Genomic DNA, 115343 nt, shown 5'->3' on the forward strand with positions numbered 1-115343 from the left:
ACGTTCGTCAGGGCCTCCTGGATCACCCGGTAGGCGGACAGGCCGAGCCCCGCCGGCAGGGGCCGGGGTTCGCCCGTGACACGCAGGCGCACCTCAGGACCGGCCTCCGCCACCTGGGAGACCAGCTCGTCGAGCCGGTCGAGCCCGGCCTGCGGCGAGGGTGGCGCGGCCCCGGTGTCGCGCAGCATGCCGAGCATCAGCCCGAGCTCCTCGACCGCCTCGCGGCCGGCCTGTTCCACCGCGAGCAGCAGGTCGCGCTCGCGGGCGCGGTCGTCCCCGAGCAGCCTGCGCACCCCGCCCGCGTGCAACGTCATGAGGCTCACGTTGTGGGAGACGACGTCGTGGAGCTCCCGGGCGATGCGGGATCGCTCCTGCGCGACCGCCCACCGCGCCCGCTCCTCCCGCTCGGCCTCGAGCCGGGCCGCCTGCTCGGCCAGCCGTCTGGTCTGGTCCATCTGCCGCCGCAGCAGGATGCCGCTGCCGTACGCGACGCCGACGAAGATCGCGCCGATGAGGATCTCGGCGGCGTCGTTGCTCTGCAGCGTCTGCAGGTGCGCGTAGGCGAGCAGCACGCACCCGAGCCCCGCGAGCCCACGCCGGCTGCGGGGTTCGGCCGCGCCGGCCACGGTGTGGACGAGGATCAGCGTCGAGTAGAAGTGCCAGGCCGCGTAGTACCCGGGACCGGCGGCCGCCTGCACGGCCCACCCGATGGCCGTGAGCACGAGGAGCCCGGTCGCGGGGAACATCGACCGCAGCAGCACCACCAGCCCGGCGGCGACCGCGCCCGCCGCGTACGCGAACGGGTCGGCGATCTGCCACGGCTCGGGGCCCTGCCGGCCGAACGACTCCACCAGCCCGGCGACCGCCACCGCGAGGGAGAGCAGGACGTCGAGGCGGGAGGGCCGCCAGCCGCGGGCAAGTCGCCTCAGCACGGTCCGGGCCGCTCTCCCGGCCGTACGACCCCGGCCTCGTAGGCGAAGACCACCGCCTGGATGCGGTCGCGTAGGCGGAGTTTGTGCAGGACACGGGCGACGTGCGTCTTGACGGTCGCCTCGCCGATGCCGAGACCACGGGCGATCTCGGGATTGGACAGGCCCTGCGCGACCATCCGCAGGACCTGGAGCTCGCGCTCGCTGAGCGAGCCGAGCTCGGCCGGCGCGGCGAGGTCGGGCAGGCCCGCGATCTCGTCGATCACCTGGGGGGCCACCGTGGGGTCGATCAGCGCGGCGCCCGCCGCCGCGGCGCGCACCGCCTCCACCAGGTGCTCCGGGGGCGAGGTCTTGAGCAGGAAGCCGTTCACCCGGGCCCGCAGCGAGGCCTTCAGGTTGTCGCCGGTGTTGAAGGTGGTCAGCATGATGATCTTCGGTGGCAGGGCATCGCCGAGAAGCAGCCTGGCCGCGCCGATTCCGTCGAGCCGCGGCATCGCGATGTCCAGCAGCAGCACGTCGGGCCGGAGCCGCCGGGTCACCTCCACCGCCTCGAAGCCGTCGGCCGCCTCCCCGGCGACCTCGATCCCCGGCTCGGACTCCGCGACGAGCCGCAGCCCGGCCCTGATCATCGCCTGGTCGTCGGCGATCACCAGTTTGATGGTCACCGGAGGCTCCCGTCCGTCGATGGCACCGGCGGCAGCGTAGCCGGACCGCTCGCGGGCGGGCGTCCCTCGGAGACGTGACCTCGCATGCGGCGGGGTCCCCCGGGTGACGGATCGGCCGTCCTCCCGCCGGGCGACTCGCCCCGCTCCCACGTGTGGGTCAGGCGCGGGACTCATGGGCGAGGAGCCATTCCTTGACGGGCGTGCCGTAGTAGTAGCCGCCGTAACCGCCGGTCGAGGGCAGCACGCGGTGGCACGGCACGAACGGCGCGATCAGGTTCTGTGCGCAGGCCGACCCCGCGGCCCGCGCGGCCGTCCTGGGCAGCCCCGCCTTCTCCGCGAGCTGCGCGTACGACACGGTGGTCCCGGCGGGCACGGCGCGCAGCGCCTCGTACAGGCGTTGTCTCGTCGGGGTGCCCGGCTGCTCGGCCGGGATCCGGTCGAGCGCGTCGACCTTCCCGTCGAGGTAGTCCCGTACGGCCTCGGCGGCGTCGCCGAGGTCGCCCTCCCGCAGGGGAAGCGCCCGCAGGGACGGCGAGAGCCGGGCGAACATCTCGCGGGGGTCGGCGGTGAAGCCGGCGGCGACGAGTACGCCGTCACGGGCGAGGATGGCGAGGGGACCCACGGGAGTGGGCAGGGTCTGCGTGACAATCATGATTTGTCGCGTCCTTCCGCGGTGTCGGATGCGTGGCTCCACAAATGAAGCGCGGCGTACGCGCGCCAGGGCCGCCACCGCTCGGTCTCGTCCGGGGCGATGCCGAGCCGTTCCATGGTTTTGCGCAGCACGAGGTCGCCCTCGGGCCACGCGTCCGGGTCGCGCAGCGCGCGCAGCGCGATGTAACCGGCCGTCCAGGGGCCGATGCCGGGGATCTCCAGCAGCCCGGCGATGGTGTCGGCGGGGTCGCCGGCGCCGTCGAGGTCGATCGCGCCGGAGGCGACGGCCTCGGCCAGCGCCCTGATCGTGGCGACCCTGCGGGTGGTGAGCCCGAGCCCGTCGAGATCGGCGGCGGCGAGCCGGTCGGCCGTGGGGAACAGCGACGGGACCTGGTCCGCCTCGGGGGCGTGGCCGGCTCCCGTCCCGTCCGGGACGGCGGGCAGGCCGGCCCGGGCGGCGATGCGGCCGAGCAGGGTGCGGGCCCCGGCGACCGAGATCTGCTGCCCGACGACCGCCCGGACCGCCAGTTCGAATCCGTCGTACGCTCCCGGCACCCGCAGCCCGGGACGGGCGGCGACCAGCGGCGCGAGCGACGTCCCGCCGAGGATCTCCCGCACCGCCCCCGGGTCGGCGTCGAGGTCGAGCAGGCGGCGGCAGCGCGCCACCAGCCGGGAGAGCCGGTGCGTCTCGGTGGTCCGCACGGTGAGCCGGATGTGGCCGGCGGCGGGCCGCAGCGTGATCGAGCCGCCGGGGACGGCGCGCGTGTAGGCCGTCACGTCGGGCCCCGACCGGCAGACTGCCTCCACCGAGGGGATCGCCCGGGCGGCGAGGAAACGCAGCACCGCCTGCGCGTCGTACGGCTCCCGGTGGCCGAGCCGCAGGGTGAGGCCGGTCGTGAGGGCGACCGGACCGTGCGCGCCCCGCACCGGCCCGCCGGCCCTGCGCAGCTCACCCGGGGCGAAGCCGTACGACTCCTTCATGGCCGCGTTGAACTGCCGCACACTGCCGAACCCGGCGGCGAACGCGACGTCGGTGATCGGCAGGGTGGTCTCGGTGAGCAGCTGCTTGGCGAGCAGCAGCCGTCTGGTGCGGGCGACGGCGAGCGGGCCGGTGCCGAGTTCGGCGGCGAACAGGCGGTGCAGGTGCCGCTCGGTCACGTGCAGCCGGCGGGCCAGTCCGGCGACGCCGGACTCGTCGGCCACCCCGTCGTCGATCAGCCGCAGCGCGCGTCCGACCAGGTCGGCCCGGACGTCCCAGCCGGGGTCGCCGGGGCTGAGCTCCGGACGGCAGCGGCGGCAGGGACGGAACCCGGCCGCCTCGGCCGCGGCGGCGTGGCGGTAGAAGCGCACGTTGGACCGCGCGGGAGTGCGGGCGGGGCAGATCGGGCGGCAGTAGATGCCGGTGGTGGTGACAGCCGTGTAGAAACGCCCGTCGAAGCGGGAGTCCCGTGCGGACACGGCGAGGTAGCACGCGTCGAAGTCGAGCTGTCGTCTGGTCACGCACACGACGTTATGCGCTGGCCACCGGGGCGGGCTGGCGGAAATCGGACTCGGCCGTCGCGGTGGTCGCGCGGAGCCTCGCGCGAGACCGGGCACCGAGCCGGAGCGCCTCGCGCGAGACCGGGCGGTTGAGCCGGGAGTGCCTCGAACGGGACCGGGCACTGAGCCGGGAGTGCCTCGAACGGGACCGGGCACTGAGCCGGGAGTGCTTCCGCGCGGGCTCGGACGCCGGCGTCACTTGCTGGAGATGCCGACCCCGAGGTCGAACTCGCGGTAGACCCGGGCCCAGAAGCCGTCGCGCAGCCACACGCGTGCCTCAGGGTAGGGCCGCAGAGAATGGCCGAGCTCCTTCTCGGCCTCGATGAGCAACTCGGTGTCGATCACCGTGGGCAGCAGCGGGCCCGGCAGCAGGTCGCGGATGTTGTCCCGGCCGCGGGTCAGTATCCACTTCTGCGCCACGTGCTCGCCGACCTCCTCCACCCGGGGCCGGCCCGGGCCGAGCTTGGCGACCTGACCGGCGGGCGCCTTCGGCGGCATCGGCTTGACCGTACGACCCGCGAAGACCTGGGCGGGCGACGGCGTGGGCGGCACGGGAACGGGCACCGGGGCGCGGGTGAAGAACGGACGCAGGAAGTCGGCGCTCAGGATCTCGACAGTGTCCGACTCCCAGACGAGCCGTTCGGCCTGGTTGGTCCCGAACGGCGGCTCGACCCCCCACAGGTGGACACGCACGCCGTACGCCTGCGCGGCCTCCACGGCGGGCACCATGTCCTCGTCCCCGGCGATCAGCACGGTGTCGCTCACGGCGTGGTGACGGGCCAGAGCCTCAAGGTCGCTGCGGATCTGCGCGTCCACGCCCTTCTGCTGGCCACGGGCGTTCAGGTTGCCCAGCCTGACCTTGACCCAGGGCAGCTGGGCGATCACACGCTGGTCCACGGTGGGCACGCGGTCACGGGCGGCGTCGTACCAGTAGACACGCAGCAACTCGCCCTGGATGCGGTCGACCGCGTGCTTCTGCAGCGCCTGGATCAGCTCGTCCGCGGCGACGCGGTACTCCTTACGCTCCTTGGCGCCTAAGAGAACTTCACCGGCGGCCGCGTAAAGGTAACCGACGTCCACGAGAACGGCATACTTGGCGGAAATGCCATGTGCGCTGAAGTCCGGGATGGCCATGGTGTCCTCCTGGACTCGTCACTAGATGATCGGCTGACTATATTCCCCCGCTTTCTAGATAGTCCCAACTCTTGAGCCAGTTGACACCCTGTTCCGTCGATGTAATCGGACCGTGGTCGTCGCGGATGGCAGGGTAGGCGGCGTCAGCCGCCGGGGAAGAAGGCCCGGCGCCAGGCTCCCGGTCCGTGCGGGAGCCCCGGGCGCAGCCGATGTGCCGGGTTGCTCCAGTTTCCCGTGGCCGGCGGCGGCGTGGGCCGGGCGCCGCGTGCCGCCGCCCCTGCCGCCGCCTGGGCCGCCAGCGCGGCGACGAGGGCGGCGGTCTCCTCGGGGGTGGCGTCCCCCCGCACGATGCTGAGATACGGCTCGCTGCTGCTCACAGCGGGATGTTCCCATGCTTCTTCGGGGGCAGCGCGGCCCGCTTGGAGCGGAGGGCGCGCAGCGCGCGGACGATCTGGACCCGGGTGTCCGAGGGCCGGATGACCGCGTCGACGTAGCCGCGCTCGGCCGCGAGATACGGATTGGCCAGCGTGTCCTCGTACTCGCTGACGAAACGGGCCCGCGCGGCGTCCGGGTCGTCGGCGGCGGTCAGCTCGCGCCGGTAGAGGATGTTGACCGCGCCCTGCGCCCCCATCACGGCGATCTGGGCGGTGGGCCACGCCAGGTTGACGTCCGCGCCGAGGTGCTTGGACCCCATGACGTCGTACGCGCCGCCGTACGCCTTGCGCGTGATGACGGTGACCAGCGGCACGGTCGCCTCGGCGTAGGCGTACAGCAGCTTGGCGCCGCGCCGGATGATGCCGTTCCACTCCTGGTCGGTGCCGGGGAGGAAGCCCGGCACGTCGACGAAGGTCAGCACCGGGATGTTGAAGGCGTCGCAGGTGCGCACGAACCGGGCGGCCTTCTCGGAGGCGGCGATGTCGAGCGTGCCGGCGAAGCTCATCGGCTGGTTGGCGACGACGCCCACGGAACGCCCCTCGACCCGGCCGAAGCCCACGAGGATGTTCGGCGCGAAGCCCGCGTGGATCTCCAGGAACTCGCCGTCGTCGAGGACGTGCTCGATGACCGTGTGCATGTCGTACGGCTGGTTGGCCGAGTCGGGGATCAGCGTGTCGAGCTCGCGGTCCTCGTCGGTCGTCTCCAGGTCCGCCTCGAGGTCGAAGGCCGGCGGGTCGTCCATGTTGTTGGACGGCAGGTACGACAGCAGCGCCCTGGCGAAGTCGAGGCAGTCCTGCTCGTCGGACGCCTCGTAGTGGGCGACGCCGCTCTTCGAGTTGTGCGTGTGCGCGCCGCCCAGCTCCTCGAACGTCACCTCCTCGCCGGTCACGGTCTTGATGACGTCGGGCCCGGTGATGAACATGTGCGACTTCTCCTGCACCATCAGGACGAAGTCGGTCAGCGCGGGAGAGTACACGGCGCCGCCCGCGCACGGGCCCATGATCAGCGAAATCTGCGGCACCACGCCGGAGGCGTGCACGTTGCGCTTGAAGATCTCGGCGTACAGGCCGAGGGAGACCACGCCCTCCTGGATGCGCGCCCCGCCCGAGTCGTTGATGCCGATCACCGGGCAGCCGGTCTTGAGCGCGTGGTCCATGACCTTCACGATCTTCTCGCCGAAGACCTCGCCCAGCGAGCCGCCGAACACGGTGAAGTCCTGCGCGAACACCGCGACCGGCCGGCCGTCGACCGTGCCGTACCCGGTCACGACCCCGTCCCCGTACGGGCGCTCGCGGTCGAGGCCGAAGGCGGTCGCCCGGTGCCTGGCCAGCTCGTCGAACTCGACGAAGGAGCCCTCGTCGAGGAAGGCCGCCAGCCGCTCGCGGGCCGTCATCTTGCCCTTGGCGTGCTGCTTCTCCACCGCCCGCTGGGACCCGGCGTGGGCCGCCTCCTTCCGGCGGCGCTCCAGGTCGGCGATCTTGCCGGCGGTGGTGTGGATGTCGATCTCGGGGACGCGTTCGGCGCTCATCGCCCGCTCACCGTTCCTCGTATGCTCAGCGGCCCTCGGGTCCCGAACGCCGCTCCGGGTCGCGTCGAATCCATGGCGGAAAGGGTAACCAGCCGGGGGCCGCCCGGTCGCGCCGGGTCGCGCTCACCGGGATGCTCCTTGCGACAGGTGAGGAACGGGCTTCACGTCCCGATCGTTCGGATCTACGACGGCTTCAGACAAGTGGGGGCTCCATGGCGGACGCCGTACGCACGCAGGGGTTGTACAAGCGCTTCGGGCAGCAGGTGGCGGTCGGCGGGGTCGACCTGGTCGTGCCGAGAGGCAGCTTCGCCGGCCTGGTCGGTCCCAACGGCGCCGGCAAGACGACGACCCTGAGCATGGTCACCGGGCTGCTGCGCCCGGACGGCGGGCGGATCGAGATCGACGGCCACGACGTGTGGGCCGACCCGGTCAGCGTGAAGGCGCACATCGGGGTGCTGCCCGAGGGCCTGCGGCTGTTCGAACGGCTGTCCGGCCGTGAGCTGCTCACGTACGGCGGCCAGTTGCGCGGCATCCCCCTGGACGAGGTCGGCAGGCGCGCCGACGAGCTGCTCAAGGTCATGGACCTGGTCGAGGCGCAGGACAAGCTGGTGGTCGACTACTCCACCGGCATGCGCAAGAAGATCGGCCTCGCGGCGGCGCTGCTGCACAACCCGCGCGTGCTGTTCCTCGACGAGCCGTTCGAGGGCGTCGACCCCGTCTCCGCCAACACCCTGACCGAGGTGCTGCGCAGATTCACCGCCTCCGGCTCCACCGTCGTGTTCTCCAGTCACGTGATGGACCTGGTCGAGCGGCTGTGCGACTGGGTGTCGGTGATGAACCGCGGGCTCGTCGTCGCGCAGGGCCCGCTCGACGACGTGCGGCGGGGCCGCACGCTCAACGAGGCGTTCCTCGACCTGGTCGGCGTGCGCGGCAACGGGGACGACGGGCTGTCGTGGCTCGGCTCCGGGAGCACCCCGTGACGATGACGTGGCTGTTCGTCCGGCTCAAGCTCAGCCTGGTCCGCGGCGGCCTGCGCGGCGACGTGGGCAAGCAGGCCGGCTTCGCCTTCTCGCTGGCCGCCGCGCTCCTCAGCGCCGTCGCGGGGTTCGGGCTGCTGTCCCTCATCCGGCTCGCGCCGTCCGACGTCGGCCTCGACCTCGTGTCGGCGGCGTTCGCGATGTTCGCCGTCGGGTGGGTCGTCGTGCCGCTCATGGCCTTCGGGCTGGACGAGACGCTCGACCCGGCCCGGCTCGCCCTGTTCCCGCTCACCACCCGGCAGCTCGCGACCGGCATGTTCGCGGCGTCGGCCGCCGGGCCGTGGCCGATCGCCTCGCTGGCCGCGCTGTGCGGAGGGGTGGTCGCGCTCGCCCACGGACCTGGCGGGGTGCTGATCGGGGTGCCCGCGGTGGTCCTCCAGTTCGCCTTCTGTCTCACGGCCTCCCGCCTGGTGACCACGGCGTTGTCCGGTGTGTTGCGCACCCGCAGGGGACGTGACCTGCTCGCGGTGGTCGCGATCTTCGGCGTGCTGCTCGTCCAGGTGCCGAACCTGCTGCTGAACCGGGGGTTCTCGGGCGACCCCACGCGGATCCTGGCGTCCGCCGGGGACGTCCTGCGGTGGACGCCGCCGGGCCTGGCCGCGCACGCGATCGCCGACGGCGGGCTCGTCGGCGTCGCCGAGCTGATCGTCGTCGCGATGTCGGTGGTCGTTCTGGGATGGCTGTGGATCGCGGCGCTGCGGTACGCGCTGGTGCGGCCCGACTCCTCCAACCGGGGTGGCGGCTCCGTCCGCCGTTCCCGGACGGGCCGCTCCCGCACAGGCCGGTTCCTGCCCGGCGGCATGCTCGGCGCCGTCGTCGCCAAGGAGCTGAAGTACGCGAGGAGGGAACCGCGGGCCCGGGTGAACTGGATCAGCGCGGTGTTCGTGAGCGCGGTCGTCATGTTCTCCCTCCGGGGTCCCGGCGGCTCGACAGGGCCGTGGACCGCGATCGGCCCCGCCTGCCTGGCGGCCGTGGTGATCGGGCTGCAGGCGGCCAACTCCTTCGGCATCGACGGCAGGTCGCTGTGGATGAACGCGGTGGCCGTCGCGACCCCGCGCGACCTGCGTACCGACCTGGCCGGGCGGCACCTGGCCATGGCGGTCGTCGCGGTGCCGCTGCTGGCGCTGGCGTCGCTGGCCGCCGCGCTCGTGGCGGGGAACGCCGCGTGGGCTCTCGTCGCCGCGCTCACCGCCTGGGGCGTGCTCGGCACCGCCATGGGAATCGGCTCGATCACCAGCGTGACCGCGCCGTACACCTATCCCGACCGGCTGAACGCCTTCACCGGCGCCGCCCCGGGGCAGGGCGGGCAGGCGTTCGCCGCCTCCTTCGCCACGATGCTCGTCACCGGCGTGCTCGCGCTGCCGATCGTGCTGCCGGTCCTGCTCGGCCTGACCTGGTGGGCCGTGCTCGCCGTGCCGTACGGCGTGGCGGTCGCCTGGGCGGGACGCCGGATCGCCGCCGGCATCGGATTCGCCCGCCTCCCCGAACTCCTCGCCGCCGTCTCCCGCCCCTCCTGAGAGGTAGCCTCCCGCCCTTCCTGAGAGGTAACGGAGCGGTCCCGAAGTCCTTGCGGCATTGCGGGCGATTCGGCCCGGCCTTATAACCGTTTGGACCGTTCTCAAGGGAAGAGGCGAAATGCGCGAACGTGGCCTTACGGGCCGTGCGATCTGGGCGCCGCTGGCCGCGGCGGCGCTGAGCGGCCTGGTCATCGGGGCGCTGGCGCGCCTCCTGATGCGGGGCGTCGTGCTGGCCGTCGGCGGCCTGACCGGCATGTCCCTGGCGGGCACGGTCGCGATCCTCGTCGCGTTCGTCGTGCTGGCCCTGCCGGCGGCGGTGACCGCGACCGCACGTCCGGCGATCATGCATGCCGGTCGCTGGGTGACCGCCGTGATCACGGGGCTGATGGCCGCGAGGACGGGGCTCGCCGACGCGAAGATCATCGTCCTGGCCGACGACAGCCAGTTGACGCCGATCACCGTGCTGGTCATCGCGTTCGCCGCGATCGTGGTGGCGCACGGCCGGGTCGCCCAGTACCTCACCCGCCGTTTCAGAGCGCTCCCCGCGGCCCGGGCGGAGGCGCTCGGGGCCCCGGACGCGCGACCGGCCTGACCTGCGTGGTCCAGTGGTCTAGTCCAATTGGTGAGACCGCCCTCGGGTCACCGAGCGCGATTCGCTAGCCTTCGAAGCATGGCCGCCATCGCTCCTGCCGAACGACACAACGCCGTAGCGGAGATGCCGGACGAACTCCGCGCTGACGTGCGCCTATTGGGTGGACTCCTGGGTCAGGTGATCGCCGAACACGGCGGTCCCGACCTCCTCGCCGACGTGGAACGGCTCCGCAAGGCGGTGATCGCGGCCCGGCGTCAGGAGACGACGGCCGACGAGGTCGCCGCCATGGTGGCCGAGTGGCCCGTCGACCGCGCAGTGCAGATCGCCCGGGCCTTCACCTGCTACTTCCACCTCGCCAACCTCGCCGAGGAGCACTACCGGATCCGCACCCTGCGGCAGCGGGACAAGGACGACGTGCCGCTGCGCGAGTCCCTCGCCGAGGCCGTGCAGGGGCTGCGCGGGGACGACCGGCTCCAGGCCCTGATCGACGGGCTGGAGTTCCGGCCCGTGCTGACCGCCCACCCCACGGAGGCGCGGCGGCGGGCGATCGTCACCGCCATCCAGCGGATCAGCGCCCAGCTCGACGCCTACAACACCCCCGGGCGGGGCGCGGCCGAGCGGGAGGAGGCCCACCGGCGGCTGCTGGAGGAGATCGACATCCTCTGGCGGGCCAACCAGCTCCGTCACACGAAGCTCGACCCGCTGGACGAGGTCCGTACGGCGATGGCGGCCTTCGACGAGACGCTGTTCCGCACGGTGCCGCAGATCTACCGGTCGCTCGACGCGGCGCTCGGTCCCGGCACCGGCACGCGGGAGCCGCAGGCCAAGGCGTACATCCGCTATGGCAGCTGGATCGGCGGCGACCGCGACGGCAACCCCAACGTCACCGCCAGGGTGACCAGGGAGGCCATGCAGATCCAGGCCGAGCACGTGCTGATCGCGCTGGAGAACGCGACCACCCGCATCGGCAGGTCGCTCACCCTGGCCGAGGTCTTCACGCCGCCGTCCGCCGAGCTGCGCGCCGCGCTCGCGCAGGCCGAGCACGACCACCCCGACCTGGTGTCGGAGATGGCCACCCGGTCGCCGCGGGAGCCGCACCGCCAGTGGCTGATGTTCGTGGCGGCCAGGATCGCCGCGACCCGCCGCCGCGACCTCGACCTCGCCTACCGCGCGCCGTCGGAGCTGCTGACCGACCTGCGGCTCGCGCAGGACTCCCTGCGCGGCGCCGGCGCCGTACGGCAGGCCTACGGCGAGTTGCAGCACCTGATCTGGCAGGTCGAGACGTTCGGCTTCCACCTGGCCGAGCTGGAGGTGCGCCAGCATTCCGCGGTCCACGCGGCGGCGCTCGAGGAGATCGCCTCCGGCGCGCTGTCGGAGCGCACCGAGGAGGTCCTGGCCACGATCCGGGTGATCGCCTGGATCCAGGAGCGCTTCGGCGTGACCGCCTGCTCCCGGTACGTCGTCTCGTTCACCCGCTCCGCCGACGACATCGCGGCGGTGTACGAGCTGGCCAGGCACGCCCTGGGCGACCGCGCCCCGGTGCTCGACGTGGTCCCCCTGTTCGAGTCGGGCGAGGACCTGGACAACTCCTCCGCCGTGCTGGAGGGCATGATCAAGCTGGAGCCCGTGCGCCGGCGGCTCGCCGGGAACGGGCGGCGCATGGAGGTCATGCTCGGCTACTCCGACTCGGCCAAGGAACTCGGCCCGGCGGCGGCCACCCTGCGCCTGTACGACGCGCAGGCCGCGCTGACCGCCTGGGCCGCGGCCAACGACATCACGCTCACGCTCTTCCACGGCCGCGGCGGCGCGCTCGGCCGGGGCGGCGGCCCGGCCAACCGCGCCGTGCTCGCCCAGGCCCCCGGCTCGGTCGCCGGCCGGTTCAAGGTCACCGAGCAGGGCGAGGTCATCTTCGCGCGGTACGGCCACTCGGCGATCGCCAAGCGGCACATCGAGCAGGTCACCAACGCCGTGCTGCTCGCGTCCACCTCCGCTGTGGAGTCGGGCACCGCCGCCGCGGCGGCGAAGTTCCGCCGGCTGGCCGACACCGTGGCGGCGGCCTCCGAGCACGCCTACCGGGCGCTGACCGAGGCCCCGGGCTTCCCCGAGTGGTTCGCGCTGGTCAGCCCGCTGGAGGAGCTCGGCTCGCTGCGGCTCGGCTCCCGGCCGGCGCGGCGCGGCCTCGGCGCGCCCCGCTCGCTGGACGACCTGCGGGCTATCCCGTGGGTGTTCTCGTGGGCGCAGACGCGGGTCAACCTCCCCGGCTGGTACGGCCTGGGCAGCGGCCTGGCCGCCGTGGTCACCGACGGCGGCATGGCCGAACTGCGCTCGGCCTACCAGGAGTGGGCGTTGTTCGCCGCGATGCTGGACAACGCCGAGATGTCGCTGGCCAAGACCGACCGGTCCATCGCGTCCCGCTACCTGGCCCTGGGCGGCCGGGCCGACTTCGCCGAGCAGGTCCTGGAGGAGTACGACCTGACGAGGCGGCTGGTGCTGGAGGTGACCGGGCACACCCGGCTGCTGGAGAACCGGCGGGTCCTGTCGCGGGCCGTGCAGCTGCGCGACCCGTACGTGGACGCGCTCAGCCACCTGCAGCTGCGGGCGCTGTCGGCGCTGCGGGCGCCGGGCGACCTTTCGGAGAAGGAGCGCGAGCGCCTGTCCACCCTGCTGCTGCTCAGCGTGAACGGCGTGGCGGCCGGCCTGCAGAACACCGGCTGACGCGGCGAGCCGACCGATCGGGCGCCCGGACTCCGGGCGCCCGACCGGCCTTTCAGGGCTGTCCGACGTCGACGCGTTCCGGGCAGGCGTAGATGTTGAAGCGCTCCTCGCGCAGGAACCCCACCAGCGTGACGCCGAACTCCCGCGCCAGGTCGACGGCGAGCGAGGAGGGCGCGGACACGGCGCACACGACCTGGATGCCGGCGCTCGCCGCCTTCTGCATGATCTCGTAGCTGACCCGGCCGCTGACCAGCAGGACGTGCCGGTCGAGGGGGGTCCGGCCGCCGAGCAGCGCCCAGCCGACCAGCTTGTCGACGGCGTTGTGCCGCCCCACGTCCTCACGTACGGCCACGGGCGTGCCGTCGGGGGTGAACAGCCCGGCGGCGTGCAGCCCGCCCGTCCTGCCGAAGACCCCCTGGGCCGCCCGCAGCCGGTCCGGCAGGCCGTACAGGGTCGTGGCGGACACGCCGACCGGCGGGCGCACGGCCGGCACGGCGCAGCGGTCGCGCAACGCGTCGAGGCTCGCCGTGCCGCACACGCCGCACGCGCTCGACGTCAGGAAGTTGCGCGCCCGGGCGCCGAGGTCGGGCAGGTGCGGGGCGGTGAGCCGCACGGTCACGGTGTTGTAGCGCGCCTCGGGGTCCAGATCCTCGTCCGTGCAGTAGCCGATGGCGGCGATATCGCCGGGACCGGCGACCCCCTCGCCGTGCAGAAAGCCCGCCGCGAGCTCGAAGTCCGCGCCCGGTGTCCGCATCGTGATCGCCACCGTACGGCTCTCGCCGCCGGCGAGGAGCCGGATCTCCAGCGGCTCCTCGGTGGCGAGGTCGTCCCGCCGGTCGCGTACGGACGATCCGGACACCCTGCGGACGCGTGAGCGCGTGACGGGCCCCGGTCGAGCCGAGGGCCGCGCCGCGCCGTCCCGTTCCATGTGCCGCCTCCTCCGGGCGTGGCTGCCGTTCTTTCCGGTACGCAGCCTGCCACGCCGCGTCTCAGGCGTCGTCCGCCGGGTGGCGCGCGGGGGAATCGGCGCACAGGCGTGTCACGGCGCGGGCGACGGAGGACACGCCGATGTCGGTCATGCAGGCGGCCCCCGCCGGAGACAGCGGGCATTCGGCCGTCCACCAGCACGGCTGCTGGGTGATGGCGGTGGGCCGGCGGTGCGGGCAGCCGGGCTGTCCCTGCAGGTCCACGGCGTGCTCCGGGCCCGTGGACGCGCCGATGCCGTACCTGCGGGCCCAGGTGGGGCCGAAGAGCCCGACGGTGGCCGCTCCGGCGGCGGCGGCCACCCGCAGCGGCCCGGTGTCGCCGCCCACGACCACACCGCCGCGCCGCGCCACGGCGGCGAAGCACGCCGCGAGCCCGCGCAGGCCGCACCGCGGCAGCACGGCCACCTGCGGGCCGAACGCCGCCTGCGTCGCGTCGGCGCGCTTGGGTGGCGCGTCGGGCGTGAGCAGGGGATGGCCGTGCCGGGCCAGCAGCGCGGCGAGTTCGCGCCAGCGCCCGGCGGGCCACCGCTTCACGGTCATGCCCGCGTCCGTGACCAGCACGACCGGGGGCCGCGCCGTACCTGCCGGGGTGGTGGCCGGAACGCGGCGGGCGAGCACGCTCTCGCCGTACGCGATCTCGGCCGGCGTCAGGCGAACGACCGGACGGGCGAGGACGTCCTCGGGCCGGAGCAGTCCCTCGGCGAGCAGTATGCGCAGGTAGCGCTCGCCGACAGGCTCGTCCGGGGGCGGGCGGCGCCACAGGTCGGTGACGCATCGCGCGCCCGATGCGGCGAGGAGATCGGGGATGCCGTCGTAACGGGTGGTGGTGACCACGAGGTCCGGGCGGCGGGCGGCCAGGGCTTCGGCCACGGCCTCCCGCTCGGCGCCCGCGCCGCCGTGTCGGGGGGTGAGCACCCGCGTGACGGCGGGGTCGCCGCGCAGGAGGGCGGCGCCGGGCTCATGGGTGAGCACGCGCAGCGACGCGCCCGGGTTGCGCAGGGCCAGGCCGTGCACGGCGGGCAGGAGCATGACCAGGTCGCCGATCCCGCCGAGCAGGTCGACGACCAGGATCTCCCGGTACGGCTCACGCATCCCGGCGGCCGAGCGGCCGGCCAGGGCCGGCCAGGGTCTCGTACAGCGCCCGGTGGGCGGAGGCGACCCGCGACCAGGAGTGGCGGGCGGCGAGCCGCCGGGCGGCCGCGCCCAGGCGCCGCCGCGCCTGCGGGTCGCCGAGCAGCGGCCCGACGGCGTACGCGATGGCGGCGGGGTCGCGGCGGGCCCCGATCACGGCGACGGTCTCCCCGAGCGGGAGGACGGGGTCGGGCTCGTCCGGCACGGTGACCGCGGTCGGCAGCCCGTGGGCCAGCATGGTGAGCAGCGCGCCGCTCTTGGTCGTCACCCCGGCGGTGAAGGGCAGGACGCCCACGTCCGACGCGTGCAGGAGCTCCGACACCCGGGCGGCGGGCAGGTGCCCGGTGAACGTCACCGCGTCCGCGACGCCGTGACGCGCGGCCAGCGCCTCGAGCTCCACCCGGAAGGCCCGGGCCTCGGCCTCCGGCAGCGCCTGGGAGGTGAAGCCACCCACGACCAGCAGGCGCAGGCGGGGGCTGGCCGCGCGCAGCGCGGGCAGCGCCTCGACGAGCTGCCGCACGCCCTTCACGGGGTGCACGAACCCGAAGAAGGCGAGCAGCGGGTCGTCGCGGCCCATGCCGAGCGTGCCTCGCACGCGCACGCGCGCCTGCCGTCCGCCGCCGTGATCCACGACGTTCGGCGCCAGGGGCACCTCCACGGCGGCCGTCCCGGCGCGCCTTCGGACCTGCAGGGCGTGGGAGGCGTTGGTCACGACCACGAGGGCGCTCGCGGGCACCAGACGCCCGGTCTCCCGGTCCCACAGCCGGGCGCGTTCCAGCGGCCGCCAGACGGGGCCGGGCACCCAGCCGGGGGCCGCCCACCAGCCGTACTCGTGCAGGGTGGTCACCAGCGGCGCGCCGGGCGGCAGCAGGGGCGGCAGCAGTCCGGGCAGCCCCGAGAACCGGTAGGCGGACGGGGCGAACTGCACATGGACCACGTCGGGGCGCAGCCGCCGCACCCTCCGGGCGGCGTCGAGCGTGGCGGGCAGCCAGTGCCAGGGGGAGCGGGACCCCGGCGACCCCACGGGCACCCCCACCGCCTCGACCCCGGCCTCGCCGAGCGCGCCGACGAGCCGTTCGACGTAGTCGCCGACGCCGTCGCGGTCGGCGGGCCCGGGGCCGTGGACCATGGCGACGCGGATCCGGCCCCTCTCCGTCATGGCCGCCCCCTTCCTCGGCTCGCGGCGATCGGCCCGCGCCTGTCGCGGCGATGTCGTGTCCGTGCGTCCACGACCCCGCCGTTCCGTCCGGTTCCACTGAAGAGGGCGCCTCCCACCCCGCATGAGTGCGCCTTCGCGGCCGGCCGCGGCGCCTCGGAAGGTGCCCGAGGGACTTTCGTGGCAAACCATGCATTTGTGGGGCTTTATGCGCCTTTTTAGGGGGGTACGCGCAGGAAATGGAGCATCCCGCGGCGCTCGCAGGCCCGCCGGTCCCGTGGCGGGAGCTCGCTCGCGTGCTCGTGATCCGCCCCGACAACCTCGGCGACGTCGTGATGGCGGGCCCGGCGCTGCGGGCGCTTCGGCGGGCCGCTCCCCGGGCCCGGCTGGACCTGCTGGCCGCCCCCGCCGGCGCCGCCGCGGCCGCGCTGCTCCCCGAGGTCGACGGCGTGCTCACGGCCTCGGTCTCCTGGCAGAAGACCGGCGGGCAGGACGTTCCGGTCACCGACGACCTGGACCTCGTCGAGCGGATCGGGTGGGGCGGCTACGAGGCGGCGGTGATCCTGACCTCGTTCTCCCAGGCTCCCCGGCCGGCCGCGTATCTCTGCCGGCTCGCCGGGGTGCCCGTACGGGTCGGCATGTCCAAGGAGTTCGGCGGGGCGGGGCTGACCCACTGGGTGCCGTCACCGCCGGACGAGACCCACCAGGTGGATCGCGCGCTGCACCTGCTCGAACGGACGGGTGTCCCCCCGGTCGAGGGCAGGCTGCGCGTGCGCGTGCCGGCGGAGGCGGCCCGTACGGCCCGCCGCCTGCTCGGCGCCGCCGCGGGCGGCCGGTCGGCCCGGGACGGTCACGGGGACGGTCACGGGGACGGCCGCGGTCATGGGGACGGCCGCGGTCATGGGGACGGCCGCGGTCATGGGGACGGCCGGGGGAGGCGGCCGTGCGCGCTGATCCTCCCCGGGGCCTCCTGCTCCGCGCGGCGGTACCCGGCCGACCGGTTCGCCCGGGTGGCCGGGCTGCTCACCGCCGCGGGGCTGCGGGTCGTCGTGGCGGGCACGGCCAGGGAGAGGCCGCTCGTCGAGCTCACCGGCGCCGGCGTGCCCGGCGCGCTCCTGCTGCCGGGCCGGCTCGACGTGCCGGTCCTGGCGGCGCTCATCGACGCCGTCGACGTGGTCGTGTGCAACAACAGCGGCGGGGCGCATCTGGCCAGCGCGCTCGGCACGCCCGTGGTCGTGCTGTTCGCCGGCACCGAGCAGGTGGAGCAGTACCGGCCGCGGTTCGGCCCGGCCTCGATCCTCACGGTGCCCACGGCGTGCTCGCCCTGCCGCCAGTTCGCCTGTCCCTTCGCCCTCGACTGCCTCGACATCCCTCCCGAGCAGGTCGCCGCCGAGGCGCTGCGCCTGGCCGACGAGCGTGGCGGACCCTGGTGGCGGGCCCCGGCGGGCATGCGGGACGCCCAATGAGCCGGCGGGCGGAAACGGGCGCCGTGCGGACCCCGGCTCGCCGCCCGGCTCCGGCGCGTGCGCGCGGTGGACGGACGGCGCGCGGCGGAGCAGGCCCGGGGGCCGATAGCCTGATCGGGTGCCCAACTCGCCGTACGCCGATCTCGACCGTCCTCCGCTGTCGGAGACCGCGCTGACCAGGGCGCTGGTGCGCCCCGGCTCGCTGTGGTCGTCCGTACGCGTCGTCGAGCGGACCGGCTCCACCAACGCCGACCTGGCCAGGACCGTGCGCGAGAGCCCGGCCGAGGGCGCCGTGCTGGTCGCGGAGGCGCAGGAGGCCGGCCGGGGCAGGCTCGGGCGGCCGTGGACCGCGCCGACGCGCTCGGGGCTGACGTTCTCGATGCTGCTGCGGCCGGAGGTGCCGCTCGCCCGGCAGGGCTGGCTGGCGCTGCTGGTCGGCCTCGCCGCCGCCTCGGCCGTACGGCGGATCGCGGAGGTCGACGTGCGGCTCAAGTGGCCCAACGACCTGATGGTGGGGGAGCGCAAGCTCGCCGGCATCCTGGCCGAGCGGGTCGACCGCGCGGTGGTCGTCGGCATGGGGCTCAACGTCTCGCTGCGGCGGGAGGAACTGCCCGTGGACCGGGCCACGTCCCTCGCGATCGAGGACGCCGCCTGCACCGACCGTGACCCGCTGCTGCGCGCGATCCTGCGGGAGGTCGAGTCGCACTACCGCGACTGGGTGGCCGCCGACGGCGACCCGGACGCCTCGGGCCTGCGTGCCGCCTACCTCGCCTGGTCGTCCACCGTGGGGCGGGAGGTCAGGGTCGAGCTGCCCGGCGACCGGGTGCTGACCGGCCTCGCGACCGGCGTCGACGCGTCCGGTCATCTGCTCGTACGCGGTCAGGACGGAGACCACGCGCTCAGTGCGGGCGACGTCGTCCACGTCCGCCGTGACACGTCCGGGGAGAACGGCGCCGCGGGCTGACCTAAGGTCGTGCCTGACAAATCATGGCCCTGCTGCGCGTGGCCCAGGCGGCGCCTCGCCGCGTTGTCGTCGTCGGCCGGAGGCTCCGCTCCGGCCTCCTCCTCCGCCTTGCAATGCATCCACCTGGATCCACGCTCGCGACGGGCAGCATTTGTCAGACACTCCCAACGCATGCAATCCACCGGCGATCGTGTCACGATTTGCGCCATGGGTCTCCCTGATCAATACCTGGCCGACGGCGAGCGGATCGTTCTATCGTTCCATCCGCACTGGAAGCGGCTGATCCTGCCGTTCCTCGCCCTCCTCGTCGTGCTCGCCGCCGCCGTCGCGGCCTTCGTCTTCATCCCCGGCGACTACGAGTACGCGGGGTACGCCCGCGGCACGGTGGCCGTGGTCGCCTTCGTGGCGCTGGTCCTTTGGACGCTCATTCCCTACCTGCGCTGGGTGACGACCTCCTACACGCTGACCTCCCACCGCTTCGCGATCAGCACGGGGGTGCTGAACAAGTCGGAGGACGACATCCCGCTGGCCAAGGTCAGCAGCGTGAGCTCCGACCAGCGGCTCATTGAGCGCATTCTCGGCTGCGGCACGCTCCGGGTCGAGTCGGCGTCGGAGAAGGGCGACATCGACTACCGGGACATCCCCCAGATCCAGCGCGTACGGCACGAGCTGTTCCGGCTGGTGGAGGACGCCGCAGACGGGAACATCGACGGGGACTGAGCGCGGCGCGGCCCACGGGCCGCCCGGCGAAGCGAGCCCGGACGAGACGGACAAGGCAGGACACGGGGGAGGGGGACGTGGACACAGGGGGGCGCCCCGGCGCCGACGACATGCGGCGGTTGTTCCTGGGGCCGCCGCCGGCCTACACGCGACGGCAGGTGGCCGAGGCGGCCGGCATCCCGCAGGACCTGGCGGCGCGGATCTGGCGGGCCCTCGGCTTCGCCACGTTCGCCGACGAGGCCGTCGCGTTCACCGAGGCCGACCTGGCGGCCCTGCACCGCATCCGCGACCTGCTCGACGCGGAGATGCTCGACGAGCGGACCGTGATCCGCATGGCCCGGGCCCTCGGCCGTACGACCGCGCGCCTCGCCCAGTGGCAGGCCGAGATCATGGTCGACGCGCTGATCGAGCCCGGCGCGAGGGCGGGGGAGGACGCGCTGCGGCAGGTGATGGACACGGTCAGCCGCCTGCTGCCGGACTTCGAGCAGACGCTGGTGCACGTCTGGCGCTCCCAGCTCGCCGCGACCGCGAGCCGGCTGGTCTCCCTGGCCGAGCCCGGCGAGGACGTCCCGCCGACCCGTCCGAGGCTCGCCGTCGGGTTCGCCGACCTCGTCGCCTTCACCCGCGTGTCGCGCGAGCTGGACGAGCTGGCACTGGCCGACCTGGTCGAGGGGTTCGAGTCGCGGGCCTCCGACGTGATCGCGGCGCACGACGGGCGGCTGGTCAAGACGCTCGGCGACGAGGTGCTCTTCACCGCCGCCGACCCGCGGACCGCGGCCCGCATCGCGCTCGACCTGCTCGACGAGCTCAAACGGGACGCCGAGGGGCCGGACGTGCGGGTCGGGCTGGCGTACGGGCCGGTGCTGCCGGCCATGGGTGACGTGTTCGGCACGACGGTCAACCTGGCGGCGCGGCTGACGGCCATCGCGCGGCCGGGAACGATCCTGGCCGACAGTGAGCTGGCCGCGGGCCTCGCCGGGGCATCCGGCGTCGACCTGGTCAAACTCCGCCGCCGTCCCGCGCGCGGGCTCGGCGTGGTGGAGCCGTATGTTCTGAGGAGATCCAGCCGAGAGAGTTGAGGTGCAGGACATGCCGTACGAAGTCCAGGGCGTGGTGGCGCGCGGCAAGGGAGAGGCGGTGACGCTGGAGACGGTCGTCGTGCCGGACCCGGGGCCCGGCGAGGCGGTCGTCAACGTGCAGGCCTGCGGCGTCTGCCACACCGACCTCCACTACCGGGAGGGCGGCATCAACGACGACTTCCCGTTCCTGCTCGGCCACGAGGCCGCGGGTGTCGTCGAGGCGGTCGGCGAGGGCGTGACCGAGGTCGAGCCCGGCGACTACGTGATCCTGAACTGGCGGGCGGTGTGCGGGCAGTGCCGCGCCTGCCTGCGTGGCCGGCCGTGGTACTGCTTCAGCACCCACAATGCCGCGCAGAAGATGACACTGGCCGACGGCACCGCGCTCAGCCCGGCGCTCGGCATCGGGGCCTTCCTGGAGAAGACCCTCGTGGCGGCCGGGCAGTGCACGAAGGTCAACCCGGCGGCCAAGCCGGCCGTCGCCGGCCTGCTCGGCTGCGGCGTGATGGCCGGACTCGGGGCCGCGATCAACACCGGCGGCGTCACACGGGGCGACACGGTCGCGGTGATCGGCTGCGGCGGCGTCGGCAACGCGGCCATCGCGGGTGCGCGTCTCGCCGGAGCCCGGACGATCGTCGCGGTCGACGTGGACGACCGCAAGCTCGACTGGGCCCGCGGCTTCGGCGCCACGCACACCGTCAACTCGCGGGACACCGACGCGGTGGAGGCGATCCGCGACCTGACCGGCGGGTTCGGCGCGGACGTCGTGATCGAGGCGGTGGGCCGTCCCGAGACGTACAAGCAGGCCTTCTACGCCCGCGACCTCGCCGGGACGGTCGTGCTGGTCGGCGTGCCGACCCCGGAGATGCAGCTCGAACTGCCGCTGCTCGACGTCTTCGGCCGCGGCGGAGCGCTCAAGTCGTCCTGGTACGGCGACTGCCTGCCCAGCCGGGACTTCCCCATGCTGATCGACCTCTACCTGCAGGGACGGCTCGACCTCGACGGGTTCGTCACCGAGACCATCGGCCTCGACCAGGTCGAGGAGGCCTTCGGCAAGATGCACCGCGGGGAGGTGCTGCGGTCGGTCGTGGTGCTCTGACGCTCCCGCGACGGGCGGCGCTTCCATTGCGGAGTGCCGCCCTTTTCTGTGCCTTGGATCACATAGGCAAGCCTTACCAAAGTGGGTTATCTTAGGTATGCCTAACCTTCCTGAAGATCTCTGAGAGGCGACCCATGTACGTCTGCATCTGCCGCGCCGTCACCGAGAGCGAGGTGCACGACTGCATCGCCGACGGGGCGAGGACGGCTCGCCAGGTGCGGGATGCCACGGGGGCAGGGGGGGACTGCGCGTCTTGTGTCCGGAAGATCTGTGCGATCCTGAAACGGTCAGAGGACCTGGTAACCAGCGCATAGATCGAGGAAGCTTATGCAGGGCGACAAAGAGATCATCGCGCTGCTCAACGAGCAGCTCACCTCCGAGCTGACCGCCATCAACCAGTACTTCCTGCACGCGAAGCTGCAGGAGAACTGGGGATATACGAAGCTCGCCGCCCTCACGCGGGCGGAGTCCATCGACGAGATGCGGCACGCGGAGGAACTCACCGACCGGATTCTGTTCCTGGAGGGTCTGCCGAACTACCAGAAGCTCAACACCCTGCACATCGGCCAGACCGTCAGGGAGCAGCTGGAAGCGGACCTTGAGCTGGAGCTGGGCGTGGTCAAGCGGCTGCGGCCGGGGATCGCCCTCATGCGGGAGCGGGGAGACATCACCTCGGCGACGCTCTTCGAGCACATCCTGGCCGACGAGGAGCACCACATCGACTATCTGGAGACCGAGCTCGGCCTTCTGGAGAGCCTGGGCGAACAGCTGTACCTGCAGCGGTACGCGGAGCCGCCGTCGTCCTCCTGAACCACCGTCGTTCCCGGGGCTTCACGGGAATTCAGATGGACAACGCCCGTCGTCATCGTTTCGGCGGGCGTTTTTCGTACCCTCATCCGATTTCCTGCGACGATGTTCTAAATGGTCGAGAATGGGGTAGAAGATCGCGTCGCTTGCGTGCTGACTATCCCGGATTTATCAGTGTTTGCCCAGGTCAATTGATGGGTCAACGACAAGTCAAAAGGCGCGCTGTAGCCGGGAAACGATCGCACAAGGTCCTACGATCGCACCATGACCTGCGTACTTCTCGCCGAGGATGACACCTCGATATCCGAGCCGCTGGCGCGTGCCCTGCGCCGGGAGGGCTATCAGGTGGAGGTGAGCCCGGATGGCCCGCAGGCCCTGGAGAGGGCCTTGTCGGGGGGCGTCGACCTGATTGTTCTCGACCTCGGCCTTCCAGAGATGGATGGGCTGGAGGTCGCGCGCCGCATTCGCGCGGAGGGGCACGGGACTCCGGTCCTGATCCTCACCGCGCGCGTCGACGAAGTCGACACCGTCGTCGGCCTCGATGCCGGGGCCGACGACTACGTGACCAAGCCGTTCCGCCTGGCGGAGTTGCTCGCCCGCGTGCGGGCCCTGCTCCGGCGCGGAACATCGGAGACCCCGGTGGTGCAAGGCGTCCGCATCGACGCCGACTCGCGCCGGGCCTGGATGGGAGACAAGGAACTGCACCTGACCACCAAGGAGTTCGATTTGCTGCGCGTGCTCGTACGGGACGCCGGCAAGGTCGTCACCCGCGAGCAGATCATGCGCGAGGTGTGGGACACGAACTGGTGGGGGTCGACGAAGACACTCGACATGCACATCTCGTGGCTGCGCCGCAAGCTCGGCGACGACGCGGCCAAGCCGCGGTACATAACGACAGTCCGAGGGGTCGGCTTCCGTTTCGAGCGCGAGTAGCCGCCGTGGGGCGGTTGCGGGGGAGGGGCTAGCACGTGCGCCGGCGCCTGCTTTCCTCCATGCTGCTCGTCGCGGTCATCGCGGTACTGCTGTTAGGCGTGCCCCTGGGCGTGGTCGTCGTGCGCTTGATCAACGACGAGGTCGCCCAGGAGCTCAGGACGGACGCGAACCGGCTGCTGCTCGGAGTGGAGTACTCCGTCAGCCAGCGGCAGGAGATCAGTCCCGACCAGCTCGCGCGGAACTACCCGGACCGGTACCTCCAGGTGTTCGTCCGCGGGAACCCGCCGATCGTCGTGGGTGCGCCTCCTCCGGCGGGCCGCGACCTGACCGAGGAGGCGCGTTCCGAGAACGGATACGTACGCGTCAGCCGTGACGCGGCCCAGATCCAACAGGACACCCAGGCGCGGCTGGTGCTCATCATGGCGCTCGCCGTCGTGGCCCTCGGGGCCGCGATCGGGCTGGCCACCGTCACCTCGCGTCGCCTGAGCCTGCCGCTCCAAGATCTCACCAGGATCGCGGAGCGGCTGGGCTCGGGCGACGCCAGGCCGAGCAGGCACCGCTACGGCATCCCGGAGCTGGATCTCGTGGCCGAGGTGCTGGACCGGAGCGCGCTGCGGATCTCCGACCTGCTCGCGCGGGAGCGCGAGTTCGCGACCGACGCCTCCCATCAGCTGCGTACGCCGCTGACCGGGCTGAGCATGCGCCTGGAGGAGATCGTCGCGGCGGCCGACCAGCCCGAGGTGGTCCGCGAGGAGGGCGAGGCGGCGGTGGTGCAGGTCGAGCGGCTGACCGCGGTGATCGACGAGCTGCTGGCCGCCGCCCGCAGGCAGCGGCACGCCCAGGCGGAGCCGATCGACGTGGACGACGTGGTGGGGCAGCAGATCGTCGAGTGGGAGCCCGCGTTCCGCCGGGCCCACAGGTCGCTGGTGCTCGCGGGCGACCGCGGCCTGCGCGCCCTCGGCACGACCGGCGGGCTCAGCCAGGTGCTGTCCACCCTGCTGGAGAACTCCCTGAAGCACGGCGACGGCGTGCTGACGATCAACACATCGAGTACGGGCAGGTCTGTGGTGATCGAGGTGGCCGACGAGGGCCCGGGCATCCCGGAGGCCCTCGGCCACCGGGTGTTCGAGCGGAGCGTGAGCGGAGGAGGCGGCACGGGCCTGGGGCTCACCCTCGCCCGCGCGCTGGTCGCGGCCGACGGCGGGCGGCTGGAGCTCGTCAAGCGCCGCCCGGCGACCTTCGCCATCTTCTTACGGCACACCCGCGACAACGACCGTCACCGGGTGGTGAGCGGCCCCGCGTGACGGGGTTTCAGCGGGTGGCGAGGGGGTCGACCTGGGCCTTCACCTCGGGGTGGGGCCGTGCGCCGGCCCCCTCCACGATTTCCTCGGCCAGTTGAGGGGCCGCCAGGAACACCCACTTCTTGTAGGACCAGAAGCGGAACAACGTGCCCAACCCGATGCCGACGAACTGGGCGATGTTGTAGCTCAGCGCGTCGTGCAGGCCCAGCGAGTACGTCACGAAGCCGATGGTGAGCAGCGGGGGCAGCAGCCCGATGCCGTTCAGCACGAAGAACAGCACGTACTCGCGCGCCAGGCCGCTCTGCTCCCGATGACGGTAGGTCCAGAAGCGGTTGCCCATGTACGCGAACGAGGCGGCGACGATCGTGGCGAAGACCTTCGAAGACAGCGGACCCAGGCCGACGCCGAACCGCAGCAGGTTGGTGCCGCCGAAGTCGATGACGAACGCGATCGCGCCCACCAGGCCGAACTTGATCAACTCGTGGATGAGCGCGGCGAACCGCTCGTAGGCGCTTCGAAGAAACTGCACGTCCCGCACGGTCCTTCCTGTTCGGCGGCCACGGTCGGCGGCGAGGTCTTCTCAGGCTACCGGTAGGAGGCACAAATCGGGGTCTTGCCGCAACCTTGGCCCGCTTCGTCCCAGGTCACCAAAGAACATTTCAAGAAAAATCCTGCTATCTGGGATGACCGGGCGGTCTTCGCACTACGCTCTCGCCCAATCAGGATCACTTCGCTCGGGGCGCGCGCGGTCTGGAGGGGTGGCCTTTCATCGTGTTGCGGAAAATCACGACCCTCGGTCTCGGCCTCGTCCTGCTCGCGGGGTGTGGGACCGAGGGCGTGCGCGAGACCCCGGCCGGCCCCGGTGACACGTCCCCGGCGACCGTCGAGATCACCATGGCCGAGGCGCAGGCGGCCTTCGACGGCCTCGGCGATCTCGCCGGCGCCTGGCGGGACCAGGACTGCGCCAAGATCGAGCACCTGACGACCGGCGTGGAGAGCACCATCGGCGGCCGCGTCTGCGCGGCCGCGCGCGTGGGCCTCGCCGCGCCCGGTCTGCCCGCCTACCGGGATCCGGAGTTCCTGCTGCCCGCCCGGCAGGACGGCGAGGACGGCGCCTGGTTCGCCGTGCTCGCCAAAAAGCCCAAACCTGTCTACCTGATCTTCGTCCGGGCGGACGGCCGATGGCGGCTCGACGCCGGACCGATCCCGGTCGTGGGGAAGGCTCCCCAGGTGAAGGGCAGCGTGGAGGGCGGCGTGGAGGGCGAGGTGACCGACGCCTCGGCCGACCCGGACGCGGCCGTCGGCGCGCGGCTCGCGCCCACCCGGCACGTGGCGTTCCTGACCGATCCCGCGGGGGTGAACGGAAAGGGGGTCGGCGGGGTGCGCTTCGCCTCCGGCGACCCCATGCGCGGCCTTCTCACGGAACTGGTCGGCGCCCCCGGCAGGGTCCGCCCCGATCACCTGTCCACGGACGTGCGCATCGAGGGACCGGCCCGCGCGCTCGCGCTGCCCGGCGGCGGGTCGCTGGTGTTCCACGCGCTGCGCGTCGTCTTCGCCCAGAAGCCCGGCTCCGGCCGTTCCTCCCTGGCGCACCCCCGCTATCGCGCCGCGGACGTACGCGCCTTCACGGGTGGCACGCCCAAGTCCGTCGCCGGCAGTGAGATTCTGGTGCTGGCCACCAGGGTGGCGAAGGACAACACCATGACGACGGTGGGCCTGCGGCGGGTCCTCGCCGACGTCACCGAGAACTCCGACCAGGGCTCCGGCTGACAGGTCCTCCTCGCGCAATAGGTAGGCTGACGTGTCGTGAACAGCCCGAACGTTCCCCCTTCGAAGCCCGTGACCGCGCCCGTGGTGGGCATGGTCGGCGCGGGCCAGCTCGCGAGGATGACGCAGCAGGCGGCGATCGCGCTCGGCGTCGACCTGCGCGTGCTCGCGAACACCCGTGACGAGAGCGCCGCCAAGGTGATCGTGGACACCCGGCTCGGCGACTACCGCGACCTGGCCGACCTCCGGGAGTTCGCCAAGGGGTGCGACGCCGTCACCTTCGACCACGAGCACGTGCCGACCGAGCACATCCGGGCCCTGGCCGCCGACGGGCTCGCCGTGCACCCCGGGGCCGACGCCCTGGTCCACGCGCAGGACAAGGCGGTCATGCGGGAGCGGCTCACCGCGATCGGCGCGCCCTGCCCGGCCTGGGCCCGGGTGGGCGACGTGGCCGGCGTCGAGGCGTTCGCCGGGGAGCACGGCTGGCCGGTGGTGCTGAAGGCCGTGCGCGGCGGCTACGACGGGCGGGGCGTGTGGGTCTGCGCCTCGCCCGAGGAGGCGCGCGAGGCGCTCGCCACCGGTGTCGAGATGCTGGCCGAGGCGTTCGTCCCGTTCGAGCGGGAGGTCGCCGTGCTGGTCGCCCGGTCCCCGCACGGTCAGGGCGTCAGCTATCCCGTGGTTGAGACGGTCCAGGAGGACGGCATCTGCGTCGAGGTCATCGCACCCGCGCCGGACATGAGCGAGGAGGAGGCGGCCGACGCCCAGCGCGTCGCGCTCACGATCGCCCGCGATCTCGGCGTGACCGGGCTGCTCGCGGTCGAGATGTTCGTCACGAAGTCCGGGCTCGTGGTCAACGAGCTGGCCATGCGCCCGCACAACAGCGGCCACTGGACGATCGAGGGCGCCCGCACCTCGCAGTTCGAGCAGCACCTGCGGGCCGTGCTCGACCTGCCGCTCGGGTCGCCGTCGATGACCGCGCCGGTCGTCGTCATGGCCAACCTGCTCGGCGGAGCCGACCCCGACGTGTACTCCCGGTACGAGCACGTGATGGCCAACGACCCGGGCATCAAAATCCACTTCTACGGCAAGGACGTCCGGCCCGGCCGCAAGATCGGGCACGTCACCGCCCTCGGGACCGACCTGGACGAGGTGCGGGCCCGCGCTCACCACGCCGTCACCTGCCTGAAAGGACCCGCAGATGCCTGACGTCGGGATCGTCATGGGGAGTGACTCGGACTGGCCGGTGATGCGTCAGGCCGCCGAGGCGGTCGCGGAGTTCGGCGTGTCCTTCGAGGCCGACGTGGTGTCGGCGCACCGCATGCCCGCGGAGATGATCGAGTACGGCTCCCGCGCCGCCGGTCGCGGGCTGAAGGTGATCATCGCGGGTGCGGGCGGCGCCGCGCACCTGCCGGGCATGCTGGCCTCGGTCACCCCGCTGCCCGTGATCGGAGTCCCGGTGCCGCTCAAATATCTGGACGGCATGGACTCGCTGCTGTCGATCGTCCAGATGCCGGCCGGGGTGCCCGTGGCGACCGTCGCCGTAGGCGGAGCCCGCAACGCGGGACTGCTCGCCGTACGGATCCTGGCGGCGTCGGACGAGGGGCTGCGGCGGCGGATGGAGGAGTTCCAGGCAGCCCTCCGGGACCAGGCGCACGCCAAGGGCGAGCGCCTGCGCGCCGAGGCGGCCCAGCTCGGTCAGTAGACCGGGCCCCGGCGCGGTCGGCGACCCGTCGCGAGGTGACCTGCGGGAACGGCTCCTGACGGAACGTGGGGGGATCAGGGGCGGCCGAGGGCGTGGTAGTCCCAGCCGGCGTCCCGCCAGGTCTCCGAGTCGAGCGCGTTGCGGCCGTCGATGACGACGCGCGCCGCGACGGCCGCTCCCAGCTCCTCGGGGTCGAGGGCGACGAACTCCGGCCACTCGGTGAGCAGCAGCACGACTTCGGCCCCACGGGCGGCCTCCATGGCCGATTCGGTGTACCCGAGGTGGGGATGGGCCGCCCGCGCGTTGGACAGGGCGACCGGGTCGTAGACCGTGACCTGCCCGCCCTGCTCGGCGATCTTCACGGCCACGTCGAGCGCCGGGGAGTCGCGGATGTCGTCGGAGTTGGGTTTGAACGCCGCTCCCAGCACCGCGACCCTGCGGCCGTCGAACGCCCCGCCCAGGACGTCGCGGGTGAGGTCGACCGTCCGGCTGCGGCGCCGCATGTTGATCTCGTCGACCTCGCGGAGGAAGGCGAGCGCCTGCGCGGCGCCCAGCTCGTCGGCCCTGGCCGTGAACGCCCTGATGTCCTTCGGCAGGCAGCCGCCGCCGAAGCCGAGGCCGGGGTTGAGGTATCTGCCACCGATCCGCTCGTCGTACGACAGCGCCTGCGCCAGCTGCGTGACGTCGCCGCCGGCGGCCTCGCAAACCTCGGCCATGGCGTTGATGAACGAGATCTTCGTGGCCAGGAACGCATTGGCGGCCGACTTCACCAGCTCGGCCGTGGGGAAGTCGGTCACCACGATCGGGACCTCGCCCAGGGGCGCGTAGACGTCCCGCAGCACTTTCTCGGCCCGCTCGGAGGCGACCCCGAGGACGATCCGGTCGGGGCGGAGCGTGTCCTGCACCGCGAAGCCCTCACGCAGGAACTCGGGGTTCCAGGCCAGCTCGACCTGCATGCCGGCGGGAGAGAGCCGTACGAGCTTGTCCGCGAGGCGCTCGGCGGTGCCGACCGGCACCGTGGACTTGCCCACGACCAGGCACTCGCGGTCGAGGTAGGGGGCCAGCGACTCGACGACCGCGTCGAGGTAGGAGACGTCGGCGGCGTACCCGCCCTTCTTCTGGGGAGTGCCCACGCAGATGAAGTGGACGTCGCCGAACCGCGCCGCCTCCTCGTACGAGGTGGTGAAGCGCAGCCTGCCCGAGTCGAGGTTGCGGCGGAGGAGCTCCTCAAGGCCGGGTTCGTGGATCGGCAGCTCACCGCGCTGCAGCCGTTCGACCTTGCTCTGGTCCACATCCAGACCGAGCACTTCGAAGCCCAGTTCGGCCATGCACGCCGCGTGCGTAGCACCCAGGTATCCGGTCCCCAGCACAGTGAGGCGGTACGGCACGGCATGCTCCCCTCTTACCGACTCTTTGTGATCTGGCATGGTACCGGCCCACTCAACTGCCCTGTGAGCCACCTGGGCAAACCGGCGCCTTGGCCCCACGGTACGGCTCTCGGCCCGGCCGGTCGACGCCAGGCGGCCCGGTTCTCCCTCCCAGTCAGGGAGTTCTGTCAAGGAGGCTGCCGTACTGACTGGTAACTTTCTAGTCGGACGTCCTAGTATCGCGCTATGAGCTTCCCTCTCTACGCGCCCGCTGAGGAGCACGACATGCTCCGTGAGACGGTCCGGGCCCTCGCCGACGAGAAGATCGCCCCGCGTGCCGCGGCGGCGGACGAGAACGAGGAGTTCCCCTGGGAGGTCTACAAGGACCTCGTCGCGGCCGACCTGCAGGCCGTCCACATCCCCGAGGCGTACGGCGGGGCGGGTGCGGACGCGCTCGCGACCGTGATCGTGATCGAGGAGGTCGCCCGCGCGTGCGCCTCGTCCTCGCTGATCCCGGCCGTCAACAAGCTGGGCACCGTGCCGCTGCTGCTGTCGGCGTCCGAGGAGCTCAAGCAGCGCTACCTGACGCCGGTCGCGCGCGGGGAGGCGATGTTCTCCTATGCCCTGAGCGAGCCGGAGGCGGGCTCGGACGCCGCCTCGATGAAGACCAGGGCCGAGCGTGACGGCGACCACTACGTGCTCAACGGCACCAAGATGTGGATCACCAACGCGGGCGTGTCGGAGTACTACACGGTCATGGCCGTGACCGACCCCTCGGCCGGCGCCCGGGGCATCTCCGCGTTCGTGGTGGAGAAGGACGACGAGGGCGTGTCGTTCGGGCCGAAGGAGAAGAAGCTGGGCATCAAGGGCTCGCCCACCCGCCAGGTCATCCTGCAGGACGTCCGCATCCCGGCCTCGCGGATGGTCGGCGAGCCGGGCACCGGGTTCAAGACCGCGCTGGCCACGCTCGACCACACCCGCGTCACGATCGCCGCGCAGGCGCTCGGCATCGCCCAGGGCGCACTCGACTACGCCATCGGGTACGTCAAGGAGCGCAAGCAGTTCGGCAAGCCGATCGCCGACTTCCAGGGCCTGCAGTTCATGCTCGCCGACATGGCGATGAAGCTGGAGGCGGCCCGGCAGCTCACCTACGCCGCCGCGGCCAAGTCGGAGCTGGCCATGAACGGCACCCCGGTCAAGGACCTGACGTTCTTCTCCAGCGCCGCCAAGTGCGCCGCCTCCGACGCCGCCATGGAGATCACCGTCGACGCCGTCCAGCTCCTCGGCGGGTACGGCTACACGCGCGAGTTCCCGGTCGAGCGCATGATGCGCGACGCCAAGATCACCCAGATCTACGAGGGCACCAACCAGATCCAGCGCATGGTCATGGCCCGCCAGCTCCTCAAGTAGCCGCTGAGCAGCGAAAACCCCGCCTCCCGTACATGGGAGGCGGGGTTCGCTGTATCTGGAGTCAATTGCGCGCTGGCCTCGGCTACCGCCTGAACGCCGTGTGGACGGCTGAAGTCCCACTCTTCGGACATCGGACATTCGGCACAGTATTGACGGTGGTCAAAATACTGCATAGCTTCGGGGGGTTCCGCGTTCACAGGACACTCTCCTTCCCGGGAACGGAGCTCTTTCGTGCCTCGACGCATCCTTCGCATCCCCGTCGCCGTGGTCGGCTCTCTCGCCCTCGCTGCGGCCACCCTGACCGGAACCGCCGGGGCCGCGACGGACACTCGGACCGGCACCACCGCTGCGGCCGCCACCACCCCCTCGCACCTGTCCGGCACCCTCGCCGACGGCGCCACCTGGATCGCCGACGTGCCCGCCGACTGGAACGGCACGCTCCTGCTGTTCAGCCACGGCTATGGTCCGGCCGTCGCGCAGAACGCACCTTCCGACGAGGCCCGTACGGCCCTTCTCTCGGAGGGTTACGCGCTCGCCGGTTCCTCGTTCGACCCGCAGGGCTCGTGGTGGGCGCTGAACAGCGCCGAACGCGACCAGTTCGCCACCCTCGACGCCTTCGCCCGTACGGTCGGCCGGCCGTCCCGCACCCTGTCGGTCGGGCTGTCCATGGGCGGCCTGGTCAACGCCCAGATCGCCCGCGACGGAGCCGGCCGCGTCGACGGGGCCCTCGGGCTGTGCAGCCTCGTCGCGGGGGGCGTCGACCTGGACGACTACCAGTACGACGCCGAGTACACGATCGCCTCGCTGCTGATGCCCGGCCAGGACGTGCGGCTCACCGGGTTCGCCGACGCCGCGGACGCCGCCGCGACGGCGCAGCGGCTGACCGACGCCGTGATCGCCGCGCAGGCCACCCCGCAGGGACGGGCCAGGATCGCGCTCGCCGCCGCCTATCTCAACCAGAGCGACTGGGCACCCGGCCAGGACCCGCCGGCGGCCAACGATCCCGAGGGGCAGGAGGCCCAGCAGTTCGCCTGGCTCTCCCAAGGGGTGCTCGGGTTCATCGAGCACGGCCGCTGGTCCATCGAGCAGTCCGCCGGGGGCAACACGTCCTGGAACGCCGGGCTCGACTACGCGGCACTGCTGCGCGACTCCGAGCACGCCGGCCAGGTGCGGGCGCTGTATCGCAAGGCCGGCCTCGACCTGCGCGCCGACCTGGCCACCCTGACCCGTGGTGCCAACCTGCGCGCCGACCCGGGGGCGCGGCGCAGGCTGCAGGCGTCCTCCACCGCCGGTCAGAGCCTTGCGGTGCCGCTGCTCAACCTGCACACCATCGCCGACGAACTCGTCCCGGTGCAGCAGGAGGCGGCGTTCGCCGAACGGGTCCGGGCGGCCGGCGACGACCGGCTGCTCCGGCAGGCGTACGTCGCGCGCCAGGGTCACTGCGCCTTCACCACCGCGGAGATCGTCGCGGGTGTGCGGGCGATCGACAGGCGGGTCACGACCGGCCGCTGGGGCGACGTCGCCGAACCCGCTGCCCTGCAGCGCTCCGCTCTGTCGCTGAACCTCGGCGGGGCCGCCTTCGTCCGCTATCGGCCCGGCCGCCTCGTCGTCGGCCGGCACTCCTCCTGATCGGCTCGCAGATGCCGGCAAGCCCGGCGAAAACCAGGTGATCCCATTCCGTACCCGAGCGGGTCTCCGGCCCGCCGACTCCTCGACTAACCGCTGAGCAGCGAGAACCCCGCCTCCCATGATGGGCAGGCGGGGTTCTCTGCTTCTCGGTGGTGATCACTGTTGCGCCGGTGCTCGGCGGGCAGGAGGCCGGGGGCATTTTGATCTCCCGCCGAACGGGCCGAACCAGAAGAATCTGGGGCAAATGTGATCCCAATGTCATAAAGATCCGCCATCGTGGGAGGAGTGCGAACGTGGCTCGGTGATCAGGTGAGGAAACGGCTGGGCACGTTCAATCTGATCGGGCCCTCCATCGCGCAGTGCGCCGTGGGCGCCGCGCTGGCCTGGCTCGTCGCCGTGCATCTGCTCGGCCACGCGCACCCTCTCTTCGCGCCCATCTCTGTGATGATCTGCGTGGGCATAGGGCTCGGCCAGCGGCTGCGCAGGCTGGCCGAGCTGGTGGTCGGCGTCAGCCTGGGTGTGGGCGTCGGCGACCTGCTGGTGTCCTGGATCGGCTCGGGTCCCTGGCAGCTGGCGCTCGTGATTGCGCTGGCGATGACCGTCGCGTGGCTGTTGAACAGCAGCGAGCTGTTCGTGTCGCAGGTCGGATCGTCCGCGGTGCTGGTCGCCATGCTGGTGCCGGGCGCGGACGTCGGCGGGCTGGACCGGATGGCCGACGCGCTCACCGGCGGCATCGTCGGCATCGTCGCGGTCGCCCTGCTTCCCGCCAGCCCCCTCACCATCGCGGGCAAACATCTGTCCGGCGTGCTGGACGCCTTCTCCACAGTGCTGGAACAGGCGGCGGAGGCGATCGAGAAGGGCGATGCGGACCTGGCCGCAGAGGCACTGGAGTGCGGACGCAGGACCCAGACCGCGGTTGAGGAGTTCGCGGCGGCGCTGGAGAACAGCAAGGAGATCATCAGGATCTCGCCGCTGCGCTGGCATCACCGGGCCAGGCTGGCCGGATATCAGACCGCCGCCGTGCCGGTGGACCTGGCGCTGCGCAACGCGCGGGTGCTGGTCCGCCGCACGCTCGCGGCGATGGGGGAGCCCAGCCCGCCGCCGGTCGCGCTGGCCGAGGTGCTGCGCGAAGTCTCGGAGGCGGCGCTGCTGCTCCAGCTCGAACTGGGGGCCGGGCGCGAACCGATGCTGGCCAGGCAGGCGTTGCTCGCCGTCGCCGCACGGGAGCGGCCCAAGAACCTGGGCTTCTCGGCGAACGTCATCATCGCGCAGCTGCGCTCCATCGCCGTCGACCTGCTTGAGGCGACCGGGATGGATCACGACGAGGCCTCGGCCGCGCTGCTCCCGCTGAACGAGCTGAGCGACGAGAGCACGCGGGGCTGAGGCGCCCCGCACGCCCGGAGGCGGGAGGCCGGAGTGGACTCCTCGGCCGTGATTCGGGGAATTCGCCGGCCGAAACGTCGGTGGCGGTGAGAATTTCGCGCGGTGTCCGGACCGCGGTCAGTTCGGGCAGGCGTCGTGGCAGCCGCCGAAGCGCCCGGTGTCCGGCGGGGTGAAGTGGGTCTCCCGTGTCCCCCGCACCGCCTCGGTCATCGCCTTCTTCCAGACGAGGCCGGGGATCGACGTCCCTCCCACACGGGCGTAGTGACGGCCGCCGATGGTGACGTCGGTCATCGGGTGCCAGAGGGCGCCGCGAACGTCGCCGAGGCTCACGGCCGAGGCCAGGTCAGGGGTGTAACCGGCGTACCAGGCGGTCCGGTGGGCGTCGCCCTCGCCGGGCATGCCCGCCGCGTCGCGGCCGATGCCCTTGAGCGTGCTGCTCGCCAGGACGTCCGACAGCACTCCGGTGACCGCGTCGGCGACCGCCGGGTCCAGGACCTGCACGCAGCGCGGCGGGAAGGTGCGCGGGGCGCCCGAGCCGTCCCGGATCTCGGTGATCAGCCTCGGCTCGCAGAAGCGGCCGCGGGCGGCGAGGCTCGCGTAGGAGTTGGCCACGGAGACGGGATCGGCCTCGGTGGGGCCGAGCGTGAAAGACTCGAACTCGGGGAGCGGGCCCCCATCGGCGCTCCTGAGCCCGAGCCGCAGGGCCGTCTTGACGGTCTCACACAGGCCGACCTGCTCCTGCAAGCGGACGTAGAAGGTGTTCACCGCGTCCCGGGTGCCGGATCGCAGGGTGACGAACCGGTCCCCGCCCTTCTTCCGGTTGTGAAAGGAGACACGCGGATCGCCGACGGCGTTGCCCGCACAGTTCTTGAACGTCGCGAGGCCCCGGGCGCGGTACTCGTCCCCGACGAAGAAGCCGTCGTCGTATCGCAGACCGGCGGCGAACGCGGCGGCCAGGGTATAGGGCATCGCCGTCGTGCCCTGCTGGAAGCCCGGCCCGTCGGCCGGATCGCGGCTTGTGGCCATGGCTCTGACGGCGCCTTCACCCGGCGCGATCATGACCTGGGTGGCGATCTGTGCGTCCTCGCGGTGAACGTAGGCGTCCATGGCCCCCTGCGCGGCCCGCTGGAGCCGCAGGTCGATCGTCGTCTGGATCGTCAGGCCGTCACGGGTGAGCAGTCGCGGATCCTCGGCGAGAAGCCGCTGTCCGACGTACCGGCAGAGGTAGGGATAGGCGCTCTCCGCGCAGTCGCCGGGCAACTCCTCGATGACGGCGCCCTCGGCGTCCAGCAGCACGCTTTTGCGGGCCACGGGGGAAGCGGGGGCCGTGGCGGTGGAAGCCGAGGCCACATGCTCCTCGCTCGCCATGTCGCCCGCCGAATTCCGCAGCAGCAGGAGAGCCGCGATCGTCGCACCCACCCCGGCGACGCCAAGGAACACCAGTAATGCCTTCATCGTTGCCCTTCGATCGCCAAAGGCCCAGTTTCCGTCATTCTCCGGTCACCGCACCGGCTCAAAACGTCCCTTCCATGATGCGGTTCTCGCGCCACGCGACCAACTCCGTGCGGGCACCCGGCGGGCGTTTCCTCTGCGGATACGCAGACGGCCGGGTATGAGAGGCGCCGTCGAAATCGCGCGCCGATATCAAGAGTGTCGTTTATCGGTTTTCGGCCCTGCGACAAACCATTCACCGGCCACCGGAAGAGTTCGCCGCCTCGCCGGGCGCGGCTCGTCGGCAGCCGGGGCTGTGGCGGGAACGCGTCCTCGGCCGGCCGCGCACGCGTGGGGGCCGATGGTCCGGCCGGGGCGTTCGTCCCCGATACATCGCGGTGTGTAGCCGTCGTGTACCCCACGTCCTGCGGCCGTTCCTAGCGTGGAGGGCGACCCGCCCGACCGACCGGGGATGAGGACGCCCGTGGCCTATCTCTTCGCCTTCTGCCGGCTGCTCACGGGGATCGTCTTCCTCATGTCCGTTGTGAGCAAGTTGCGTGGGCGGACGGCGTACGAGGAGTTCACGGCGGCCACTCGCGCCCTCACACGCCTGCCGGCCCGGCGGGTCAGGCCTGTCGCGGCGCTCGTCGCCGCCGCCGAGGCCGCCGTCGCGCCGCTGCTGGCCTGGGGGCCCACCGTGCTCGCCGGCTTCTGCGTCGCACTGGGGCTGCTCGCGGCCTTCACCGTGGCCATCGTCGCCGCGCTGCGGCGCGGCCGGCGGGTTCCCTGCCGCTGCTTCGGCGCCTCCGCCGTTCCGGTCGGCCCCGGTCATCTCGCGCGCAACGCCGTGCTCGTCGTCGCGGCCGCGGCCGGAGCGGTCCTGGCCGCGACCGAGGCGGTCGTGGCCCGGAGCGGAGCGGTCGTGACCGGGAGCGGAGCCGTCCTCGCGGACCTCGATCCGGCCGGGCTCGCCGCGGTCGCGCTCGCGGCCGGAGCCATGGCAGCCCTGCTGTCGGCGACCGGCGAGATCGCCGATCTGTTCACCAGTACACCCTGACGGAGGTAGTCCCTCATGCCGTTCCTGACAGCGCTCGTGCTGGGCGTCGGCGTCCTGTGCCTGATCGACCTGGTGCTGACGGTCGGGGTGATCCGGCGGTTGCGGGAGCACCAGGCGATGCTGTCGGCGCGACCGGTGGCGTCCCCGCCGATCGTGCTCCCGCCCGGTGCGACGATCGGCGGCTTCTCCGCTGTGAGCACCGACGGCGTCCACGTCTCCGACGGAACGCTGACCGAGCCGGTCCTCGTCGGCGTCTTCTCGCCCGACTGCTCCGCCTGCCACGACCGCCTGCCGCAGTTCGCCGAGCGCGCGCGGACCTACCCCGGAGGACGCGGCAACGTGTTCGCCGTGCTCGTGGGTACGGAGGAGGAGGTGGCGGACCAGCGGCGGACGCTGGAGCCGGTCGCCCTGGTGCTGATCGAGGAGTACGGCACCGGCCTGACGGGGGCGTTGCAAGTGAAGGGCTTCCCGTCCCTCGCCCTGGTCGACGAGCACGGGAGGGTCGTCGCCAGCGGGACCACTCTCGAGGACCTCGGCAAGATTCCCGCGCACGCGTGACGGCACAGTTGCGGGGTCATGCCGGAGCGCGGGCGGTGGTCACCGCCCTCGGCATGGCCTGGCGGGCGAGCAGGGGGCTGACCACCGCCTTCGCCGCCCTCAGCATGCTCATGGCCGCCCTGCCGGTCACGATCGCCTGGTGCACCAAGCTGGTGCTCGACGAGATCGCCGGGGGCCGGCCCGAGGTCGGCGTGACCACGGCTCTGGGCGCCGCGATCGCCGGGTGCGGGGTGCTGACGGCGCTCGGACCGCAGGTCGTCCAGTACGTCAGGGACGAGAGCGGGCGCAGGGTCGGTCTCGTCGCCCAGGACCGCCTCTTCCGGGCCACCGAGCGGTTCGTCGGCCTCGCCAGGTTCGAGGACCCCGCGTTCCTCGACCGGATCCGGATGGCGCAACAGTACGGCGGGGCGACCCCGGGCATGGTGGTCTCCGCCGCGCTGGGCGGCGCCAGGACGGTGATGACCGGTGCCGGGTTCCTCGTCTCCCTTGTGACGATAAATCCGTGGATGGCCGTCCTCGTGGTCGGCGCGGCGGCGCCGTCTCTGGCCGCGGAGCTCTGGCTGTCCCGGCGGCGTGCCGCGATGCTGTGGGGCATCGGCCCGGTCGAGCGCCGCGAGTTCTTCTTCGGTGAGCTGCTCGTCAACGTCCGGGCGGCCAAGGAGCTGAGGCTCTTCGGCATCGGAGCGCACCTGCGCGGGCTGATGAACGCCCAGCGGCGGGCCGCGAACGCCGAGCGGAGCCGTACCGACCGGCGCGAGCTCGGCGCCCAGGCAGTGACCGGGACCACGGCGGCGCTGGCGGCCGGGAGCGGCCTGCTGTGGGTTCTCGTCTCCGCCGCGAACGGCACGGGCGGGGTCGGCGACGTGGCGCTGTTCGTCGCGGCCGTCGCCGGAGTCCAGGCGGCGGTGAGCGGGCTCGTCGTCGAACTCGTCACCGCGCACCAGCAGGTGCTGCTGTTCGGCCACTACCTCGCCGTCCTGGACGCCGAGCCGGACCTGCCGGTCCCGGCCCGGCCCCGGCGGGCCGGCCCGCTGCGCCGGGGGATCGAGCTGCAGGACGTGTGGTTCCGCTACTCGCCCGGCCACCCCTGGGCCCTGCGCGGCGTGAGCCTGACCATCCCGTACGGCACGGCGGTGGCGCTCGTCGGGAGAAACGGCGCGGGCAAGAGCACCGTGGTCAAGCTCCTGTGCCGGATGTACGACCCCGGACGCGGCTCGATTCTCTGGGACGGGGTCGATCTCCGGGAGATGGACCCGGCTGAGCTTCGCGCCCGGATCGGGGCGGTGTTCCAGGACTACATGGAGTACGACATGACCGCGGCCGAGAACATCGGCCTCGGCGATCTCGCCGCGCTGGACGACCGGGGGAGGATCGAGGCGGCCGCGCGGCGGGCGGGCGCGCACGGCGCCGTGAGCGGCCTGCCCCGGGGGTACGACACCATGCTGTCGCGGGTCTTCGCCGATCCCCCCAAAGACGGCGGCGCGGAAGACGACGGCGCCGTGACGGGCGTCCACCTGTCGGGCGGGCAGTGGCAGCGGCTCGCCCTCGCCCGCGCCTACCTCCGGGGTGAGCGGGACCTGCTGATCCTGGACGAGCCCAGCTCGGGACTCGACGCCGAGGCGGAGCACGAGATCCACCAGGGCCTGCGGGAGCACCGCCGCGGGCGCACGAGCGTGCTGGTCAGCCATCGGCTCGGCGCCGTGCGCGACGCGGACCACATCGTGGTCCTCGACGGCGGACAGGTCGCCGAGCAGGGCACGCACGCCGGGCTGCTGACGCGTGGCGGGATCTACGCCCACCTGTTCACCCTGCAGGCGGAGGGATACCGGCAGCGGGAGGACCGGGACGCGGGCGCCGCGCACGACCGGCTCTCGGGGGCACGATGACGCCGGTCCTGCTCGTCCTGCTCGCGACGGCGCTCCCGGCCGCCGCCGTGACGGCGGTCCGGCGGACCCTCCGTGTCGTGGAGGTGCACGGGGAGAGCATGAAGCCCGGCCTGCGGCCCGGCGACCGGGTCCTCGTACGGAGGCTGCGTCCCGGCGTCCCCGGCGGGCTCGGCCGGCGCGTACGGCGCGGGGACATCGTCGTCATCGCCCGCGTGGGCCCCGGGGAGGGTTTCACGCTCGACGGCGGCACGAACCTGGTGATCAAGCGGGCCGCGGCCGTGGCCGGGGACCCGATGCCTCCGGATTTCGAGACGTTGGGAGTGGCCCGCGTGCCGCCGGGGCGGCTGCTCGTCCTCGGGGACAACCCGTCGCGGAGCACCGACTCCCGTCAGTGGGGCCTGCTTCCCGAAAGCAGGATCACGGGCGTCGTTCTCCGGCGGCTGAACGCGTGAACCAGGTGAACGCGATACAGGAGCTCGTGTATCGGAATGGTATGTCCGTCATCGAATCCGCTCCTAATGTCGACGAATGTAAAGGAGTCCCGCATAGGAGGAACCAAATGACGCGGACGATTCAGCGGCTGGCGGACCGGATGGTCGCCCGGCTGGTCCCGGCCACCCGCGCTGAGGCGATCAACTGCTGGTACGAGGGCTCGACCTGCGTCCGCCGCTACTGCTGCAGCGGGTCGGAGATTCCCGGCGGCCGCTACTGCACCGGGTACGAGTACCTCTGCTAGACGAGCACGGCGGAGCGCCCCATCGCACAGCGCCCCATCACACTGGGGGCGCTCCGCCCTCGCATTTTCTCTTTCACCGGATTCCTCGTTTTTCCGAGGCCGAGGCGATTTCCCTGGCGTACAGGCGGGTGAGATCGTTCATCCGGTAGTGGTCGGGGGCCACCGGTTTCATCAGGCGGAGATCGGCCAGCCTGCCGAGCGCCGCCCACGCCGTACGCCGGTCGCACCCGAGGAGCTCTGCCGCGATCGCCGACCGGCAGTCGGCCACGCCTCGCTCGCCGAGCCGGTGGAACAGGGCGAGCGCGCAGCCGTCCGCCGTCCCCTCGCACTGCCGCAGGGCCTGGTAGTCGAGGTCGAGGGCGCCCCGCACGGAAAGGTCACCGCAGGTCAGCAGGTCGAGCCGGTGCTCCTCGTCGGCCAGCATGTCGGCGAACGCCGCCAGCGTCCACTCCCGCCGCACGGCCAGTCGCTTGCCCGCGATCCGCAGCGCGAGCGGCAGGTTGTCGCAAAGCCGGGCCACTCTCCGCACCTGCTCGGGGTCGACCCGGTCCCGGCCGCAGAGCCCGGACAGCAGCTCGTACGCCGCGTCGTCGGTGAGGGGAGCGAGCGGCAGGTGGACGACATCGTCGAGCGCCGCGAGCACCGCCCTGCTGGTGACCACGAACTGGCAGCCGGGACAGGCGCCGATCAAGGGACGCAGCTGCCCTTCGCCGGTCGCGTTGTCGACGAGGACCAGCACACGCTTGGCCTCCGTGGCGGTCCTGAACTGCAGCACCGCGTCGTCGAGGTCCGGGGCGATCCGGTCGCCCGGCAGCCCCAGCAGGCTCAGCAGCCGCGCCAGCGTCTCGTACGCGCCGGGCCTGGGAAGGGACCGCAGGTCGACATGGAGCACACCACCGGGAAAATCCGGCGCCGCCGCCCGGACGGCACGCAGGGCCAGGGCCGACTTCCCCACTCCCGCAGGACCGTGTACGCCGACGGGCCGCGGGGGAGAGGCGGCGATCGCGGCCACGAGCTCTTCCAGCTCCGGGTCCCGGCCCACGAGACATCCCGGACCCGCGGCCGGCGCCGCCTTGGGCGCGGGCGACGGGTGGGACCGATCGCGGGCGGGAGTAACGGGGATCGCCAAGAGCGCGGCGTCCCGGTTGAGTATGCTCCGGTGCAGCCCGGCCAGCTCCGGCCCGGGCTCGACGCCCAGCTCCTCCGCCAGGAACGTGCGCGCCCGCCCATAGGCGGACAACGCCGCCGCCGAGTCTCCGCTGCGGTACAACGCGAGCATGAGGGTGCCCCACAGCCGCTCCCTGGTGGGGTGGGCGGCCACCATCTCACGGAGCTCCGGCACCGCGTCGGCGTGCTCGCCCAGCCTGAGGCGGGCCTCGGCCCGCGCCTCCAGGGCCAGGCAGCGCTGCTCGGCGAGCGCGTCCAGGCGCGGGCCGAGCGCCGCCGTCCTGGGCACGTCCTCGGCCGGTGCGCCCCGCCAGCACGTGAGGGCCGCCGACAGGTGCCGCAGCGCCGCCTCCGGCCGCCCGGCGGACAGCGCCTGCCTGCCCTGGCGCAGGGCGTCGGCGAACTCGGTCACGTCGAGCTCGCCGGCCCGCACGGCGAGGACGTAGCCCGGCGGCCGGGCCGTCAGCCGGTCGCCGTCTCCCAGCGCGGATCGCAGCCGGTTGACGTAGGTGCGGACGTTGGCGACGGCGGAGCGGGGCGGCTCCTCGTCCCACATGGCCATGACCAGCCGGTCGATCGACACGACCCGGTCGGGTTCGAGCAGCAGCGCGGTCAGCAGGGCGCGCTGCTTGGGCGAGCCGAGCGGGACCGGCCTGCCGTTCCTCCTGACCTCGATCGGGCCCAGCAACCGGAACCGGAGGCTCATCCCGCCCTCCGCAGGCCCGAGGGGGCGGACGGCGGTTCCCAGCCGGATGATCGATGCACGAAAGGACCTCCGTAGGCGTCTCGGGAGGAGCGTCTGAGGAAAGCACAACGAAGATCGCCGCCCGCATGGGCTCCCACAAGGTGCGGGAGCGTCCGGAACAGTCCCGGACGCCGCAGGAAGTAAGGCGGGTTCCCGTTCTCACGAAGGCCGTGCGCGTGATTAGCGGAGGGCCGTGCGGGAACCGACTACCGCATGACGGGTACGGGCGACGGGGGCCTGTCCGACCTCATCATCCGGGTGGCGACCCGCCTGTTCGCCGGGCTGGGCTACGACGGTACGGACATGCGGCAGATCGCCGACGCCGCGGGCGTCGACGTGACCATGATCAGGCGGCAGTTCGGCGACAAGCGGACGCTCTATCTCGCGGTCATGGATCGCATGAACCGCTATCACAACGCCGTCCTGGAGAAGGGCGTCAAGGACCTCGTCAGCGCACCGCCAGAACGCAGGATCGCCGCCTTGCACGCGCTCCTCGACCGATACATCGACTTCTGCTGCCGGCAGCCGGAGTATCCGGCGCTCTACACCTTCAGATGGCTCTCCGACGCCAGCGACGTCCCCGAGCTGGAGTCGATGTACGCCGCGCCGGCGGCGCAGTTCGTGAGCGACAGCGTCGCTCCCCTGGTGACCGCCCCGGACGTGGACGTGGACTACATGATCAGCTCGGTCATCTGGTGCGTCCACAGCTTCGTGCAGAGCGGCGTGTACGACCGGTCGGGCCGGCGTTACGGCCACGACCATCCCGGAGCGCTGTGGCACTTCCGCAGGCACCTGCACCAGATGGTCCATCGCACCCTCCGCCTGCCGGGAGAGCCCCCGCCGGTCGAGCGTCCGTCTCACGGGTGAAGCCCCGCCCGCGCGCCGGACATCGACCCGGGACGGGCGTGGTAGTAATGAGACCCGCGGAGGAGGCCGTACAGACAGAGTTGGTGCAACCATGACCGAGCGGTACCTCGGCGTTCTCGGCATCGGCGAGGCGCTGGGCGTGAGCCGGCACGCGGTGCACAAGTGGCGCTCGCGCTACCCCGCCGACTCGGCGCACCCGTTCCCCGAGCCCGATGTCGAGGTCGACGGGACTCCCGGCTGGCGCCCCGACCGGCTGACGGAGATCACGGAGTGGCGCAACGGCCTGCCGGGCCGCGGTACCGGTGGCGGGCGCCCCACCGCCGCGCGCCAGGAATATCTCAGGGAAGCGGCGGCGCGAGGCATGGACCGGGACGAGGCGCTGCGCGCGCTCGCCACGCTCGCCGAAGAGTTTCCCGAGATGACCGAGCCGGAGATCTGCGCATGGCTCATCGGGCACTGGCGGCGCTGACACGTCCCCGCGCACCAGGTCGGCCGGGGCGTCGGGCTTCCCACAGAAGTACGGTTCCGTGAACTACACTTCTGTGAAGGAGGTGCCCGTGATTCCCAAGCCCGAGCGGATGTTCGACCGAGTGCGGGAGTGGCAGGGGCTCGCCTCCTTCGCGTCGGCGGGTGCGATGAGCGGGGCCACGCTCGGAATCGTCAGCGGACGCCGTAGGCAGGGAAAAAGCTTCCTCCTGCAGGCTCTGGCGGAGGAGACCGGTGGCATGTACTTCGCCGCCACGGAGGCCACGGAGGCGGAGTCGCTCCGGCTCTTCGCGGACGCGCTCGTACGGCATACGCGGGAGGTGCCGGAGCGTCCATTCCGCGATTGGAACGACGCGATCGCGGAGCTGTTCCACACGTTCCGAAGCCGGCCGACCCTGGTGGTCGTGGACGAGTTTCCCTTCCTGTCCAGAGTCACGCCGAGCCTCCCCTCCATCGTCCAGCGTGAACTCGGCCCGGGCGGCAGCGGGCGGGACAGCTCCGCCCGACTGATCCTCTGTGGCTCCGCGATGGCGGTCATGGGCGGGCTGCTCGCGGGGCAGGCACCGCTGCGGGGGCGGGCCGGGCTCGAACTGGTCGTCCGACCCTTCGGCTACCGCGACGCCGCGCGGTTCTGGGGGCTGACGGACCCGCGCCTGGCCGTGCTCGTGCACTCGATCGTCGGGGGCACTCCCGCGTACCGGTATGAGTTCACACAAGGTGACACGCCCGCCGGCCTGGCGGATTTCGATTCCTGGGTGGTCAGGAGCGTTCTCAACCCGCAGAAGCCTCTCTTCCGTGAGGCCCGGTATCTCCTCGCGGAGGAATCGGATATTCGCGATCCGGCGCTGTACCACTCGGTGCTGGCCGCCATCGCCAGTGGAAACACCACGAACGGTGGCATCGCGAGTTACATAGGCCGCAGGTCGGATCAGATCACCCATCCGCTCAACGTCCTCGAGGACTGCGCGCTGATCGCCCGTGAGCCGGACGTCTTCCGCCAGGGCCGTTCCCGCTACCGCATCGTCGAGCCCCTGATCACCTTCTACGAGGGTGTGATGCGGCGGCGCTGGCCGGAGCTGGAGGCGTACCGCGGCGAGACGGTGTGGGGGTCGGTGCGTGAGACCTTCCTGGCCCAAATCGTGGGCCCGCATTTCGAGGCTCTGTGCCGCGACTACGCCATGGGCGTCGGCGAAGAAGTGTTCGGGGGTTTCCCCGCCACAGTGGGCGCGGGCACGGTGAACGACCCGGAGAACCGCACCCAGATAGAGATCGATGTGGCGGTCTTCTCTCCCCCTGATGGAGACCGGGCGGGCAGGCTGTTGTCCCTGGGGGAGGCGAAGTGGGGGGAGACGATGAGCCACCACCACGTGGGGCGGCTCACCCGGGCCCGCGACCTCCTCGCCGCCAAGGGCTACGACACCCGCGACACGGTCCTGGCCTGCTACGGCGGTTCCGGCTTCACAGCCGACTTGCGGGCCTCGGCCGCCTCGGACGACCGCCTCCGTCTCATCGGCCTCGACGAGATCTACGGCAGCTGAAGCCCGGTCGCTCAGGCCGGCCTCGGCTTCGGCCGCATCCCCGCCGTACGGCGGTTCCGCACGCCCCACGCCAGGCGGGACGTCCGGTCGCCCCGGGCGGTCACTTCTTGCAGATGTTCTGCGTGGCGGTGCGGGCGGTGGGGGTCGCCTGCGGCGTGGGCGCCGCAGGCGTCGCGGAGCCCTCCGGCGCGGCCACGGTCACCTTCTTCACGTCGTGGTTCCGCTGGCCCACGACGACCTCGATGCCGGTCACGTCCGGTTGCTCGCGCAACTCCGCGCCCGGGATGGCGGCGGCCACCGTACGCGCCGAGTCCTCGCGGCCGGGCGGGTAGCGGATGACGGTGGTGGCGAAGTCGCGCCGGGCCGTGTTGCCGGGCGTCGAGGGCACCATGAAGCCCGCTTCGACGAGGCGGGCCTTCGTGGTCGCGCCGAGGCCGGTGACGGACGTCCCGTTGAGCACCTTGACCGAGATCCGGGCGGGCGGGATCGTGAGCGCCGTCGGCGAGGTCGTGGGGGTCGCCGAGGCCGCGGGGCTGCCCGAAGGAGACACCGAGGCCTTCGCCGACGGCTTGACGAGGGCCTGGTCGGCGTCGATCCGCCGGAACAGTTCGCGGGCGGCGGCCTTGTCCCACAGCACCGCCGACTCGCCCGTCGGCGCCTGGTAGTTCACGTCGGCCAGCGGCACGGTCGCGAACGACACGTCGTCGGTCGAGACGGCCTTGAACTGGTCGACCATGCCGAGCAGGTTCTTCTGCAGGTCCGGGTCCACCTTGATCGTCCTGAAGGTGGAGTCGAGGAACCCCTTGAGCCTGATCGGATTGGCCAGCGTGCCGCCGCTGAGCGCCTTGTTGAGCAGCGCGGAGATGACCTGCTGCTGCCGGTCGATGCGGTCGAGGTCGGAGCGCGCGGTGGCCCTCGTGCGGGCGTAGGCGAGCGCGTTGACGCCGTCCAGCGTGTACGTCCCCGGCTGCAGGTTCAGCTTGGTCTTCGGGTCGTCGATGGTCACCGGCGTGCAGACGGTCACCCCGCCCAGCGACTCCACCACGCCGATGAACCCGAGCACGTTGACCTCGATGTAGTGGTTGATGCGCAGCCCCGTCGCCTGCTCCACCGTCTTGACCGCCAGCTTGGCGCCGCCGAACTGGTACGCCGCGTTGATCTTGTGCTCGCCCTTGCCGGGAACCGTCGTCCAGGTGTCCCGCGGCAGGCTGACGACGGTGACCTTGCTGTGGTCCTCCGACAGGTGGATCACCATCATCGTGTCGGTGCGCTCGCCGACGTCGCGGCCGAGATGGAGCTGGTTCTGCTGGCGCCTGCTCAGGTTGTCGCGCCGGTCCACGCCCACGAGCAGGATGTTCATCGCGCCCCGGGACCCGGCGTCGCTCGTGCCCGCTTCCACCGACTCGATCTGGTTGAACGCGTAGTTCTGCGCCAGCCACGTGACGCCGGAACCGATCAGCACTGCTCCGGACAGCGAGCCCGAAATGACCAGGGATCGGAGGTTCGACCTCCGCTGGCGGGCGCGTTGCGCCGTCAGCCTCACCCCGCCGTACCCGTCGCCCCCTACGCGGACGCCGGAGTCCTCCCCATCGTCGCCGGGCATTCCCGTCCTCCGGTTGCCTTCTCCACCCCTCCGTACAGTAGCGTGAGCGCCGCCATGAAGCCCTTTCCCGACTCGCGACAGTCGAGCCAGAATCCCGCGCGGAACTGGCCACCGATCTCGGTGATCATGCCGGTACTGAACGAGGAGCGGCACCTGCGCGACGCCGTGCGGCAGGTTCTCGAACAGGACTACGAGGGCCCGCTCGAGGTCGTCATCAGCGTGGGTCCCTCCCACGACCGCACGCAGGAGGTGGCCGACGCGATCGCGGCCGCGGACCCCCGCGTCGTCGTCGTGCCGAACCCCACCGGCCGCACCCCCAACGCGTTGAACGCCGCCATCGCCGCGTCCCGCAACCCCGTCGTCGCGCGGGTCGACGGGCACGCCATCCTGCCCCGCGACTACCTCCGTACGGCCGTGGAGACGCTGGAGCAGACCGGGGCCGACAACGTCGGCGGCATCATGGCCGCCGAGGGGATCACGCCGTTCGAGCACGCGGTGGCCTGCGCCATGACCTCGAAGATCGGCGTGGGCAACGCGCGGTTCCACACGGGCGGGGAGGCCGGCCCGGCCGACACCGTCTATCTGGGCGTCTTCCGCCGCAGCGCCCTCGACCGGGTGGGCGGCTACGACGAGCACTTCCTGCGCGCGCAGGACTGGGAGATGAACCACCGCATCCGGGAGACCGGCGGGCTGGTGTGGTTCCAGCCGAGGATGCGCGTCACCTACCGTCCCCGGCCCAACGTGCGCGCCCTGGCCAAGCAGTACTTCCACTACGGCCGCTGGCGGCGGGTCGTCTCCCGCACCCACCAGGGCACGATCAACCTGCGCTACCTCGCCCCGCCCGCCGCGGTGGCGGCGATGGCGCTGGGACTGGTGGTCTCGCCGTTCTTCTGGCCCGGCCTGCTGATCCCCGGCGGCTACCTCGCGGCGATCCTCGCGGGCTCGGTCCTCACCGGCCGCGGACTGTCCGGCGCCGCGCTCTTACGCCTGCCGCTGGTGTACGCCACCATGCACGTCTCGTGGGGGACGGGCTTCCTGACCAGCCCCCCGAAGCTCAGCAAGCCACGTCCCAAGCCCGAACGGGCGAGTCTAGAGGACCTCTTCGAAGACTGAGGTGTCCAGCGTGAAGCCGATCGGGTGGGGGACGTGGATCTCCCGCCCGAACGGCACCGTCGAGGTCACCTGGTACTGACCCTCCTTGGGGTCGCTGTAGACCGTGACCGAGGCCGGCTTCGTCAGCGGGTCCACGAGGAGAAACACCGGGACCCCGCCTCCGGCGTAGATCGCCGGCTTCTTGACGCGGTCGTCCTCCCGGCTGCCCTTCGACACCACCTCGGCGACCAGCATCAGCCCCGAGGACAGCAGCTCACGTTCCCCCCAGCGCGGGCAGTCCCTGGGGGCGAGGACGAAGTCCGGCTCGACCGGGTCCCGGCTGCCGTCGATGCACACGTCCACGTTGCCCGCCCAGGCGCGCCAGTCGCGCTCGTCCATGAGGGGAATGAACGCGCGGAACAGGCGCATGGCGGCTTGGCCGTGTTCGGGGGTGCCCACGGGGCTCACTATCAGTCTCCCGTCGATGATCTCGGTCCGCAGACCCGGAAGTGGGGGCAGCGAATCGAACAGCTCACGGGGAGTGCCGGGCAGCGGCCGCTCGGGTACGGGTGCCAGAGCGGGACCGTGGGGTTTGCGTGAGATCGCGACCATGGGCGTATCCCTTCGTGTCCGCGTCGATACGCTGAGTTGACGCGGCCAGTATTTCAGTCGCGGGCGGCAGGGGCGAGGGCTTCGAGGCCGAGGGAGCGGGCGCGCGCCTCGGCCCGGGCGGCGGCACGCCGTACGGCCTCCTCGAAGCGGGCCAGCGGGTCCGGATGGTCGGCGCCGAGCAGGTAGGCGCGCAGGGCCCGCCGGGCGGCGGCCATGTCGTCGCCTCCCGGGGCGTCGAGACGGCGCAGGATGTCCGGCAGCTCGGCCAGGTCGGCCCCGAGCAGGTACGCCGCCCCCGCGGCCGGGTAGCGCTCGCGGAACCGGTCCTCCGGCAGGCCCGCCACGTTGGCCACGACGTACGGCTTGCCGCTGGCCACGAAGTCCGACACCACGCTGGAGATGTCCGAGATCAGCACGTCCGCCTCGTTGAAGCACTCGTACAGCGACAGCTCGCGGCCGGTCACGACGAGGTGCGGCATGCCGGTGCTCTCGTGCAGCAGAGTCATGATCTTCCGGTGCGCCGCGCGGGCGGCCGGCGAGCGGTGGCCGGTCAGCGGGTGCGGCTTGTAGATCACCCGCACCGGCCGGTCCAGCAGGGCGCGCACGATCGCGGGGCCCATGGCGACCAGCGAGCTGTGGAACAGGTCGTCGCTCCAGCCCTCCCAGGTGGGCGCGTACAGGACGGTCCGGTACGGCGCCGCCCCCTCGGCGTACGGACTGGTCCGCCGCACCCCGGCGAGCTGGGGGCGGCCGACCTCCTCGACGGCCTCGTCCCGCACGCCCACCTGGGCACGCAGGTAGCGGTCCCGCCCGGCGGGCCCGGCCACCCAGACCTCGTCGTACACCTTCGTGTACGGGTTGAAGGACGCCTCCTTGTCGCTGTCGCCGTGGCCGATGAACACGCTCCGCACGCCCGCCACCCTGAGCATGTGGATGTTGTTGCCGACGTTGGCGGGGAACAGCGCGACCCGCACGCCGTCGAGCGCGCGGAAGTTCATGAGGTCGACGGAGGCGGGGACGCACACCACCGGCAGCGTCGTCGGCCCGAGGGCCGTGACCAGCGCCCGCTCGCGCAGCACCACCAGCGTCCTCGGCGTGATGCGCTCCAGCGTCCCGAGCCACATCGTGGCCTGGTAGGCCGCCGTGACCGGCCCGGAGAAGTACATGACGACCTCGGGCCGGTAGGCGGCGACCCAGTCGTCCACGACCGCGAGGACCCGGCGCCGGTCGCCCAGGTGCCTGGCCCGCCGCGCGTGCGTCAGCAGCGCGGCCACCGCGACGACCTCCAGCGCCAGGGCCGCGGCGGCGCCCGCCGCGCCCGTCCAGCCCAGGCCCGCCGACGCCCCGGCCGCGGCCGGCACGACCGCGAGCGCGTCCAGGTAGAGCAGCCTGGCGCCCCGCCAGGTGAGCAGCGCGCGGGACGGCGCGGGCGAAACCCGCAGCGCGGGCAGGTCGATGTTGCGGGTCACGACCGGCATCTGGTTGTGCCGGCGGTCGACGTGCTCGGCGAGCCACGTCTGCACCGCCCGCAGACCGTGGAACAGGAACAGCCCGGCCGCGAACGCCGCGAACCACCACGGCCGCCCCGGGGCCAGCCGCGCCAGCAGCACGACGACGGCCGTCTCACGCGACAGGAAGCGGACCGTGGCCCCGAGATGGGCCCGGCTCAGCGTCCCCGCCGCCCGGCCGGGCAGCGCGATCTCCGCGGCGTACGACAGCGGCACGAGCACCGCGAAGGTCGCGGGCAGCGGCCACACGGCGGCCGCGAGCATGGCCGGGTACGACGCGAGCGTGATCGCGGTGAACGCGCTCCTGCGCCCACCGGCCATGCCTCTCAGCGCCGGCCGCCGGACCAGCCTGACCAGTGCGTTCGGGGCCCTGCGCCCCCTGATGATTCCCCCCATGGGCGAGCGCTCGTCCCTCCGTAGATGGTTGCGGTCATCGGCTGAGCCGTACGTCCACGACCTGTCCCGTGAGGCGGGACAGCAGCACGTCGAGGCTGGTGCGGGCGACGGCGGCGGGGGAGAGAAGCGTTCCGGCGGGTTCGTCGCCGAACGCGCGCAGCCGCATGGGGGTGGCGGTGCGCTCGGGGTTGACGCAGTTGACGCGGACACCCTGGCAGGCCCACTCGTCGGCGAGCGCCTGGGTGAGGTTGACGACGGCGGCCTTCGTGGAGGAGTAGAGGCTGTAGTCGGCCCGGCCCCGGGTGTAGGACGAGGAGGTGTAGAGCAGCAGGTGGCCGCGGGTCTCCATCAGGTATTTCACGGACGCGCGGGCGATGTTGACCGGTCCGAGGTAGTTCACCCCGATGGTCTCCTCGATCGTGTGCTGCCCGGACTCGCCGAGCTTGCCCATGTGCAGCACGCCCGCCGTGTTGACGACGTAGTCGATCCGGCCGGTCTGGGCGTAGACCCGGGCGAGCGCGTCCTCCACGGCGGCGACGTCCTCGACGCGCACGCCGTTCTGGCTGCGGGAGAACGAGTGGACGCTCGCGCCGTAGTCCCTGGCCAGCGCGACGATGTCCGCCCCGATGCCGTAGCTGCCGCCGAAGACCACGAGCGTGCGGCCCGCGAGCCCGGCCCGGTAGGCCTCCTCGTCCAGGGCGGGCGCCGTGTTCTCGGCGAGCTGGAAGAGCTTGTCGGCGATGAAGACGTCGACCGGATGGGTGACCTTCATGTTGTGCTCGCTGCCGGGCACGATGTAGATCGGCACATCGGGCAGGTACCGCAGCACGACGCCGCAGTCGTCCGTCGTGGGCAACGAGGGGAACTCGGGGTCGGCCAGGGCGCGCTCGTACGCCGCCCGGATCACCGACAGCCGGAAGCACTGCGGGGTCTGCCCGCGGCGCAGGCGCGAGCGGTCGGGGATGTCGCGGATGATGTCGCCGCGCGGGCCGGGCGCGGCCACCACGATCGTGTCGGAGGACGGGATCGCCACCTCGACCGCCTCGTAGCGTTCGAGGGCGGCCACGCACTCGCTGATGATGCGCGGCTCGATCAGCGGCCGCACCGCGTCGTGCAGCAGCACGTCGCACTCCTGCTCGCCCAGCGCGTGCAGTGCCCGCCAGGTCGTCTCGGTGCGGCTCGCGCCTCCTTCGAGCACCCTGCCGACCTTGGTGTAGCCGTTCCTCCTGACGAGCTCCTCGGCCTCGGCGACGAAGCCGGGGGCCATCAGGACGACGACCTCGTCGATCTCCGGATGGCCGTCGAACACGTCGAGGGTGTGCTCCAGGATCGTCTTCCCGGCGATCTTCAGAAGCTGTTTCGGGGTGTTGAGGCCCACGCGCTGGCCGACGCCGCCGGCCAGCACCACCCCCACCCTGCGCAGACGCGATTCGGCGATCATGATGTCCTCCCCGGAGGAGACCATACCCGTGCCGGAAGCCGGAGAAGGTGATTGCCACCTAGTGATCACTCGGTTACTTTGCGAGGTGAGCACGTGCGGTCAACGTGAAACGGGTTTCCATATGGGGGCGGATCCGAGCAAGCCCGGTACGTCACGGGACACAGAGACGGTGGCGGTCGTCCTCGCGACCTCGCCGGCCGCCGGGCTGCCCTGGTCCGACGGCGCCCGGTCCGAGGGCAGCCTCCTGGAGCGGCTCACCGCCCAGCTCCTCACGCTCCCGGTCCGCGAGGTGCTGGTCGTGGTGCGGAGCCAGGACGCCCAGGCAGGAGGCTGGGAGAAGGGCGCGGAGAGCGGCCCGCGGCACCAGATCTGCGTCAGCGACGGGCTCGCCGAGGACCTGCGGATCGTGGCCAAGACAGCCCGCGCCTCGACCTCCCCGGTCGCCGTGCTGGCGGCCGACGTGGTCGCGCACACCGAGGCGCTGTCGCTGCTGCTCGGCCATCCCGCGCGCCCGACCGGCGCGATCGTCGCCAGCGGCGACCCGGCCCCGCTGCGTCCGCCCGTACGGACCGAGTGGGGCCGCGTCGTGTCGGCGGGCACGTCCTTCCACGAGGTCGAGTGGGCCAACGGCACCTTCCGCGGCGTCCTGCAGGTGGGGGAGTCCCACCTCGCCGGACTGGCCGACATCGCCGAGGACCTGGCCGACCTGGCCCAGCGCCGCCATCTCGGGCGGGTCGGCGACGGCGAGGTGCCCGAGCTGCTGCTCACCGGCCTGGTACGGGCCGGCGTCCAGGTGCACGCGGTCGCCCTGGGCACCCTGCACTGCGGGAGAGCCGGCACCCGCCCGGCCGCCGAGCGCGCGGTGCGCGAACTCGCCGACGTCGACGAGGCGCAGGCCAGGCTCGGCGCCGCCGTGAAGAGCGGCGACGGCTTCTTCACCACCCACTGCGTCAGCTCGTGGTCGCGGCACCTCATCCGCCCGGCCGCCCGCCTCGGCCTGACCCCGAACACGGTCACCGGCATCTCGGTCGGGTTCGCCGCCATCGCCGCGATCTGGTTCTCCGACGGCAACCGGGCGGGGCTCGTGGTCGGCGCCGTCGCGCTCTACCTGTCGTTCGTGCTCGACTGCCTGGACGGCCAGCTCGCCCGGTACACGCGCCGGTTCTCCCCCCTCGGGGGCTGGCTCGACGCGATCTGCGACCGGCTCAAGGAATACCTGGTGTACGTGGGGCTGGCGGCCGGATACGCCACCCTGCCGGACAAGGCGTGGGAGATCTGGGCCCTGGCCGTGGCCGCGATGGTCCTGCAGACGATCCGCCACATGGTCGACTTCTCCTACGCGGGAGCGGTGGCCGACCGGGCCAGGGCGGCGGGCCGGCGGGCGGCCGCTCCGCGGTCGATGGCCGTGCCGTGGGACGAGGCGCCCGCGGCGGCGGCCGCCAAGGGCACCGGATCGGTGCTGGCGCTGTCGCGGCGGCTCGACGCGCTGAGCGGCGCGAAGCGCGTGGCCTACTGGGCCAAGAAGATGATCGTGCTGCCGATCGGAGAGCGGATGGCGCTGATCTCGGTCACGGCCGCGCTGTTCGACGCGCGGGTGACGTTCCTCGCGCTGCTGGGCTGGGGCACGGTGGCGCTGGCCTACACGGCCGCCGGGCGGATGGCGAGGTCCTTCGCATGAGCGAGCGTAGGCTCCGGGCCGAAGGCGAGGAGGTGGCATGAGCCGTCGCCCGCACGAGACCGACCGGAAGAGCCGCGGCGCGATCGCCGTGCACATGATCCCGGTGCCGCGCAGCGTCGTGGTGGCCTACCGGGACGACGGCCCGCTGTCGAAGGCGATGGGGCTGCTCGTCGCCGGGCAGCTCCCGCCGCTGCCGCCCGCGATCGCGGGGGCCTTCGTGACCGCCGTGCTGCTGGTGCTGGGCATCGCCGGTGCCGACGACTTCGCGGTCTTCGCCCCGGCGGTGGCCCTGCTGCTGGCCGGGGCGGGCAGCGCCCACCGGCACGACGGCCGGCTCGACTGGCTGGCGCCTCCGATCCTGCGGCTGACCGAATACGGCTTCATCGCCTCGGCCGGGTTCGCCCGTTCCGTTCCGCCCGTGCTCGTCGTCGCGCTGCTCGGCGCGATGGCCTTCCACCACTACGACACCGTCTACCGGGTGCGCCAGCACGTGTATCCGCCGCCGTGGCTGGCGACGGCCGGGCTGGGCTGGGACGGCCGGATGCTCGTCGTCGCCCTCGGCGGCCTGCTCGACGTGATGACCGCCGTTTTCGTGCTGCTCGCGCTCTATCTCTGGGGTCTGTTCGGCTGGGAGAGCCTGACATGCTGGCTCGCCGCCCCCCGGACGCCGGACGAGGCCGTGGAACCGGCACCCGCTGATTAACGTCAGACCAACGGTGGATTACCCAAGCGGGGTGCCGAGCCAACTAACCTTTGGGGTTACTGTCTGACGCTCGACCTCAAGGAGTGCGGGAAATTGCTCGGAATGGTGCTGGCCGCCGGAGCCGGACGTCGCCTGCGGCCGTACACCGACACGCTGCCGAAGGCGCTGGTGCCGGTCGACGGTGAGACGACGATCCTCGACATCGCCCTGCGTAACCTGGCGGCCGTGGACCTCCGCGAGGTCGTGGTCATCGTGGGCTACCAGGCCCAGGCCGTCCGGGAACGGCAGGCCGACCTGGAGCGGCGCCACGGGGTGAAGCTGACGCTTGTCCACAACGACAAGGCCGAGGAGTGGAACAACGCCTACTCGCTGTGGTGCGCCCGCGACTACTTCTCGCAGGGCGCGCTGCTGGTGAACGGCGACACCGTCCACCCCGTGTCGGTGGAGCGGACCCTGCTGGCCGCCGAGAACACCTCCGACATCCTGCTCGCCGTCGACGACGTGAAGTCGCTGGCGGACGAGGAGATGAAGGTCACGCTGGAGGACGGCCGGCTGAAGCGGATCACCAAGCTGATGGACCCCGCCGAGGCGTACGGCGAGTACATCGGCGCCACGCTGATCCGGCCGGCCGCGGCCGAGCGGCTGGCCGACGCGCTGAAGGCCACCTTCGAGCGCGACCCGCAGCTCTACTACGAGGACGGCTACCAGGAGATGGTCGAGCGCGGCGAGAAGATCGCCGTCGCGCCGATCGGCAAGGTCGAGTGGGTCGAGGTGGACAACCACGACGACCTCGCGAAGGCCCGTGAGATCGCGTGCCGTTACTGATTTCCGCGGTCTTCTGAGGAGTTCGCATGCCGATTCTGGCAAGGATGCTCCCCGCGCCTCTCACGATGGAGGTGCGGCGGGGCGCGATCGCGCAGCTCGGCACCCTGCTCGCCGACAGCAGGGTGGCCACCTCCGGCCGGGTCGCGGTCGCGGTCGGCGTCGGGCAGGGCGACCGCATCGCGGAGGTCATCGCGCCGTCGCTGGGTGAGGCCAAGGTGCTCCGGGTGGCGGACGGCACCGTGGACGCGGCCGTGTCCCTCGGCGCGGACCTGCGCAAGGGCAACTACGAGGCGGTGGTCGGCGTCGGCGGCGGCAGGACGATCGACGCGACCAAGTACGCCGCGTCGCTCGCCGGCATCCCCATGGTCGCCGTGGCCACCAACCTCTCGCACGACGGCATCTGCTCGCCGGTGGCCTCCCTCGTGTACGAGGGCGGCAAGGGCTCGTTCGGCGTGCCCATGCCGCTCGCGATCATGGTGGACCTCGAGTTCGTCCACGACGCCCCGCCCGCACTCGTACGGTCCGGGATCGGCGACGTGCTCAGCAACCTGTCGGCCATCGACGACTGGCAGCTCGGCGGCACCGAGCGGGGCGAGCCCATAGACGGGCTGGCCATCTCCATGTCGCGCACGGCCGCCGAGGCCGTGCTCGGCCGGCAGGACACGATCGAGTCGGACGCGTTCCTGACCGTGCTCGCCGAGGCGCTGATCCTGTCGGGGATGTCGATGGTCATCGCGGGGTCAAGCCGTCCGGCGAGTGGTGGCGACCATGAGATCCTTCATGCCGTGGATCAGCTTTTCCCCGGCACTTCCAATCACGGTGAGCTGGCGGGCATCGGCGCGGCGTTCTGCTTCTTCCTCCGCGAGGACGCGCACCGGCTCGACCAGGTGACCGGCTGCCTCAGGCGGCACGGCCTGCCCGTCGTACCCGGCGACGTCGGCCTCACGACCGACCAGTTCGCGGCCGCGGTGATGCTGGCCCCCAGCACCCGGCCCGGCCGCTACACCATCCTTGAGCACCTCCGGCTGTCGGAGCACGAGGTCCGGGGGAGAGTTGAGGACTATGTCCGCGCCGTCGGTCGCTGAGCTCCGCGCGGTCGCCCAGCCGCAGACCACCATGGACCGCCGCAGCGGCGAGCACTGGGCAGGCCTGCTGTACATGCGGCGCCTGTCCATCTACGCCACCTGGCTGCTGGCCAAGACCCCCATCTCGCCGAACCAGGTCACCGGCCTGATGATCGTGTGCGGGGTGGCGGCGGGCGCCGTGCTGGCCCTCCCCGGCTTCTGGGCGGCGCTGGGCGCGGCCCTGCTCATCCAGGTCTACCTGCTGCTCGACTGCTCCGACGGGGAGCTGGCCCGGTGGACCGGCCGCACCTCGATCACCGGGGTCTACCTCGACCGGGTCGGGCACTACTTCGCCGAGGCGGCGCTGCTGATCGGGCTGGGCTTCCGTGCCTCCGAGACGCTGCCCGACTGGTACACGGTCATGGGCGTGGCGGCGGCGCTCGGCGCGATCCTGATCAAGTCGGAGACCGACCTGGTCGATGTCGCCCGCGCCCGGTCGGGCCTGGTGGCGACCAGCGAGGCGGCGGCGCAGCAGTTCACCTCGCCCCGGCTCGCGCTGGCCCGCAGGTTCGCCGCGGCGCTGCGGTTCCACCGGGTGATCCAGGCCGTCGAGCTGTCGCTGATCGTCGTGGTCGCGGCGGTGCTCGACAACTGGTTCTCCGCCACGCGGATCCTCGTGGTCGCCTGCGTCGTCATCGCGGGAGTCCAGCTCCTGCTGCACCTGGTCAGCATCCTCGCGTCCCGGCGGCTCTCATGAGCGTGTCGTTTCCCGCATGGCATGCCGATCAGCCGTACATTCGCGGTTGGGTAGGGGTTTGTTGGCAGTTCCGATACCCTTGTCCCACGGTAAACCAGGCAGATCCCGGATTGCCCGGCCATACAGACTCGGTGATCATGAAGTCGTGTGTAGTGCGCCCCATGTCGAGGCAGTGACGCGGTGAAAATCTCCTGTGTCATCCTCACCATGGGCAACAGGATCGCCGAGCTCGACCGGGCGGTGGAGTCCGCGCTCACCCAGACCGACGGCGACATCGAGGTGGTCATCGTCGGTAACGGCGCGGACGTGCCGCGGCTGACCGCCCAGCCGCTCGCCGGCACCGCCGCCACGATCAAGACCGTGCGGCTGGAGCGCAACGCGGGCATCCCCGAGGGCCGCAACCGCGGCGTGCAGGAGTGCTCCGGCGACATCGTCCTGTTCCTCGACGACGACGGCTGGTACGCCAACGCCAAGGTCGCCGCGCACGTCCGGGAGCGGTTCACGCACGAGCCCGACCTCGCGGTGATCAGCTTCCGGGTGATGGACCCCGAGGGCGGTTCGGTGCAGCGGCGGCACGTGCCCCGGCTGCGGGCCGGCGACCCCGAGCGGTCCTCCCCGGTGACGACCTTCCTCGGCGGCGCCTGTGCCATTCGCAAGTCGGCGTTCCTGCAGGTGGGCGGGTTGCCGGAGAAGTTCTTCTACGCCCACGAGGAGACCGACCTCGCCTGGCGGCTGCTGGGCGAGGGTTACCGGATCGAGTACGACGCCGAGACGGTGATGTACCACCCGCTGGTGCTGCCGTCCCGGCACACGGACTTCTACCGGCTGAACGCCCGCAACCGGGTGTGGCTGGCCCGGCGCAACCTGCCGTGGCCGCTCGCGCTGCTCTACCTGCTCAACTGGGTCGTGCTCACGCTCGTACGCGAGCGCTCGATGCCCGCGATCAAGGCGTGGTTCCGCGGCTTCTTCGAAGGGCTGCGCGAGCCGGCCGGCGAGCGCCGTCCCATGGCTTGGCGCACCGCCTGGCGCATGCTCCGCCTCGGCCGTCCGCCCATCGTCTAGGTGCACTGACCACGGACGTCGGTGTCGGCGTCCGGCGGCGCGCCCTGGCCGGGGCCGCGTGAGGTGGCAGGCTGTCGATGCCCTGCGGAAAACATAGTCAGCCCCAAACTGTAAGATTTCGGGCGTTTGCTGCCTGATCTTCAGGGGTGTGGGATTGCCCGTTTTCCATCGCGAACGGCTCCGCGTCTTCGTCGACTCACAGGTCTTCCAACGTGCGGTCATCGCCGTCATCGCGCTGAACGGGATCGCGCTCGGGCTGGAGACGTCACCCGAGCTGGCCGACGGCCACGCCACGACCTTCCTCGTGATCGACCGGGTCATCCTCGCCGTTTTCGTCGTCGAGATCATCCTGCGGATCGTCGTCCACGGCAAGGCGTTCTTCCGTGACCCGTGGAGCTGGTTCGACCTGATCATCGTCGGCATGGCCCTCGTGCCGGCCTCGGAGTCGGTGTCGATCCTGAGGCTCTTCCGGTTCCTGCGCGTACTGCGGCTGATCTCCGTGGTGCCGGGCATGCGCCGGGTCGTTTCGGCGCTGTTCGCCGCGCTTCCGGGGCTGGCCTCGGCCGTGGTCCTCCTGCTGCTGTCGCTCTACACGGCGTCCGTGATCGGCGAACAGCTCTTCCGCGAGGCGGCCCCGCAGTACTTCGGGGATCTCGGGCGATCGCTGTTCACCATGTTCACGGTGCTCACGGTCGAGAACTGGCCGCAGGTGGCCGAGGACGTGATGGCGAAGGAGCCGCTGGCGTGGATCTTCTTCGCCACGTTCATCGTGATCACGGCGTTCTTCGTGCTCAACCTGCTCATCGGTGTGATCGTTTCCGCGATGGAGGCCGAGGTCAACGCCCAGCGGTGGAAGGAGGACCAGGAGCTGGAACTGGAGCAGCACATCGTGGTCATGAACGAGATCAGGGCGCTGAGCGAGAAGGTCGACCGGCTGGCGGCCGCCCTGCCGGTGTCCGCGGACGCCCGTCCCGGGCAGGCCGGTGCCTCCTCGGGGAGGGACCGCTGCACCTGCGGCCATGATCAGTTACGCGGGGGCGAGGTACCACAGGCCGAGGCGGACGACCGGCGCCAGGGCGGGTGAGGGCGCCGGGAGCACGGCGTCACGCGCGTCCCGGCTCCTCGAAGGCCATCGACACGCGCTCGGCGGTGGCCGTCATCAGGGCCCGCCGGGGCAGGCCGAGCTCGCTCAGCTCCTTGGCGATCGGGTGGTTGCCGAGGCGGATGAGCGCGCCGCCCGGCCGCCAGCGGACGCCCCGGGCACGGGCCGTCCAGGGGATGCGGCGGGTGACTCCGTCCAGGTGGGCGTAGGCGTCCGGCACGGGAAGGGTCTCGCCGAGCAGCGGCACGGGCGTCGCCGGAACACCGGGCCTGAGCAGCAGGTCGACGACCATCCGCCCGTCCTTGCGCAGCAGGCACCGCTTGTACGGCGAGCCGAGCCGCAGGTCGACGTCGGCGAGTTCCTTGGGGAAGCCCCAGATGGTCCTTCCGGCCTCCAGCGTGAAACCCTGGTCGACCGGGAGCCAGTGGACGAAGGCGCCCGTGCCCGCCCCGCGCAGGTCCTTCAGCCCGGCCAGCGGCCCGCGCCTCGGCGGGGGGCCCGCGTCGGCCGGCCGTACGAGGAAGGTCACCCCGAACTCGTTGTAGGAGCCCAGGTCGGAGTCGTGATAGCGGACGAACACCAGCGAGCACAGGGCCTTGCCCGGCAGGACCTCGGTGACGTCCATCCCGGAGTACGCGAGGACCGCGCGGGCGGCGTCGGCCCGCACCAGGTAGGCGGCGAGGCACACCGAGGCGTCGCGTACCTCCACCGGCGTCTCGACCCCGCGCCCCTGGACGACATGGCTTGCCATGGTTCCAGTACAGCAAGCCCGGCGGCCCGGCGACAGTCGTACGGCGGCAAGGTTGTCCCAGACCTGGTTTCCGGCGGATGTCGAAATGCGGATGTCGAAATCAGGCGCGGCCGTTCGTGTAGAGGGTGAACGGGGCCCGCGTCCGGCGGGCCCCGCGGAGGAGGTGTACGAGACGGTGAGGCACTACCTGCTCAGCATCCAGCAGCCCGACGGTGGGACGCCCCCGCCGGAGGTCCTGGAGCCGATCATGCGGGACCTCGCGGCCCTCAACGGGGAACTGCGGGCCGCGGGCGCGTGGGTCTTCTCCGGAGGGCTGCACGATCCGGCCACGGCCACCGTCGTGCGGGCGCGCGACGGCGAGGAGCTCGTCACCGACGGGCCGTACACGGAGGGCAAGGAGCACGTCGGCGGGCTGACGATCATCAGGGCGCCCGATCTCGACGCGGCGCTGGAGTGGGGCCGCAAGCTCGCCCGCGCCACCACGCTCCCGGTGGAGGTGCGCCCGTTCGCCGGGGTCGTGGAAGGCGATGACGACCTCGCGTAGTGCGGCGTCCCCGGACGTCGAGCGGGTGTTCCGCGAGGAGTACGGCCGCGCCGTCGCGGTCCTGGTCCGCCACTTCGGCGACATCGACGTCGCCGAGGAGGCGGTCCAGGACGCGTTCGCGGAGGCGGTGCGGCGCTGGCCCCGCGAGGGGATGCCGCCCAGCCCGGCCGGCTGGATCATCACCACCGCCCGCAACCGGATGATCGACCGCCACCGGCGGGAGTCCCTGCGTGCGGACCGGCACGCGCGGGCGGTCCAGCTGCACGCCGCCGAGGACGAACCGGACGAGGAGGGGCCGGATGAGGAGGGGCCGGTGCACGACGACCGGCTCCGCCTGATCTTCACCTGCTGCCATCCGGCGCTCGCCCCCGCCGCCCGGGTCGCGCTGACGCTGCGCCTGCTGGGCGGCCTCACCACGGGCGAGATCGCACGGGCGTTCCTGGTCCCGGAGCCGACCATGGCCCAGCGGCTGGTCCGGGCCAAGGCCAAGATCCGCGACGCCGGCATCCCGTACCGCGTCCCACACGAGGCCGACCTGCCGGAGCGGCTCAGGGCCGTGCTCGCCGTCGTCTACCTGGTCTTCAACGAGGGGTACACGGCGAGCGCGGGCGACCGGCTGGTCCGCGAGGACCTGTGCGCGGAGGCCGTCCGGCTCGGCCGCCTGCTGGCCGCGCTGATGCGCGGCGAGCCGGAGGTCATGGGGCTGCTCGCGCTCATGCTGCTCCTCCACGCGCGGCGTGACGCCCGCACCACCCCGGCCGGCGACCTCGTGCCGCTGCCCGATCAGGACCGCGGCCGGTGGGACCGCCTCCTCGCCGCCGAGGGCCAGGACATCGTGCGGGCATGCCTGCGGCGCGGCCGGCCGGGGCCGTACCAGATCCAGGCGGCGATCAACGCCGTCCACGCCGACGCGCCGACGGCGGCCGCCACGGACTGGCGGCAGATCCTGAGCCTGTACGACCACCTGCTCGCCCTCGCCCCGAGCCCGGTGGCCGCGCTGAACCGCGCGGTCGTGGTCGCCGAGGTCGACGGGCCCGACGCCGCGCTCGCCCTCGTGGACGCTCTCGACCTGAACGGCTACCACCTGTTCCACGCCGTCCGGGCCGACCTGCTGCGGCGGCTCGGCCGGGCCGAGGAGGCCGCGCGGGCGTACGAGGCGGCGATCGCCCGCACCCGCAACGCCTCCGAGCGGGCCTTCCTGGACCGCCGCCTGCGTCAGGTCCGGGAGCGGTTGAGGTAGAGCAGGACGGCCAGCACGCGGCGGTGGTCCTCCTCCGAGCCGTGCAGGCCGAGCTTGGCGAGGATCGAGCTGACGTGGGTCTCCACCGTCCGGTCGGTCAGGTAGAGCCGCCGGGCTATGCCGACGTTCGTACGGCCCTCGGCCATCAGCGCGAGCACCTCGCGTTCACGGGCGCTGAGCGACGCGAGGGGGTCGGCGGCCCGGCGTACGCCGATGAGGCGCGAGACGACCTCGGGGTCGAGGGCGGAGCCGCCGGCCGCCACCCGGCGCAGCGTGTCGAGGAAGTCGTCCACGTCGAAGACCCGGTCCTTGAGCAGGTAGCCGAACCCGCCGCGGGACACCAGGTCGACCGAGTGCCGGGTCTCGACGTGCTGGGAGAGCAGGACGATGCCGAGGCCGGGATGGGCGTCGCGGATCCGCCGGGCCGCCCGCGCGCCGTCGTCGGTGTGGTCGGGCGGCATCCGGATGTCGGCGATGACCAGGTCGGGATCGGCGGCGTCGACGGCGGCGACCAGCCCGGGGGCGTCCTGGGCCTTGGCCACGACCTCGTACCCGGCGTCGGCGAGCAGCCGGGCCAGCCCCTCCCTGAACAGGGCGGAGTCCTCTCCGATCACGACGCGCACGGCAGCACCGCCTCCACCGTCGTCCCGCCGCCCTCCGGGCTGGACAGCCGCAGCGCACCGCCCGCCGCGCGGACGCGGTCGGCGAGTCCCGCCAGCCCCGCGCCGGGCCGCATCTCGGCGCCGCCCCGCCCGTCGTCGCTGATCCGCACGGTGACCCGGTCGCCGGCCCGGCTGACGCGCACGCCGATGGCGGCGGGGCCGGCGTGCTTGACGGCGTTCGTCATCGCCTCGCTCGCCACGTAGTAGGCGGTCGTCGCCACGTCGTCGGGCAGGTCGTCGGCGGAAACGTCGAGCGCCACGGGCACCGGCACCTTGCCCGCCAGCGTGACCAGTGCGGTGCCGAGACCGTCGTCGAGGCTGCTCGGCCGCAGGCCGTGGGCGATCTGCCGCAGCTCGGTGACCGCGGCGGCCAACTCGGCCACCCACTCGTCGAGCAGGGCTCCGACCTCGGCGGTGCCGTCGCCGAGGTGGCGCTGGGCGAGCCGGATCGCCATGCCGAGGGACACCAGGCGCTGCTGGGCCCCGTCGTGCAGGTCGCGTTCGAGCCGCCGCCGCTCCTCGTAACCGGCGTGCAGCAGCCGGGTCCGGCTGGCCTCGGCCTCCTCGAGCGCCCGGCTCACCTCGATCCGCAGCCGGACCACCTCGATGAGCAGGGCGCTTACGCCGGCCGCCTCGCGCAGCAGCTCACGGCTCCCGGTCCGGCCGCGCACGATCGCGCCGATCTCGTGACCCCCGAGCCGTACGGGTGTCACGGGGGAGTCGCCGGGATCGACGGGGGCGCCGGCCGCGTCGACCAGCCCTGTGGCACCCGGGATCCGGTAGCCGACGCGCAGCGCCGGGTCGCGCAGCGCCTCGCGCAGCGCCGCCTCCAGCTCCTCCGGCCGGGCCTGCCCGGCGTGCATGCGGTCGCGCAGCCGCGCGACGGCGGTCAGCACGGCCTGCCGGGCCGGGTAGAGCCGCCGGTCCACCCGGCGCTGGAGCCGGACGCGCAGCGGAGACAGCGCGGCGGCGCAGACGGCGGTGGCGGCCGCCGCCGCGACGGGTGAGCCGCGTCCGGCGCCGAAGCCGACGAGGAACGAGGCGGCCATGTAGAAGCCCAGCAGGGCCGCGGTCACCAGGCCGTAGGTGACCGCGGCGCTGATCGCCCGGTCGACGTCGTACAGGTCGTGGCGCAGCACCGCGATCGCGGTCGCCACCGGGATCGCCACGGCCGTCGCCGCGAGGCCGAACACCACCAGGTCGGGGCCGCCGAGGAACAGATAACCGGCCCAGCACAGCAGCAGCGTGAGCGGCAGGAATCCGGCGCCGAGGGCGAACCACTTGACTTGTGCCCGGCTCACCTCGTCGGCCGCCCGGCGGTAGCGGACGACCATCGCCGCCGCCGACGCGATCAGCAGCCCGAGGAAGACCGGCAGCAGCGCCACTCCCACGATCTCCAGCATCGGCACGTACGCCCGCGGAGGCCGCAGCAGGTGGGGCGTACTCTCGAACGGCGGCGGATACGTGTCGGGGACGCACGCCGCGATCAGCATGAACAGCACGGGCACGACCAGCAGCCCGGCGACGGCCCAGCGCCAGCGCCGCCCCGGCAGCCTGCCGTCGGGGAAGACGAGCATGAGCAGCGCCGAAGGCACGTACAGGAACATCCAGTCGCCCTGCGACAGCGCCGCGTAGACCTCGGTGAACAGCCCCCGCCGCACGGCCAGGCTCGCGTACGAATCGCCGACCGCGAGGTAGACGGTCGTCGCGCCGGCCAGCACCAGCAGCAGGCCCACCACGCCGCGCGGACGCCGGGTGGCGACCAGCACGCCGAGCACGACGGAGGGCAGGGCGAGCGCGATGCCGATCACGAGCGCCATGCCGTCCGGCGCCACCGTCCCGTCGCCCGCGACGGCCGGTACCACCGGGGCGACCATCAGCGCGAACACCAGCATCGCGGCGGCGTACGTGAGCAAACGGGGGAGTGCCACGAGCACACCGTAGGCCGCGCGGCGGCCGGGGTGAATACGTGCCAGCACGGAGATCGGACCAGAGCCGGCCCGGATCCGCCGGTGGGGCCGGCGCGCCCACACTGCGAGACATCGGCATCCGGTCCCGCAGCTCAGGAGGCACAGTGAAACGCTCCGTTCCCCTCGTCATCGGCCTGGTCCTGGCCGGCCTGTTCGGTCTCAGCGACGTGATCTCGGTGCCCTTGGGCGACGGTGAGCACCCGCCGTTCGCGGTGGCTCTCGCCGGCGGCGTGCTCGGTCTGATCACCGTGGTCGGCGTCGTGCTCGCCTGGCGCGGCAGCCGCGCCGGGGTGGTGGCCGTGATCGTCACCCGGCTGCTGTCGGCGCTCAGCGCCGTGCCGGCGTTCTTCGCCGAAGGGGTCCCGGCGCCGGCGGTCGCGGTGGCCGCGACCGGGATCGTGCTCACCCTCGTCTGCGTGGCGCTCCTCGCCCCGGCGCTGCGCTCCCGCGCATGACCCCCCACCTGCTCGACCGAGGAGAACCCGTGGAAACGGCTCCGTCGCACACTCGTCATCTGCCGCTCGCCCTGGCGCTGTTCACCGCGCCGTGGGGCTTCGTCGTCGCCAACGGCGCCTACGCCTGGGCCACCCGCGCCGGAGGTGACGACAGCACCGGGGCGAACACACTCGCCCTCGTGGCGGCCCACCCCGGCCTGTATCGCCTCAGCACCGTCGCCGCCATGCTGGGCAGCCTGCTCATGGTCCCGGCCGCCCTCGGCGCGAGGCGCCTCATCGGCGACCGGAGCCGCAGGCTCGGGGCCCTCGGCGCGACCCTCGTGGCGGGCGGGTATATCTGCTACTTCGCGGTCGCCTTCGCGGGGATCACCGGCATCGTCATGGCGGAACGCGGGGGCGGTGTCGCCGATTACGCGGCGGTCATCGACGGCGCCCAGAGCGAGCCGACGGGCATCTGGGTGTTCCTGCTCTTCGCGCTCGGCAACCTCGTCGGCACGCTGCTGCTCGGGCTGGCCCTGCTCCGCGCCCGTGTGGTGCCGCTGTGGGCCGCCGCCGGGGTCATCGCGTGGCCGCCGCTGCACGTGATCGGGCTCGTGGCCGGCACCGAGTGGTTCGAGGTCGCGGGCGCGATCGCCCAGGCCGCCGGCCTTGCCGTCACGGGTGCGCGCCTGCGGTCCGCGTCCCGGCCCTGAGCAGGGTCAGGCCGGGACCGTACGGCCGGGGTTCAGGGCCGGCACCGTGTTCGCGGCCTGGGCCCACTGCTCCAGCAGGGCGACGAACTCGCCGGCCACGGCGGGCCAGTGATGGTGGTTCAGCGCCTCGACGTAGCCCCTGGCGCCCATCGCGGCCCGCCGTTCGGCGTCCTCGCGCAGGCGGAGCACGGACTGCACGACCGCGCCGGCCACCGCGCCGACGTCGCCGAACGGGACGATCGTCCCGCAGTCGACCCGCCCGACCAGGGACGCCGCCCTCGGCAGCGGGGTCGTGACGACGGGGATGCCGCGGGCCATGTACTCGACGACCTTCGTGGGCGTCGAGTCGCGGTAGTTCGGCACGTCGTGCAGCAGGGACAGCCCGGCAAGGGCGCCCTCGGCCATCCGCAGCGCGTGGTTGTTGGGGACGTACCCGAACCAGTCGAGCAGCCCCGCGCGCTGCGCGTCGCGCAGCATGGGGCGCACCGCCGCGTCGGCCGGTCCGATCAGGTCCAGGCGGATGCCGTACGGCCGGAGCCGCCGGGCGACCTCCACCATCTCGGCCGCGCCGCGCGCCAGGGAGATGTGCCCCACGTAGACGACCCGGGAGTCCCCCGGCGGCGCGGGCGGCGTCGGGGGCACGTACGTGTGGTTGGGCACCACGGGGTGGGGGCCGGGGAAGCGCTCACGGTAGGACTCCTCGGCGAGGATCAGGTGGAGACGCCGCTCGGCACGGCCCTCGACCGCGCGGATCAGGGGCGGCAGGACGCTCCGCAACGGCCCCGGCAGGTACGCCTTCGCCCGCAGCGCGCCGATCGTGTCCTCGTGGACGTCCCAGACCGTGGGCGGCCGTCTGCGCGGCAGCGCGAGCAGCAGCTCGATGTCGTGCACGAGCAGCAGGTCGGCGTCCCGCACGGCCCTGCGCAGGGCGGAGGCGGCGGCCCGCAGCGCCTTACCGCGGTGCAGGCCGACCGCCCTCGGCACGTCGACGGCCCGGATGCCCGGCCGCGGCGTCACGTTGCAGTGCGTGAAGGGCGCGACGAAGGTCACCTCGTGCCCGGCGTCGAGCAACGCCCGGATCTGCCGGTGGGTGATCCGCGCGTCCTCCGGGTGATGGACTGTCGTGCCGACGCATACCCTCATAGGGGGAGGCTGACCGTGCCGTCCGAAATGACCGGATGCCCCGGGTGAATGCCTCCCGAAATAAGGCTTAACTTCCGGTGCTCACCGGCTTCGGCGCCTGTCCGCTCGGCCGCCGGTACAGCCACGTCAGCCGGGGTTCGAGCAGCCACTTGAACGCCGTACGGGTCACCGGCAGGCAGAGCACGATGGCCAGGGCGAAGCCCGAGGCCGCGATAGCCGCTACCCCGAGCGGGCCGTACAGCCAGGGGAAGCTGACCCAGCCCATCTCCTTGGCGATCATCACCGGCACGCCGTGCAGCAGGTAGCAGTAGAGCGTGCGGGTGCCGAGGTCGGTGAACCACGTCTGGCGCCGGGGGATGAGCGACATCACGGCCGCCGACATGGCCAGCGCGGCCACCAGCAGGCCGGTGCGCAGCAGCATGCCCTTCCACCAGGCCAGGTGGAGGTCCTTGTAGCTGTCCTTGTAGTAGATCGGGCCGAGCTTCACGGAGTAGTTCTTCACCAGGAAGACCGCCACACCCGCGGCGCCCAGCAGCACGACCACCGACAGCATCATCACCCAGCGCTGCTTGAGGAAGTCGAAGACCTCCGGCTTGAGCACGAGGCCGAGGACGAAGAACGGCAGCAGGCCGAAGAACCGGTCCATGCTGAAGTCGCCGGACAGTTGGGAGAACCCGGCGAAGAGGTAGACGGCCACCGAGATGGCGAACGGATATTTCATTCGCTTCCACACGGGTGTGGAGAGCCGCCAGAACAGCAGTGCGAGCAGATACCAGTTCAACCACGCCGGATCCATGATGGTGAGGCTGAACTTGTGCCCGAAGGCGGTGCGCAGGAGGGCGTACCCCACCTCGACGATCACGTACGGCACCAGGAACGTGTCGACCAGCTTGTTGGTCTTCGCGTTGGAGTTCCAGAAGTTCCTGGACAGGTAACCGCTGATGATGACGAACAGCGGCATGTGGAAGACGTAGATGAACAGGTACGTCGCCCGCGCGGAGTCGGCCGCGAGCGTCGGGACCAGCGCGTGCCCGATGGGCACCAGGGCGATGCCGACGAACTTCACGTTGTCCAGGTAGGGGTCGCGGGGCTTCTTGGCCCGGGGCGCGGCCTCCTGCTCGGGCTCGTCCACCCGGCGGTCATCCTGGCCCCCACCGCGGGCGAATGCGTCGTCCGGACGGAGGGGCACCTCGGCCCAGGCGGGCAGCGGGGCGCGCAGCGGCCTGCCGAGCGGGCCGGTCTGGCGGGGGTCGCCGGCGCCGTCCTGGGAAGAGCGCCGCCAGGGGTCCCACTGGGCGGGGTCGGCCTCCTGGCCGGGCCACGCGGGAGCGGGCGCCTCCGGCGCGGACGCGGGGCCGAAGGCCGCGTTCGAAGCGGCCCCGGGGAAGGCGTCCGGGAAGTCCCGCACGCCGCGCCGGCCGTGGGTGGTCTCGGGGAACGGCGGTGCGGCGCCGAAGGGGTCGTCCGGCGGGAAGGCCGGGCCCACGCCGGACGGGGGAGTGTCGAGGAAGGGGTTGGCCGTCCTGTCCGCGGCGGCGGCCGGCTGCTGCGGGAGTCCCGGGGGTTCGGGGAAGCTCGGTGGAGGCTCGGGGAAGCCCGGAGGCTCGGGGAACGGCGGCGCGGCGCCGAAGGCCGGCGCCGGGAAGGCCGGGGAGTCGCCGAAGGGCGGCGTCGGGGCGTCGGAGCCGCCCCGCAGGCCCGAGGCGTCCCGCTGGCCGAAGCCGGGCTGGGGGCCGGCGCCGGGGAAGGCGTCCGACAGGTTGCGGGGACCGTGTTCGGGGAACGCCTGCGGCCAGGCGGGGCCGTCGGCGGCGGCCGCCGCGCGCGGGGCGCCCGGACGCTCCTGGCCCCCGCCCGCGGAGAAGTAGTCGAAGCCCTCAGGCTGCGGGGCTGACGCGGGCGGCATGCCCAGGCGGGAGGCGCCCGGCTTGCGCGGCTTCCGTACGGGCAGGGGCTGCTTCTCGTACGGCTTGTCGTAGGGGGCGGAGCCTGCCGCGCTCCCCAAGGCGCTGCCTGCCGTGCTTCCCGGGGCGCTTTCGTCGCTTCCGTGGCGTCCGTGTGCGGGCGCGGCCGTGCTCTCGTCGCCGGGGGCCGGGAGACCGCTCTCGTGGCGCCCGTGCTCGGGCCGCTCGCTCGCCGGGCCGCCTGACCCGCCCGCGCCCTGCTCCGCCCCCGGATCGCCCGCGGGCTTCGGCTCCCGCCGCGGCAGGCCGCCTTCTGGAGCGGGCCAGTCTCCGGTGATCCGGCCTATCACTCCGGTGGGAGCCTCTTCGGCATCGGGGTCGTTGCCTTGCGGGGATCCGGGAACCGGGGGGTGATGGCGGGTGTCACTCACGGGAGAAACGCTCAGCTATCTGTTGGAGGCTCGGGGGAACGGCCACGCCTCGGGTGCGTCGCCGCGTCCATTCGGACACTAGCGAAGGCGCCCCGGCGCATCAGCCCGAACGGGCGAACAGGGCGCGTTGGCCAGGTGTTCACCCTAACGTTCTTGAAGACTGATGTCGCCTCTGGGGCTGAACGTAACGGGTGTGACACTGTCCTGTTCCTCTGTCAGACCACCGGTGACAGAACGGCCGGGGCGCCTCCGTCCACGTGGACGGCCTGGCAGCCCCGGCCGGGGTGTGGGACAGGGTGTGACGCGTGTCAGCTCGCGCAGATGTTGGTCTCGGCGGTCACCGCGTTGTCACCGACCGGCAGGGGGACGCGCACGCCCTTCCAGTCGGCGCCGACGACGAGCTGGATGATCGGCCCGCGCACCTTGCCCGTGGGCGCGTCCGGCGGAGGCGAGGACGGGGTGAACGGCGTGACCGGGCCGCTCGCCGCCTTGCCGGTCTCCGGGCTGATGGGGTTGACCAGCTTGCCGACCAGGATCTTCGAGTAGTTCCAGCCCTGACCGGTGTAGCGGACCATGGTCTTCGGCTGGTCGGTGCCGTCGGGCTTCCTCGCGTCGCCGATGCCGACGACGTTGAAGCCGAGCCCGGCGAGCTCCTCGGCCACCTCCTTGGCGCGGCCGGAGACGTTGGTGCCGTTGAACACCTGCACCTTGACCTGCTGCGGCTTGGTGACCACCGGACCGGAGGGCGAGGCGGCCGGGCTCGCGGACGCGGTGGGGGCCACCTCGGTGTCGTTCGCGATGGCCCTGAAGAGGTTGCCGGCGGCCGGCTGCTTCCACTGGACGCGGTTCTTGTCGGCGGTGTACGGCTCCCACGGCACGGTGGTGGCCTTGAAGCCCTTCGCCGACAGCTTCGACGCGCTCTGCGCGATCTTGATGAGCTCCTCGGTGTTGAGCGCGTCGTCCATCGTGACGGACTTCGCCGCCGCGGCGATGAAGTTCTGCAGCTTGCCCACGTCGGTGAGCAGGGCGCTGCTGGTCGCCTTCTTCACGACCTGGGAGATGAAGACCTGCTGGCGCTTGATGCGCGAGATGTCGCTGCCGTCGCCGAGGCCGTAGCGCAGCCGCACGTAGCCCAGCGCCGCCTCGCCCCTCACGGTCTGCTTGCCGGCGGGGAGCGTCAGCTTCGCCTTCTTGTCGTTGACGGCCTGCGGCAGGCAGATCTCGATGCCGCCGAGCGCGTTGACGATGCTCTTGAAGCCGGTGAAGTCGACCTTCACGTAGTGGTGGACGCGGATTCCGGTGAGGCTCTCGATGGTCCGCCGCGTGCAGATCATCCCGCCGTCGGAGAACGCGGAGTTGATCATTCCGAGGTGCGCCGGGATGAGCGTCCTGCTGCGGGAGTAACAGGCGGGGATCATCACCATGGAGTCGCGGGGGAAGCTGAGCAGCGTCGCCGCGTCACGGTTGGGCGACACGTGCAGCAGCATGATCGTGTCGGTGCGCTCGCCGTCGTTGACCAGGTGCTGGCCGTACTTCTTGTTGTCTCCCGCCCGGGTGTCCGAGCCCACGAGCAGCACGTTGATCGCGCCGGTCTCGTTGACCGGGCGGTTCTTGTCGAGGTCGTCGGTGGACGCGCCTCTGTTGATCAGGCCGATCGTGCTCCGGTAGACCTTGTAGGCCGTCAGCGTGCCGATGACCAGCACACATGTGAGCACCACGCTGATCCAGCCGCCGATCCCCAGGCCGGAACGGCCGCCGCCTCCGCCGCGCCGGCGCGGCGGTTTGCCGTCCGGGGGCAAGTCGGCGCCGCCGCCGTGCGCGCGGCTCGGGACGGTGCCGGGGGCGTGGCCGGTCTCCTCGTCTTCGCCGCGCCTGCGGCCGCGCCGCCGCGGCGGCTCCTCCTCGTCGTAGGAGGACTCGGGCGGGACGCTCGGCTCGGCGCGCCGCCCGCCGCGGCGTCCTGCCCCGTCGTACGCCTCGGGCGGGTAGTCGTCCCGGGGCGGTCGCTGTCCGCCACGTCTGCCCGGCATCTCCGCGTAGCCGGCGGGAGCGGCGGCCACCGGCATGTCGGCGTACCCGGCGGGCGCGGGAGCCGCTCTGCGGCCTCGCGGGGGCTCGAAGGCCCCGCCGTACGCGGCGTCCTCCGGGGGACCCCACACCCTCTGGTCGGACGGGGGCGGCGGAGGGCTGGTGCGCGCGGAGACGCGCCTGCGCTCGCTCACCGCAGTCCCGCCAGGGAGGCGGCGGCCGGGCGACATGCCGCGTCATCCGGGCGGCATGCGGCGTCAGCTGGGCGACATGGTGTGGCAGCCGGACGAGTGGGCGAGAGGCCGGAAGGATTACTGGTTCGCTCGCACACTTGTCCTCCTTGCCTGGCGATCACAGGTGGCGCTCCGAGGGTAGGTCACGGGAGCGTCTGCGAGTGCCGCGATTGGGAGGATCCGGGCCACGATCATGCCGTGTCACGTCCCCCTGATCCAGGGGCAGAGCATACTAAACACCGACATTCTGGGTATGAGAATGAGTTTGCCTTTACCTGGCTTTGATGATGCGCGCGCCGTTTGGCCAGGTCAAGGGGTTCGTGCCCGTCGGCCGGGCCCTCGCACGGACAGGGCGGCGGCCAGGCAGGCGAGCGGCACCGCGGGCAGCACGTAGCGGTAGTCGAACTGGGCCGTGGCGGACGGGACGAGCAGCAGCGCCCAGGCCGTCACCCAGGCGATGCCCCACTTCGAGGGGGCACGGTTCGAGCGAGCACGGTTCGAGGAGACGCGGTCCTCGGGCGCCCGTCGCGTCCACGCTGCCCGGGATTCGCCCGCTGCCCGGGTCGTGCGCCTCGCCGGGGCCCGGCGTGCGGACCTGGTTTGGACGGCCCAGGCGGCCGGGGGGACCAGGAGGATCACCAGCAGCGCCGTCCCCGGAAGCCATGCGACGTCCTGGTAGGCCCGCATCAGGCCGGCGAACGGCTCGGCGATGCGCAGCGTGAGGGACCCACGCTCGTAACGCTGCGCGAACTCCTTGCCCACCACGGCGGGGTGCCGACCGGGCGGTGGCGGCACGGTCGCCGGGAACTCGTAGTACCCGTACGTCTCGGCGTCGGGGTAGACGGGCCGGCCGGGCGTGAACGACCTGCCGAGCTCGGTCAGCGTTGTGCGGACGAACCCGAACGGCTGGCTGCGGATCGCGAGCGAGGCGAACCTCCCGGCCAGGGTGTCGGTCTCCTTGGTGAACGTGATGCCGGGCAGCCGGACCAGGGGGGACTGCGCGTTCCAGATGTACTCCTGGGACGCCGGCCGGGACGCGGGGGGCCGCGAGTCGCACAGCACGGCGAGGTCGGGCGGCGGCTTCATCACCGAACAGTCGGCGAACGACATCGTCCGCGCGTAGAGGAAGACGCCGTTCGAGCCGACCAGCCCGACGCGCTCGTAGGTCGCGTGGAACCACCCCGCGTAGCCCGCGACCGGCAGGAGCGCGGCCACCAGGAAGGGCACGGTGAGCCTGGCCACCGCCCTGCCCGGGCGCACCGCCCCGGTTGTGCCGTTCGCCCCGCTCTCCCCGCTAGTTCCGCTCGCACGGCGCACGCCGTACGCGAGCAGGAAGAGCGCGAAGACGGCGACCAGCGGAAGCCCGACGGTCCTGGTCAGCGTGGCGGCGGCCAGCACGAGGCCGAGCGCGGCGGCCGAGCGCGGCGTCAGCGGGCGGCGCATCGCCAGGCACACCGCTCCCACGAGCAGGAAGGTGAACAACGAGTCGGAGACGAGCAGGTGCTCCAGCTCGATCTGGTACGCGTCGAGCAGCACCGGGACGCAGGCCAGGACGGCCGCCCACGGGGGACCGCCACGCCGCAGGACGGTCACGTAGAGCATCACGCCGACGAGCAGCCCCAGCACGTGCTGGACGGTCACGACCAGGGCGAAGCTGTGGAACGCCTCCAGCAGCCTCAGGAACATCGAGTAACCCGCCGGGCGGACGAGGTCCGGCCTCGGCCGCATGGCGGTCACCACGTAGGTGTAGGAGTCGGGGAACCACAGCGCGGGCCGGTAGCCGAGCACGGTCACCAGCCGCAGGAGCGCCCCCAGCCCGAGGACCACGAGAAACCACCGGTGCCGGCGCGCCCATCGGGGGAGGTCCTCACGCGCCCACGCCACCGGGTGCAACGGGTCGCGGGGCGCGACACGCCCACGCACCCAGCCATTGAGCCGCCCGTGCGCGAGCGGCGTCGGCGGGCCCGCGGAGGGCGGCTCGCCGGGCCGGGCGGGTCCGGGGCGTTCGTTGGGGTGCCCGCCCTCCCCCTCCGGCCAGGGCGCCGAGCCCCGGCTGTCCGACACCCTCATGCGCCCCCCTGCCTGCCTCCCGGCGTACGCTACCGGCTCCCCGCGACCCCTGTGCGGGGCCGGGACGCGCCTGTGGACAACGGCGACGCGCGGGGCGGGCGGGACACGACGGTGAAGGCGGTGCTCCGGGGCGGGCCGCTAGTCTCGGGTGCATCCCGGTGAACACGTCAGGCCACGCGCGTGGCCGCACACGGCTGCCATCGCAGCGGAAGGCGGCGGGCAGGCTGCTCGCGGCCGTCTCCGTCGTGCCCGCGCTCGCGCTGAGCGGGTGGCTGATCGCCGGGCTTCCGCTGCTGCTGCTCGGGCGGTTCCTGCCGCTGCCCATGGCGGTGCTCGGCGGCGCCGCCGCCCTCCTGCTGTGCGCGTACGGCCTGCGCCGCCTGCCCGAGGCCGCGACGCCGCACCGCCGGGCGACGGCGGCCACCCTCGCCGTGGCGCTCGGATCGGGGGTGTTCAACGGGCTCCTGCACGGCGAGCAGCTGATCGTCCGGCGTGACCCGTCGACCTACGCGCAGTACGCCGTCTGGCTCGCCCGGCACGGGTCGCTGCCGATCCCGGTGGGGGACTTCGGCGGCCCCGACACCGCACTGCGCTTCGACAGCATGGGGTTCTACGCGGTCGACGGCGGGATCGGCCCGCAGTTCATGGCCGGGCCGCCGATGATCCACGCGATCGGGCACTGGCTGGGCGGCGTCCCCGGCCTGCTGCTCGTGCCGCCAGTGCTGGGCGCGCTCGCGGTGCTCACCGTCGCCGGGACCGCCGCGCGGCTCGCGGGCGCGCGCTGGGCGCCCCTGGCCGCCCTCGTGTTCGCGGTCAGCCTGCCGATCCTCTACACGTCGCGGACGACGTTCAGCGAGATCCCCTCGCTCATCCTGCTGTTCGGCGGGATGAACCTGCTGCTCGACGCGCGTGCCAGGCTCCGGGCCGAGCCGCCCGGCGCGGGCCTCCCGTCCGCCGCGCTCGCGGGGCTGTCGTTCGGGCTGGCGCTGCTGGTGCGCATCGACGGCCTGCGCGACGTGCTGCCCGTGCTCGCCTTCGCCGGGGTGCTCGTCGCGCTCCGGCGGACACCCCGCGCGAGGCCCTTCCCCGAGGGACGGCTGGGCGTGCCTCTGCTGACCGGCCTGCTCGTGGGCGGTGTGTGGGGGTTCACCGGCGGTTACGTCCTCGCCCGGCCCTATCTGGAGTACCTGTCGGGCTCGCTCATGCCCCTGCTCGCGATCTGCGCCGTCGTCGTGGCGCTCACGGTCGCCGGCGCGGCTCTCGCGCCCCGGATCGCCGCCCGCGCCCGCCGCCTCCCGGGTGCGGGATGGCTGCCGAACGCCGCCGCGGCCCTGGTCGTGCTGGTCATGGCGGGCTTCGCCGTACGGCCCTGGGTGCAGACCGTGCGTCGTGACGCGGTCACGCCCGAGGACCTGCTCACGGCCGACTTCATCGAGAAGACGCAGGTCGCGGGCGGCCTGGTGCCCGACAAGTCCCGGCTGTACTACGAGCACTCCCTCGACTGGCTTCTCTGGTACGTCGGGCTCCCCGCCGTCGTGCTGGCGACCGTGGCGGCGGCCGTGCTCGCGCGCCGCCTGACCAGGGGCGGCCTGATGAAGGGAGAGGCGTTCGACTGGCTGCTGCCGCTGGCGGTGATCGGGTGGACGACGGTGACGACGCTCTGGCGTCCCGCGATCACCCCCGACCACCCCTTCGCCTCCCGCAGGCTGGTGCCGATCGTCATCCCCGGTCTGGTGCTGCTCGCCGTCTGGGGGCTGCGGTGGCTTTCGCGGCGGCTCACGCGTACGCGCTGGTTCGCCGCCCGTCCGGGCCGCTCGCGGGCGGCCGTCGCGGCCGGGGCGCTGCTGCTGGCGGTCCCGCCCGCGATCACCTCGATCGGCACCGCGTTCTCGCCGGTGAACCGGGGGGAGGCCGCCGCGGTCGCGGGTCTGTGCCGGGCGATTCCGGCGAACGCCTCCGTGCTCGTCGCCGAGCGTGTCACGGGCGACCGGCTGACGCAGGTCCTGCGCGGCCAGTGCGGGCTGCCGACGGCTCGCGTGGTCTACCCCCCGCGCTCCGACGTGCCGCGCCGGGCCGACGTGCTGCGCCTGGTCGAGGCCGTCCGGCGGACCGGCCGCCGACCCGTGCTGCTCGCCGCCGAGCCCGAGCAGCTCATGGCGTACGGCCCGGCGACGCGGGTGATGAGCCTGCACACCCGGCAGGACGAACGCTCGCTGGTGGACCCGCCCAACGGCACCTGGTCGCTCAACGTCGACGTCTGGATGACCGTTCCAACCGATTAGCTCTAGGGTTCGGCGTGTGGATTCTCCTGCGATGGAGGAATTGTCCTTCGGTGACGATCGGCGGGAGCCGGAATCCGGGGCGGGTCCTCTCCGGAAGCCGCTGGTCATCGCCGGTCTGGCGGTCGTGGTCCTCGGCGGGCTCGCGGCACTCGGCATCGCCGGGTGGCGGTTCTACGAGCAGTCCCGCTGGCCGCTGCCCCCGCCCGGCGGCCCCCGGCCCCAGACCGGGTCCTTCTCGGCCTACCTCTGCGACCGGAGCAGCGTGGAGATCTGGCCGAACTGCCACCACCGCACGGCTACGGCCGGCGACAAACGAGCGATCGAGGCCGAGCTCAAGACGTATCCGGAGATCCGGGACCTCTCCTTCGTGACCAAGGAACAGGCGTGGGAGGAATTCCGGGCCCATGCCGACGAGGGCGAGGGCGGCTCCAAGCTCCTCAGCCTGCTCAGCGCCGACGACATGCCCGAGTCCTATCGGGGCACCCTGGGCCCGGGGGACTGGAACGCGCTCAAGCGTCGCCTGGAGGCGCTGCGGGGAGTCTCGAACACCTACATCTTCGGAGACACTTCCTGGCAGGGCGTCGCCGACATCGGGATCAAGCTCTGTCCCCGGGAGGGCGAGGCCTACAAACCGTGCCGGGGGCGTGCACACGCCTCTGAGCGTGAGAAGGCGGCCGTTCTGAGTCGCGTCAAGGACCTCGACGGGGTGAAGGCCGTCTACTTCGAGGACATCGACCACGCGATCGAGGACTATCGGCGGATTCTCTGGAACGGGCAGGAGAGCGATCTCGACCCGCGCGGCCTGACCGAGACCTTCTACGTCACGTTCGACAGGCCGCCCGCGAGGGCGGACATGGAGAGGGTCTTCGGCCGGATGCCCGGCGTCGCCGAGGTGGTATCGGTCTCATGACCCTTCCCGGAGCTGCCCAGGCCGAGGAGATCACGATCGGCGATAGCCGGGGCCCGCGGAGAGGGCCGCTCCTGGTCGCGGCGGCGGCCGTGCTCGTCGTGGCGCTGGCAGCCGGTGGGGTGTTCGCCTACCGGGCCTCCCGGGAGCCGTCGCTTCCGCCGGACGGGCCGTGGCCTCATACCGGCACCTTCCTGGTGCACCTGTGCGGGCCCCCGTCCCCTTATGACGGGCAGTTGTCCGGCGAATCGCCGACCATGGACGACCACTGCCCGTCGGGCGCGGCGACGGCGGCCCAGCGGCGCGAGATCGAGCGCGTGCTCACGAGCCACGCGGAGACGCGCGGATACCGGCGACTCACGCCGGCCCAGGCGCTCGCCATCGCCCGGCAGGATCGGCGTGTCGGGGACATGCTCGACGAATACCTGGTGAGGCGTGCGGTGTACGGCGGTGTCCTGGCGCCGGGGGACTGGCGGCGGGTCCTCGGCGAGGTGCAGCGGCTGCCCGGCGTCTTCCACGTCGAGTCCTACCGGGACGACTTCTGGTGGGGCAGGGCCGACGCGGCGGTCCGGCTGTGCCGGCAGGACTGCGAGGGCGGCATGGCGGACCGGCGGGCCGTGTTCGACCGCATCCGTGGGCTACCGGGAGTAGCCGAGATCTACTTCGAGGACGCCGAGCACGCCGCCGCGGTCATGCGCCACAGGCAGTGGTGGGAACGGCCCGACATGTTCCAGGCGGACCGGATGCCGGAGGCGTTCCACATCAGGTTCGCCGGTTCGTGGGACCTCGCGCAGGTGCAGCGGGCCCTCACCGGCATGCCCGGCGTCGTGAAGATGGTCCGGCACGTTCGCCCCCTGTAGCGGCGGGGTGAGGAGACTCGAAGTGAGACCGCGATTTGGCGGGGCAGAGTACCCTAGCCGGACGTGACAACGCCCGAGACCTCTGGAAGCGCCGTGACTCCCGCAGAAACCCCGTACGTCACGATCGTCCTGCCCTGTTACAACGAGCAGGATCACGTGATCGCCGAGGTGGAGCGCATCTGCGCCGCCATGGACGCGAGCGGCTACACCTACGAACTGCTGGCCGTGGACGACTGCTCCACCGACGAGACGCTCGCGCGTCTCCACGAGGCCGCGCCGCGCTTCCCGCACATGCGGATCAGGGCCTTCCACCGCAACGGCGGCTCGGGCACCGTACGCAGGATCGGCAGCCAGGAGGCCCGCGGTGAGATCGTCGTGTGGACCGACGCCGACATGAGCTACCCCAACGAGCGCATCCCCGAGCTGGTGCAGATCCTGGAGAAGGACCCGACGATCGACCAGGTCGTGGGCGCGCGGACCACCGAGGAGGGCTCGCACAAGTTCCTGCGGGTGCCGGCGAAGTGGTTCATCCGAAAGATCGCCGAGCGGCTGGCCGGGCAGAAGATCCCCGACCTCAACTCCGGCCTGCGGGCCTTCCGCAGGTCGGTGGCCAGGCCGTACCTGCGGCTGCTGCCTCCCGGCTTCTCCTGCGTCACGACGATCACGCTGGCGTTCATGTCGAACCAGCACGACGTCTACTACCTGCCGATCGACTACGCGAAGCGGGCGGGGAAGTCGAAGTTCAGCTTCGTCTCCGACGCCTACCGCTACATCCTGCAGGTGCTGCGGATGATCATGTACTTCAACCCGCTCAAGGTGCTCATGCCGCCCGCGCTCTGGCTGGTCGGCTTCGGCCTGGTCAAGGGTGTGTACGACGTGATCAGCCACGGGATCGAGTTCTATTTCACCAGCAACACCGTCGTGATCTTCCTGACCGGAATGATCATCGGCTCGCTCGCGCTGCTCGCCGACCTGATCGTGCGATCCAGAGGTGATGTGTGAGGATCGCGATCGTCGGCCCGACATATCCGTACAAGGGCGGCGGGGCGCAGCACACCACCGAGCTGGCCCACCGGCTGCGGGCGGCCGGGCACGACGTCGTCATCGAGTCGTGGCGGGCGCAGTATCCGTCGTTCCTGTATCCCGGGCAGCAGACGATCGACAGCCCCGAGGGCGAGCCGTATCCCGGCACCCGCCGCGACCTCGACTGGCGGCGGCCGGACGGCTGGGTGGCGTGCGGGCGGCGGCTGCGGGGGGCCGACCTCGTCGTGCTCACTGTGCTCAGCCCGGTGCAGGTGCCCGCCTATCTCGGCATCCTGTCCGGCCTGCGCCGCCGGGCGCGGGTCATCGCCCTGTGTCACAACGTGCTGCCGCACGAGAGCAAGCCGTACGACAGGCCGCTGATGAAGGCGTTGCTGCGCCGGGTGGACGGCGTGCTCGCTCACTCGGAGCAGCAGGCGGACCTCGCCCGCGCGCTCACCGCCGCGCCGGTGCGGGTGGCCGCCCTCGCGCCGCACCTGCCCTCGCGCGGAGCGCGGGAGACGGCGGGCCGCACGGCGCACGACAGGCTGCTGTTCTTCGGCATCGTCCGGCCGTACAAGGGGCTCGACCTGCTGCTGGAGGCGCTCGCGCAGGTGCCGGACGTACGGCTCACCGTGGCGGGCGAGTTCTGGGGCGGCCTGGAGGACACCCGCGCCCTGATCGAGCGGCTGGGTCTCGCCGGCCGGGTCGAGATCCGGCCGGGGTACGTGCCCGCCGAGGACGTGCCCGGACTGTTCGCCGCGGCCGACGCCCTGGTGCTGCCCTACCGGTCGGCGACCGCCAGCCAGAACGTGTGGCTCGGTCACGAGCACGGCGTGCCGGTGATCGCCACCCGGGTCGGGGCGCTGCCCGACAACGTACGCGACGGGGTGGACGGCCTGCTGGTGGAGCCGGGCTCGGCCGGCGCGCTGGCGGAGGCGATCAAGCGGTTCTACGAGCCGGGGACGCCCGAGCGGCTGCGGGCGGGCGTCGCGCCCGTCGACCCCGAGCCGCACTGGGCCGTCTACCTGGACACGTTGCTGGCCGCGTCGGACAGCTGACCGGCGGGGGCGGTGCGGCCGCGGGCGAGCAGGAAGCCGAGCCCGGCCCAGGCGACGTCGCCGAGGGTGAACATCACGCGGGACACCACCGCGATCGCCAGCGCCCTCGGCGTGTCGAGCACCGGCGCGAGCGCCACGACCATCGCGCCCTCCCGTACGCCGATCCCGGCGGGCACCACGACCGTGAGGATGCCGGTGGACCAGGCCAGCGCGTACGCCCCGGCCGCGACGGCGTACAGGGACAGGTCCGCGGGCCGCATGCCCCCGACGAGGACCCACAGGTGCACGCCGTACACCAGCCAGCCGGCCATCGTCCAGGCGGCGGCCTTGGCCATCTCCGTCCCGCTGAGCACCCGGTCGAGCGGCTCCCTGCGGACGACGCGCAGGGCGAGGTTGAGCCCCCAGGTCATCACCCGTGGGTGGAGGCAGACGAGGATGAGCGGGACCAGCGCGAGCAGCCACCACGCCTGTCTGGCGATCTGCTGCGACAGCGTGGCCGCGGCGAGCGCGAGCGCGCAGCCCAGGGAGGTCACCAGGCCGAGCGCGGTGGCGCTCAACGTCCGGCGCGGCGGCGCGCCGTGGTCGCGGGCCAGCTCGATCATCGCGGCGAACGCCCAGACCGAGCCGGGGATGTACTTGCCGAGCTGGCCGACGAACAGCACCCGCGCGGCCACGCGCAGCGGCAGCGGCGAGCCGAGCCCGGCGAGGATGTCGCGCCAGGCGACCAGCATGAACCCGAGCCCGGCGAGCACGGCCAGGAACGAGGCGCCGAGCGACCACCACGACAGTCGCGACAGGGCGGCAGAGGTGTCCGTCCAGTTCCGGGCCAGGCCGTACGCCAGGAAGGCGAGCGCGACCAAGGCGAGCAGCACCCGCAGCAGCGGGCTGGAGCGCAGGCGGTTCAGCAGGCGCGGCACGCGCCCAGAGTAAAGCCTGAAGCTACTGATTGGTAGGTTCGCCGCGCGGGTTGTCCACAGGGTCGGCTGATCGCGAGGCGGGGGCGGGGCGGCCACGGGTACTGTTGGGCACCGTGGACGACAGGCAGGACGCGAGGGTGATCGACCGGTGAGCGGGGAACGCGCGGCCCAGCTGGAATACTCCGAGTTCCAGGCCGCGATGCTCGACGAGGACAAGCGCCGGCGTAAGGCCGCGAAGATCATCGCCGTGCTCGCGCACTTCCTGGGCAGGGACGCGGCCAAGCCCGGCGAGGTGCTGTCGGGGCTCACCGTCGGCGACGTCGGGTGCTCGGCCGGATTCATCGCCGACGAGCTGGCCGCCGCGGGCGCGCGCCACACGCTCGGGCTCGACATCGACGTCCCGGGCCTGCGCAAGGCGTCGGACCGCTTCGGCGGGCGGGTCGCGTTCGTCTGCGCCGACGGCTCCCGACTGCCCTTCCCGGACGGCTCGATCGACGTGTTGGTCTTCAACCACATCTACGAGCACGTGGTGGACCCCGACGCCGTGATCGCCGACATGCACCGGGTGCTGTCCGACGACGGCGTGCTCTACCTGGGCCTGGGCAACCGGCTCGGCGTCATGGAGCCGCACTACAAGCTGCCCTTCCTGTCCTACCTGCCGCGCGCCGCGGCCGACCGGTACGTGCGGGCGTTCGGCCGGGCCGACCACTACTACGAGCGTTTCCGCACCCGCCCGGGGCTGCGGCGGATGCTCGCGGACTTCCACGTGTGGGACTACACGTTCCCGGTGCTGGCCGCGCCCGAGCGGTTCGCCGGGGGCGAGCTGTTCCCCGGCGCGGTCGGCCGCGCCGCCAAGGCCACGCTGGAGCGGACCCCGCGCCCGGCCCTGCGGGCGCTGCTGCCGGTCGTCCCGACCTACCTGTGGGTCGCGACCAAGACGCCCCGCCGTCCCCTCGGCGCGCCGCTCCCGCAGCCGCCCGAGCCGGTCCGCACGTCCCGATGAGCCGCCGCAAACTTGTACGCGCGCTGTTCCTGCTCGTGGCCCTGGGGTTCGGCGTCTGGGCGGTGGCGAGCCAGTGGACCGCCGTGGCCGACGGGTTCACCCGGCTGTCGTGGGCGGAGCTCGCCGGCTCGCTGGTGGCGGTGCTCGGCGCGCTGGTCGCGGGGATGCTCATGTGGCGGGCGCTGCTGGCCGACCTGGGCTCCCCGCTGGCGTTCACCGACGCATCCAAGATCTTCTTCGTGGGCCAGCTCGGCAAGTACATCCCCGGGTCGGTGTGGCCGATGCTCGCGCAGATGGAGATGGGCCGCGACCACGGCATACCCCGGCCGCGCAGCGCGGCCGCCTTCTTCCTGACGTACCCGATCTACCTCGGCACCGGCCTGCTGGTGGCCGTCGTGACGCTGCCGGTGCTCGCCGGGCAGTCGGTCGCGAGATTCGCCTGGCTGCTGCTGCTCGTGCCCGTGGCCGTCGCCGCCCTGCATCCGAGGGTGGTCAACGGCGTCATCGCGTTCGGGCTGCGCAAGCTGCGCCGCCCGCCGCTCGAACGGCCCCTCACCCGGCGCGGCGTGCTCGTCGCGTGCGGCTGGGCCCTGGCGGGCTGGGCGGCGTACGGCGTGCACCTGGCGCTGATCGTGCACGGCCTCGGGGCGGGCGGGCCCTCGGCCGTGATCCTCAGCTTCGGCGCGTTCGCGCTCGCCTGGTGCCTGGGGTTCGTGTTCGTGATCGCCCCGGCAGGCGCCGGCGTGCGCGAGGTCGCGATGGTGGCCGCGCTCGCCCCGGTGCTCGACCGGCCCGCGGCGATCGCCGCCGCGCTGTGCTCCCGGCTCATCGTGTCCGTCGGCGACCTGGTGTGCGCCGGCGCCGCCGGTCTGGCCTCCCGCCGTGCGGTCCGTACGCGGAAGGAACCCGTAGTCCGGGCCTGAATCCGTGGACTCGGCGCGGAATGGGCATCCTGAGAGACGACCCTCATGTGATATCGCTCACGTTTCGGGGGACTCCGGAAATAGAGTGACAAGGAGGGGAGCGGGGGAAGGCGTCCGTTCGCGGCGTGGGCCCCCGGGCCCCTGCCGGAACACCGCCGGAACAACGGGACCACGTGGGCGGGGAGCGATCCTCCCGGCCGGCGCGGGCCCAAGGAGGGGAGCGATTCATTTGACACCCCGGGTGCTCGTCGACGCCGCCGCGGTCCCCGCCGACCGCGGCGCCCTGATCAGGTATGTCGATGGATTGGTCGCGGCCCTGCACGAGGCGGGCGCCGACGTCGCGCTGGTCTGCCAGCGAGCGGACGCCGAGCGGTACGCGGCGCTGGCCCCCTCGGCGCGGATCCTCTCCGGACCGCCCGCCATCACCAACCGGGACAAGCGGCTGGCCTGGGAACAGACCGGGCTGCCGATCCTGGCCCGGCACGCCGGCGCCCAGGTGATCCACGCCCCCTACTACTCGATCCCGCTGGGGTCGGGCCTGCCCACGGTGGCCACCGTCCACGACGTCACCTCGTTCACCGACCCCGACCAGCACGATCCCGTGCGGGCCTCGTTCTTCCGGTCGGCCACCCGCACCGCCGTACGCCACGCGAACCGCGTGATCGTGCCGTCGAAGGCCACCATGGACGAGCTGGTCCGGGTGCTGGACGCCGACCCCACGCGGATCGACGTCGCCTACCACGGGGTGGATCCCGCGCTGTTCCACCCCCCGGCGCCCGAGGACGTGCGCCGGGTGGCCGGACGCATCGGGCTGCACGGCCGGCCGTACGTCGCCTATCTGGGCGCCCTGGAGCCGCGCAAGAACGTGCCGAACCTGGTGACCGGCTTCGGCCGGGCGGTCGCGCACCTGTCCTCGCCGCCCGCGCTGGTGCTGGCCGGCGGCCCGGCCTGGGACGAGGAGGTCGACGCCGCCGTCGCCGCGCTGCCGCCCCGGGTGAAGGTCGTGCGTCCCGGCTACCTGCCCTTCGCCGACCTGCCGGGCTTCCTCGGCGGGGCGCTCGTGGTCGCGTCCCCCTCGCGGTGTGAGGGGTTCGGGCTGCCGGTGCTGGAGGCGATGGCCTGCGGGGCGCCCGTGCTGACCACCCACCGCACCTCGCTGCCGGAGGTCGGCGGCGACGCCGTGGCCTACACCGAGCCCGACGCCGACAGCATCGCGCGGGCGCTGCGCGCCCTCCTGGAGTCGCCGGCACGGCGCGCGTCGCTGGCCGCGGCAGGGGTCACGCGGTCAGGCGAGTTCACCTGGCGGCACTCGGCCGAGGCCCACCTCGTCGCGTACCAGCGAGCCGTAGAGGATTGAGCGCCACCTTTCGCGGCGAACCCCGCCGGAGGCGGCACTAGGCTACCCTCGCGGCTGTGAGGGAGAGTTCTGTGCGGTCGCCCGACGGTCTCGAGGCGATCCTTCTGGTGGGCGGCCAGGGCACGCGTCTGCGACCGCTGACGCTCAGCACGCCCAAGCCGCTGCTTCCGACGGCGGGGGTGCCCTTCCTCGCGCACCAGCTGGCCAAGGCGCGGGCGTACGGGGTGCGCCGGGTGGTCTTCGCGACGTCCTATCGGGCGTCGATGTTCACCGAGGCCTTCGGCGACGGCTCGGGCTTCGGCCTGGAGATCGTCTACATGACCGAGGACACCCCGCTCGGCACCGGTGGCGCGATCCGCAACGCCGCGCGGGCTCTGACCTGCCCGTCCGAGGCGCCGGTGCTCGTGCTGAACGGCGACATCCTGTCGGGTCACGACATCGCCGCCCAGGTGGACCTGCACGTCGCGCGGGGCGCCGCGGTGACCCTCCACCTCACGGAGGTGGACGACCCGTCGAGGTTCGGCTGCGTGCCGACCGACGGCGACGGCAGGGTCAGCGCCTTCCTGGAGAAGACGCCCAATCCCGTGACCAACCGGATCAACGCCGGCTGCTACGTGTTCCGGCGCTCGGTCATCGACACGATCCCCGAGGGCCAGGTCGTCTCCGTGGAGCGTGAAACTTTCCCCGGGTTGATCGCGGCCGGTGCGCTGGTGCTCGGCTTCGCCGACAGCTCGTACTGGCTGGACGTGGGCACGCCGGCGGCGTTCGTGCAGGGCTCGGCGGACTTGGTGCTGGGCAAGCTCGGCTCGCCCGCCCTGCCCGGCCCGGCGGGCGAGCGCCTCCTGCTGGACGGGGCGGTCGTGTCGCCCGAGGCCAAGGTCACCGGGGGTACGGTCGTCTGCGCCCGGGCCACGGTCGAGGCCGGGGCGAGCGTACGAGGAAGCGTGCTGTCCGAGGGCTGCCACGTCGCGTCCGGCGCGACCGTCGTCGACTCGGTCGTCGGCGCGGGCGCCCGCGTCGCGTCCGGTGCCGTGCTGCGGCAGGTCGTGGTCGGCGACGGCGCGCTGATCGGCCCCGGCAACGAGCTCACCTCCGGCATGCGCGTCTGGCCGGGGATCACCTTGCCGGAGTGCGCGGTCCGCTTCTCCAGCGACGTCTGACCGTGCGGCAGACTGGGCAGGTGGAGGCGAGCCGAGCACCTGTGTTACCCGCGCCCGGGGCTGCCCTCCGCGAGCGGTGCTGGCGGCCGTCCGCGCCGCTCGACGTCGTGCTGACGCTGTCCCCGCACCGGCGCGGCGGAGGCGATCCGGCCTGGCGGCGCACCCCGGACGGGGCGATCTGGCGCACCTCGCGCACGCCCGAAGGCCCGGGCACGCTGCGCGTGACGGCGAGCGGCGGCGAGGTCCGCGGGCAGGCGTGGGGGCCGGGGGCCGGCTGGCTGCTGGAGACGCTCCCGTCGCTGCTGGGCGCCGACGACGACGTGGCCGGCTTCGCCGCGATGCTCGCGCGGCTGACCCGCGCCGGCGATCCCCGGCACGCCCGGGCCGCCGCGTTCGTCGCGGGCCTGGCCGGCCGCGCCGCCGGGCTGCGGATCGGCCGCTCCCTGCGGGTGTTCGAGGCACTCGCGCCCGCCGTGCTGGAGCAGAAGGTGGTCGGCAGGGAGGCGTGGCGGGCCTGGCGGTTCCTCATGCGCCGCTACGGCGAGCCGGCCCCCGGCCCGGCGCCCGAGGGCATGTACGTGATCCCGCCGCCGCAGGTGTGGCAGGCGATCCCGTCGTGGGACTGGCACCGGGCGGGCGCGGAGGCCGTACGGGCGAGGACGATCGTCAACGCGGCCCGGCACGCCGGGAAGCTGGAGCGCACCACTACCACCACCGCGGAGGCGTCGGCGGAGGCGGACCGTCTGCTGCGGGCGCTGCCGGGGATCGGCGTGTGGACGTCCGCCGAGGTGCGCCAGCGGGCCCACGGCGACCCGGACGCCCCGAGTGTCGGCGACTTCCACCTGCCGGGCATCGTCGGCTACGCGCTGACCGGGCGCAAGGCCGACGACGACGGCATGCTCGAACTGCTCGAGCCGTTCCGGGGGCACCGCCACCGCGTGGTCAGGCTGATCGAGCTCAGCGGCGTCAGGCCGCCGGCGCGCGGCCCGCGCATGGCCCCTCGCGACTACCGGGCCTTCTGACCCCGTCCCGTGCGCCGGCCGCCGCCCTCCCGCGTCCGCAGGGCCTGGTTGATCCCGCAGTCGTCGAGCCCCTTCCTGCACTGGCCGCTGAGGGTGTTGGTGAAGACGGCGACGCTCGTCTCCTGCTGGAGGCCGGCGACCGCGAGACCGCTGTTGCCCGCGGAGGCGTTCACGTTGCGCCTGCCCCCGGACAGCTGGCGGACCGGACTGGTGATCGTGGGGGCGTTGGCCGTGTTGCGGCCGTCCGTGACCTGCTTGGCACGGCCCTTGCCGGACCCGTCTCCGTGCCCGGCGTACGGCACGGCCAGCGCCTGAGCCGGCGACAGCGACATCCCGACGACGAGGGTCGCGACGGCCAGCGGCCGGACCCCCGAGGCCAGACAAAACACGCCAATCACCCTGATTACTGCCATCGATTTCCCGCCGGTTCGTTGATTTCGCCCCGTCGTCATACCCTCCGGCCGCAAACTTCCCGGCAGCCACAGGCCATGACTCCTCCCGCACGGGTCGCCGGGGGCTGAGTGCGCCGGACGGACCCACGCCCCATAGGGTGCGGCGTATGACGGCGAAGCGACCCCCGAACGTCAGTTCCGACAGCGGCACCCGCCGGGCACTCGCACGGGCGCGGGACGGCAAGACGCTCGACCTCGCCGAGGCGGCGATCCTGCTGCGCGCCCGCGGCGACGACCTCGACGCGCTGCTCGCGCACGCCTCGCGGGTCAGGGACGCGGGCCTGGAGGCCGCCGGACGGCCCGGCGTCATCACCTACAGCCGCAAGGTGTTCATCCCGCTGACCCGGCTGTGCCGGGACAGATGCGGCTACTGCACGTTCGCCACCGCCCCGCACAAACTGCCGAGCGCCTTCCTGTCCCCGGACGAGGTGCTGGAGATCGCCCGCCAGGGTGCCGCGATGGGCTGCAAGGAGGCGCTGTTCACGCTCGGCGACCGTCCCGAGGACCGGTGGCACCAGGCGCGCGAGTGGCTCGACGCCCACGGGTACGACGACACGTTGTCGTACGTCCGGGCGATGGCGATCCGGGTGCTGGAGGAGACGGGGCTGCTGCCGCACCTCAACCCCGGCGTGCTGACCTGGAAGGACCTGCAGCGGCTCAAGCCCGTCGCGCCCTCGATGGGCATGATGCTGGAGACCACCTCACGGCGGCTGTTCACCGAGAAGGGCGAGGCCCACTACGGCTCTCCCGACAAGGACCCGGAGGTACGGCTGCGCGTGCTGGAGGACGCGGGCCGCTCCAGCGTGCCGTTCACGACGGGCCTGTTGATCGGCATCGGCGAGACGGTCGAGGAGCGCGCCGAGTCGATCTTCGCGATCCGCCGGGTCGCCAGGGAGTACGGCGGTGTCCAGGAGGTCATCGTGCAGAACTTCCGCGCCAAGCCGGACACGGCCATGCGCGGCATGCCCGACGCCGACCTGCGCGAACTGGCCGCGACGATCGCGGTGACACGGCTCGTGCTCGGCCCGAAGGTCCGCGTGCAGGCGCCGCCCAACCTGATCGGAGAGGAGTACGCGCTGATGCTGCGGGCGGGCATCGACGACTGGGGCGGGGTCTCCCCGCTCACGCCCGACCACGTCAACCCCGAGCGGCCGTGGCCGCAGATCGACGACCTCGCCACGCGGACCGCCGCCGCCGGGTTCACGCTGCGCGAGCGGCTCACGATCTATCCCGAGTACGTGCTCGCGGGGGAGCCGTGGCTCGACCCCCGGCTGCGTGAGCACGTCGCGGCGCTCGCCGACCCCGCCACCGGGCTCGCGCGGGAGGACGCGGTGCTCCTCGGCCGTCCCTGGCAGGAGCCCGACGGCGGCCTCGTCACCGGCGGCCGGGCCGACCTGCACACCGCCGTCGACACCGAGGGCCGCACGGGCGACCGCCGCGACGACTTCGACAGCGTGTACGGCGACTGGGACGCCCTGCGCGAGCGCCTGCCCAGCGGCGGACGGGACGGATCGGTCAGGGCGGACGTGCGGGAGGCGCTGCGGCAGGCCGAGGCGGACCCGGCGCGGCTGACCGACGAGCAGGCGCTGACGCTGCTCGACCTCGCCGGGGACCAGTCGGGGGCGGGGGCCGACGACGCCGGTCTGGACGAGCTGTGCCGGATCGCCGACGGGCTGCGCCGCGAGGCGGTGGGCGACGACGTCACCTACGTCGTCAACCGGAACATCAACTTCACCAACGTCTGCTACACCGGCTGCCGCTTCTGCGCGTTCGCCCAGCGGCGCACCGACGCCGACGCCTACACCCTGTCGCTGAGCGAGGTGGCCGACCGGGCGCAGGAGGGATGGGAGGCCGGGGCGACCGAGGTGTGCATGCAGGGCGGCATCCATCCCGACCTGCCCGGCACGGCCTACTTCGACATCGCCCGCGCGGTGAAGGAACGCTGCCCCGAGATCCACGTGCACGCGTTCTCGCCGATGGAGGTCGTCAACGGGGCCAGCCGTGCGAACCTGTCGGTCGAGGAGTGGCTGCACGCGGCGCGGGAGGCGGGGGTCGACTCGCTGCCCGGCACGGCCGCCGAGATCCTCGACGACGACGTCCGGTGGGTGCTGACCAAGGGCAAGCTGCCCGCCCGGGAGTGGATCGAGGTCATCACCACGGCCCATCGGGTCGGCATCCCGACGACCTCGACCATGATGTACGGCCACGTGGACACCCACGAGCACTGGGTGCGCCACATCCGGCTGATCCGGTCGATCCAGGAGGAGACGGGCGGGTTCAGCGAGTTCGTGCTGCTGCCGTTCGTCCACCACAGCGCCCCGATCTACCTTGCGGGGATCGCCCGGCCGGGGCCGACCTCGCGGGAGAACCGGGCCGTCCACGCGCTGGCGCGGATCATGCTGCACGGCGCGATCCGCAACATCCAGTGCTCCTGGGTCAAGCTGCGCGACGACCTGTGCCGGGACGTGCTCGCCGGAGGCGTGAACGACCTCGGCGGCACGCTCATGGAGGAGACGATCAGCCGGATGGCCGGCTCCGAGAACGGGTCCTACAAGACGATCAGCGAGATCGCGGCCATGGTCGCGCCGACCGGCCGCCCGCTGCGCCAGCGCACCACGTCGTACGGCCGGCCGAGCGAGGAGCGTGCCGAGGCCGCCCGCCGCAGTGACGGCGTGTGCGGATCCGTCCGCGGTGTGCGGTTCCTGGAGACGCCGCAGTTCGGGCGGCAGCCGACCGGGTAGCCCGGCCGCCGCCGCGCGGTTTTCCAAGCCGATTGCAAGATCGCGATCTTAACGTCGGTCGGCATGGAGAGACGGCTGGTGCTCGGTGTCCTGCTGATGACGGTTCTCGGCGGATGCGGGGTCCTGGAGGAGGGCGTGATGAGCGGCTCGGTGAGCGAGGGGCGGTCCGGGCGGGGCGTGGATCCCGGGGAGGCCGAACCCGGGGAGGTCGAACCCGGCGTGCTGAAGGGACGGGTGGTCGACGCGCAGGGCCGCCCGATCGAGGGGGCCGAGATCGTCGCCGACAACCAGGTGCTCTACGACAGCAACGAGGTCGTGCGCACCGGCGGCGACGGCCGCTACCGCGTCGCCACGAACATCGGGGTGACCTTCCACGCGTCGGCGACGATGACCAGGCGGTACAACGGCCGGGAGTACACCCTGAGCCTGGCGCCCGACGACGACGCGCCGTTCGCCGGGCCGAGCGGCGCGATCAGGAACTTCACCTGGAAGCTTTCGGGGGAGAAGCCCGACGGCCTCGGTTTCTACGGGGGCAAGGTGCTGTTCCGCGTCGACCTGAACGACCAGCTCGACGCGGGCACCTTCCTGGAGGACGAGAAGGTGCGGCTCACCCTCGTCCCGGACGGTCCGCTGATCGACGGCTCCGAGGGGAGCCGGATCGTGCGGACGGCCACCCGGAACGGGGACGGCTCGGGCCTGGAGGACGTGCCCATCGGCCGCTACCGGATCACGGCCGACTACGAGGGCCGCCCGCTCGGGGTGAAGCTCCGCGACGGCGGCGACTACGCGCAGGAGGTCGTCGCCGACTTCACTCCCGTCATGACCGGCGTCTACTGGATCGAGCTGGAGCTCGGGCTTCCCCGGGGATGACGGCGCCCGTCTAATTGGACGCCGTGTATATAACAAGTTCTACGTTGCTCTTGCGCTGGGCGCGGGGGTGATGGGCAGAATCGTGACATTCGGCAGCGCACGGTGACCGTTCCAGGAACAGGCGCGGCGCCGCGGAGCGCCGGCGACGAGAGCCCCACGAGAGCCCCACGAAAGCCCCACGAAAGCCACGAGAACTGGGGAGGATCCGCACGTGCCCTCCGGTCGTCACCGGGCCGCCTTCACGGCCGAGCGGCGCCGCAGGCGGGCCGGCTGGAAGGGCGCGGTCGCGGTCCTCACGGTCGCGGTGATCATCGCGGGCGGGGCCTATCTCTTCCTCACCCGGTCGGCAGGAACGTGTTCCGCCCGGGATCCGATCCTCGTGAGCGTCGCGGCGGCGCTGGACGTCGCGCCGCCGGTGATGGACGCGGCCGGGCGGTTCAACGCCTCGGGCGCGGAGGTGGAGGGGCGGTGCGTCCAGGTCCAGGTGGCCGAGCAGCCGCCCGCGCCGGTGCTCCGCACGCTGATCGGCGACCGGGCCGGCGTCCTGCCCGGCCGTCCCGACGGCTGGATCGCCGACTCCTCGGTGTGGGTGCGGCTGGCCCGCAAGCAGGGCGGGCAGGACATCGCCGCCGACGAGACCGTCGTCGCGACCTCCCCGCTGGTCTTCGCCACGCGCCGCTCGCTCGCCGAGCGGTTCGCCGCCGGGGGGACGGCCATGAGCTGGGACATGGTCTTCCCCGCCACGGTGCGGGGACGGCTCCGGCCCACCGAGCACGAGCCGGACATCGTGCGCATCCCCGATCCGTCGGTGTCGGGGGCGGGGATCGCGACCGTCGCGGCGGCCCGCGACATCGTGGGCACGGGCGAGAAGGCGGACCGCGACCTCACGGCGTTCGTGCGGATGGCGCAGTCGGGATCGGCCCCCGACTACCGCAGCATGCTCGGCGCGGTGGACGCGCCGGGTTTCTGGTCGCGGCCCGTGGTGATCGTCCCCGAGCAGTCGGTGTGGGCGCACAACCGCGAGGGCCACGCCGAGCCCGTGGTCGCCCTCCAGCCCAAGGAAGGCACGATCGACCTCGACTACCCGTACGTCGTGACGGCCGCGGATCCCGACCGGGCGGCCGCCTCGCGGCTGTTCGCGGAGTGGCTGCGGTCGGCGGCCACGCAGGAGGCCGTACGGCGGGCCGGGTTCCGCGGCGCCGACGGGCAGCCGCCGTTCCCGGCGGGCGACGACATTCCGACCGTGCAGCCCCGCTCGCGCCCGTCGATCACCGCGGAGGTCATCGACGAGGCGCTGGAAGCGTGGAGCAGGCTGGCTCCGCCGAGCCGGATCCTGGTGCTGGCGGACGTGTCGAAGGAGAACGCCGAGCCGATCAGGGCGGGCGGTGAGACCCGGCTGGACGTCGCGGTCGAGGCCGCCAAGCTCGGCCTGCAGCTGTTCCCGAACGAGACCCACATGGGCCTGTGGGAGTTCGCCCGCGACATCAAGGGCGGCGCGGACCACCGTGAGCTGATCGGCCTCGGCCCGATCACCGAGCCCGACGGCGGCCAGGAGGAGATCCGCAGGACGGCCCTGTTCCGGGTGGCCGACGGAATCAAGGCCCTCGGCGACCGGAGCGGCGCGCTGTACGACGCGATCGACGCGGGCTTCCGCTCGGTGTCGGAGGGCTACGACCCGCTGATGAGCAACGCCCTGCTGGTGCTCACCGCGGGCGTGGACGACGGGAAGGGCGTGTCGCGGCGCGAGCTCGTCGACAGGCTCCGCGAGGAGTGGGACCCGGACAGGCCGGTGCAGATCATCGTGGTCGCGTTCGGCAAGGCGGCCGACCGGGCGGCGCTCGGCGAGATCGTCTCGGCCACCAACGGCCAGCTCTACGTCGCCCAGGAGCCGGGCCAGATCATCGACGTGTTCCTGTCGGCGCTGGCCCGGCGGCTGTGCCACCCCACGTGCACCTAGCACATGCACCTGGAAGGGACGGTCACCTGGTGACGTAGAAGTCGGCCGGGTCGCGCGGCGGCCGGTCCCTCGGCGGCGCGGCGGGATGGCCGATGGCCACGGCGCCCATGGGGTCCCAGTTCTGCGGCAGGCCGAGCACCTTGCGCACCACGTCGCGGCAGAACATCGTGGACGACACCCACGCCGAGCCCAGCCCCTGCACGGCGAGCTGGACCAGGAAGTTCTGCACGCCGGCGCCGGTGGCGACCACGAACATCTCGCGCTCCGCGGCGTTCCTGCGCTCGTCGCGGTAGGTGTGCGAGCCGTCCATGACCAGGCACGGCACCGCCAGGTAGGGCGCGTTCCTGAGCACGTCGCCGCGCCGGATCCGCCGGGCGATCGACTCCTCGGAGAAGCCGTCGGAGCGCAGGTCCTCGATCCAGGCGTCCCGCATCGCGTCGAGCAGTTCCGTGCGCGCTCCCGGGGTCTCGAGCAGCACGAACCGCCAGGGCGTGGTGTGGTGCGGGGCGGGCGCCGCGATGGCGGCCGCCACGGCCCGCCGTACGGCGGCCGGATCGACCTCGCGGGCGGAGAACTCGCGGATCGTGCGGCGGGCGAAGACGACGTCGGCCGAGCCGAACCGGAACATGTCCTCGTCGGCGGGGCGGACGAGCACCCGCCCGCCCGGGCCGTCCTCGTCCGTCACCAGGCCGCCCAGCCCGCGCACGACGGCCACCGGGACGCCGGACAGCTTGCCCTTCGCCAGGTCGCCCGCCGCCGCGATCTCGTCGGCCAGCGCCGTGACGGTGGCGTTGAGCGGATTCCCGTAGGGGTCGACGCCGCCGCGCAGGTCCTCCAGCGGCCGTACGCCGGCGGCGCCGATGGCGACGTCCGTCAGGCCGTGCCGCCAGGGCCGGCCGAAGGTGTCGGAGACGATCACTCCGACGCGCACGCCGAGCCGCTCGCGCAGCCCCCGGCGGATGCGGCCCGCCGAGGCGTCCGGGTCCTCGGGGAGCAGCAGCACGGTGCCGGGGGAGGTGTTCGAGGCGTCGACGCCGGCCGCGGCCATCACGAAGCCGTGCCGCGTCTGCGCGATGACCGTGTCCCCGCGCCGCGCGACCACGCGCGCGGTCTCCTCCTCGATCGCGGCCGTACGGCTGTCGCGCTGTGCTGTCCCGCTGCCGCGCTGTGTTGTGCCGCTATCGCTCTGTGTTGTGCCGCTATCGCTCTGTGTTGTGCCGCTGTCGTGCTGTGTTGTGCCGCTGTCGCTATGGCGGACGCGGCCCTCGGCCTTGCTCACGATCTTGGAGGTGACGACCAGGATGTCGCCGTCCTCCAGATCGGGCGCGGCCCGCGCCACGAGCAGGGCGATGTCGTCGCCGGGCCGCACCTCGGGCAGGCCGGGCACGCCGCTGACGGTGATCTGGGGCATGTGCTCCTCTGACATCTGGATTCAGGACCTGAGTGACTGGGCCAGGGCGAGGGCCGCGGCGGCGATGTCCCTCGTGGCCTCGGGGCCGCTCATCAGGAGCGGGCGGGCCTCCACCGCCACGCCGTCGAGCGCGACGCCCTTGTCCTCCTCGGCCACGAGCCAGCCGTCGAGCAGGGCGGAGCCGTACAGCTCCAGCACGGCCTGGGCGCTCGTCTCCACGCCGATGGCCGTCAGGCAGGCGTCGGCCATGCCGCGCACCGGGGCGCCGCCGATGATGGGGGAGACGCCGACGACGGTCTTGGTCTCCAGGGCCGCCCGGATGCCCGGGATCTGGAGGATCGTCCCGATGCTGACGACCGGGTTCGACGGCGGGAGGATCACGACGTCGGCCGCCGCGATGGCGTCGAGCACGCCGGGCGCGGGCCGGGCCTCGTCCGCGCCGACGAGCACGATCTGCTCGGCCGGCACGGAGGCGCGCAGCCGCACCCACCACTCCTGGAAGTGGATCGCCCTTCTGCCGGCCTCGTCGGAGACGACCACGTGGGTCTCGGTGCGGTCGTCCGACATCGGCAGCAGCCGCACCCCGGGCCGCCACCGGTCGCACAGGGCCTCGGTCACCTGCGAGAGCGGATAACCGGCCGCCAGCATCTGGGAGCGGACGATGTGGGTGGCGAAGTCCCGGTCGCCGAGGCCGAACCACTGCGGTTCCATGCCGTACGCGGCGAGCTCCTCCTTCACCGTGAACGTTTCATCTGCCCGTCCCCAGCCCTGTTCCTCGTTGATGCCGCCGCCCAGCGTGTACATGACCGTGTCGAGGTCAGGGCACACGCGCAGGCCGAAGAGGGTGATGTCGTCGCCGGTGTTGCCGATCACGGTGATGTCGGAATCGGGGGCCGCCGCCTTGAGACCTCGGAGGAACCGGGCGCCGCCGATTCCTCCGGCGAGGGACACGATGCGCATGCCGTCAGTCTTCCATCGGCCGCACGCGGCATCGCCGACACCCACCCCGGGAGCGGTACGAACAGCCATATGTAGGGTGTGTTCGGCTTGTGAGGTTGTTGGGTCTGCCGACGCTTAAGTCAGGCATGTGCGAAACTTCCCCGAGTGCCGTTTGGACCGATGGGGGTAGTCGTGCTCAAGGTCGATACCGGCCGGCTCCGCGAGCCGGCCGCGTGGATGATGCTCGCGGTGGTGATCACCGGCATCCTCGTGAGCATCGCGCGCTTGCTGATCGGCTCCTCGCCGAGCAGCACCTTCGGTGTCCGCGCGGCGATGAGCCTGCACTCCCTCGTGTCCCCGCTCTCGACCGCGCTCGCGGCCGGCGCCGTCCTGCTCGTCGCCAAGGCCGGCGCGCCCACCCCCCGGGCCCGCCTGGTGTCGCTCGGCGCGGCCGGGTCGCTCGGTCTCGGCGTCGTCTTCGGCGTGATCGGCATGCTCGGCGTGCTCGTGGGTGACCTGCTCACGTTCCGCGACCGGTTCGAATACCTGATCACCGGACTGCCGATGATCGCGCTCGCCGTCTTCGGCGCGCTGTTCGCGTCGAGCACGGCCGCGGCGCTGCAGTCCGCCGCGGAACCGGCGGGCGACTACTTCGGCAGGCGCGAGGACGCCCACCCGCCGCTGTCGTACGCTCCGGCGCTGCCGCAGGGCCCCCAGGGCCCCCAGGGCCCCCAGGGCCCCCACGGCCACCAGGGCCACCAGGGCCACCACGGCCCCCAGGGCCAGCAGGCCCCGCAGGGGTACGGCGAGGCCCCCGGAGCGGGCGCGCCGCCTCACGCCCCCACCGTCGGCGCGATGCCGGTCCAGCAGGGACCCGGCCAGCAGGGTCCCGGCCAGCAGGGTCCCGGCCAGCAGGGTCCCGCCCAGCAGCAGTTCGGGCACCCCGCTCCGGGCGATCCGCAGAACGGCCCGCTGCCCGGGCAGAACGGCCCCCAGGGCGCGCCGCACATCGCCTCTCACGCCGCTCCCTCTCACGCCGCTCCCTCGCACGCCGCCGCCCCCGGCGGCCAGCAGGGCGGCCCGGGGCAGGGCCACCAGAACGGCCACCAGAACGGCGCTCAGACCCCGCCGCAGAACCTTCCGCACCCCGGCCAGTACGACGTCCTCCACCAGGGCCAGCCACAGAACCAGCCGCAGAGTCACCCGCAGAACCAGCCGCAGGGGACCGCGTACGGGCAGAGCGAGCCCGCCCAGCCCCAGCTGCCGCCCGCCGAGCACCGGTACGCCGAGCCCCAGCAGTACGCGGAGCAGTACCCCCAGGAGCAGTACGGGCAGGAGCAGTACGGGCAGGAGCGGGGCCAGGGCGCCTTCGGCCAGGAGCGGCCCCAGGACGTCTACGGCCAGGAACACGAGCCGCAGCACTCCTACACCCCCGCCCCGACCGCCCCGCAGCCCCCGCCGTTCGGGCAGCCCGGCGCCCCCGTCCATGGGCAGGGTCAGGCGCAGCAGCCCCGGCCGTCGCTGCAGGATGTCCAGACCGGCGCCCACTACGCCGACTACGGTGCCCAGGGTTACCAGCAGGAGCGGCCGCCGACCGGCGCGTACGGCACGCAGCCCGAGGCGCCGGCGCCCCAGCGCTCCGACTACTCCCCGCCGCAGGGCCCGGTGTTCGACCAGTACGGCTACGCGGGACAGCAGACGGAATCCGGCTCGTTCGGGCAGTTCCCTGCCGTTTCCGCCGGCGCGTCCAACGCCGGGTACGACCAGCCCTCCTACGACCAGCCCTCCTACGACTCCCCCAAGCAGGACCAGCCGTACGGGCAGGGGTCGCCGTTCTCCGGATACTCCGGCCAGGCGTTCGCCCGGCAGGCCGGAGAGCACGCCGCCACGGGCCCGGCCTTCGACGCTCCCCCCGCGTACGAGGGCCCGGCCGACCCGAGGGAGCAGCAGCTCGCGCAGGCCTACCAGCAGGCGCAGAGCTACCAGAAGATCGCCCTGCCGGATCACCCCACCGGTCCGCAGGACCTGCCGGAGTACTACGACAACCCGCTCGGCCACCCCCAGTCCGAGCCCGCGCCGTTCCAGCCGCCGGCGGCCGGCCCCACCGAGCAGACCGTCCGCTTCGACCCCTCCGCCTTCCACGGAGACCCCCTCAGCGACCCGCTGCGCAGGGAGGAGCCGCTCGACCCCACGGCGATCTACACGCCGGACCGGTCGCAGGCAAAGTATGAGGAAGGTTCCGCCCCCGATCAGGCAGGCCGCGGAACCGACCCCAACCTCCCTTGGTATGGTTCCGAACGCTGATAGGACCGTAGATCGGGGCATACGAACCGGGGCGAGCAGGTCTTTCCCCGGGTATCGTTATGCCGCTTGACGCCACACGCGCCACGCGCGTGTAATTACAGACATGTTGTTACGCCTTCCCGAGGGTGGGTATAGGGCAGGCGTTTTTATGGGGGGCTCCATGTGGGCGGGCGAGCGACAGGGAGGTGTGCAATGACCGATCTGGTCATGGCACAGGCGCTCGATGGTGAAGATCTGGGGTGGCAGGAGCGCGCTTTGTGTGCGCAGACCGACCCTGAAGCGTTCTTTCCTGAAAAGGGCGGTTCCACCAGGGAAGCCAAGAGGGTGTGCCGTTCGTGTGAGGTGCGCGCCGAGTGCCTTGAATACGCGCTTCAGCATGATGAGCGTTTCGGCATCTGGGGCGGCCTGTCCGAGCGGGAAAGGCGCAAGATCAAGCGCCAGGCCGTCTGACGACGACGTCGGCGGGGTCGCGCGCTCGGCGTGCGGCCCCGTACGCGTGTCCGGGGCATGTCCGGGATGCTGCTGACATCCTGTTTCGCCTGGATGTGATCGGGTGAGTCCGGGTTGCCGTATCGTGGTCGGCGCTCAGCCGTACGACCCCCCTAGGACTCGACGTGCACTCGGTGACCGCGATCGTCGTCGCCCACGACGGCGCCCGCTGGCTCAAGGAGACGCTGGCGGCGGTGCTGCGCCAGACCCGGCCTCTCGACCGTGTCGTCGGCGTCGACAACGGCAGCCGTGACGGCAGCGGGAAGCTGCTGACCGAGGCGTTCGGGACGGGCAACGTGCTGACCCTGCCCCGGTCCACCGGGTTCGGCGAGGCCGTCCACGAGGTGCTGCGGCGGCTGCCGCCCGCGCCGGGCCAGGAGTGGGTCTGGCTGCTCCACGACGACTGCGCGCCCGACGCGAACGCGCTGCAGGCCCTGTTGTGGGCGGCGGAGCAGGATCCCAAGGCCGCCATCCTCGGCCCCAAGCTGCGCGACTGGCTCGACCGGCGGGTGCTGCTGGAGATGGGCGTGACCGTCAGCAGGTCGGGGCGGCGCGACACCGGCCTGGAGCCGAGGGAGTACGACCAGGGGCAGCACGACGGCATCGCCGACGTCCTGTCGGTCTCCACGGCGGGCATGCTGATCCGCAGGGACGTCTGGGACGAGCTGAACGGCCTCGACACCGCGCTGCCGCTCTTCCGCGACGACCTCGACCTGTGCTGGCGGGCCCGTACGGCCGGGCACCGCGTGCTCAACGTGAGCGACGCGGTGGCCTGGCACGCCGAGGCGGCGGCGCGGCGGCGGCGCAGGATCGCCACCAGCGACGAGCATCCCCGCAGGCTCGGCCGGCGCAACGGCCTGTTCGTCCTCATGGCGAACCTGCCGTTCGGCGCGTTCGTGCGGTCCGTGCTGCGCAACGTCGTCGCGTCGACGCTGCGGGCCCTGCTGTTCCTGCTGGCCAAGCAGCCGGCCAACGCCCTCGACGAACTGGCCGCGCTCGGCTCGGTCATCGGCCGTCCGTTGCGCCTGCGGCGGGCCCGCAAGGCCCGCAGGAAGGGCAGGAAGCAGAGCTGGCCCGCGATCCGGCGCAAGCTCACCCCGCCGGGCGCCGCGCTGCGGCGGCTGGCCGACATGGTGCAGGGCTTCCTCGCCGGAGCCGGCCCGGTCGACTCGGCGGGCCGTCACCACGCGGCCGCGGACCGCGCCCAGGAGGACGACGGCGACGAGCTGCTGACCGACTCCGGCGGAGTCCAGCGCGTGTTCGGCAGCCCCGTTGTGATGCTCGGCCTGATCCTGGCCGCGATCACGCTGGCGGCCGAAAGGACGCTGTTGTCCGGGCTCCTGTCCGGAGGACACCTGGGAGGCGGGGCCCTGGTGCCCGTCACCGGCGGCGCGTCCGACCTGTGGCGGCTCTACGTCGAAGACCACCACGGCACCGGGCTCGGCTCGCAGACCTGGGCCCCGCCGTACGTCGCCGTGCTCGCCGGGCTGTCGGCGGTCGCGCTGGGCAAGGTGTGGCTGGCCGTCGGCGTGGTGCTGCTCGGCTGCGTGCCGCTGGCCGGGATCTCGGCGTACGCGGCGACCAAGCGGATGATCCCGTACACGCCCGCGCGGGTATGGCTGGCCGTCACCTACGCCCTGCTGCCGGTCGCGACCGGCGCGGTGGCGGGCGGGCGGCTGGGCACCGCGATCGTGATCGTGCTGCTGCCCGTCTACGCGGCGCTCGCCACGCGCGTGATCGCCGGGTCGCGGCGGGCGGCCTGGGGCTTCGGCCTGCTCCTGACCGTGGGCACGGCCTTCGTCCCGCTCGTGTACGTGCTCGTGGCGATCCTCGGCGGGCTCGCCGCGGTGTCGTTCGGCGGCATCCGCAGAGGCGTCAGGCGGTCGCTCGTGATCGGCCTCGGCACCCCGGTCGTCCTGCTGTTCCCGTGGCTGGTCCAGGTCGCGAGGGAACCGGGACGCATCCTGCTCGAGTCCGGCCTGCACGACGAGCGTCTCACGGGCCTCCGCCTCGGCGCCGAGTCCCTGCTCATGCTGAGTCCCGGCGGGCCGGGGGTGCCGCCCGTGTGGGCGACGGCGGGCCTGGGCGCGGTCGCGCTGGCCGCCCTGCTGCTGCGGCGCCACCAGATGATCGTCGCGATCGGCTGGGGCGTCATGCTCTTCGGGCTGCTGGTGGCGATCGTGGTCAGCCGGATCGACGACACGGCGTGGCCGGGGGTGCCGCTGGCGTTCGCGGCGACGGGCCTGCTGGTGGCCGCGGGGCATCAGGCGCACAGGATCGCCGAGTTCCGTGCCGGGGGCGGGCTGCGCCGTCTCGGCGCGATGCTCATCGTCGTGGTCGCCTTCGCGACCCCGCTCGCCGCCGCCACGCTGTGGGTGACGAAGGGCGCGGACGGCCCGCTGCGCGGCGACCTTAGCGACCCGGTGCCGGTGCTCGCCGCGCTCCAGTCGGCGCCCGGCGAGGGCACGCTCCTGCTGCGTTCCAGGGACGAAAGGGTCGGCTACACGCTGCTGCGCGGCCGGGGGCCGCTGATCGGCGAGTCCGACCTCGAACCGCCCCGGGAGGCGAGCGCCCGTCTCGCGACCGCGGTCGCCGGGCTCGCCTCGGGCCGGGGCAGCACGTACGTCCAGACGCTCGCGTCGTTCGGAGTGCGCTTCGTGACGGTGCCCGGCTCCGTCGACCCGGCCCTGCGACGGGCGCTCGACTCGCAGCCCGCCCTGATCAGGGTGAGCCTCTCGGAGACGGGCGGCCTGTGGCGCGTGGCGGGTCAGGTGACGGTGCCCCCGCCGCCCGCGACGGCGGGCGCGCTGCACCGGGGCTGGCTGTGGGCCCAGGGCACGCTGCTCGTGCTCGTGCTGGTCCTGGCCTCGCCCGGGGCCCGGACGAGAGAGCCGGAGGGCGACTACGCCGACGTGCCCGTCGAGGAAGGGCCACGGGGCCGCCGCCGGGCGAAGGAAGATCGGGTGCCCGCGTGAGGAGACTGATCGAGAACCGCTTCGGCCTGCTCGCCCTGGTGCTGGTCGCACTGGGCGCGTTGTACGGCGTGGCCTACGTCAGCCGGCCCGCGCCGGTCGCGCAGGCGCGCCCGCAGGCCGTAAAGGCGCCGGTGGAGTCGGTGACCGCCGTGTGCCCGGCGCCGTCCGGCAGCCGGGTGAGCGTGGTGACGCCGGCGGACCCCGAGCGTCCCCAGACCCCCGGGAGCGCCACCCTCTCGGCGATCAAAGCGCCGGGCAAGAACGGCGGCGGCAAGGACGACGTGATCGACCGGGTCGGCCTGCTGTGGCAGCGTGACGTCGCCGCCGGGGGCGGCCCTCTCGTGGTGGACGCCGATGGTTCGATGGCCGCCGGACTGGAGAGCGCCCAGACCGCACGGGAGACGTCGGGAACCCAGCGTGGGCTCGCCGGGGTGCGCTGCGTCGAACCGGGGGCCGAGAGCTGGTTCGTCGGGCCGGGGCCGGCCGCGGCGGAGATGACCCTCTACCTCGCCAACCCCGACTCCGCCCCGGCCAACGTCTCGTTCATGGTCTACTCCGGGGAAGGCCCGGTGCTGAGCGAGCGGGGCAACGGCGTCGTCGTCAAGCCCGGCGAGCACCGCGTGATCAGGCTGCGCGACCTCGCGCCCTCTCCGCTGATCATGGCCCTGCAGGTGAGCACGAGCAGCGGCCGGGTGGCCGCCGCGGTGAAGGCCGTGCTGGGCGAGGGCAGGGGCGTCGACTGGCTGCCCGTCGCCGCGGCCCCCGCCACCCGGGTCGTCGTCCCGGGCGTCCCCGGCACCGCCGGGCAGCGGGAGCTGTACGTCGCCGCGCCGGGGGAGCGGGATACGGTCGTGCGGATCAGGGCCGTGCTCGAGGACGGCTCCTACGCGCTGAAGAACAAGGAGACGCTCGAGGTGCCGGCCGGCTCGGCGTCCTCGCTCGACCTGTCCACCGGCATCGGCGGACAGCCGGCCGCACTGGTGCTGGAGTCCGACGTCCCGATCGTGGCAGGCCTGAAGATCACCGGAACGGGAGCCAGGCAGGACGTCGCCTTCACGGCCGGCGCCGCCTCCGTCGACCTCGGCAGCGTCGTCGCGGACGGCCGGGCCCAAGGCAAGCAGACCTCATGGCTGGTGCTCTCGGCGCCGTTCGCGGCGGCCACCGTGGAGGTGCGGCTGCTGCCCGCGAAGGGCGAGGCGCCGGCCCCGATCGAGGTGACGCTGCCCGCCGCCCGCACCAAGGAGCTGAGGCTCACACCCCCCAAGGGCAGCAAGGGCGGCTTCAGCGTTCTCGTACGGCCGAAGCCCGGCTCGGGGCCGGTGTACGGCGGGCGCGTCCTCGACGAGGCGGCCAAGGACGGCCAGATGGTGACCGCGCAGCCGCTGGCCATGGCCAGGATCTGGGCGCTGGTGCCCCCGACCGTCGACTCACCGGGCGTGGTGCTTCCCTAACGACTCACTGCCGCGCAGCGCCGCTCAGTGCCGGTCGTCGTAGCCGGGGTCGATCGTCTCCGGGGTGAGGCCCAGCAGGCTGGCCACCTGCTCGACGACCACGTCCAGGACCAGCGTGCCGAGCTGCTCGCGGTCGCGGGCCCGCGCCTCGAGCGGCCGGCGGTACAGCACGACGGCGGCGGGCTCGTCCCCCAGGGCCGACTCGGCCCGCCCGAGCGGGATCGGGTCGGAGGACAGCCGGGCGGGCCCGTCCACCAGCTCGGCGGCCGGCGGCACCTCCTCCACCGCGAACTCGACCGACGCGAGCTGGGTGCCCCACCGCGGCTTGAGCCGGTCGACCGCTTCGAGCACCAGGTCGTCGAACCGCTCGCCGCGGGACTTGGCGATGGGAACGTGCGAGGGCGCGAGGGGGCCGCGCATGCCACGGCCGTGCCGGTCGCGCCGGCGCACCCGCCGCGCTGGATCCGGCCTGTCACCGCTCCGATCGCTCACGCAGCCAGCTTAAGGCCCGTCCCGTCGGTGTGGTGGATCCCGCGGGTTGTGTCCGCTTTGCCCACCAACGTCATACCGACTTCAAAGAACGCTGAATTGTGGCGACACGTTCAATAAGAGCGGCGGGGTGGTGGCAATGTGAACGCGGACCGGATACGGTCCCTCCGTGAGCCCCGTCCGCAGCTGTTCCCGTACCGCCTGCAGGCAGCCTGCCGTCTTCACACTCACGTATGTCTACGCCGACTCGACCGCCGTACTCGGCCCCCTGGCGACGTACGTCGAGCCACACTGTTACGACCTGTGCGCGGAGCACGCGGAACGGCTCACCGCGCCGAGGGGATGGGAGGTCGTGCGCCTTCCGTCCGAGTCCGTCGCCCCGAGCGGGGACGACCTGGAGGCCCTGGCGAACGCGGTCCGGGAGGCCGCGCGCCCCGCTCCCGCCGCCGGCGAGCCCGTCGGGCAGGCGGTCGAGGTGGGCCGCCGAGGTCACCTGCGGGTGCTCAAGTCCGCCCAGCCGAACAGGGAGCGATGACACCCCGCGACAACACCCCGCGATGAGATCGCGCGCGGCGCGTTGGAGGGCTCATTGTGTGGGCAATCGGGCGCTATAGGCTCAGGTGCGAAGACTAACGACTTTTAGGGGCGTGCAGTGGCCGACCTCGGCAGGATCTTCAAGGCGTACGACGTACGCGGCGTGGTGCCGGACGAGCTCGACGAGGAGATCGCACAGGCCGTCGGGGCGGCCTTCGTGGAGCTGACCGGTGCGACCTCGGTGGTGATGGCGCACGACATGCGCCCCTCGTCGGGCCCGCTGGCCGCGGCGTTCGCCCGGGGCGCGACCTCCCGGGGCGCCGACGTGGTCAACGCCGGTCTCGGCTCGACCGACATGCTCTACTACGCCAGCGGCAGCCTGAACCTGCCGGGCGTCATGTTCACGGCGAGCCACAACCCGGCCCAGTACAACGGCATGAAGATGTGCCGGGCGGGCGCCGTACCGGTGGGCACCGACACCGGCCTGCTGGAGATCCGCGACCGCGCGGCCGAACTGCTCGCCGCAGGGCTGGGCGGCACGCCGGGCGCGGGCGCGGTGACCGAGCGCGACCTGCTGGAGGGCTACGCCGCCCACCTCAAGACGCTGGTCGACCTGTCGGGCATCCGGCCGCTCAAGGTGGTCGTGGACGCCGGCAACGGCATGGGGGGCTACACGGTCCCCGAGGTCTTCAAGGGCCTGCCGATCAAGCTGACCCCGCTCTACTTCGAGCTCGACGGCAGCTTCCCCAACCACGAGGCCAACCCGATCGAGCCGGAGAACCTGCGCGACCTGCAGAAGGCGGTCGTCTCGCAGGGCGCGGACATCGGCATCGCCTTCGACGGCGACGCGGACCGGTGCTGGGTCATCGACGAGCGGGGCGAGTCGGTCTCGCCGTCCACCGTCACGGCGCTGGTCGCGGTGCGCGAGCTGGCCAAGAATCCCGGCGCCACGATCATCCACAACCTGATCACCTCCAAGGGCGTGCCGGAGATCGTCGCCGAGCACGGCGGCAAGCCCGTCCGCACGCGCGTCGGCCACTCGTTCATCAAGGCGGAGATGGCCCGCACCGGCGCCGTCTTCGGCGGAGAGCACTCGGCCCACTACTACTTCCGCGACTTCTGGTTCGCCGACTCGGGCATGCTGGCCGCCCTGCACGTGCTCGCGGCCCTGGGCGAGCAGGACCGGCCGCTGTCGGAGGTACTGTCCCGCTACTCGCGCTACGCCGCGTCCGGGGAGATCAACAGCAGGGTCGAGGACCAGGCCGCCGCCCTGGCGCGGGTACGTGAGACCTTCGCGGGCCGGGAGGGTGTTACCTTCGACGAGCTGGACGGACTCACCGTCAGCGGTCCGGACTGGTGGTTCAACCTGCGTCCGTCCAACACCGAGCCGCTGCTCCGGCTCAACGCGGAGGCCGCCGACGAGGAGAAGGTCGCCGCCGTCCGGGACGAAGTGCTCGCCGTGGTAAGGAGCTGACGAGTTGAAGATCGACGACTGGCTGCTGGACATCCTCGCCTGCCCGGCGTGCAAGTCCCCGCTCCGCGCGGTGCCCGACGCGGACGAGCTGGCCTGCACCTCGGAGTCGTGCGGGCTGGTCTACCCCGTGCGTGACGACATCCCGGTGCTCCTCGTCGACGAGGCCCGCAAGGCATGACCGCTGCCGGAGGGGCCCGGTTCGAGCCCGACCGGCTCGACGACCAGGCGTACCTGATGGAGGGCGACCCCTCCGGCATGCTGCGTTCCGTCGCGTCGTCGGCCGCCCAGATGCGGGCGGCCTACCGATCGTCCGTGGATAACGGCGTGGCGCGGATAGGGCGGGACGGCCGCCCCCGCGCGATCGTCGTGGCGGGCATGGGCGTCTCCGCCCTCGCCGGCGACGTCCTGGAGGCGCTGTGCAGATACGGCGCCCCGGTCCCGGTGGTGACCGTGCGCGGCCACCGGCTGCCCGGCTGGGCCGGCGCCGCCGATCTCGTCATCGCGGTCTCCCGCTCCGGCAGGACCGAGGAGACCCTCGCCGTGACCGCCGAGGCCGTACGGCGCGGGTGCGCGCTCGTCGGTGTGGGCGCGCCCGACACGCCGCTGTCGGCCCTGGTCGCGCGGGCGGGCGGGCCGTACGTGCCGGTGGGTGGCGCGACCGGGGTGGCCGGACAGCCGAAGGCCACGCTGTGGTCGCTCGTGGTGCCACCGATCCTGGCGGCGGCCGCGCTTGGCCTGGTCTCCGCGGGGGAGAGCGAGTTCGAGTCGGCGGCCAAGCGGCTGGAGGACCTGGCCCATCGCTGCCGCCCGTCGAGCGAGTCGTTCATCAATCCCGGCAAGACGCTGGCGATGGAACTGGCCGGGACGCTTCCGCTCATCTGGGGCACCTCGCCGCTGGCCGCGGTGGCGGCCCGCCGCCTGGCCGACCGGCTCAGCGGGAACGCGGGCTACCCGGCGATCTGGGGAGAGCTGCCCGAGGCCGCGCACAACCAGATCGTGACGTTCCACGGCCCCCTGGCCGGGCGGGACGTCTTCGCCGACCCGTTCGCCGACGAGCCGGGTGAGAGCCCGCGCCTGCGCCTGTTCCTGCTGCGCGACGTGGAGGAGGATCCCCTGGTGGCCGCGTCCCGCACGGCCGCCGTACGGCTGGCCGAGGACCGGGGCGTTCCGGTCTCCGAGATCAGGGCCGAAGGCGGGCACCCGCTGGACCGGCTCGCCGCCCTGGTCGGCCTCTGCGACTACGCGAGTGTCTACCTCGCTCTCGGGTACGGGATGGACCCGGCGTCGGCCGCGGCGGAACTCCGGGCGAGGATTTCCCCTTAGGATCGCTTCGGCCGATCGAATTGAGGAGTTCAACGTGAGTGCGGGTGGCGGTACCAAGGCGATCCTCGCGGCACTCGGCGCCAACATGGCGATCGCCGTGGCGAAATTCGTGGCGTTCGTGTTCACCGGGTCGTCGTCGATGCTCGCCGAGTCGGTCCACTCGGTGGCCGACTCCGGCAACCAGGCGCTGCTGTTGCTCGGCGGCAAGCGCGCCGCCAAGGGGAGAACCCGCAAGCACCCCTTCGGCTACGGCCGTGAGCGCTACTTCTACGCCTTCGTCGTCGCCGTGGTGCTGTTCACGATCGGCGCGCTGTTCTCCCTGTACGAGGGCTGGCACAAGATCAGTGACCCGCACCCCGTGGAGGCGCCGCAGTGGGCGTTCGGCGTTCTGATCTTCGCGATCGTCGCCGAGGGCTTCTCGTTCCGTACGGCGATCAAGGAGTCGAGGGAGCACAAGGGCAGGGAGTCCTGGGTGTCCTTCATCCGCAGGGCCAAGGCACCCGAACTGCCCGTCGTGCTGCTGGAGGACCTCGGCGCGCTGCTGGGCCTGGTCTTCGCGCTGTTCGGCGTCGCGATGGCCGTCGTCACCGGCAACGGCGTGTGGGACGGTGTCGGCACCCTCATGATCGGCGTGCTGCTCGCGGTGATCGCGGTCATCCTGGCCACCGAGACCAAGTCGCTGCTGATCGGCGAGAGCGCGACCCCCGAGGTGGAGGAGAAGATCTGCGCCGCGCTGGAGGCCGCCCCCGAGGTCAGCCGGGTCATCCACCTGCGCACCCTGCACCTCGGCCCGGAGGAGCTGCTGGTCGCCGCGAAGATCGCGGTGCAGCACGACGACACCGCCGGCGAGGTGGCGCGGGGCATCGACGAGGCCGAACGGCGCATCCGTGAGGCGGTTCCGATGGCCCGGGTGATCTACCTGGAGCCGGACCTCTACCGGGCGGACGCCGCCTCTGGGCAGCGCGCCGGCGCATGATCCCTGTTACGGTCCGCCACTTCTCGCTGCGCGCCGTAATTGAAATGTGATGCTGAGTCACTTCAACCTCTGCGGTACCGATCGGTAACTTTGCTTCTGCATTTGACTGATTCCCCCCAGAGGTGACTCATGGCTCAACAGGGACGCGTCCGGCAGGGGCGCGTGCGTTGGAAGCGCTTCGCGCTCGTCTTCGTGCCCGCACTCGCGGTCGCGTCCGTGTTGGTCGGCGCGACCGCCGAGGGGGCGATCGGCGCGTCGTTCGTGGTCTCGGGTGACACGTTCAAGGTCTCCGCGGACACTCTGCAGGGCCAGGGCTTCGTCCAGTACGGCAGCACGGTGGAGAACAAGAAGGGCCAGAAGATCCCGGTCGCCGTCTCCGGCATCCGGAAGGCCACCCTGACCAACATGTGCCAGACGGTCCTGGTGAAGTCGCCCGTCGGCGCCGTGACCATCCGGATCACCGCCGGCACGGGCAAGGACCCGGTCACCGCCGAGAACATGATCGTCGACGCCTCCCAGATCGAGGGCAACGCGGTCTTCACGAAGCTGGAGGCGGGCCGTGACGCCAGCGCCCTCGACCAGCTGCCGGGCGCCGAGGGTGCGGCCGGCATGTTCGGCCAGCAGGCGAGCGGCATCACCATCAAGGACTTCCGGCAGGTCTCCTGGTCGGTCAACGCGGCGACGTTCAAGCTGCCGGGGCTGAAGCTGTCGGTGGAGCCGGGCAAGCACGAGTGCTTCTGATGCGGATGCTTCAGATGGCCGGACACACGATCTCGGGCGGGCGGCGATGAGCGGCTCCTGGCGGCGGTCGCGGCCGTTCTGGGGCGGCCTGCTGGTGCTCGCGGCCGGCCTGGAACTGCTGAGCATTCCGTTCGCGACCCAGGCCCTGCCGCTCGTCATCCAGTCGGGCACGGTCGGCGCCACCTACCTGATCTCGCTGGTGCTGATCATCCTCGGCCTGATGGTCTGGCTCCAGCCCGACAAACGGGCCTTCCTCGGCGTGGTCGCCGTGCTGATCTCGATCGCGTCGTTCATCTACGCCAACCTCGGCGGCTTCCTGATCGGCATGCTGCTCGGCCTGGTCGGCGGGGCGCTGGCGGTCGCCTGGACGCCCGCGGAAACCACCGTGGCCGGCTCGGCGCCAATCCAGCCCGCCGCTCCGCCGGGGCCGCAGGAGGGCGAGATCACCATCACCGGGCGCCGGGTGGTCAGCGGCGACGAGCGGCTGGAGGCCACACGGCCCCAGCGGCCGGCGGCCGAGCCCCCGGGAGAGGGCCCGCGTGTCCTGGTGGCCCGCGTTCGTGACGGGTCCGCGTCCGGGCCGGAGGACGAGAGCCCCGGCGGCGGCCCGGATGACGGTGACGGCCCGATAGACGGCCCTGACGACGGGGGCGTGCGGCCGGACGGTGGCGGGCACGGCGGCGGACGCGGAGACGGGGGTCCGGGCCCGGCGACGAGGGCGCTGGCCATCGCCGTGCTTCCCATCATCCTGGCGGCCGGAACGGCCGTGGCACGGGAGGACCCCGGTCCGGGCGGGCAGGGCGGCTCCCTCCTGCCCGGTGTCGTCCCGAGCGCCGTTCCCAGCGGCCTGTCCGACGTCCTCGACGGAGTACTGCCCAGCGCGGTCCCCACGGCCCTGCCCACGAGCCTGCCCACGAGCCTGCAGGACGCCGTGGGGTCCCTCACGGGCAGGAGGAGTCCCTCGCCGTCGCCCGGGGAGGGCGGCGAGGACGAGCCGGGGGGCTCCTCCACGCGCGGGGGCAGTGGGCCGGGGGCCGTGCGGGTCGCGACCGAGACGGCCGCGGTCCGCGCGCCCTCGCTGACCATGACCGGGATGAAGTTCACCGGCGTGGTCGAGATGCCCACCGCGACCGGCACCGTCAAGATGCTCCGCTTCACCATGGACAAGGCCGTGCTGGAGCGGCCCACCCAGACGATGGGCCCGACGACGCTGACCGGCAGCACGTTCACCTTCGAGGGCAACGTGGTGATCTGCACGACGAAGATGACCGCCAAGCTTCTCGGCCTGCCCCAGGAGTTCACGGCGGAGCACCCGAACCTCCTGGTCAAAGCGCTCAGGTTGGTGCCGTCCCTGAACGTCCCAGTGACGATGACCGACATCGTGAGCGAGCAGCCGTACGTCACGGCCGACTCCCTGCGCGCCGACGACCTGCGTCTCGTGGTCGGCACCTGACTCATCCGCGCCTGGCTCATCGGCGCCTGGCTCATCGGTGCCGCAGCAGCCGCAGGGCCTTCTCCTTCTCGAAGTCCAGCGCCCGGCGCGGCGCCTGGATGCGCCCGATGCGCACGCCGAGGTCGCGCACGGCCTGGGCCACCGCCGGCTCGGACAGTGCCCGGAGCGCGAAGGCCAGTTCGGCCGGCGAGACGTCGAACCGGCGCTCCAGCTCCGTCGCCTGGCGCACCGCCTCCAGTTCGTCGGGCCCGAAGCGCCGATGGGCGCCCCTGTCCCGTACGGGCGGCAGCAGGCCGAGGGCCTCCCGGTAGCGCAGCATCCGGGGGGACATGCCGAGCCGCCTGGCCGCCTCGGTGATACGCATCGTGCCTCCGGTCCCGTTCCCTGGGTCCACGCTAGACAGTCCGGCGGCCCTCCGGCACCCGTCGGCGACGTAATCTCACATTCTTGTGTCAGGTTCGCACGCCTCCGTATGCGTCGGCGCGTCCGCGACACCTAAACTCGCACCGACGGACAATGGAGGAGACACTCATGGACTTCAAGGTCGCCGACCTTTCGCTGGCGGAATTCGGCCGCAAAGAGATCCGCCTCGCGGAGCACGAGATGCCGGGCCTCATGGCGACCCGCAAGGAGTACGCCGCGGCGCAGCCGCTGCGCGGCGCGAAGATCATGGGCTCGCTGCACATGACGATTCAGACCGCCGTACTGATCGAGACGCTGGTCGCGCTCGGCGCCGACGTCCGCTGGGTGAGCTGCAACATCTTCTCCACGCAGGACCACGCCGCCGCCGCGGTCGTCGTCGGCCCGGACGGCACGGTGGACAACCCCTCCGGTGTCCCGGTCTTCGCCTGGAAGGGCGAGACGCTGGAGGAGTACTGGTGGTGCACCGAGCAGGCCCTCCGCTGGCCCGACGGCTCCGGCCCCAACATGATCCTCGACGACGGCGGCGACGCCACGCTGCTCGTCCATAAGGGTGTGGAGTTCGAGAAGGCCGGCGCCGTGCCGGTCGCCGGTGAGGACGACCCCGAGGAGTGGGCGGTCATCCTCGACACGCTCCGCCGTACGGTCTCCGAGGACAAGTGGTGGACCCGCGTGGCCGAGGAGATCAAGGGCGTCACCGAGGAGACCACGACCGGTGTGCACCGGCTGTACGAGATGCACAAGTCCGGCTCGCTCCTGTTCCCGGCGATCAACGTCAACGACTCGGTGACCAAGTCGAAGTTCGACAACAAGTACGGCTGCCGCCACTCGGTGATCGACGGCCTCAACCGCGCCACCGACGTGCTGATCGGCGGCAAGGTCGCCGTGGTCTGCGGCTACGGCGACGTGGGCAAGGGCTGCGCCGACGCGCTGCGCGGCCAGGGCGCCCGGGTCATCGTCACCGAGATCGACCCGATCTGCGCGCTCCAGGCCGCCATGGACGGCTTCCAGGTCACCACCCTGGAGGAGGTCGTCGGCATCGCGGACATCTTCGTCACCTGCACCGGCAACTACGGCATCATCAGCGCCGAGCACATGTCGCAGATGAAGCACCAGGCGATCGTGTCCAACATCGGCCACTTCGACAACGAGATCGACATGGCCGGCCTGACCCGCATCCCGGGCATCCAGAGGATCAACATCAAGCCGCAGGTCGACGAGTGGGTGTTCCCCGACGGGCACTCGATCATCGTGCTCGCCGAGGGCCGTCTGATGAACCTCGGCTGCGCCACCGGCCACCCGTCGTTCGTCATGTCGAACTCGTTCACCAACCAGGTGATCGCCCAGATCGAGCTGTTCACGAAGACCGACGACTATCCGGTCGGCGTGTACGTGCTGCCCAAGCACCTCGACGAGAAGGTCGCCCGCCTCCACCTCGACGCGCTCGGCGTGAAGCTGACCACGCTCAGCAAGAAGCAGGCGGAGTACATCGGCGTGGACGTCGAGGGCCCGTACAAGCCGGACCACTACCGCTACTGACAGGCGGGTCGCACGACGAGGGCGCGGGCCCGGCCCGCGCCTCGTCAGGAGGTAGACGGCGTGATTCAGCCGGACGTCACGGCGGACATCGCGGAGGCCGGAGAGCGGCGCATCGAATGGGCGGCCCGGTCGATGCCGGTCCTGCGGGCGGTCGGCGCCGGTTTCGGCGCCGATCGGCCGCTCGACGGCCTGCGCGTCGCCGCCTGCATGCACGTCACCGCCGAGACGGCGGTGCTCATGGGGGCCCTGCGAGAGGGCGGCGCCGAGATCGCCCTGGCGGCGTCCAACCCCCTGTCCACGCAGGACGACGTCGCCGAGGCGCTGAGAACGTACGGCATCGCCGTCCATGCCCGCGCCGGCGTGGACATGGAGACCTACTACCGGCACATCCACCAGACGCTCGACATCGCGCCGAACATCGTCCTGGACGACGGATGCGACCTCGTCAACACCCTGCACACCGAGCGGGTCGAACTCCTCGACGACGTGATCGGCGGTTGCGAGGAGACCACGACCGGGATCATCCGGCTGCGCCAGATGGCCTCGGAGAACGCGTTGCGCTTCCCGATGGTGGCGGTGAACGACACCCGGACCAAGCGGATGTTCGACAACCGGTACGGCACCGGCCAGTCGACGCTCGACGGCATCATGCGGGCCACCAACGTCCTGCTGGCCGGCCGCACCGTCGTCGTGGCGGGTTTCGGCTTCTGCGGCCGGGGCGTCGCGGAGCGGGCCAAGGGCCTCGGCGCGCGGGTCGTCGTCACCGAGATCGACCCGGTCAAGGCACTCGACGCGGCCCTGCAGGGCTACGACGTGCGGCCGATGAGCCTGGCCGCCGAGACCGGCGACGTGTTCGTGACCGTCACCGGCAACCGCGACGTCATCCGGGCCGAGCACCTGGCCGTCATGAAGGACGGCGCGATCCTCGCGAACGCGGGCCACTTCGACGTCGAGATCGACGTGCGCGCGCTGGAGGAGATGGCGCGCGAGGTGCGCTTCGGGATCAGGCCCAACACCGACGAGTACGTCCTCAACGACGGCCGCAGGCTGCTGCTGCTCGCGGAGGGGCGCCTGGTGAACCTGACCGCGGCCGAGGGGCACCCGGCGGCGGTGATGGACATGTCGTTCGCCGCCCAGGCGCTCGCCGTCGCCTGGCTGGTGCGGGAGTCGGCGCGGCTGACGCCCGGCGTGTACGACGTCCCGGCCGGCATCGACGCCGAGGTCGCCCGCCTGAAGCTGGCCGCGGCCGGCATCTCGATCGACGCGCTCACCGCCGAGCAGGAGGAGTATCTCCACTCCTGGCGTCTTGGGTCCTGACCCCCGGCCATCGATCCTCATTCCCGCACCCGTCTGGTTCGGGCTGGGTGGTAGGTGAAGGCCCAGCGGTCTGTGCCGGTCTTGTGGCGGGTGTAGCGGTCGGGGTGCTGGTAGCGGTCGCGGTTGTGGAACTGGCAGGCCGGGCCCAGCAGTTTGAGGTCGGTCAGGCCGCCGGTGCTCCAGTTGTGGGCGTGGTCGATCTGGCACCTGGTGGCGGGCAGGGGGCAGCCGTCGATCCAGCAGGTGGCGTAGCGGGCGTAGATCGCCCGCCGCTGGGCGGGGGTGGCCAGGCGGACTTTGCGGCCCATGTCCAGGACCTGCCCGTCGGCGTCCATGACCAGGCGCACCAGGGTGGAGGTGCGGGCCAGCCGGTGCACGCTGGAGACGGGCAGCACCTGCCCGGTCGCCAGCAACAACCCCGGCGCCGTTCCCAACGCTGTCCCCAGCAGCGCCCCAGGCAGCCCTCCGGCCGACGCTACCGGTGGCCTCTCCGGCTCTGGTCCCAGCCGCACGCCCCGCGGTGACCCAGACTCTGCTCCCCGCGCGCTGGGCGCCCCCGGCTCTGGTACCCGCGCACCGGACGCTTCCGGCGTCCCCGGTGTTTCCGGCGCTGTGGACGAGCACCGCGCCCTACTGCCGCACCCGCACGCGCCCCCGCCATGCGACTCCCACGAGCGCGACTCCTGCCGCTTCGGCGAGCTGCTCCGCTGTGGCGCGCTCTGCTTTGGCTCCTGCTGCGATTCGCTCCGCTGTGTGCTCTTCGCCTGCGCGCGTCCGATCGCGTCATCGCCGACCTCCATGCCACGGGGCCCGGTCGCCAGCTCGGCACCCTCGACGGCGCTCTGGCCGGCGTTTTCGACGGCAGCCTCTGCGGCTACATCGGCATCGGCGCCTACCGCGGAAGCGGCTTCCTCGGCCGCCTCGGCGTCCTGAGTGTTCTCGGGCTCTTCGGTGTCTTCAGGGCCTTCCGGGCCTTCGAAGGTCTCGGGGGTCTCGGGGTGGCCAGCGCTCTCGGGGCAGTCTGTGGCGGGGTCGGTGGGGAGGGATTCGGCGTTGACCAGGACCAGGAGCTCGGCGGCGATCTTCTCCTCCAGCAACGCCATCAACGCATCCGCCTGACGCACCCTCAATGGCCGGTCATCGCCCTCCGCCTTCGGCCTGGCATACGCATCCAGCAACGCCTGCAACCGGGCGGCATGCTCACGCGGCAGATAGAACTCCCCCTCCAGCCCCCCGCCCTTACCGGAGCGCACCCGCAGGAACCGCCGACCGTAATCGGCCCGCTCGTCACGGTCCTCACCATCGGGGTCCAGCACCGCCCGCAGATAACGCCCCGCCCTGGCCACCTCCGCCGCCCCCGCCCTCCCCGCCAACTCCAGCAGAATCGGCTCAGCCACCGCAGCGTGCTCATCGGACAGACCGGAGATTGCCGCGCAGATGGCCTCCACCACCCCCGCCGCCAACCCACCGGCGGCGAACTTCTCCCGCACCTTCGGCAGGCGGGCCAACTCGATCCCCAGGCTCAGCAGCCGGCCCGCCCCGGCGACGGTCATCCCCGCGGCGGTGCGCAGCCAACTGCGGGTGGAGGCATGCCCATGCCGCCGAGCCTGCCCCGCCCGATGCACCCGCCCCACCCGATCCGCCAGAGCACACGTGATCCGATCCCGCGCGAACACCAACTCCTCAGCCTCAGCCAGACAGACATCCACATCATCCGAAACCCGCGCCAACGCCAACGCCCGCGCCGACTCACGAACAGAACCGATCAGCACCCACGACGACCGGCTCCGAGCAGCGCCAGTAGTCGCATTCGGAGCTCCGGCATCGTCTGCATCCGTCTTGGCGCCGGCGCCGGTCGCTCCGCAATCGCTATGCGTATTGTCCGCGAATTCGGCTTTATTGCTCGCGACCGAGAAATATTCAGGGCGACAGTCGTCGCGGGCGAGCGACCCGTCGGACGACCACAACGGCGAACCGGCTGTCAGCTGATCCCACCAGTCGTCATCGGGACTGTTTGAACGGCCAAGGTGATCAGGATCGAATATTGGCATACCCATCACACCCCCGCTCGCCTATACGAAAACTTGTATGAATCGTGGCACGTCCAGGAGGCGGGAGACAGGTTCGCCGGACGATTTCCTGGAGTCACAGGAAAGGAGAGAAAGTGTCGTTACGGATATGACTGCTCATATCTCGCTAAATCCGGGCGCCGGTCCCGCCCCTGCCCGCTCGGGTCGATTACCGGTGGGGTGAAGCGCGGGGAAGGTCAGGCGTCCCGCATCGCACGCATGCGCCGGATCTCGGCGGTCTGCTCGGCGATCACGTCGGTGGCCCACTGCTCGATGGTGAGATGAGAGCCTTCGGTGAGCACCGTCGTCGCCATGGCGATGGCGCCCTCGTGGTGAGCGATCATCAACTGGAGGAACAGGCGGTCGAACTCCGGCCCTGACGCGGCCTTGAGCGCGGCCATCTGCTCGGTGGTGGCCATGCCCTGCATGCCCTCGTGCTCGGCGTGATGGCCCGGTCGCTGCAGGCGCTCCTGGTCCAGCCACGTGGTCATGGCGCGGATCTCCGGCTCCTGCGTGTGGTGGATGCGGTCCGCGAGCGCCTTGAGCTTCGCTGAGGAGGCGCGGGTGGGGGCCAGGGCCGTCATGTCCAGCGCCTGCCGGTGATGCACGATCATGTCTTGGACGTACCGTACGTCGGCCGCGTTGACGCTTGGGGAGGGTACCGCCGTCGCGGCCTCGGCGGGGCTCAGCGTTCTGGCCTCCTCGCCGGGCCGGCCCGGCGCGATCACGGGGGCGGTCGACACGGGCGCGCTGCTGCTCACGTCCTCGGAACAGGCGCTCAGAGCCAGCACGGCACCGGCCGTGACGATCAGTGCGAACCGCACCCGGCTGGCCTCCCTGCGTAGAGCGTGTGGGAGTCACGACGCTAATCGGGCCGAGATAAGCGGTCAAAGGGCAACATGTGGCAGTTCTATTTACATAGTGATAACTGGCGGGACACTCCGGTCAGACGTGACGATGCGATCATTTATCTCCCCCTTATAGAGGAGGACACCGAGTGTTCACCCTGCGCCGCAGCGGCCGCGCCCTGGCCGTAACAGGAGCGGCGTTCGTCTTGGCTTTATCCGCCGCTCCCGCCCAGGCAGCCGATGTGCTGGCCCCGGACGAGATCGCGATGAGCCCGAACGTCACGCACGTCGCGAACGTACCGACCCCCAGCGCTATCGCCGGCACCATCAACACCGACATGGCCTTCCAGGGCGACTACGCCTACATGGGCAACTACGGTGGCTTCAGCATCATCAACATCAAGAACCCGCAGAAGCCCGAGGTCGTCAGCTCGGTCGTCTGTCCTGGCTCGCAGATGGACATGTCCGTCTACGGCAACCTGCTGATCGGGTCCGTCGACTCCTCCCGCAACGACGACTCCTGCTCCAGCGTCGCGCAGTCGGCCGCGCAGAAGAGCTCGTGGGAGGGCCTGCGCATCTTCGACATCAGCGACAAGGCCAACCCCAAGTACGTCAAGTCGGTCGAGACGGCGTGTGGCTCCCACACGCACACGCTCGTGCCGGACAAGGCGGGCAAGAACGTCTACGCCTACGTCTCGTCCTACAGCCCGTCGGCGTCCTTCCCCGACTGCCAGCCGCCGCATGACCTGATCTCGATCGTCAAGATTCCGCTCGACGACCCCACCGCGGCGTCCGTGGTGAAGGCGCCGGTCCTGTTCCCGGACGGCGGCAACCCCGGCGACAGGATGTCGTACCCGTACGGCACGTCGGCGACGACCGGCTGCCACGACATCACCGCCTACCCGGCCAAGGGCCTCGCGGCCGGCGCCTGCATGGGTGACGGCATCCTGATGGACATCAACGACCCGGAGAACCCGAAGGTCATCGACGTCGTCCGCGACGACGAGTACTTCGCCTTCTGGCACTCGGCGACCTTCAACAACGACGGCACCAAGGTCATTTTCACCGACGAACTCGGCGGCGGCAGCAGGGCCACCTGCAACGAGGCGATCGGCCCGAAGCGCGGTGCCGACGCGATCTACGACATCGCCCCCGGCAACAAGCTCGCCTTCAAGAGCTACTTCAAGATCGCCCGCCACCAGGCCGACACCGAGAACTGCGTCGCCCACAACGGCTCGCTGATCCCGGTCAAGGGCCGCGACATCATGGTCCAGGCGTGGTACCAGGGCGGCATCTCGATCTGGGACTTCACCGACTCGGCGAACCCGCACGAGATCGGCTTCTTCGAGCGCGGTCCGTGGTCGCAGCCCCTGAACGGCGGCTACTGGTCGGCGTACTACTACAACGGCTACATCTACGGCAGCGACTTCAACCTGGGGCTCGACGTCTTCAAGATCAACGACCCCCGCACCAACCAGGCCAACAGCGTGAAGATGGACATCTTCAACCCGCAGAACCAGGGCGAGTACGCCGAGCACGGCAAGGGTGTGCCCGGCGGCCGCTGAGGATCTGTCCGACCAGAGCTAACCAAGCCCGGGTCTGACTGACCAGAGGTATCCGACCCCGCAACGCAAGGAGGCGGGCATCTCCGGTGCGACCTCTCCCTCAACGCACCGGCGATGCCCGCCTCAACCCCACTGCAGGTATGCCCCATGACCTGCAATGACCTCAGGTGCCCCGCGAATCGGCCTCTACACCTAAATCGGCGGAACAAATCCTCCCGATGTCGGCGGAGCCTCTCCGCGCGGCGGTTCCGGCTCCCGTGGCGGGGCCGGCGGCGCGTGGTAGGCGGGGCTCTGAACCCCGTGCCCCTGAACGCCGTGCCCCTGAACGCCGTGCCCCTGAACGCCGTGCCCCTGAACGCCGTGCCCCTGAACGCCGTACGCTTGCGGGCCATACGACGCGGTAGCGGAACGGGCCCGG

The 115343-nt window shown here is 72.2% G+C and carries 100 protein-coding genes (2 of these 100 cut by a window edge); 66 read left to right on the forward strand and 34 right to left on the reverse strand.

What is annotated here, in order from left to right:
• The 7 genes from HHX41_RS12190 to HHX41_RS12220 all read right to left on the reverse strand — a co-directional run.
• On the reverse strand, nt 1-932 hold the 5' portion of the coding sequence (locus tag HHX41_RS12190) for a sensor histidine kinase (RefSeq protein ID WP_182906042.1). Its footprint begins 229 nt before the window's first position; 932 of the gene's 1161 nt are visible here — the first part of the coding sequence; it begins with the start codon at nt 930-932; its stop codon lies off the left edge, out of view.
• Nucleotides 926-1594 (reverse strand): response regulator transcription factor, encoded by a 669-nt coding sequence (locus HHX41_RS12195; protein ID WP_169986138.1) that lies wholly within the window; start codon nt 1592-1594, stop codon nt 926-928. Before HHX41_RS12195 ends, HHX41_RS12190 begins: the two co-directional genes overlap by 7 nt.
• A 157-nt stretch (nt 1595-1751) precedes the next feature.
• A complete protein-coding gene (locus HHX41_RS12200) occupies nt 1752-2246 on the reverse strand; it encodes a methylated-DNA--[protein]-cysteine S-methyltransferase (protein ID WP_182906043.1) in 495 nt (164 codons plus the stop codon).
• Entirely contained in the window at nt 2243-3745 is a 1503-nt protein-coding gene (locus HHX41_RS12205) for an Ada metal-binding domain-containing protein (RefSeq protein ID WP_169986140.1), read from the reverse strand. Before HHX41_RS12205 ends, HHX41_RS12200 begins: the two co-directional genes overlap by 4 nt.
• Nucleotides 3746-3979: 234 nt before the next feature.
• Nucleotides 3980-4918, reverse strand: coding sequence for an NYN domain-containing protein (locus HHX41_RS12210; protein ID WP_169986141.1), 939 nt, complete (start codon nt 4916-4918; stop codon nt 3980-3982).
• 143 nt (nt 4919-5061) lie between these two features.
• On the reverse strand, nt 5062-5295 hold the full coding sequence (locus HHX41_RS12215) for an acyl-CoA carboxylase epsilon subunit (protein ID WP_182906044.1): 234 nt from the start codon (nt 5293-5295) through the stop codon (nt 5062-5064).
• Nucleotides 5292-6881: an acyl-CoA carboxylase subunit beta gene (locus HHX41_RS12220; RefSeq protein ID WP_169986144.1), complete on the reverse strand. Its 1590-nt coding sequence runs from the start codon at nt 6879-6881 to the stop codon at nt 5292-5294. The genes HHX41_RS12215 and HHX41_RS12220 overlap by 4 nt, the downstream gene beginning before the upstream one ends.
• A 212-nt stretch (nt 6882-7093) precedes the next feature.
• On the opposite strand from HHX41_RS12220, the gene HHX41_RS12225 reads away from it, so the two are divergent.
• The 4 genes from HHX41_RS12225 to HHX41_RS12240 all read left to right on the forward strand — a co-directional run bounded on the left by HHX41_RS12225 (nt 7094) and on the right by HHX41_RS12240 (nt 12742).
• Complete coding sequence (locus HHX41_RS12225; RefSeq protein ID WP_182906045.1) at nt 7094-7861, forward strand: ABC transporter ATP-binding protein; 768 nt, start codon at nt 7094-7096, stop codon at nt 7859-7861.
• A 2-nt stretch (nt 7862-7863) separates the two neighbouring features.
• Nucleotides 7864-9435 (forward strand): hypothetical protein, encoded by a 1572-nt coding sequence (locus HHX41_RS12230; RefSeq protein ID WP_211592793.1) that lies wholly within the window; start codon nt 7864-7866, stop codon nt 9433-9435.
• A 118-nt stretch (nt 9436-9553) separates the two neighbouring features.
• Nucleotides 9554-10027 carry a hypothetical protein gene (locus HHX41_RS12235; RefSeq protein WP_182906046.1) on the forward strand — a complete coding sequence of 158 codons (474 nt, stop codon included), beginning with the start codon at nt 9554-9556 and terminating at the stop codon, nt 10025-10027.
• Nucleotides 10028-10105: 78 nt separating this feature from the next.
• Complete coding sequence (locus tag HHX41_RS12240) at nt 10106-12742, forward strand: phosphoenolpyruvate carboxylase (RefSeq protein WP_182906047.1); 2637 nt, start codon at nt 10106-10108, stop codon at nt 12740-12742.
• 52 nt (nt 12743-12794) lie between these two features.
• Here the strand turns inward: HHX41_RS12240 and fdhD are convergent, their stop codons facing one another.
• From fdhD to HHX41_RS12255, 3 genes are all read right to left on the reverse strand, one after another.
• Complete coding sequence (fdhD, locus tag HHX41_RS12245) at nt 12795-13670, reverse strand: formate dehydrogenase accessory sulfurtransferase FdhD (RefSeq protein ID WP_182906048.1); 876 nt, start codon at nt 13668-13670, stop codon at nt 12795-12797.
• A gap of 61 nt (nt 13671-13731) precedes the next feature.
• Complete coding sequence (locus tag HHX41_RS12250) at nt 13732-14820, reverse strand: glycosyltransferase family 9 protein (RefSeq protein WP_182906049.1); 1089 nt, start codon at nt 14818-14820, stop codon at nt 13732-13734.
• On the reverse strand, nt 14813-16018 hold the full coding sequence (locus HHX41_RS12255) for a glycosyltransferase (protein ID WP_182906050.1): 1206 nt from the start codon (nt 16016-16018) through the stop codon (nt 14813-14815). Before HHX41_RS12255 ends, HHX41_RS12250 begins: the two co-directional genes overlap by 8 nt.
• A 236-nt stretch (nt 16019-16254) precedes the next feature.
• Between HHX41_RS12255 and HHX41_RS12260 the strand changes: the two genes are divergently transcribed.
• The 9 genes from HHX41_RS12260 (at nt 16255) to HHX41_RS12300 (ending at nt 24384) form a co-directional block, all read left to right on the forward strand.
• Nucleotides 16255-17481, forward strand: a complete 1227-nt coding sequence (locus HHX41_RS12260; protein WP_182906051.1) for a glycosyltransferase family 9 protein — start codon at nt 16255-16257, stop codon at nt 17479-17481.
• 118 nt (nt 17482-17599) lie between these two features.
• A complete protein-coding gene (locus HHX41_RS12265; protein WP_182906052.1) occupies nt 17600-18445 on the forward strand; it encodes a biotin--[acetyl-CoA-carboxylase] ligase in 846 nt (281 codons plus the stop codon).
• A gap of 207 nt (nt 18446-18652) precedes the next feature.
• On the forward strand, nt 18653-19165 hold the full coding sequence (locus tag HHX41_RS12270; RefSeq protein WP_169986170.1) for a PH domain-containing protein: 513 nt from the start codon (nt 18653-18655) through the stop codon (nt 19163-19165).
• 77 nt (nt 19166-19242) lie between these two features.
• Complete coding sequence (locus tag HHX41_RS12275; RefSeq protein WP_310741940.1) at nt 19243-20244, forward strand: adenylate cyclase regulatory domain-containing protein; 1002 nt, start codon at nt 19243-19245, stop codon at nt 20242-20244.
• A 10-nt stretch (nt 20245-20254) separates the two neighbouring features.
• Entirely contained in the window at nt 20255-21340 is a 1086-nt protein-coding gene (locus HHX41_RS12280; RefSeq protein WP_169986172.1) for an S-(hydroxymethyl)mycothiol dehydrogenase, read from the forward strand.
• Nucleotides 21341-21474: 134 nt separating this feature from the next.
• The gene (locus HHX41_RS12285) at nt 21475-21654 is read left to right on the forward strand and encodes a bacterioferritin-associated ferredoxin (protein WP_142616586.1); all 180 of its coding nucleotides are present in this window, start codon (nt 21475-21477) and stop codon (nt 21652-21654) included.
• 13 nt (nt 21655-21667) lie between these two features.
• Nucleotides 21668-22150 (forward strand): bacterioferritin, encoded by a 483-nt coding sequence (gene bfr, locus HHX41_RS12290; protein ID WP_182906053.1) that lies wholly within the window; start codon nt 21668-21670, stop codon nt 22148-22150.
• Between the two features lie 261 nt (nt 22151-22411).
• On the forward strand, nt 22412-23080 hold the full coding sequence (locus HHX41_RS12295) for a response regulator transcription factor (protein ID WP_030451323.1): 669 nt from the start codon (nt 22412-22414) through the stop codon (nt 23078-23080).
• Between the two features lie 35 nt (nt 23081-23115).
• Entirely contained in the window at nt 23116-24384 is a 1269-nt protein-coding gene (locus tag HHX41_RS12300; protein WP_182906054.1) for a HAMP domain-containing histidine kinase, read from the forward strand.
• Nucleotides 24385-24391: 7 nt separating this feature from the next.
• On the opposite strand, the gene HHX41_RS12305 is transcribed toward HHX41_RS12300, so the two are convergent.
• On the reverse strand, nt 24392-24910 hold the full coding sequence (locus HHX41_RS12305; RefSeq protein WP_182906055.1) for a GtrA family protein: 519 nt from the start codon (nt 24908-24910) through the stop codon (nt 24392-24394).
• A 242-nt stretch (nt 24911-25152) separates the two neighbouring features.
• On the opposite strand from HHX41_RS12305, the gene HHX41_RS12310 reads away from it, so the two are divergent.
• Genes HHX41_RS12310 through purE form a run of 3 tightly spaced genes read left to right on the forward strand, consistent with a single transcriptional unit; the run spans nt 25153 to nt 27850 of the window.
• Nucleotides 25153-26151 (forward strand): hypothetical protein, encoded by a 999-nt coding sequence (locus HHX41_RS12310; RefSeq protein WP_182906056.1) that lies wholly within the window; start codon nt 25153-25155, stop codon nt 26149-26151.
• A 36-nt stretch (nt 26152-26187) separates the two neighbouring features.
• Nucleotides 26188-27354: a 5-(carboxyamino)imidazole ribonucleotide synthase gene (locus HHX41_RS12315; RefSeq protein WP_182906057.1), complete on the forward strand. Its 1167-nt coding sequence runs from the start codon at nt 26188-26190 to the stop codon at nt 27352-27354.
• Nucleotides 27347-27850 (forward strand): 5-(carboxyamino)imidazole ribonucleotide mutase, encoded by a 504-nt coding sequence (gene purE / locus HHX41_RS12320; RefSeq protein WP_142616591.1) that lies wholly within the window; start codon nt 27347-27349, stop codon nt 27848-27850. The genes HHX41_RS12315 and purE overlap by 8 nt, the downstream gene beginning before the upstream one ends.
• 74 nt (nt 27851-27924) lie before the next feature.
• Here purE and HHX41_RS12325 read toward each other — a convergent pair whose 3' ends face one another.
• A complete protein-coding gene (locus tag HHX41_RS12325; protein WP_182906058.1) occupies nt 27925-29238 on the reverse strand; it encodes a UDP-glucose/GDP-mannose dehydrogenase family protein in 1314 nt (437 codons plus the stop codon).
• A 225-nt stretch (nt 29239-29463) separates the two neighbouring features.
• Here HHX41_RS12325 and HHX41_RS12330 point away from each other — a divergent pair, with 225 nt between their 5' ends.
• The 3 genes from HHX41_RS12330 (at nt 29464) to HHX41_RS12340 (ending at nt 33639) form a co-directional block, all read left to right on the forward strand.
• A complete protein-coding gene (locus tag HHX41_RS12330; protein WP_182906059.1) occupies nt 29464-30627 on the forward strand; it encodes an acyl-CoA dehydrogenase family protein in 1164 nt (387 codons plus the stop codon).
• A 231-nt stretch (nt 30628-30858) separates the two neighbouring features.
• Complete coding sequence (locus tag HHX41_RS12335) at nt 30859-32256, forward strand: alpha/beta hydrolase (protein WP_182906060.1); 1398 nt, start codon at nt 30859-30861, stop codon at nt 32254-32256.
• Between the two features lie 309 nt (nt 32257-32565).
• Entirely contained in the window at nt 32566-33639 is a 1074-nt protein-coding gene (locus HHX41_RS12340) for an FUSC family protein (protein ID WP_310741941.1), read from the forward strand.
• Between the two features lie 117 nt (nt 33640-33756).
• On the opposite strand, the gene HHX41_RS12345 is transcribed toward HHX41_RS12340, so the two are convergent.
• A complete protein-coding gene (locus HHX41_RS12345; RefSeq protein WP_182906061.1) occupies nt 33757-35094 on the reverse strand; it encodes a penicillin-binding protein in 1338 nt (445 codons plus the stop codon).
• A 448-nt stretch (nt 35095-35542) separates the two neighbouring features.
• On the opposite strand from HHX41_RS12345, the gene HHX41_RS12350 reads away from it, so the two are divergent.
• The 5 genes from HHX41_RS12350 to HHX41_RS12370 all read left to right on the forward strand — a co-directional run bounded on the left by HHX41_RS12350 (nt 35543) and on the right by HHX41_RS12370 (nt 39307).
• On the forward strand, nt 35543-36127 hold the full coding sequence (locus HHX41_RS12350; protein ID WP_182906062.1) for a MauE/DoxX family redox-associated membrane protein: 585 nt from the start codon (nt 35543-35545) through the stop codon (nt 36125-36127).
• A gap of 15 nt (nt 36128-36142) precedes the next feature.
• Nucleotides 36143-36685, forward strand: a complete 543-nt coding sequence (locus HHX41_RS12355; RefSeq protein ID WP_182906063.1) for a hypothetical protein — start codon at nt 36143-36145, stop codon at nt 36683-36685.
• The gene (locus HHX41_RS12360) at nt 36682-38571 is read left to right on the forward strand and encodes an ABC transporter ATP-binding protein (protein WP_310741942.1); all 1890 of its coding nucleotides are present in this window, start codon (nt 36682-36684) and stop codon (nt 38569-38571) included. The genes HHX41_RS12355 and HHX41_RS12360 overlap by 4 nt, the downstream gene beginning before the upstream one ends.
• A complete protein-coding gene (locus HHX41_RS12365) occupies nt 38568-39023 on the forward strand; it encodes a S26 family signal peptidase (protein WP_182906064.1) in 456 nt (151 codons plus the stop codon). Before HHX41_RS12360 ends, HHX41_RS12365 begins: the two co-directional genes overlap by 4 nt.
• Before the next feature lie 107 nt (nt 39024-39130).
• Nucleotides 39131-39307 (forward strand): hypothetical protein, encoded by a 177-nt coding sequence (locus tag HHX41_RS12370; protein ID WP_182906065.1) that lies wholly within the window; start codon nt 39131-39133, stop codon nt 39305-39307.
• A 73-nt stretch (nt 39308-39380) separates the two neighbouring features.
• Here the strand turns inward: HHX41_RS12370 and HHX41_RS12375 are convergent, their stop codons facing one another.
• Nucleotides 39381-41180, reverse strand: coding sequence for a BTAD domain-containing putative transcriptional regulator (locus HHX41_RS12375; protein ID WP_182906066.1), 1800 nt, complete (start codon nt 41178-41180; stop codon nt 39381-39383).
• A gap of 252 nt (nt 41181-41432) precedes the next feature.
• Here HHX41_RS12375 and HHX41_RS12380 point away from each other — a divergent pair, with 252 nt between their 5' ends.
• From HHX41_RS12380 to HHX41_RS12390, 3 genes are all read left to right on the forward strand, one after another.
• On the forward strand, nt 41433-42086 hold the full coding sequence (locus HHX41_RS12380) for a TetR/AcrR family transcriptional regulator (protein WP_182906067.1): 654 nt from the start codon (nt 41433-41435) through the stop codon (nt 42084-42086).
• A 91-nt stretch (nt 42087-42177) separates the two neighbouring features.
• A complete protein-coding gene (locus tag HHX41_RS12385; RefSeq protein ID WP_169986205.1) occupies nt 42178-42555 on the forward strand; it encodes a hypothetical protein in 378 nt (125 codons plus the stop codon).
• Nucleotides 42556-42643: 88 nt separating this feature from the next.
• On the forward strand, nt 42644-44110 hold the full coding sequence (locus HHX41_RS12390) for an ATP-binding protein (protein ID WP_310741943.1): 1467 nt from the start codon (nt 42644-42646) through the stop codon (nt 44108-44110).
• Between the two features lie 100 nt (nt 44111-44210).
• On the opposite strand, the gene HHX41_RS12395 is transcribed toward HHX41_RS12390, so the two are convergent.
• A complete protein-coding gene (locus HHX41_RS12395; protein ID WP_182906068.1) occupies nt 44211-45713 on the reverse strand; it encodes an LCP family protein in 1503 nt (500 codons plus the stop codon).
• Nucleotides 45714-45767: 54 nt separating this feature from the next.
• On the opposite strand from HHX41_RS12395, the gene HHX41_RS12400 reads away from it, so the two are divergent.
• Nucleotides 45768-46826 carry a glycosyltransferase family 2 protein gene (locus HHX41_RS12400; RefSeq protein WP_169986313.1) on the forward strand — a complete coding sequence of 353 codons (1059 nt, stop codon included), beginning with the start codon at nt 45768-45770 and terminating at the stop codon, nt 46824-46826.
• On the opposite strand, the gene HHX41_RS12405 is transcribed toward HHX41_RS12400, so the two are convergent.
• Genes HHX41_RS12405 through HHX41_RS12415 form a run of 3 tightly spaced genes read right to left on the reverse strand, consistent with a single transcriptional unit; the run spans nt 46803 to nt 50762 of the window.
• Nucleotides 46803-47417, reverse strand: a complete 615-nt coding sequence (locus HHX41_RS12405; RefSeq protein ID WP_182906069.1) for a Uma2 family endonuclease — start codon at nt 47415-47417, stop codon at nt 46803-46805. The genes HHX41_RS12400 and HHX41_RS12405 overlap by 24 nt on opposite strands.
• A 53-nt stretch (nt 47418-47470) precedes the next feature.
• The gene (locus HHX41_RS41705) at nt 47471-49321 is read right to left on the reverse strand and encodes a CDP-glycerol glycerophosphotransferase family protein (protein WP_310741944.1); all 1851 of its coding nucleotides are present in this window, start codon (nt 49319-49321) and stop codon (nt 47471-47473) included.
• 34 nt (nt 49322-49355) lie between these two features.
• The gene (locus HHX41_RS12415; RefSeq protein WP_182906070.1) at nt 49356-50762 is read right to left on the reverse strand and encodes a bifunctional cytidylyltransferase/SDR family oxidoreductase; all 1407 of its coding nucleotides are present in this window, start codon (nt 50760-50762) and stop codon (nt 49356-49358) included.
• Nucleotides 50763-50931: 169 nt separating this feature from the next.
• Between HHX41_RS12415 and HHX41_RS12420 the strand changes: the two genes are divergently transcribed.
• From HHX41_RS12420 to HHX41_RS12450, 7 genes are all read left to right on the forward strand, one after another.
• Nucleotides 50932-52440: a CDP-alcohol phosphatidyltransferase family protein gene (locus tag HHX41_RS12420; protein WP_310741945.1), complete on the forward strand. Its 1509-nt coding sequence runs from the start codon at nt 50932-50934 to the stop codon at nt 52438-52440.
• A gap of 37 nt (nt 52441-52477) precedes the next feature.
• Complete coding sequence (locus HHX41_RS12425; protein ID WP_169986224.1) at nt 52478-53143, forward strand: DUF5941 domain-containing protein; 666 nt, start codon at nt 52478-52480, stop codon at nt 53141-53143.
• A gap of 93 nt (nt 53144-53236) precedes the next feature.
• Complete coding sequence (locus HHX41_RS12430) at nt 53237-53968, forward strand: sugar phosphate nucleotidyltransferase (protein WP_169986226.1); 732 nt, start codon at nt 53237-53239, stop codon at nt 53966-53968.
• A gap of 44 nt (nt 53969-54012) precedes the next feature.
• Nucleotides 54013-55053, forward strand: coding sequence for an iron-containing alcohol dehydrogenase family protein (locus tag HHX41_RS12435; protein WP_169986317.1), 1041 nt, complete (start codon nt 54013-54015; stop codon nt 55051-55053).
• Nucleotides 55031-55789 carry a CDP-alcohol phosphatidyltransferase family protein gene (locus tag HHX41_RS12440; RefSeq protein ID WP_182906072.1) on the forward strand — a complete coding sequence of 253 codons (759 nt, stop codon included), beginning with the start codon at nt 55031-55033 and terminating at the stop codon, nt 55787-55789. Before HHX41_RS12435 ends, HHX41_RS12440 begins: the two co-directional genes overlap by 23 nt.
• Nucleotides 55790-55969: 180 nt before the next feature.
• On the forward strand, nt 55970-56851 hold the full coding sequence (locus HHX41_RS12445) for a glycosyltransferase (RefSeq protein WP_182906073.1): 882 nt from the start codon (nt 55970-55972) through the stop codon (nt 56849-56851).
• A gap of 148 nt (nt 56852-56999) precedes the next feature.
• Entirely contained in the window at nt 57000-57935 is a 936-nt protein-coding gene (locus tag HHX41_RS12450; RefSeq protein ID WP_310741946.1) for an ion transporter, read from the forward strand.
• Between the two features lie 19 nt (nt 57936-57954).
• Here the strand turns inward: HHX41_RS12450 and HHX41_RS12455 are convergent, their stop codons facing one another.
• Nucleotides 57955-58704: an acetoacetate decarboxylase family protein gene (locus HHX41_RS12455; RefSeq protein ID WP_169986234.1), complete on the reverse strand. Its 750-nt coding sequence runs from the start codon at nt 58702-58704 to the stop codon at nt 57955-57957.
• 163 nt (nt 58705-58867) lie between these two features.
• Between HHX41_RS12455 and HHX41_RS12460 the strand changes: the two genes are divergently transcribed.
• Nucleotides 58868-59248 (forward strand): YciI family protein, encoded by a 381-nt coding sequence (locus tag HHX41_RS12460; protein WP_310741947.1) that lies wholly within the window; start codon nt 58868-58870, stop codon nt 59246-59248.
• Nucleotides 59232-60488, forward strand: coding sequence for an RNA polymerase sigma factor (locus HHX41_RS12465; RefSeq protein ID WP_182906074.1), 1257 nt, complete (start codon nt 59232-59234; stop codon nt 60486-60488). Before HHX41_RS12460 ends, HHX41_RS12465 begins: the two co-directional genes overlap by 17 nt.
• Here HHX41_RS12465 and HHX41_RS12470 read toward each other — a convergent pair.
• Nucleotides 60464-61111 carry a response regulator transcription factor gene (locus tag HHX41_RS12470; RefSeq protein WP_182906075.1) on the reverse strand — a complete coding sequence of 216 codons (648 nt, stop codon included), beginning with the start codon at nt 61109-61111 and terminating at the stop codon, nt 60464-60466. The genes HHX41_RS12465 and HHX41_RS12470 overlap by 25 nt on opposite strands.
• Nucleotides 61099-63081 carry a histidine kinase gene (locus HHX41_RS41710; protein WP_220503999.1) on the reverse strand — a complete coding sequence of 661 codons (1983 nt, stop codon included), beginning with the start codon at nt 63079-63081 and terminating at the stop codon, nt 61099-61101. The genes HHX41_RS12470 and HHX41_RS41710 overlap by 13 nt, the downstream gene beginning before the upstream one ends.
• Before the next feature lie 143 nt (nt 63082-63224).
• Here HHX41_RS41710 and HHX41_RS12480 point away from each other — a divergent pair, with 143 nt between their 5' ends.
• A complete protein-coding gene (locus HHX41_RS12480) occupies nt 63225-63575 on the forward strand; it encodes a hypothetical protein (protein WP_211592785.1) in 351 nt (116 codons plus the stop codon).
• A gap of 29 nt (nt 63576-63604) precedes the next feature.
• The gene (locus tag HHX41_RS12485) at nt 63605-64267 is read left to right on the forward strand and encodes a hypothetical protein (protein ID WP_182906076.1); all 663 of its coding nucleotides are present in this window, start codon (nt 63605-63607) and stop codon (nt 64265-64267) included.
• 6 nt (nt 64268-64273) lie between these two features.
• Here HHX41_RS12485 and HHX41_RS12490 read toward each other — a convergent pair whose 3' ends face one another.
• The 4 genes from HHX41_RS12490 to HHX41_RS12505 all read right to left on the reverse strand — a co-directional run bounded on the left by HHX41_RS12490 (nt 64274) and on the right by HHX41_RS12505 (nt 72076).
• Nucleotides 64274-65410, reverse strand: a complete 1137-nt coding sequence (locus HHX41_RS12490) for a glycosyltransferase (RefSeq protein ID WP_182906077.1) — start codon at nt 65408-65410, stop codon at nt 64274-64276.
• A 67-nt stretch (nt 65411-65477) separates the two neighbouring features.
• Nucleotides 65478-67745, reverse strand: coding sequence for an acyltransferase family protein (locus tag HHX41_RS12495; protein WP_182906078.1), 2268 nt, complete (start codon nt 67743-67745; stop codon nt 65478-65480).
• A 308-nt stretch (nt 67746-68053) separates the two neighbouring features.
• The gene (locus HHX41_RS12500; protein WP_182906079.1) at nt 68054-69967 is read right to left on the reverse strand and encodes an LCP family protein; all 1914 of its coding nucleotides are present in this window, start codon (nt 69965-69967) and stop codon (nt 68054-68056) included.
• A 348-nt stretch (nt 69968-70315) separates the two neighbouring features.
• Nucleotides 70316-72076, reverse strand: a complete 1761-nt coding sequence (locus tag HHX41_RS12505; protein WP_182906339.1) for a hypothetical protein — start codon at nt 72074-72076, stop codon at nt 70316-70318.
• A gap of 158 nt (nt 72077-72234) precedes the next feature.
• Here HHX41_RS12505 and HHX41_RS12510 point away from each other — a divergent pair, with 158 nt between their 5' ends.
• The 5 genes from HHX41_RS12510 (at nt 72235) to HHX41_RS12530 (ending at nt 78206) form a co-directional block, all read left to right on the forward strand.
• On the forward strand, nt 72235-74358 hold the full coding sequence (locus HHX41_RS12510; protein WP_310741948.1) for a hypothetical protein: 2124 nt from the start codon (nt 72235-72237) through the stop codon (nt 74356-74358).
• Nucleotides 74359-74389: 31 nt separating this feature from the next.
• A complete protein-coding gene (locus HHX41_RS12515; protein WP_182906080.1) occupies nt 74390-75268 on the forward strand; it encodes a permease-like cell division protein FtsX in 879 nt (292 codons plus the stop codon).
• A complete protein-coding gene (locus tag HHX41_RS12520; protein ID WP_182906081.1) occupies nt 75265-76125 on the forward strand; it encodes a permease-like cell division protein FtsX in 861 nt (286 codons plus the stop codon). The genes HHX41_RS12515 and HHX41_RS12520 overlap by 4 nt, the downstream gene beginning before the upstream one ends.
• Before the next feature lie 63 nt (nt 76126-76188).
• Nucleotides 76189-77127 carry a glycosyltransferase family 2 protein gene (locus tag HHX41_RS12525; protein WP_169986252.1) on the forward strand — a complete coding sequence of 313 codons (939 nt, stop codon included), beginning with the start codon at nt 76189-76191 and terminating at the stop codon, nt 77125-77127.
• Nucleotides 77124-78206 (forward strand): glycosyltransferase family 4 protein, encoded by a 1083-nt coding sequence (locus HHX41_RS12530; protein ID WP_182906082.1) that lies wholly within the window; start codon nt 77124-77126, stop codon nt 78204-78206. Before HHX41_RS12525 ends, HHX41_RS12530 begins: the two co-directional genes overlap by 4 nt.
• Here the strand turns inward: HHX41_RS12530 and HHX41_RS12535 are convergent.
• Entirely contained in the window at nt 78170-79123 is a 954-nt protein-coding gene (locus tag HHX41_RS12535; RefSeq protein WP_310741950.1) for a lysylphosphatidylglycerol synthase domain-containing protein, read from the reverse strand. The genes HHX41_RS12530 and HHX41_RS12535 overlap by 37 nt on opposite strands.
• Before the next feature lie 148 nt (nt 79124-79271).
• Here HHX41_RS12535 and HHX41_RS12540 point away from each other — a divergent pair, with 148 nt between their 5' ends.
• The 5 genes from HHX41_RS12540 to HHX41_RS12560 all read left to right on the forward strand — a co-directional run bounded on the left by HHX41_RS12540 (nt 79272) and on the right by HHX41_RS12560 (nt 84588).
• Nucleotides 79272-80126, forward strand: a complete 855-nt coding sequence (locus HHX41_RS12540) for a class I SAM-dependent methyltransferase (RefSeq protein WP_310741951.1) — start codon at nt 79272-79274, stop codon at nt 80124-80126.
• Complete coding sequence (locus tag HHX41_RS12545) at nt 80123-81049, forward strand: lysylphosphatidylglycerol synthase transmembrane domain-containing protein (RefSeq protein WP_182906083.1); 927 nt, start codon at nt 80123-80125, stop codon at nt 81047-81049. Before HHX41_RS12540 ends, HHX41_RS12545 begins: the two co-directional genes overlap by 4 nt.
• 229 nt (nt 81050-81278) lie before the next feature.
• On the forward strand, nt 81279-82406 hold the full coding sequence (locus HHX41_RS12550; RefSeq protein ID WP_182906084.1) for a glycosyltransferase family 1 protein: 1128 nt from the start codon (nt 81279-81281) through the stop codon (nt 82404-82406).
• Between the two features lie 56 nt (nt 82407-82462).
• The gene (locus HHX41_RS12555) at nt 82463-83566 is read left to right on the forward strand and encodes an NDP-sugar synthase (RefSeq protein ID WP_310741952.1); all 1104 of its coding nucleotides are present in this window, start codon (nt 82463-82465) and stop codon (nt 83564-83566) included.
• 41 nt (nt 83567-83607) lie between these two features.
• Complete coding sequence (locus HHX41_RS12560) at nt 83608-84588, forward strand: DNA-3-methyladenine glycosylase (RefSeq protein WP_182906085.1); 981 nt, start codon at nt 83608-83610, stop codon at nt 84586-84588.
• Here the strand turns inward: HHX41_RS12560 and HHX41_RS12565 are convergent.
• The gene (locus HHX41_RS12565; protein ID WP_182906086.1) at nt 84573-84986 is read right to left on the reverse strand and encodes a hypothetical protein; all 414 of its coding nucleotides are present in this window, start codon (nt 84984-84986) and stop codon (nt 84573-84575) included. The two genes, HHX41_RS12560 and HHX41_RS12565, sit on opposite strands and share 16 nt — an antisense overlap.
• 161 nt (nt 84987-85147) lie before the next feature.
• Between HHX41_RS12565 and HHX41_RS12570 the strand changes: the two genes are divergently transcribed.
• From HHX41_RS12570 to HHX41_RS12580, 3 genes are all read left to right on the forward strand, one after another.
• Nucleotides 85148-87781, forward strand: a complete 2634-nt coding sequence (locus HHX41_RS12570; RefSeq protein ID WP_182906087.1) for a bifunctional FO biosynthesis protein CofGH — start codon at nt 85148-85150, stop codon at nt 87779-87781.
• Between the two features lie 63 nt (nt 87782-87844).
• Nucleotides 87845-88651, forward strand: a complete 807-nt coding sequence (locus HHX41_RS12575; RefSeq protein WP_182906088.1) for a carboxypeptidase-like regulatory domain-containing protein — start codon at nt 87845-87847, stop codon at nt 88649-88651.
• A gap of 211 nt (nt 88652-88862) precedes the next feature.
• On the forward strand, nt 88863-90608 hold the full coding sequence (locus HHX41_RS12580) for a substrate-binding and VWA domain-containing protein (RefSeq protein ID WP_182906089.1): 1746 nt from the start codon (nt 88863-88865) through the stop codon (nt 90606-90608).
• Between the two features lie 22 nt (nt 90609-90630).
• On the opposite strand, the gene HHX41_RS12585 is transcribed toward HHX41_RS12580, so the two are convergent.
• Together HHX41_RS12585 and cofD are read right to left on the reverse strand one after the other, a co-directional pair.
• On the reverse strand, nt 90631-92019 hold the full coding sequence (locus tag HHX41_RS12585) for a coenzyme F420-0:L-glutamate ligase (RefSeq protein WP_182906090.1): 1389 nt from the start codon (nt 92017-92019) through the stop codon (nt 90631-90633).
• Between the two features lie 21 nt (nt 92020-92040).
• Nucleotides 92041-92979, reverse strand: a complete 939-nt coding sequence (cofD, locus tag HHX41_RS12590; protein WP_169986269.1) for a 2-phospho-L-lactate transferase — start codon at nt 92977-92979, stop codon at nt 92041-92043.
• A 171-nt stretch (nt 92980-93150) separates the two neighbouring features.
• On the opposite strand from cofD, the gene HHX41_RS12595 reads away from it, so the two are divergent.
• The 4 genes from HHX41_RS12595 (at nt 93151) to HHX41_RS12610 (ending at nt 100177) form a co-directional block, all read left to right on the forward strand.
• Nucleotides 93151-95262, forward strand: a complete 2112-nt coding sequence (locus HHX41_RS12595) for an MFS transporter (protein ID WP_182906091.1) — start codon at nt 93151-93153, stop codon at nt 95260-95262.
• 192 nt (nt 95263-95454) lie between these two features.
• Nucleotides 95455-95712 (forward strand): WhiB family transcriptional regulator, encoded by a 258-nt coding sequence (locus tag HHX41_RS12600; protein ID WP_182906092.1) that lies wholly within the window; start codon nt 95455-95457, stop codon nt 95710-95712.
• Between the two features lie 164 nt (nt 95713-95876).
• A complete protein-coding gene (locus tag HHX41_RS12605; RefSeq protein ID WP_182906093.1) occupies nt 95877-98726 on the forward strand; it encodes a glycosyltransferase family 2 protein in 2850 nt (949 codons plus the stop codon).
• Nucleotides 98723-100177, forward strand: coding sequence for a DUF5719 family protein (locus tag HHX41_RS12610; RefSeq protein WP_182906094.1), 1455 nt, complete (start codon nt 98723-98725; stop codon nt 100175-100177). The genes HHX41_RS12605 and HHX41_RS12610 overlap by 4 nt, the downstream gene beginning before the upstream one ends.
• A 24-nt stretch (nt 100178-100201) precedes the next feature.
• Here HHX41_RS12610 and HHX41_RS12615 read toward each other — a convergent pair whose 3' ends face one another.
• Nucleotides 100202-100669, reverse strand: coding sequence for a metallopeptidase family protein (locus HHX41_RS12615; RefSeq protein WP_310741953.1), 468 nt, complete (start codon nt 100667-100669; stop codon nt 100202-100204).
• 166 nt (nt 100670-100835) lie between these two features.
• Here HHX41_RS12615 and HHX41_RS12620 point away from each other — a divergent pair, with 166 nt between their 5' ends.
• From HHX41_RS12620 to HHX41_RS12650, 7 genes are all read left to right on the forward strand, one after another.
• A complete protein-coding gene (locus tag HHX41_RS12620; RefSeq protein ID WP_030509365.1) occupies nt 100836-101201 on the forward strand; it encodes a DUF3499 domain-containing protein in 366 nt (121 codons plus the stop codon).
• 117 nt (nt 101202-101318) lie between these two features.
• The gene (locus tag HHX41_RS12625; protein ID WP_182906095.1) at nt 101319-102674 is read left to right on the forward strand and encodes a phosphomannomutase/phosphoglucomutase; all 1356 of its coding nucleotides are present in this window, start codon (nt 101319-101321) and stop codon (nt 102672-102674) included.
• A 4-nt stretch (nt 102675-102678) separates the two neighbouring features.
• Nucleotides 102679-102852: a Trm112 family protein gene (locus HHX41_RS12630; RefSeq protein WP_076432865.1), complete on the forward strand. Its 174-nt coding sequence runs from the start codon at nt 102679-102681 to the stop codon at nt 102850-102852.
• Nucleotides 102849-103997: an SIS domain-containing protein gene (locus tag HHX41_RS12635; RefSeq protein WP_182906096.1), complete on the forward strand. Its 1149-nt coding sequence runs from the start codon at nt 102849-102851 to the stop codon at nt 103995-103997. Before HHX41_RS12630 ends, HHX41_RS12635 begins: the two co-directional genes overlap by 4 nt.
• A 34-nt stretch (nt 103998-104031) precedes the next feature.
• Nucleotides 104032-104973, forward strand: a complete 942-nt coding sequence (locus tag HHX41_RS12640; RefSeq protein WP_169986283.1) for a cation diffusion facilitator family transporter — start codon at nt 104032-104034, stop codon at nt 104971-104973.
• Nucleotides 104974-105102: 129 nt separating this feature from the next.
• Entirely contained in the window at nt 105103-105714 is a 612-nt protein-coding gene (locus HHX41_RS12645; protein WP_169986286.1) for a DUF6230 family protein, read from the forward strand.
• 46 nt (nt 105715-105760) lie between these two features.
• The gene (locus HHX41_RS12650) at nt 105761-107167 is read left to right on the forward strand and encodes a DUF6114 domain-containing protein (RefSeq protein ID WP_182906097.1); all 1407 of its coding nucleotides are present in this window, start codon (nt 105761-105763) and stop codon (nt 107165-107167) included.
• A 31-nt stretch (nt 107168-107198) separates the two neighbouring features.
• On the opposite strand, the gene HHX41_RS12655 is transcribed toward HHX41_RS12650, so the two are convergent.
• Nucleotides 107199-107531 (reverse strand): MerR family transcriptional regulator, encoded by a 333-nt coding sequence (locus HHX41_RS12655; RefSeq protein WP_169986290.1) that lies wholly within the window; start codon nt 107529-107531, stop codon nt 107199-107201.
• A 167-nt stretch (nt 107532-107698) separates the two neighbouring features.
• Between HHX41_RS12655 and ahcY the strand changes: the two genes are divergently transcribed.
• On the forward strand, nt 107699-109126 hold the full coding sequence (ahcY, locus tag HHX41_RS12660) for an adenosylhomocysteinase (RefSeq protein ID WP_182906098.1): 1428 nt from the start codon (nt 107699-107701) through the stop codon (nt 109124-109126).
• Between the two features lie 60 nt (nt 109127-109186).
• Entirely contained in the window at nt 109187-110443 is a 1257-nt protein-coding gene (locus HHX41_RS12665; protein ID WP_182906099.1) for an adenosylhomocysteinase, read from the forward strand.
• Between the two features lie 17 nt (nt 110444-110460).
• On the opposite strand, the gene HHX41_RS12670 is transcribed toward HHX41_RS12665, so the two are convergent.
• Together HHX41_RS12670 and HHX41_RS12675 are read right to left on the reverse strand one after the other, a co-directional pair.
• Nucleotides 110461-112494: an HNH endonuclease signature motif containing protein gene (locus HHX41_RS12670; RefSeq protein WP_182906100.1), complete on the reverse strand. Its 2034-nt coding sequence runs from the start codon at nt 112492-112494 to the stop codon at nt 110461-110463.
• Nucleotides 112495-112709: 215 nt separating this feature from the next.
• Complete coding sequence (locus tag HHX41_RS12675; RefSeq protein WP_182906101.1) at nt 112710-113336, reverse strand: DUF305 domain-containing protein; 627 nt, start codon at nt 113334-113336, stop codon at nt 112710-112712.
• Nucleotides 113337-113509: 173 nt separating this feature from the next.
• Between HHX41_RS12675 and HHX41_RS12680 the strand changes: the two genes are divergently transcribed.
• Nucleotides 113510-114925, forward strand: a complete 1416-nt coding sequence (locus HHX41_RS12680; RefSeq protein WP_182906102.1) for an LVIVD repeat-containing protein — start codon at nt 113510-113512, stop codon at nt 114923-114925.
• Nucleotides 114926-115117: 192 nt separating this feature from the next.
• Here HHX41_RS12680 and HHX41_RS12685 read toward each other — a convergent pair whose 3' ends face one another.
• Nucleotides 115118-115343, reverse strand: partial view of an RDD family protein gene (locus HHX41_RS12685; RefSeq protein ID WP_182906103.1) — the final stretch only. 734 nt of this gene lie beyond the right edge of the window; only the last 226 of its 960 coding nucleotides appear in the window; the start codon falls outside the window, past its right edge; its stop codon occupies nt 115118-115120.

It is taken from the genome of Microbispora sp. H13382, from assembly GCF_014161445.1.
Lineage (GTDB): Bacteria > Actinomycetota > Actinomycetes > Streptosporangiales > Streptosporangiaceae > Microbispora.

Excerpts from the sequence above, each read along its gene's own strand:
- bfr (WP_182906053.1), top strand. The coding sequence starts at position 21,668 with ATGCAGGGCGACAAAGAGATCATCGCGCTGCTCAACGAGCAGCTCACC.
- HHX41_RS12280 (WP_169986172.1), top strand. The coding sequence starts at position 20,255 with ATGCCGTACGAAGTCCAGGGCGTGGTGGCGCGCGGCAAGGGAGAGGCG.
- HHX41_RS12200 (WP_182906043.1), bottom strand. The coding sequence starts at position 2,246 with ATGATTGTCACGCAGACCCTGCCCACTCCCGTGGGTCCCCTCGCCATC.
- HHX41_RS12415 (WP_182906070.1), bottom strand. The coding sequence starts at position 50,762 with ATGATCGCCGAATCGCGTCTGCGCAGGGTGGGGGTGGTGCTGGCCGGC.
- HHX41_RS12220 (WP_169986144.1), bottom strand. The coding sequence starts at position 6,881 with ATGAGCGCCGAACGCGTCCCCGAGATCGACATCCACACCACCGCCGGC.
- HHX41_RS12400 (WP_169986313.1), top strand. The coding sequence starts at position 45,768 with ATGAAGCCCTTTCCCGACTCGCGACAGTCGAGCCAGAATCCCGCGCGG.
- HHX41_RS41705 (WP_310741944.1), bottom strand. The coding sequence starts at position 49,321 with ATGGGGGGAATCATCAGGGGGCGCAGGGCCCCGAACGCACTGGTCAGG.
- HHX41_RS12260 (WP_182906051.1), top strand. The coding sequence starts at position 16,255 with ATGGAGCATCCCGCGGCGCTCGCAGGCCCGCCGGTCCCGTGGCGGGAG.
- fdhD (WP_182906048.1), bottom strand. The coding sequence starts at position 13,670 with ATGGAACGGGACGGCGCGGCGCGGCCCTCGGCTCGACCGGGGCCCGTC.
- HHX41_RS12255 (WP_182906050.1), bottom strand. The coding sequence starts at position 16,018 with ATGACGGAGAGGGGCCGGATCCGCGTCGCCATGGTCCACGGCCCCGGG.
- HHX41_RS12395 (WP_182906068.1), bottom strand. The coding sequence starts at position 45,713 with ATGCCCGGCGACGATGGGGAGGACTCCGGCGTCCGCGTAGGGGGCGAC.
- HHX41_RS12295 (WP_030451323.1), top strand. The coding sequence starts at position 22,412 with ATGACCTGCGTACTTCTCGCCGAGGATGACACCTCGATATCCGAGCCG.
- HHX41_RS12455 (WP_169986234.1), bottom strand. The coding sequence starts at position 58,704 with ATGGCAAGCCATGTCGTCCAGGGGCGCGGGGTCGAGACGCCGGTGGAG.
- HHX41_RS12330 (WP_182906059.1), top strand. The coding sequence starts at position 29,464 with ATGAGCTTCCCTCTCTACGCGCCCGCTGAGGAGCACGACATGCTCCGT.
- HHX41_RS12635 (WP_182906096.1), top strand. The coding sequence starts at position 102,849 with ATGACCGCTGCCGGAGGGGCCCGGTTCGAGCCCGACCGGCTCGACGAC.
- HHX41_RS12345 (WP_182906061.1), bottom strand. The coding sequence starts at position 35,094 with ATGAAGGCATTACTGGTGTTCCTTGGCGTCGCCGGGGTGGGTGCGACG.
- HHX41_RS12520 (WP_182906081.1), top strand. The coding sequence starts at position 75,265 with ATGACCCTTCCCGGAGCTGCCCAGGCCGAGGAGATCACGATCGGCGAT.
- HHX41_RS12225 (WP_182906045.1), top strand. The coding sequence starts at position 7,094 with ATGGCGGACGCCGTACGCACGCAGGGGTTGTACAAGCGCTTCGGGCAG.
- HHX41_RS12210 (WP_169986141.1), bottom strand. The coding sequence starts at position 4,918 with ATGGCCATCCCGGACTTCAGCGCACATGGCATTTCCGCCAAGTATGCC.
- HHX41_RS12285 (WP_142616586.1), top strand. The coding sequence starts at position 21,475 with ATGTACGTCTGCATCTGCCGCGCCGTCACCGAGAGCGAGGTGCACGAC.
- HHX41_RS12270 (WP_169986170.1), top strand. The coding sequence starts at position 18,653 with ATGGGTCTCCCTGATCAATACCTGGCCGACGGCGAGCGGATCGTTCTA.
- HHX41_RS12405 (WP_182906069.1), bottom strand. The coding sequence starts at position 47,417 with ATGGTCGCGATCTCACGCAAACCCCACGGTCCCGCTCTGGCACCCGTA.
- HHX41_RS12350 (WP_182906062.1), top strand. The coding sequence starts at position 35,543 with ATGAGGACGCCCGTGGCCTATCTCTTCGCCTTCTGCCGGCTGCTCACG.
- HHX41_RS12670 (WP_182906100.1), bottom strand. The coding sequence starts at position 112,494 with ATGCCAATATTCGATCCTGATCACCTTGGCCGTTCAAACAGTCCCGAT.
- HHX41_RS12370 (WP_182906065.1), top strand. The coding sequence starts at position 39,131 with ATGACGCGGACGATTCAGCGGCTGGCGGACCGGATGGTCGCCCGGCTG.
- HHX41_RS12375 (WP_182906066.1), bottom strand. The coding sequence starts at position 41,180 with ATGAGCCTCCGGTTCCGGTTGCTGGGCCCGATCGAGGTCAGGAGGAAC.
- HHX41_RS12545 (WP_182906083.1), top strand. The coding sequence starts at position 80,123 with ATGAGCCGCCGCAAACTTGTACGCGCGCTGTTCCTGCTCGTGGCCCTG.
- HHX41_RS12440 (WP_182906072.1), top strand. The coding sequence starts at position 55,031 with ATGTCCGCGCCGTCGGTCGCTGAGCTCCGCGCGGTCGCCCAGCCGCAG.
- purE (WP_142616591.1), top strand. The coding sequence starts at position 27,347 with ATGCCTGACGTCGGGATCGTCATGGGGAGTGACTCGGACTGGCCGGTG.
- HHX41_RS12385 (WP_169986205.1), top strand. The coding sequence starts at position 42,178 with ATGACCGAGCGGTACCTCGGCGTTCTCGGCATCGGCGAGGCGCTGGGC.
- HHX41_RS12240 (WP_182906047.1), top strand. The coding sequence starts at position 10,106 with ATGGCCGCCATCGCTCCTGCCGAACGACACAACGCCGTAGCGGAGATG.
- HHX41_RS12570 (WP_182906087.1), top strand. The coding sequence starts at position 85,148 with ATGACGGCGAAGCGACCCCCGAACGTCAGTTCCGACAGCGGCACCCGC.
- HHX41_RS12650 (WP_182906097.1), top strand. The coding sequence starts at position 105,761 with ATGAGCGGCTCCTGGCGGCGGTCGCGGCCGTTCTGGGGCGGCCTGCTG.
- HHX41_RS12575 (WP_182906088.1), top strand. The coding sequence starts at position 87,845 with ATGGAGAGACGGCTGGTGCTCGGTGTCCTGCTGATGACGGTTCTCGGC.
- ahcY (WP_182906098.1), top strand. The coding sequence starts at position 107,699 with ATGGACTTCAAGGTCGCCGACCTTTCGCTGGCGGAATTCGGCCGCAAA.
- HHX41_RS12355 (WP_182906063.1), top strand. The coding sequence starts at position 36,143 with ATGCCGTTCCTGACAGCGCTCGTGCTGGGCGTCGGCGTCCTGTGCCTG.
- HHX41_RS12600 (WP_182906092.1), top strand. The coding sequence starts at position 95,455 with ATGACCGATCTGGTCATGGCACAGGCGCTCGATGGTGAAGATCTGGGG.
- HHX41_RS12515 (WP_182906080.1), top strand. The coding sequence starts at position 74,390 with ATGGAGGAATTGTCCTTCGGTGACGATCGGCGGGAGCCGGAATCCGGG.
- HHX41_RS12465 (WP_182906074.1), top strand. The coding sequence starts at position 59,232 with ATGACGACCTCGCGTAGTGCGGCGTCCCCGGACGTCGAGCGGGTGTTC.
- HHX41_RS12380 (WP_182906067.1), top strand. The coding sequence starts at position 41,433 with ATGACGGGTACGGGCGACGGGGGCCTGTCCGACCTCATCATCCGGGTG.
- HHX41_RS12365 (WP_182906064.1), top strand. The coding sequence starts at position 38,568 with ATGACGCCGGTCCTGCTCGTCCTGCTCGCGACGGCGCTCCCGGCCGCC.
- HHX41_RS12490 (WP_182906077.1), bottom strand. The coding sequence starts at position 65,410 with ATGAGGGTATGCGTCGGCACGACAGTCCATCACCCGGAGGACGCGCGG.
- HHX41_RS12230 (WP_211592793.1), top strand. The coding sequence starts at position 7,864 with ATGACGTGGCTGTTCGTCCGGCTCAAGCTCAGCCTGGTCCGCGGCGGC.
- HHX41_RS12585 (WP_182906090.1), bottom strand. The coding sequence starts at position 92,019 with ATGCCCCAGATCACCGTCAGCGGCGTGCCCGGCCTGCCCGAGGTGCGG.
- HHX41_RS12655 (WP_169986290.1), bottom strand. The coding sequence starts at position 107,531 with ATGCGTATCACCGAGGCGGCCAGGCGGCTCGGCATGTCCCCCCGGATG.
- HHX41_RS12250 (WP_182906049.1), bottom strand. The coding sequence starts at position 14,820 with ATGCGTGAGCCGTACCGGGAGATCCTGGTCGTCGACCTGCTCGGCGGG.
- HHX41_RS12435 (WP_169986317.1), top strand. The coding sequence starts at position 54,013 with ATGCTCCCCGCGCCTCTCACGATGGAGGTGCGGCGGGGCGCGATCGCG.
- HHX41_RS12425 (WP_169986224.1), top strand. The coding sequence starts at position 52,478 with ATGAGCCGTCGCCCGCACGAGACCGACCGGAAGAGCCGCGGCGCGATC.
- HHX41_RS12645 (WP_169986286.1), top strand. The coding sequence starts at position 105,103 with ATGGCTCAACAGGGACGCGTCCGGCAGGGGCGCGTGCGTTGGAAGCGC.
- cofD (WP_169986269.1), bottom strand. The coding sequence starts at position 92,979 with ATGCGCATCGTGTCCCTCGCCGGAGGAATCGGCGGCGCCCGGTTCCTC.
- HHX41_RS12235 (WP_182906046.1), top strand. The coding sequence starts at position 9,554 with ATGCGCGAACGTGGCCTTACGGGCCGTGCGATCTGGGCGCCGCTGGCC.
- HHX41_RS12505 (WP_182906339.1), bottom strand. The coding sequence starts at position 72,076 with ATGAGGGTGTCGGACAGCCGGGGCTCGGCGCCCTGGCCGGAGGGGGAG.